Genomic DNA, 84,567 nt, shown 5'->3' on the forward strand with positions numbered 1-84,567 from the left:
TTTTGCAAGAATATCTAGGATAAATAAGCGTTAATACTTCAAAATATAACACCACAAAATTCATATTAATTGAAGAAATTAATAGATTACATTAAAAAGCATGTTTTAATTAAATTAATGTCGTTGAAAACGGTGTTGGTGCTTGTTAAAATTCTTGCAGGTATTTTAACCTCTAAAGCTATTGCTTTAATAATTGGTCCTGTAGGTTTTGCTTTAATAGGTAATTTAGAAAATTTTGTAAGTGCGTTTCATAATATTTCCGTTTTAGGTTCTTACAATACGGTTGTAAAATATGTAGCACTATATAAAGAAGATACAAAGTCGTTAAGTAAAACACTTTCTACCGTGTTTTATGTAGGGTTTGTTAGCACGGTTATAGTTTCTATGTTGTGTTATTTAAATGCCGAAACTATCAATGATTTTATATTTCCGAAGTACAATAACTACGCATATATTATTCAAATATTTGCAATAGCATTACCTTTTTATGCTATAAACATGTATTCCTTTTCTATCATGAGTGGTTTTGATAAGTACAAGGGTATGTGCCAAATAAACATAATAGGTCAGATTTTAAGTGTATCTATTGCCTTAGTTTTAATTTACCAAAGTAAAATTGATGGTGCGTTAATATCTGTAGTAATATCAGAATCTTTAATATTTTTAATCACACTAGTCGGTATTTTCAATAGGCGTAGTTTGGCCCACCTTGTTCAAGTAAAAAATATAAGTTTTGATGTTTTTAGAAAAATGTGGCCTATATCGATTATGGCGTTGTTTTCAGCTGTTCTTATGCCACTTGTAGCTATTTGCATTAGATCTTATATCATTGAAGGTTTAGGTTATAAAGAAGCCGGTTTATGGGAAGCCATGAACAGAGTGTCTAGGTATTATTTAATGTTTGTCACTTCTATAGTCGGGATGTCTATTTTACCTCGATTATCTAAAATTAATAATGTAAAAAAATTCCGAAAAGAGATTTCTAGTTACTACAAAATATTAGTTCCTATTTTGATTGTCGGCTTTTTAGTAATTTATGCATTAAAATCGCCTATCATAAGTCTTGTTTTTACCAATGAGTTTAGGCTAGTGGAAGATTTGTTTTTATGGCAGTTATTGGGAGATTTTGTTAGAATTCTTGCTGTTATAATAGCCTATCAATTTTTAGCGAAAAAAATGTTTTGGCATTATATTTTAACCGAACTTTTTCTAGTTGTAATATTATATATTACAAGTGTATATTTTATAGGTATATTCGATGGTGTAAAAGGTGCTGTATTCGCACATTTTGTTAGTTATCTTATGTATTTTGGCATTGTTATTCTTTTGTTATGGAGTTCTTTATTTGGTTTAGACTCTAATGATATTTCTTTAAGAAAAAAATAAATAACTAATAACCTATGTAAATCTTAAGGATATAATTTTCTAATGAACGATATTCATATTGTTAGGTATAACGTCTCAAATTATAGAGCATGGAATCAATTTGTAGCTAAAGCAAAAAATGCTACTTTTTTATTCCAAAGAGATTTTATGGATTATCATAACAATCGGTTTCAAGATTTTTCTTTACTTGTTTACAAAAAAAATAAACTGATAGCTGTATTGCCTGCTAATGCGTTGGGTGATGAAATTTATTCCCATCAAGGCTTAACCTATGGTGGTTTAATTTTGCAAAAGGAAATTAAATTTGAAAAGGTACTGGCGATATTTACAGAACTTCTAAAGTATTTGAGTTTAGCGGGATTTAAAAGTCTTGTTTTAAAACAAATACCAGTTATATATACCTCTGTTTTTACTGAAGAAATAGGCTATTTAATGTTTATTTTGAAAGCCGAATTATTTAGAAAAGACACATTGTCGGTTATTGATTTAAAGGATAGTCCATTACAAATTTCGAGTAATCGATTAGAAGGTTATAGACGAGGAATTAAACATGATTTAGTGGTTAAAGAAGATGACGATTTCGAGTTGTTTTGGAATTCGATTCTTATTAAAAACTTAAAAGATAAACACAATGCTAAACCTGTACATAGTTTATCTGAAATAGGACTATTGAAAAAGCGTTTCCCGAATAATATTAGGCAATTTAATGTGTATGATGACGACCAAATTGTTGCAGGAACCACCGTTTTTGAAACTGAATTTGTAGCGCACTCTCAGTATATATCAGGAAATGAAAATAAAAGTAAACAGGGAAGTTTAGATTTTTTGCATCATCATTTAATCAAAGATGTGTTTAAAGAGAAAAAGTATTTTGATTTTGGTACATCAAATGAAAATAATGGTTTGCATGTCAACAAAGGCCTCCTGTTCTGGAAAGAAGGCTTTGGAGCTAGAACGGTTACCCAAAATTTTTATAAAGTAAGTGTTAATAATTATCCGTTACTTAATAATGTGTTTATATGATTAAGTTTTTAGATTTAAAATTAATTAATAAGAATTTTGAAAAAGAATTCAAAGCACGATTTGACGCATTTTTAAATTCAGGACAATACATTTTAGGTGAAGAAGTTTTAAAGTTTGAAGAGCAATTTGCTGCCTATTGTGGAGTAAAGCATTGTATAGGTGTTAGCTCCGGTCTTGATGCACTTCAACTTATTTTTGAAGCGTATAAAGTGCTAGGTAAATTAAAAGAAGGAGATGAAGTTATAGTGCCAGCAAACACATATATAGCAACCATTTTGGCTATTTCAAATACCAGGTTAGTGCCAGTTTTGGTAGAGCCTGATATCCATACTTATAATATAGATGTAAGCAAAATAGAGTCTGCTATTACAGAGAAAACAAAAGCTGTTTTGGGTGTGCATCTATACGGGCAACTGTGTAATGTAGAACGTTTGGAAGAAGTTTGTAAAATAAATAATTTATTATTAATTGAAGATGCAGCGCAAGCACATGGAGCGCGATATGCAGATGGTAGAAGAGCTGGAAATGTTTCTGATGCCAGTGCTTTTAGTTTTTATCCCACAAAAAATCTAGGTGCTTTAGGAGATGCCGGAGCGGTAACTACCAATAATTTGGAATTAGCTGAAGCTATATTCAAACTTAGAAACTATGGTAGAACATCAACATATAAAAATGATATTAAAGGTTTTAATTGTAGGTTAGATGAGTTGCAAGCCACATTTTTAAGTGTTAAGCTGAAACATTTAGATAGTGATAATTTAAAGCGAAATGAACTGGCTAACTTGTACTTAAACAACATCAATAATTCTAAAATTACTTTACCTTATTTTTCAGGTGAAAAAGATCATGTTTTTCATCAATTTGTTATTCGGTGTGAGGAAAGGGATCATTTGAAAGACCATCTTTTTCAAAATGGAATTGAATCGTTTATTCATTATCCTATACCAACACATAAGCAAATGGCTTATAAAGAACTTGGCGGTGATAAATATGCTGTAACTGAAAAAATTCATGATGAAGTTTTAAGTTTACCTATAAACCTAGCATTAACCCAAGATGATATTTTTAATATAATAGATACTATTAATAAGTTTTAATGGACGGTGAAAAGAAAGAATATAAGCTGATTATTAAGTCGTTCTCGTTATTGGGAAGTGCGCAAGTACTTGGCTTAATTATAACTTTAATTCGATCTAAGGCTATAGCGTTATTTTTAGGGCCAAAGGGAATAGCAATTGCAGGGTTGTTTAACACAACGTTAGAATTGTTTTCTACGGTCACTAGTTTAGGGATAGATAAAAGTGGGGTAAAAGAGATTTCATTTATCAATGCAGCTAAAAATGAAGATGCAAAAATTGAAATTATTACGCTTATAGAAAGGCTTGGTTGGTACACCGGTGTTTTTGGAAGTGTGCTGATGATTGTTTTTTCAAAATTATTAAGTGAACTTGTTTTTAATTCTGTAGACTATACTTATGCTTTTGTTTGGCTTTCGTTTGCTTTGTTATTCAAGCAGTTAGGTTATATTAATTTTGCCGTATTGCAAGGTATAAGGGTTATTTCTAGTTTAGCAAGGGCAAATGTGTATGGTAGTGCAATTGGTTTAATTATTTCTGTGCCTCTTTATTATTTTTTAGAATTAAAAGCGATTGTACCGGTAATTATTGTTTCGAATATTATTGTTTTTTTTGTTTCCAGAGTTTATCTCAATAAAGTCAGTCAGAGAGGGAGACTTCTCCCTTTTAAGTTTATGTGGGATTTGCATGCAGGAAAAGAGATTATTCGGTTAGGTGTTTTATTAAATTTTACCAGTATTGTTTCGATTATAACGACTTATGCTTTTCAAGTTTATCTTACTAACATAACTACGCTAGAAATAGTTGGTTTTTATTTAGTGGGGGTTGCTATTCTAAATTATTGCGTTAATATCGTTTTTAATGCTATGAGTATGGATTATTATCCTCGTTTGGCAGCGATTCATAAAGATAATACGGCACTAAGAAAAGTGGTTGAGCAACAGGCCTTAATCTCTATGTTAGTTATTACTCCTATTATTGTTTTTTTTATAGCTTTGGCTCCTTTTGTTATTAAGGTTTTATATTCATCTAAATTTCTAGATGTTATAGTGTTTGTTAAATGGAGTATTTTAGGTATGTTGTTTAAAGCTGTATCGTGGTGTATTAGCTACGTGTTCATAGCTAAGGGAGATTCTAAGGTTTTTTTAAGAACAAATGTGATTTTTAATATGATATTATTAACTTCAAATATTTTAGGTTTTAAAATTCTTGGTTTAAACGGGGTAGGTATTGCTTTTTTTGTATATCATATTATTTACTTCATTTCTGTATTTATAATAGCGAGTTTTAGGTATGAGTTTTATTTTGAAAAAGAATTTTATACGTTTTTGTTTATATCATTTGGTCTATGTATTTCGGTATTCATGTTTTCAAATTTATTAAATCCTATTTTAAAATATGTATTGATGGGAGTTACGGTACTAATTTCAATTGTATTTACAGTATATCAGATCAATAAGAAAATAGATATCAAGGAGGCTTTTCAGAAGTTTAGAAAATGATCGGGTTTTAGTGATACCTTGTGCTTATACGTTTTTTAGCATCGTGCTGTAATGTTTTGCTATTTTAATATAGTCGTGTTCTTTTTCTATAAATTTTCTTGCATTTTTAGAGATTTCAATAATTTTTTCAGGATTTAAAATAAGCCATTCCAGTTTTTTTGCAATTTCAAGAGCATTTGGTTTTGCATTTATTAATACGGTATCTTCTTCTTGTTTATAATATTTAAGCCAATTAGTTTCGGCTCCAGAGAAAACAACTTTACCCTTAGCCATTGCTTCAAGAGCATTATAACCTTGATCATAAGAATATACTTGGTCTAGTAAAATATGAGCAGTATTATATTTTTGGATATAGGTTTCGTATGGTAAACTTATTGACGTTATTACTTCTATTTTATGGGTGTATTTTTCTTGAATTATCCTAATGGCATTTTCAAAAATATCATTTCCTTTTTTGTAATAGTTAGCTTTATTTATACCATGAAAAATTATTATTTTATCGGTAATTATTGGTTTAATATAGTCTAGCAAATGTATTCTTACAGGAAACGGAATGAGTTGTGTTGCTTTTGAGTGATTTTGATAGGCTTGAAAGTAATCAAAATCTGCTGGAATTACAGCGCAAATGTGTTTAAAAACATAATCATGATGTTTTTTAGCTGCTTTGGTAGTATAGACCCACGAATATTTATAGCTTTTTTTTAGTTCCTTATTCTTAAAGAAAGGTGTAAGTACATGGTATTTTAAACGATTTTTTAGTAATGAATTAATAAAAATATAATCATCACCACATGCAGATAAAAACACCTTTTGATTGTTTTTAAATATAAAATTCAGAACTATTTTTTCTAATATAGGTACTTTGGTGATAGGTTGCTCATTAATTAAAAATACGGTATCAAAGCCTTTAAGTTTTGATCTATGGATTAGAAACTTTAAAAAAACCTCAAAAACAGCAATGTCTTTTTTGAAAACTTTATGAAAAGCTACTCTGATGAATTTAGGGAGTTTTTTAATAAAGAAAGATGGTTCAAAAGATATGTCTACGGGGTAGTCTTTAAAGCTATCCTTTCTTCCTGCAAGAGTAACATCATGGTTTAATTTAAGTAGACCTGCTTTTAAAGAATTGAAGAACCCGCTATATTCACCTAGTAATAAAATTTTCATAAATAGCTGTATATTTGGGTGAAGGTAAATTATAAACTTGATGAGTCAAAATTTGGATAAAAAAATATGTATTTTGGTTGATGCATTGTCTATTGGAGGTGCAGAAAAAGCGGCTTCGGTTTTATCGAGACTACTTTCAGAAGAGGGCTATCAAGTTGCATTAGTCTCATTAAGAGATGAAATTACATATAATTTTAGTGGAAAATTATTTAATCTAGGGAAGGAACATTCAAAATTTAAAATTGTAAAACAAATTCAAAAATTATCACGGTTATATTTTGCCATAGATAATATTGAACCAGATTATATTATAGATTTTCGAATGCGGGATAGATGGTTTATGGAGCTAATGATTTATTTTTTTATTTTTAGACGGTATAAAGGTAAATTAATATATAGAATAAATAGTTTTAATATAGATTGGCATTTACCAAAAGGAAGTTTTTTTAGGAAAATTTACGGTAAGGAAACATTAGTAGCTGTTTCTTCAGATATAAAAAACAAATTAGAAGAAGACTATGGCTTTAATAATGTTAACTATATACCCAATACGGTTAGATTTGATAAGGAGATAAAAGAAGATGAAGTTGAGTTAGATAATAATTATGTTTTGGCTGTAGGAAGCCTTAGGAATGAGACAAAACAGTTTGATAAATTAATAGATGTATTCTCAAAATCATCTTTAATAAAAAAAGGTTATTTATTGTATATACTTGGCGATGGAGAAGATAGAGGTTTACTGCAAACCCAAATTTCTACGTTAGATTTAGATGAAAACATTAAGCTTTTGGGTTATAAAAAAGACATTCAGGCCTACATGAAAAAATCTAAGTATTTAGTTGTTTGTAGTAAAGTAGAGGGGTTTCCAAATGTTATTTTAGAAGCTTTAAACTTAAATACGCCTGTAATTTCTTTTGATTGTAAATCTGGGCCTAACGAAATGATTATTCATAATGAAAATGGTTTACTTGTAAAAAACCAAAATTTTGATGCATTACAATTAGGAATGGAAAAATTAATTGAAGACGTTGTATTATATTCGAAATGTAAATCTCAAACCGATATAACGTTAAATAAGTTTAAACCTAATACAGTATTGAGTATGTGGAAACAACTTTTTGTATCAAAATAAAGAAGAAGTTAATAATGGATATAAAGATTATAGAAATACCGAAAATTGAGGATTATAGAGGTAATATTTCTGTTGTTGAGAAAGATGTGATTCCATATGATGTAAAGCGGGTATATTATTTATATGATATTCCGTCAGGTTCAGTACGAGGTGGACATGCACATAAAGAGCAGTTAGAGTTTTTAATAGCTTTAAGTGGTAGTTTTGATGTTGTATTAAATGACGGGATTAATAAAACTGTAGTAAGTTTGAATAGGCCTAATAAAGGTCTTTTGATTCCAACAGGAATCTGGAGAGAGCTAGAAAACTTTTCTTCAGGGGCGGTTTGTTTAGTCTTGGCTTCAGATGTTTTTGAAGAAAGTGATTATATCAGAGGTTTTGCTGATTTTATAGAATATAAAAAGGGATAGTCAATGTTAACTAAAAGATGTTAATCTAATTTTAAATTTTAAAAGTATTTTTTTTAAATACTTAATAAACATTAAAAACGGCCTTGGGCTTTTTAAAAGGATTTTTTGTCTTAGAGAAAGGTTTTTAAAGTCAATTTGTTTCGTTAAAGTTTTAAATTTTATTCTGTTTTTTTCAAGTTTATACTGGCTAGCATAAAAATATCGGTAAAAATCTAGATATTTTTTTAAAGACAAATTTTTCGGATTGCTTTTTTCATACTTATCTAAATCTGGAAGTGTTTTTTTGTTTACACCTCCTTTTGTTATTTGGTTAGGGATGTTGCAATTTATAATAGCTAGCGGGGTATAAGAATATACTAAGTCATAATTGATAAAACATTTTAAGTAAAAGTCAATGTCTTCTCCCAAAGTTATAGTTTCGTCGAATAAAATATGATTCGATATTTCTTTTTTAAAAGCAATACTACTTTGGCAAACAATATGTTGAAATGTATTGGTTATAAAGAAATCATTAATTAGAATATTAGTGTTTTTCAGTTTGTAATCTATATTTTTTTTAGTTTCCTGAATATTTGTGTCGGAATATTTTTCGAGATAATCTGTTCCGTAAAATGAAGCTTTGGGATAAGCGGAGTATAATTCATGAATGCATTCTAAAAATGATGTATTCCATAAATCATCAGCATCGATTAACGTTACAATTTCTCCTTTAGCCGATGAGATTCCGCGATTCCTTGATGCAGATAAGCCTTGGTTTTCTTGATTTAAGAGTGTTGCGTTTTTAAAGTTTTTGAGAGTTATTTGTGCCTGTGCTTTACTATCGTCTGTACTACCATCATTAACAACAATAATCTCAAAATCTGTAAAAGTTTGATTGAGAACACTTTTTATAGTGTCTGCAATAAAATCTTCTTTGTTGTATAATGGTATTATTACAGAAAAAAACGGCATTTAATTGGTGTCTAGATAACAAAGATAGCTTAATCTGTATATATCAAATAAGTAAAGCGAAGGTTTTTTAGAAAGTAAATGGCGTTCAAAACTAGATCTAAAAGTCGTAAAGATAGACGCTAATGCATAATGTAGTTTTGCTTTTTTTAATAGAAAAAACACTTTGGTTATTAATGTATAATTATTAGGGATTAAACCTTGATTTAAAAACAAGTAAATGGCATCTACAGATTCTAAAGATTTTTTTAAAAACATACGGCTTTCCTCTAGTCCTAAGTGATAAGTAGGGTTTTGTATATGCTTAACGTTAATGTTGTTTGTTTTTAAATGAAATGAAAACAAGGTGTCTTCATGCCTTAAATTAGGGATATCCTCATCAAAAGAAACCGTTTTGAAAACATTTTTTTTTATTAAAAAGTTTAAGGTTAAAAAGCTTAAATAAGGTTTTTTGTTTCTTTTATCGGTAGAAAGGGCCTCTCGTTTTTTCCCATAGAACCAACGCAGTAACTCTGAGTCCATTGGTTTTTCTTCGGTATATAAAATGCCGCCATTTATAACTTGAGAGGTTTTAGTTATGTGTTTTAAATAAGAAGCAATAAAATCATCGCTTTTTGGTAAAACATCGGCGTCTAAAAATAATACCCATTCAAATTTTGCTTCTTTTGCTAATAGATTACGTATAGCACTTCTTCCTATGTTTTTTTCTAGAATTTTATAGGTTGTGTTTTCGAGGTTCTCTATTTTTTTGTTTTCGGTAATAATTTCATTATTTACAGAACCATCATCGTAACACAAAATTTCAAAAGGCACGTTCAGTGCTTTTATTTGCTGGTGTACTGTTTCTACAAGTAAAGTAATGTTATAGTTAAATGTTGGTATCAGTATAGATAGCATAATTAACCCTTACGTTGTACCACCTCGTAAACCGCATTCTCATCACATTTAAGTGTTTTGCTGGGGTATTTTAAAAGTAAAGCGTAATCGTGCGTTGCCATTAAAATAGTGTTACCATTTTTATTAATGTCTTGTAAAACTTCCATAACCTCAATACTGGTTTGCGGATCTAAATTACCGGTAGGCTCATCGGCCAAAATAAGCTCAGGGTTATTAAGTAAAGCGCGAGCAATAGCAACACGTTGTTGCTCGCCACCAGAAAGCTCATGCGGATATTTAAATCCTTTAGTTTTCATGTCTACTTTATTCAAAACCTCTTCAACACGAGTATTCATTTCAGCTTTCACTTTCCATCCCGTAGCTTTTAAAACAAATATCAAGTTGTCGTTTATAGTTCTATCCGGAAGCAATTTAAAATCCTGAAAAACCACACCTAATTTTCGGCGTAAAAACGGAATTTCCTTTTCTTTTAAAGTTTTTAAGTTGAAGTCAACAATGTGTCCTTCACCTTTGGTAAGTGGTAAATCGCCATAAAGTGTTTTCATGAAACTACTTTTTCCGGTACCGGTTTTACCAATTAAATACACAAATTCCCCTTTGTTAATTTCGACATTAACATCAGAAAGCACTAAACTTTCTCCCTGAAAAATAGACGCGTTTTTTAATTCTAAAATGGCATTCGACATAAAAGCAGATTTTTAAAGTGCTGTAAATGTATTATTAAAAACTGAAAAGTTGAAAGTTAAGCACGAAAAATTTGAGACACGTTTTTACCAACGAACTTTAATTTTAATTTCAAGATAGATTGTTCTCATGTTTTTTGAATTTTTAACACCTCTAATTATAATTATGGCACGATTATTTCGTTATGGATTCAATATTCAATTATCTTTGATTTTAAATTAAAAAACGAATTGTTAATGATTAAAAATAATATTTTTTCACTACTGGTTATCATTGGTTTTAGTTGTCAGGTTATGGCACAAAAATCAGCTGTTTACACTAGTAATTTGGTAGAGTATCAAAAAGCATTATCACTTTATAATAATCAACAATATCTTGCAGCAAAATCGCTGTTTACTAATGTTGAAAAAACGGCAGAAGAAGATGTTTTACAGTCCAACTGTGCCTATTATATAGCCAATTGTGCAGTAAGATTAAATCAGCAAAACGCCGATCAACTTATTGAGAATTTTGTAGAAGATTACCCAACAAGTACTAAAAGAAATACAGCTTTTGTAGATGTGGCCGATTATTATTTCGTTAACGGAAAATACTCCTACGCTCAAAAGTGGTATCAAAAAGTAGATGTCAATGCTTTAGGTAAATCTGAAAAAGAAAAGTTTTACTTCAATAATGGTTATACCGCTTTTACAACAAAGCAATTTAAAGATGCCAAAAAGTATTTAACTAAAGTAGAAAACTCTAAAGAGTATGGGTCGCAGGCCAAATATTACATTGGTTTTATGGCTTATGAAGGTGATGATTACGATAAGGCAAATGAATATTTTGAACAAGTAAACGACCAAGAGCGTTACAAAGAAAAATTATCATACTATCAAGCCGACTTACATTTTAAACTAGGTAAGTTTGAAGAGGCTATTAAATTAGCCAAAGCTCAATTAAGTAAAAGTGATGCAGATGAAGTGTCTGAGCTTTCTAAAATTATTGGTGAAAGTTATTTCAACCTAGAAAATTATGCAGAGGCTATTCCTTATTTAACGGCATATCAAGGAAAAAAAGGACAAAGAGATCGTGTAGGGAAGTGGAGTAATACGGATTATTACCAATTAGGTTATGCGTATTATAAGCAAGGTAATTTTGAAAATGCAGTCTCTGAATTCAATAAAATTATTGGAGGTAAAAACTCAATTGCTCAAAATGCATATTATCATTTAGGTGAAAGTTACATTAATTTAGGAAAAAAGCAAGAAGCTTTAAATGCTTTTAAAAATGCTTCGGAAATGGATTTTGATCTAAAAATTCAGGAAGATGCTTGGCTTAATTATGCTAAAATTAGTTACGAAATTGGAAACTCATACCAATCGGCACCACAAGTTTTGGCAAGTTATTTAGAGAAATATCCAAACACAAGCTATAAGGAAGAGGTGGAAACGCTTTTAATAGATTCTTATATCACATCAAAAAATTATACAGAAGCACTTAAATTATTAGAAGGTAAGCGTAGTTTCGAAAACAAGGTAGCTTATCAAAAAGTAGCGTTCTATCGTGGTTTAGAATTGTATAATGAAAATAAATTTAAAGAAGCGTCGGCGCTTTTTAATGGTTCATTAAAAGAACAACAAGACCAAAGATTTACAGCTAGAGCAACATTTTGGAAAGCTGAAACGGATTATAATTTAACTAATTACGATGATGCTTTAATTGGTTTTAAACAATTTCAGCAACAAAACGAAGCGACATCTACTCCTGAGTTTGAAAACTTAGATTATAATTTAGCTTACACTTACTTCAAGCTTAAAAATTACGAACAAGCTACAAATTACTTCAACCAATTTATTTCAAGTAAAAAAGATGATAAAGTAAGGTTGAATGATGCGTATTTACGTTTAGGTGATGGTCATTTTGTTTCAAGTCAATATAGCAGTGCTATAGATGCTTATAAAAATGCCATTAGATTAAATGAAATAGAATCTGATTATGCCTTTTTTCAAAAAGCAATAAGTACTGGTTATGCCGGAAATACTTCAGGAAAAATAAGTGAATTAGGAAGTTTTATTTCAAAATATCCAAAATCAAAACTTCGTGATGATGCTATGTTCGAGCTAGGTAATTCATATGTAAAAGCAAATGAAACCGATAAAGCTATGCCAATTTACGATAGATTGACAAACGAGTACCCAATGAGTTCGTTTGTGCCAAAAGGTTTGTTGCGTCAAGGTTTGGTGTATTATAATTCTAGTCAAAACGAGCAAGCTTTAGTGAAGTTTAAAAAAGTAGCAAACGATTATGCTGGTACTCCAGAAGCTGTGCAAGCGGTTGCAACGGCAAGATTAATTTATATCGATTTAGGTCGTGTAAACGAATATGCGGTTTGGGTTAAGCAATTAGACTATGTAGAAGTTACCGATGCCGATTTAGATAATGCCACTTACGAGGCTGCAGAAAAGCAATATTTAGATAATAACACAGATAAGGCCATTACGCAGTTTAATAAATATTTAAACGAATTTCCACGTGGGTTACACGCTTTACAATCACATTTTTATGTGGCACAACTTTATACAAAAAATAATTTGTTAGAGAATGCTGCTCCACATTATAAGTATGTTGTAGATGCTTCTCGAAGTGAATACACAGAGGAGGCTTTAATGAAATTGTCTCAGTTTTATTTAAGTTCTAAAAACTGGAACAAAGCGATGCCTATTTTAACAAGATTAGAGAGTGAAGCAAATTTTCCTCAAAACGTTGTGTTTGCACAATCTAATTTAATGAAGGCGAATTACGAATTGAATAATTATAACGAAGCCGTGTCTTATGCTGAAAAAGTGCTTAAGAATCCTAAAATCGATAATAAAATTCAAGCAGATGCTCAAGTTATAATTGCACGTTCGGCTATTAAAACAAATAATGAAGATTTAGCAAAAACGGCATACACTCAAGTAGAAAAAGTAGCTACAGGCGAAACTGCTGCCGAGGCTTTATATTACAACGCTTATTTTAAAAACAAGGAAGGTAAGCACGAAGCATCTAATGTTACGGTGCAGCAATTAGCTAAAAACTACTCGGGTTACAAATATTATAGTGCGAAAGGTTTAGTGCTAATGGCTAAGAATTTTTATGCTCTAAAAGATGCTTTTCAGGCTACATATATTTTAGAAAGTGTTATTACAAATTTTAAAGAATTTGATGATGTTGTAGCAGAAGCTAAAGCTGAATTAAGCAAAATTAAAAAAGAGGAATCTAAAACCAATTCATCTATTTTACCAGAAGATTAGTTTTATTCAAAAGCCATTTTAAGTAGGTTAGAATTTGAATCTTAGAATTTAATTAAGAAATAAAAATTATAAAATATGCGTAAGCACATCAATAGAATATTAACCGTTGCAACAACATGTATAGCAACACTTGGGTATGCACAAAGCAAACAAAATGACACTTTAAATACAGGTGTTATAGACGTTGTTAAACCATACGCGCCATCAATTTCCGATGCGTTTAAAGTAAAAGAAGCACCAACTTTAGACGATGCGACTACCGAAACTAAAAAAGAAATTAAATACAATATTTTCTCTTTTCCGGTAGCGTCAACCTTTACACCTTCAAAAGGTAAGGCGGCAGTTGTAGAAAAAGCAAAACCAGTAAAATTGTTTGATAATTACGCAACACTTGGTGTGGGTAGTTATACTACTATTTTAGGTGAAGTATATTTAAATCATGCCATAAGTCGAAATGAAAGTGTTGGTGGCTATGTAAGTCATCATTCTTCTGGAGGAAATATCGAAGGTGTAGAATTTGATGATGGATTTTCAGATTCTAAAATAAACGTGAATTATGCGAGTCGTATGCGCGATATGGCCTGGAATGTAGAAGGAGGTTTTCAATATTCAAACTACAATTGGTATGGTGTTCCAGACTCTCAAGTGATTTTTGCACAAGACGATAATATAAATGTTGGTCATGCATTTTATAATGCACATGTGGGAGGAGATATTAGTTTTGAAGATACTTACATTAACTCTGGAAGTGTATTGTTTAGACGTTTTGCTGATAATCAAAGTTCAGGAGAAAATCGTTTTATAGCAAAAGGGAAAGTAGATGTTCCTGTTAATGGAGAAGAGATTTCTACGGAAGTAAAAATTGATTACTTAGGTGGTGGTTTTAGTAACCTATATTCTGGTTTAGAAAGTATCGATTATGGTAATTTTCAGGTTGGTATTATGCCAAGCTACCAACTTATTAGAGACGATTTAACATTAAACCTTGGAGTTTCGGCCTATTATTTGAATGATACAGAAAGCGGATCAAACAACTTCTATATCTATCCAAACATTACAGCAACCTATAGAGTGGTTAGCGATGTGGTAATTGCTTATGGTGGTATTCAAGGTGATTTAGAGCAAAATTCTTATTACGATTTTGCTACCGAAAACCCATTTGTTTCTCCAACATTATTCATTACACCAACAGATAAACAATACAATGCGTATGTTGGTTTAAAAGGAAAACTTTCTAGTACTATGAGTTATAACGTTAACGGAAGTTATGCATCGAGCCAAAACAGAGCCTTATTTATATCTAACGAAATTACACGTTCTGGGGACGATTATACCTATGGAAACTCGTTTGGAGTTGTTTACGATGACATTAATACTTTTGGAGTTTCAGGTGAAATAAATGTTGATATTAACCGAAACTTTAACTTAGGTTTAAAAGCCGAATATTTTAGTTATTCTAGCGATACCGAAGCCGAAGCATGGAATTTACCAGATGTAAAAGGATCTATGTTTTTAGATTATCAAATTAATCAAAATTGGTTTGCAGGAGCTAATTTATTTTACACAGGCGAGCGTAAAGATCAATTTTTCTTAACGACATCAACACCTCAAATCATTACTTTAGATAGTTATTTTGATGCTAACGCGCATGTTGGTTATCACGTAACAGAGCAAATTTCAGTATTTGCAAAAGCAAACAATATAGCCAATAATAATTACGAACGTTGGCAGAACACGCCTGTTCAAGCTATTCAGTTTTTAGCAGGTGCAACATTTAAATTCGATTTTTAAAACATATTTTTGATGTTTCCGCGAAAGCGATAAATGTTTTAAAACTATAATATTTAGAAAAGCTAAGGTTTCATTTTTGGAACTTTAGCTTTTTTTATTGAATAAAAAGCAGATGTTAAAGTTCACGGGGTCGATTGTGATACGTTCTAATGTCGCTATGACAAAAACATTCAAAGAAGCATAACCGTTAGTCATTTCGACGTAAGGAGAAATCACATAAAGCTCAATGTTAGAATAGCCTTATATGCTTTAAAATATTGAGTTAAACAACACCATAACTATTCAAAATGCATCAATTGCGCCAAATAATCAAAATGTTCACCTTCTTTTATAATCTCGCATTTAAGACCAACCGTTTCACAAGCCAATTTTAAAGTTTCAAAATCTAGATATAACCATTTCATTGGGATTTCTTCTTCGTTTTTATAAGATAGAAAATAATCTAATTCACCATAGTAGTTCGAGTTAGTATCCATCCAATAACCACCATCTTCATCTTGATACATGTATTTGATATCCGATGAATCCATTAAAATTTGTCCGCCAGAATTAAGCAACCCTTTCAGTTGAGTTAAGTATTTTGAAACTTGAGATAATTCTTGAAAAATTCCGGTACCATTCATTAATAATAAAATGGTATCAAACGTTTCTGTTTCATCTAAAATATTTTTTATTTCAGCATTTACAACACCACGAAGTTTAGCAACTTCAATGGCGCCTTTAGAAACGTCGATAGCTTTAACTTTTTTATTGTTTTTTTGTAAATACAAACTATGGCTTCCTGAGCCACAACCAACATCTAAAATGTCGCCTTTTGCTAGTTTTAAAGCTTTTTGCTCTAGCTTCGGCATCTCTTCGAATTGGCGAAATAGATAAGGAATTGGCAAGGCATCATCATCAGAAATACTTGTTGATGTTATAATGTCTTCAGTATAGTTTCCGTTTTGGTAATCTAATAAGGCTTGTCCGAAAAGGTCTTTCATAAATAATACTTTGTTTATTCCTTTGAAAAAAGGAAATCTCATTTTATTTCTACGCAAGTATAAATCTCGTAAATTATACTATTTTTGCGCCATGCAAGACATTATTAACAATCTTCCAAAGCAGGCCAAAGATAAGCATAACGAGAATAAAAAATTCTTCACAAAGCTAAAAAAGAAGCCGCCTAAAAATTTAGATTACGTTATGCAAGATTTGCATGAACAAGAGTTTAAACGTACCGATTGTTTGGAGTGCGCCAACTGTTGTAAAACTACTGGACCGCTATTTACTGATAAAGATGTAGATAGAATTGCTAAACATTTTAGAATGAAAACACAGCAATTTATATCGCAGTTTTTACGTGTAGATGATGAGAATGATTATGTTTTACAAAGTGTGCCGTGTACCTTTTTAGGAGCCGATAATTATTGCTCTATTTACGATGTGCGTCCAAAAGCGTGCCGTGAGTTTCCACATACAGATAGAAGTAAGTTTCAACAAATTTCGCATCTTACTTTAAAAAACGTGGCTATTTGTCCAGCTGCATTTAATATTGTAGAAGAAATGAAAAAGCGCATTAAGGTTTAGTTTTGAAGTCTGGTTGTTATTTTACTAGGCTTGGTATAATAACTTTTTTACTATATTGTAAAACAAAAACAACCACTCTTGCAAACATTTCTAAACTATTTCGAGACCATACCATCATCACACCGTAGTATAATTTTAGTTGGAGGCTTGGCCTTTTTCTGGCTTTTAGAAGGTGCGGTACCATTATTTAAATTCAATTATAAAAAATGGGAGCATGCAGCTCCAAATATCTTTTTTACTTTAACTACAGTCGTTATTAATTTTGCCTTAGCTTTTTTACTGCTTAACTCAGCCGATTGGGTGATGGCTAACGATTTTGGAATTTTAAACTGGTTACCAGAAATGCCGCTATGGTTGTACATTATTCTAGGTGTATTTCTAATGGACTTTTTTGGAGCCTATTTAGCGCATTTTGTAGAGCATAAAGTGCCTATGTTATGGATGGTGCATTTGGTTCATCATTCCGATCATAAAGTCGATACAACTACCGCTAATAGACACCATCCTTTGGAAAGTGTTATTCGTTTTATGTTCACGCTATTGGGTGTTTTTGTTATTGGAGCTCCAATAGGTATTGTTATGTTGTATCAATCGATGTCTTTGGTGGCTACGCAGTTTACACATGCTAATATTAAGTTACCAAAAAGTGTCGATAAAATAATGAGTTATGTATTGGTGTCGCCCGATATGCATAAGGTGCACCACCACTATATGTTGCCTTATACGGACTCTAATTACGGAAATATATTTTCGGTGTGGGATAGATTATTAGGTACTTATATGGATTTTGATCGTGAGAAGTTAATTTATGGCGTTGATGTTTTTCCAGATGAAAAAGCTAACGGAAACATAAAAGAACTTTTAAAACAGCCTTTTAAAAAATACGAAAGACCAACTATAATTTCTGATAAAGATTAATACTTTTTTATTTTGAAACATTGCAAGATTGATATTCAGGGGCATCGTGGTTGTCGCGGTTTGTTACCCGAAAACAGTATGCCGGCATTTTTAAAAGCATTAGATTTAGGTGTGGACACTTTAGAGTTGGATGTGGCAGTTTCTAAAGATAAAATAGTTGTTGTTAGCCATGAACCTTATATGAATCCTGTGATTTGTTTAGACACTAAAGGTGACGCTATTTTAGATGAATATGCTAAGAAGTATAATTTGTATCAAATGACTTTAAATGATATTCAACAATTTGATTGTGGTTCTAAATATCATCCTAAATTCCCAAATCAGGAAAAAGTAAAAACATACAAACCATCTTTATCTGAAGTTTTAAAAGAAACTAAAAAAATAAATCCATCAATAAAATTCAATATTGAAATAAAATCAGACCCGGAGTATTATGATGTTTTTACTCCAAAGCCTAAAGAATTTGTAGCATTAGTTTTAGATGTTCTAAATGAAAACAACGCTTGCAACGAAACCAATTTGCAAAGTTTCGATTTACGGATTTTAGAAGAAATAAAAATTCAATCTCCTAAAATGGAGGTTGCCCTTTTAGTAGAGGATGATGAGATTATTTTAGAGAAACTCAATAAAATGAGTTATTCACCAGCTATTATAAGCCCGTATTACAAGTTGCTAAATAAAGAAATAGTTAGTGATTTAAAAATTAGAGGTTTTAAAGTGATACCATGGACGGTTAACACCGAACAGGATATAAAGCTCATGATAGACTATAATGTAAACGGAATTATAACAGATTACCCAGACAGACTCATTACTGTTTTAAAACAATACGTTTAAATTTTACTCATACATTAAATACTTCGAACGTGTTTTAGCAAAGGCATCTAAGCCTGTTTTCCAAGTTGCTTTAATTTGATTAGCGCTTAATCCAGATTCAATTTGTTGTTGTAATTTTTTTGTTCCGGCTAGTTTCGTGAAAAACGAATTGAAGAATTCTGTTTTATTTCCGGTGTTGTTGTAAGCTTTTATCAGCCAATTTAAATTAAGAGTATTTAGGTTTTCGGCTTCGGTTAAGTTTTCACCATAACATAATTTATTTTCATATTTTGGATGCTTAGCACCATGATTGGGTTGCGGTGTAAACTGAAAAGGAAACTGAGTTTTATTTAAAAACGGACTCCCAAAAATCTGAAATTGCGTTTCCGTTCCACGACCAGCACTTACGTTTGTGCCTTCAAAAAAGCAAAGGCTAGGGTAAAGGTTTATCGATTTGTCGTTTGGTAAATTCGGGCTAGGTTTTATAGGTAAGCTATATTCTAGGTTATGGTTATAGTTTTCCACAGGAATAACCTGTAAATCACAAGTGATACCTTGGTTTAGCCATTTTTCACCGTTAATCATTTTTGCATATTCTCCAATCGTCATGCCATGCACAGTTGGTATAGGGTGCATGCCCACGAAACTTTTATGAGCTGTTTCTAAAACAGGGCCATCAAAATAATGCCCGTTAGGGTTTGGTCTATCTAGAATTAAAACAGTAATATTCTGCTCGGCACAAGCTTCCATTACATAATGTAAACTCGAAATATAAGTGTAAAAACGAGCACCAACATCTTGAATGTCAAAAACAACTAAGTCTAAATTTTTCAATTGCTCTACCGAAGGTTTTTTGTTTTTTCCGTAAAGGGAAACTATAGGCAAGTTGGTTTTTATATCTACACCATCTTTAATAACTTCTCCGGCATCTGCCGTACCTCTAAAGCCATGTTCTGGTGCAAAAACCGTTTTAATATCAACGTTTAAGGCAAGTAGGGAATCTACTAAATGTGTATTGGTTTCTCCTTTAAAAATAACACTAGTTTGGTTGGCAACAATACCAACACGTTTGCCTTTTAGTATAGGTAAATAAAGAGCCGTTTGGTTGGCACCAACAGTGATGTTTTTTTCTGTTTCAATTTGTTTTGGGCTCTCCTTATCTAAAAGCGATAAGTTTTCCGACTTCGATTTCGTGACATTCCCACAAGAAATCATTACTAAAACAAATAATAAAACAGTATTTTTGAAAACATTTAATAGCATAATAAATTTTGAATTACGAGTTTTTTTTAGCCAAACGCATTATTGGTAGTAAAGCGTATAAAAGTAGTGTATCGGCACCAATAATAAAAATTGGTATTGCCGCTATTGCTATTGGTATTGTGGTCATGATGATTGCGATTGCCACAGGTATTGGTTTACAACAAAAAATTCGTGACAAAGTGGTTGCTTTCAATGGCCATGTTACCATTAGTAATTTCGATAGTAACAACTCTCAAGAAAGTATCGTGCCAATCTCTAAAAATCAGGAGTTTTATCCAGAGTTTAAAGAGGTTGATGGTATAAAACACGTACAAGCCGTAGCAACAAAATTCGGAATCATTAGAACAGAAACAGATTTTGAAGGTGCCGTGTTTAAAGGTGTCGGTCAAGATTTCGATTGGAGCTACTTTCAAGAATTTCTTATAGAAGGCAAACTACCAAGTTTTACCAAAAAATGGAGCGAAGAGGTTTTAATCTCACAATACTTAGCCGATAGATTAGGATTTAAAGTAGGCGAAAAGTTTCAAATGGTTTTCGCAAAAAACGATACCGAAAAAGCACCAAATATTATAACATTCAATATTGTGGGTATTTATAATTCCGGTTTTCAAGAATTAGATCAGCAATACTTAATAGGGAACATTCGCCACATACAACGTATTAATAATTGGGAAGAAGATCAAATAGGGAACTTCGAAGTTTTTATTTCCGATTATTCGCAACTCGATCGAAAAGGAATCGAAATTTATCAAAATACACCATCTACATTCAATACCATCACGGTAAGTAATAAGTATAGTTCCATTTTTGAGTGGATAAAAATATTCGATAAAAATATTTACGGCATTATCGGGATCATGATTCTCGTGGCAGGTATAAACATGATTACTGCGCTACTTGTTTTAATACTCGAGCGCTCACAAATGATAGGGATTTTAAAAGCCCTAGGAAGTAACAATTGGAGCATCCGTAAACTTTTTTTATACAATGCATCTTACCTTATTTTACTTGGTTTATTCTGGGGTAATTTACTCGGTTTAGGGCTGCTGTTTGCACAAAAATATTTTAAACTGTTTCCGCTAGATCCAAGTGTGTATTACGTTTCCGAAGCTCCAGTATATATAAGTTTAAGTTATATAGTTGCTCTTAATATTGGTACGCTTATTTTATGTTTACTCATGCTTTTAATACCATCGTATATTATCACGAAAATATCGCCAGTAAAAGCCATTCGATTCCAATAAAATTTAACTTTTCGGGCGCTACCGCAAGGGTCGGGCTTTCACTACTCGCTCCCTCCTAAGGACGGGGAGCTCAAACAGGCCGTTCAATCCCTAGCGCATCATCAGCTAAGGTTTTGTCTATTATTAGGTTTTGTAACCCTGCTAGTGTTACTTATTATTTTCAATATCACTAATATGGTGCTCTAAAGCCTTAACTGAAATTTGAATTTCAATAATTAAAAGCGATAACGAAGCGATTAACAAAAGAAGCGCCAAGCCAAACACCCAAACAGCAATTGCATTTTGCTGAATGTAGATTAAAAACATAGTCACCACACATAATAGTAAACTCGAAATGCCGAAAATTTGCATACTTCGCGTTAAATACAAACGCTTTTTTATATTCTGTATTTGTGCCATCAACACACTATCTTTTTTCTCAGTATACTTATCGTGCAAGTTTCTAATAGTTGCAGCGTAAGCTAAAAACCTATTGGTATATGCTAACATAATTAAGGAAATAGCCGAAAATAAAAGAGCAGGAGTAGTAAGCGTAAGTTGTTCCATAATGTAGTTTTATACTAGGTTGCAAAGTTAGTAATTTAATTAATCCTCAAGATTATTACCTCGCTGTGTTTTACTTTAATAGAATTCAATTTTTAATTTCATTTGGAAATTTTAAACTGGTATTCTATCTTTAAAAAATGCAAGAAGATTTTCTACACTACATCTGGAAATTCAAGAAATTTCAAACTCAAAGTTTAAAAACAGAAGCAAATCAAGCTATAACTATTACTTCTGTAGGGCAACATAACTTTAATTCTGGCCCCGACTTTTTTAATGCAAAACTTACTATTGGCGAACAACTTTGGGCGGGTAATGTGGAAATTCATATAAAATCATCCGATTGGTATTTGCACAATCACGAACAAGACCCAGCTTACGATGGTGTTATTCTACATGTAGTTTGGGAACATGATACCGAGATTTTTAGAAAAGATAATACGCCTATTCCAACATTAGTTTTGCGTGATTATATCGATTTTACGCTTTTAAACAATTATAAAAAGCTTTTTGCAAAACAAAACACATGGATTAATTGTGAAAACGATTTTGCAAATACCGACGATTTTGTTTTAACCAATTGGCTAGAGCGCTTGTATTTTGAAAGACTAGAACGAAAAGCAGGAGCTATTGAGTTGCTTTTGCAAGAATCTAAAAACGATTGGGAAGCCGTACTTTTTAAAATGCTTGCCAAAAACTTTGGGCTAAAAGTAAACGGAGATGCTTTTTTAAGTTTAGCGCAATCGGTCGATTTTTCGGTGGTTAGAAAATCGCAATCTAATTTGCAAAGTTTAGAAGCCTTACTGTTTGGACAAGCTAATTTATTGTCAGAATCTGTGGAAGATGCTTACTTTATAAGTTTATCAAAAGAATACAGTTTTTTAAAACAGAAGTTTCAGCTTAAAGAAAATCAAGTATTACCGTTACAATTTTTTAGATTACGACCGCCAAATTTTCCAACCATACGGTTATCTCAATTAGCAAATTTATATCACGAGCATCAAAATTTATTCTCTAAAGTGATAGAAATAGATAAGCTCGAAGATTTTTACAAGCTGTTTAATGTTTCAACTTCCGAGTTTTGGAAAACACATTATACTTTTCAAAAATCATCTAAACCTTCAACCAAAGTTATTACAAAGGCTTTCACAGATTTACTATTGATAAACACTATTCTTCCTTTAAAATTCTGTTACGCTAAACAAAAAGGACAAGATATAGATGGCTCTATTTTAAAGATAGCTTCAGAAATCAATTCAGAAAAAAATAGTATTATCGATGCTTTTAATAAACTGAAAAAAATGTCTAAATCGGCCTTTCAGTCACAATCGCTTATTCAATTAAAAACAGAGTATTGCGATAAAAATAAATGTTTACAATGTGCCGTTGGAAATTCACTTTTAATTAAATAGTTATTGTTTTTCTAAGGATTTCAATATTTGACAGGGTATTGTTATTAATATTAAGAAAGCGTTAAATATTTCAACCTAATAGCTTTTAAACAAAAAAAGGAATCCTTAAATTGCAAGCATGAACAATATCTATAAACCCTTATTGTTTTTTCAGAAGCATGGTTATTACGTGTGTCAACGTATTGCCGATCGTTTTGGTATTCGCGCTAAAGTGGTGCGTACTTCTTTTATGTATGTAACGTTTGTAACGGTTGGTTTTGGCTTTGCTTTGTATTTATTTCTTGCTTTTTGGATGCGTATAAAAGATTTAATTTACACAAAACGCTCTTCGGTTTTCGACCTATAACTTATGAATCCATTAATAAGAATTTTTAGAACTAAAATATATACAGCCATATTTTTGCTGGTTCTTATTCTACTCGTTGGCGTGTTTGGCTACATGATGATATCGAATTATACCGCTATCGATGCACTTTACATGACGGTTATTACCGTAACCACTGTTGGTTTTGGAGAGGTTGTACCATTGGATAATAATTCCAAAATATTTACTATTTTTTTAATATTAACTAGCATTGTAATTGTTGGTTATGCTTTATCTACTATTACCGAGTACATTTTAAGCAAAGACCACATTGAAGAATTAAAACAGAAAAAGATGCAAAAGAAAATTGATACGTTCGCCAATCATGTTATTATTTGCGGTTATGGAAGGAATGGAAAGCAGGCGGCTGTAAAATTGGCTGCGCACAACCGATCTTATGTTATTGTTGAGAAGAACAAAGAGATGATTGAGAAGTTGGAGTTAGACGGTGCACCTTATGTAATAGGTAACGCTAATGAAGATGAAACGCTTGTGCAGGCTGGTGTAGATCGAGCCAGTTGTTTTATATCTGCTTTACCAAGTGATGCTGATAATCTATTTGTAGTGCTTTCAGCTAGACAAATTAACCCGAAAATTAATATAATAAGTCGTGCATCTCAAGAGTCGTCTTATAGTAAGCTGAAGTTTGCAGGAGCTAATAATGTTATTTTACCAGATAAAATTGGTGGAGATCATATGGCATCTTTAGTTGTGGTTCCAGGACTTATGGAGTTTATTGATAACTTATCTATTGTCGGTAAATCGAATATAAATATAGAAGAAGTAGCTGTAGAAAAATTACATAGTAATAATATAGTTAAAACCATTCGCGATTTAGATTTACGCCGAAAAACGGGTTGTACCGTAATTGGTTATAAAGATGAAAACGGAGAATATATTGTTAACCCAGAAGCAGAATTAGAACTGGCTAAAAATTCTAAAATTATTGTTTTGGGACGTCCAGAACAAATTGAAGCATTAAATACAGAGTATAATATAGAGCAGTAATCATACGATTTTAGCGGTATTTTTTTTAAAATACCGTTTTTTTTTAGCATCTTGCTACTTTTTTGTGTCATTCTATAAGAGAATGAGCTAGTTTTTTGAAATTTAATTAACCAACATAATATCTTATGAAGAAATATCTTCTTTCAATTTTTACATTAATAGCACCTTTTTTAACATTTGCGCAAGAGACAGCCGAGTTAGGTATAGATCAGCAAATAGACCAGGCGTTTAAACCGATTTCAGATTTTTTCTCGAACGTTATCTTCTTTCAAGTATTCGGCACTCCATTTGTTTTAATTCTTTTAGTAGTAAGTGCATTGTTTTTTACTATTTATTTCGGTTTTCCAAACATTAGATATTTTGGTAAGGCCATTAAAACGGTAAGAGGTAAATATGAAGATATTGAAAAGCATGGCGCTAAAGAACTTTATGGTGAAGGTGGTGTTGCTCAAGGAATAGACATCAATACAATAGATGATATAGAAGAGCATCTTGTTAGTGTTGAGAATGATTTAGCCGTAGATGGTGATATTGTTGATACCATTAGAGATGAAAGTAGCGAAGGTGAAGTAAGTCACTTTCAAGCATTGGCAACTGCAGTATCAGGTACTGTTGGTAATGGTAATATTGCAGGTGTAGCTTTAGCGATTGCACTTGGTGGTCCGGGAGCAACCTTTTGGATGATTATTTGTGGATTACTAGGGATGTCAACAAAATTTGTTGAATGTACTTTAGGTGTACATTATAGAGATGTTGGTGAAGATGGTACGGTTTACGGAGGCCCAATGTATTATTTAAAGAAAGGTTTAAAGGAACGCGGTTTTGCTAAACTTGGAAAAGTAGCAGCTGTTGTATTTGCAATCTTTTGTATTGGAGGTTCTTTTGGTGGTGGTAATGCTGCGCAATCCAACCAAGCTACAATTGTAATAAAAGATTTATTAGGATTAGAAAGTACTGGAGCTGGATTCTGGATTGGAGTTATATTAGCTTTTACTGTAGGTATCATTATTATTGGAGGTATTAAACGTATTGCATCTGTTACAGAAAAAGTAGTGCCATTTATGGCGTTATTATATATTATATGTTGTTTATACATCATTTTAAGTAATTTCACACTTATTGATGATGCTGTAGGTTTAATTTTAGAAGAAGCATTTAACCCAACAGCAATTGGTGTTGGTGGATTTATAGGTGTTTTATTAGTAGGTTTCAAGCGTGCTGCCTTTTCAAACGAAGCAGGAGCAGGATCTGCATCTATTGCGCATTCAGCAGTAAGAACAAAATATTCTGCTAGTGAAGGTTTAGTAGCCTTATTAGAGCCATTTATTGATACGGTTGTAATTTGTACTATGACGGCTTTAGTTATTATCATTTTTAACTTTGGTGGATTCTTTGAGTATGGAGATGTTACAGGACAAGGTGTTGCGATTATCAATGGCGAATCTTATGAAGGAGCAGGTATTACTGCAAAAGCCTTTGCAGAGTATATTCCTTATTCTAATGTGTTTTTAACTATTGCAGTGGTGCTGTTTGCGGTTTCAACTATGATCTCTTGGTCGTATTACGGTTTGCAATCTTGGAAGTTTTTATTCGGAAGAGGTAAAGCTGCAGATTTAACTTATAAAATATTATTTTTAACTTTCGTAATTATTGGAGCTGCTGCTAGTATGAAATCTATTTGGGATTTCTCAGATGCTATGATATTTGCAATGGTATTCCCTAATATGATTGGTCTTTACTTCTTATTCCCAGTTGTTAAAAAACAATTAAATAGATATTTAGGAGCTATAAAACTTAAAAAGGACGCGTTAGAAAACTAAAATTTAAAACTTTTATATATGAAATCCCATGTCACGTTTTCTAAAAACCAACGGCATGGGATTTTTTTATTGTCTATACTCATAATTGCATTACAATGTGTTTACTTTTTTGTTGATTTTTCGGGAGAAGACATTCAAACCAAGGATGACGAGTTAGCAAAATTCACTAAAGAAATAGATTCACTTAAAGCTATAGAGTTAGAAGCCCGTAAACCAAAAATATTCCCTTTCAATCCTAATTTTATTACAGATTACAAAGGCGCTACTTTAGGTATGAGTAATCGGGAAATAGACAGGCTTCTTAATTTTAGAAAACAAGACCAGTGGATAAACTCATCTAAACAATTTCAAGAAGTTACCCAAGTATCAGATTCTTTATTAAACAAAATATCTCCGTATTTTAAATTCCCAGAATGGGTAACTAATCCTAAAACCTTTAAATCATCCTATAGCAATTCATATAAAACCAAACCCAAAACCTTTGCTCAAAAACAAGATTTGAATACGGCCACGGCCAAACAGCTTCAAAAAGTGAATGGTATTGGAGAAGCGTTTTCAAAACGAATTATTAAATTCAGAAATAAATTTAAAGGCGGTTTTATAGCCGATGTGCAATTGCAAGATGTTTATGGCCTAACGCCAGAAGTTATTCAGAAAATACAATTAGATTTCACGGTTAAAACACCGCGACATATTAATAAAATAAATTTAAACACGGCATCCGTAGATCAATTGGTTACCATACAACATATTGATTACGATTTGGCGCACCATATCATCGAGCAGCGTAGTTTACGAGAGGGATTTAAATCCTTTTCAGAATTACTAAAAGTAAAAGACTTTCCAGTAAATAAAATCGAGATAATTGAATTATATTTGCGAATTGACAACACAAACTAATGAATAGCATGTACTTCACAGAAGAGCACCAACTTTTTAGGAAAAGTCTTCAAGATTTTTTACAAAAAGAAGTTGTTCCACATATTGAAAAGTGGGAGCAAACGGGTCTAATAGATCGTTTTATTTGGAAAAAATTTGGTGATATGGGATTCTTCGGAATTAAATATCCTGAAACTTATGGTGGTTTAGATTTAGATTTATTCTATACTGTAATTCTGCTCGAAGAACTTCAAAAAATAAATTCAGGTGGTTTTGCCGCTGCTATTTGGGCGCATACTTATTTAGCCATGACGCATTTAAATGCAGAAGGCGACGAGGCAATAAAACAGAAATATTTAGTACCAAGTATTACTGGAGATAAAATAGGATGTTTGTGTATTAGTGAGCCTTTCGGCGGAAGTGATGTTGCAGGTATGCGCACCACTGCTGTTAAAAAAGGTGATAAATATATTATCAATGGGTCAAAAACATTTATTACAAATGGCGTTTTAAGCGATTACTTAGTAGTTGCGGCAAAAACAAGTCCAGAATTAGGTAATAAAGGCATTAGTATATTTGTTGTAGATCGTGAAACCAAAGGTTTATCGGCAACTAAACTTAACAAACTAGGATGGAGAGCATCCGATACGGGAGAAATAGCTTTTGATAATGTTGAAATCCCAGCAAATCAAATATTAGGCGAAGAAGATAAAGGTTTTGCATATATTATGCAGCATTTTGCACTAGAGCGTTTAATTATGGGGATTAATGGCCATGCACGAGCAGAATTTGCGCTAGAATATGCTTTAAAGTATATGAGCGAGCGTCAAGCCTTCGGCCGTACTATCGATAAATTCCAAGCCTTACGCCATACCATTGCCGATTTATATACCGATATGGAAATGTGTAAAACATTTAACTACGCCGTAGCATATCGATTAAATAAAGGGGAGTATGTGGTGAAAGAAGCTACCATGTCTAAGCTAAGGTCTACTAAAATGGCCGACGAGGTTATTTATCAATGTCTGCAATTTCTGGGTGGCTACGGCTACATGGAAGATTACCCAATGGCAAGACTCTTACGCGATAGTCGTTTAGGGCCAATTGGTGGTGGAACATCAGAAATTTTGCGAGAAATTCTAGCTAAAATTATCATCGACAAAAAAGAATATAAAGAAGCAACATAATTTGTTTGGGCAAATTGCACCTATTATAATTTGTGCTTTTCATTTAGATAAAGTTTAATTTAAGGTGTAGTTTTTTATTAAAATAGAATAGTGCTTAGGCGCAAACACGCTTTCCGCTATATCTGTTTTGAGCTTAATAGGGTTCGGTGTTATTATAAAAGCAGGTGTAAATCTTAATTTTTTACATCTATTTGTGTTTAGGTAAAGCACAAAAAAGGATGCCGCATCAATCGTTTTTGCAGGTAAACCTGCTTTTTTCAGTATTAAAAATCGAGTATCCTTAATCCGTATAGTACAATTCAAAAAAAAATATTTTAAATTTTAATTATTATTTAGAAATTATTATATATTTGCACCCTGAAAATTCTAAAAGAGAGGAGGTTAAGACACTATGTTAATAATACCAGTTAAAGAAGGAGAAAATATAGATAGAGCGTTAAAGCGTTACAAACGAAAGTTTGTAAAAACAACGGTAAAAAACCAGTTAAACACGCGCAAGCAATTTAACAAACCTTCTATTGTACGTAGAGCTCAGGTTCAAAAAGCTCAATACATTCAAGGATTAAGAGACGCAGAAGAAGTATAATTTCTGCCCTTTATAATATTAAATCCCGCAACTTGCGGGATTTTTTTGTTTACAAAAGTTTCATTACGTCAGTATGTTAAGTGTAATGTACGTCTTTTTGTTTTAAAATTCTTACTTTTTTATTGCTGCCTCACTTCATAATAATGAAAAAACATTGTATATTTAAAAACAAATCATACCCCAAATACATGTCTTTTCAATCTTTTACCGATTATCTCCTACTGGAAAAAAACTATTCGGTATTGACTGTAAATGCATATCAAGCAGATTTAAAAGCCTTTTTAAAATATATAGAAAAAGAATTTGATGATGATTCTATCACAAATGTAAACTATTCACAAATTCGTAGTTGGATTGTTTCGTTGGTAGAAAGCGGTATTTCCAATAGAAGTATAAACCGAAAAATTTCATCATTAAATACCTATTATAAATTTCTTTTAAAAGTAGGAGATCTTCAATTAAACCCATTAGCAAAACATCGCGCTCTAAAAACAAGTAAAAAAATACAAGTGCCATTTTCTGAAATCGAAGTAGCAAACGTGTTAAACGAATTGAATTTCGGCACCGACTTCGAGAGCTTGCGTAATAAACTCATTATAGAGCTGTTTTATTCAACAGGCATTCGTAGAATAGAATTAGTAGAGCTAGAACTCTCTCGATTTGATATCAGTAATAAAACACTTAAGGTTAAAGGGAAGCGAAATAAGGAGCGTATTATACCATTATTACCATCGGTTATTGAAACCTGTAAAAGCTATTTAAAGGCCCGAAATGAATTGGAAGTACTTGTAGATTCCGATAGATTGTTTTTAACCCAAAAAGGTGTTAAAATATATGAAACACTTGTTTACAGAGTAATTAATGAGTATTTTAGTTTAGCATCTTCAAAGGTTAAAAAGAGCCCACATATACTAAGGCATTCTTTTGCAACACATTTGTTAAACCAAGGTGCAGACTTAAATGCTGTTAAAGAGCTTCTTGGTCATTCAAGTTTAGCGGCAACACAAGTTTATACACATAATAGTATAGCCGAATTAAAAAAGGTGCATGTTAATGCGCACCCTAGAAGTAAAAAATAAAGTAAACTAAGCTGAAGTTTTTAATTTCAACTTTAATAATTGTTTAACCAAAAAAACACAAGTATGAAAGTAAACACCCAATCCGTAAATTTTAACGCAGATCAAAAATTAATAGATTTTATCCAAAAACGAATGGACAAATTAGATTTGTTTTATGATAAGGTAATTAAATCGGATGTTTTTTTAAAGTTAGAAAACACCAGTGATAAAGAAAATAAAGTATTTGAAGCACGTGTAAGTGTACCAGGCGATAGTTTTGTTGTAAAAAAACAGTGTAAAAGTTTTGAGGAAGGTGCAGATATGGCCATAGCATCATTAGAGCGCCAATTAAAAAAACGAAAAGAAAAATTAAGAGCACATTTATAATATTTAGAACGATTTTATAGAAACAGCTTTGTTTTGGTGAAAAAAGAATGGGATACCCCGTTATTACTAAAGTAATCGCGTTTCAAGAAGAGAAGAAATGAATCTAAAACACATAGTTTTTAATAGAATTTGAAAATAGTTTGAAATTCTATGTAAAATTTATTGAAAAAATGTTTTGAATATTTAAATAAATCTATACATTTGCAGTCCGTTAGAAATAGCGGACTTTTTTTATGCGTAAAAAAAGAAAAAAGCCGATGTAGCTCAGCTGGCTAGAGCAGCTGATTTGTAATCAGCAGGTCGTGGGTTCGAGTCCCTCCATCGGCTCTTTTAAAATTTGAATTCTAATTATTTAGAAATAAGAGTTTTAGATTGAAATATTGAATTTAGGGGAGATACTCAAGCGGCCAACGAGGGCAGACTGTAAATCTGCTGACTACGTCTTCGCAGGTTCGAATCCTGCTCTCCCCACAATTTTTAAGGATTAAGCGATTAATCTAAAAAGTTTATTGAAATATTGATAATACCCTTTAAAGATTTTTGTATCTATAAAAAAGAATTCTACTTTTGTGGAAATTCTAAATGTAGATTTAAAATTTTTAATTAATGCGAGAGTAGCTCAGTTGGTAGAGCGTCAGCCTTCCAAGCTGAATGTCGCCGGTTCGAACCCGGTCTCTCGCTCAAAGTTCCTGCGAAATCAGGAATCTCTTCTTTTAAAAAATCTTTTTTTAAGATAGATTGAAAGAATAGGGAATAAAAACTTTACGCCGGTGTAGCTCAGGGGTAGAGCGTTTCCTTGGTAAGGAAGAGGTCACGAGTTCAATTCTCGTCATTGGCTCTAAAGAAAAAATTAGAATACACTAATATTATTATATAACAAAGATTAAAATCATTTTAAAAACATGGCAAAGGCAACTTTTGATCGTTCAAAACCACACTTAAACATTGGTACAATTGGACACGTAGATCACGGTAAAACAACTTTAACTGCTGCTATTACTAAAGTATTAGCTGATGCAGGTTATTCTGAAGCAAGATCATTTGATCAAATTGATAATGCTCCTGAAGAAAAAGAAAGAGGTATAACAATTAATACATCTCACGTAGAGTATGCAACATTAAACCGTCATTACGCTCACGTTGACTGTCCAGGTCACGCGGATTACGTAAAGAACATGGTAACTGGTGCTGCACAAATGGATGGTGCTATCTTAGTAGTTGCGGCTACAGATGGTCCAATGCCACAAACTCGTGAGCACATCTTATTAGGACGTCAGGTAGGTATTCCTCGTATCGTTGTATTCATGAACAAAGTGGATATGGTTGATGATGAAGAATTAATCGAATTAGTAGACATGGAAGTTAGAGATTTATTATCTTTCTATGAGTACGATGGAGATAACGGACCTGTAATCGCTGGTTCTGCTTTAGGTGCACTTAACGGTGAACAAAAGTGGGTTGATACAGTATTAGAATTAATGCAAGCTTGTGACGATTGGATCGAAGAGCCATTACGTGAGGTTGATAAACCTTTCTTAATGCCTATCGAGGATGTATTCTCTATTACTGGTCGTGGTACTGTTGCAACTGGTCGTATTGAAACTGGTATTGCAAATACTGGAGATCCTGTAGAAATTATTGGTATGGGTGCTGAGAAATTAACATCTACTATCACAGGTATCGAAATGTTCCGTCAAATATTAGATAGAGGTGAAGCTGGTGATAATGCTGGTATCTTATTAAGAGGTATTGAGAAATCTCAAATCTCTAGAGGTATGGTTATTGTTAAGCCAGGTTCTGTAACACCACACGCTAAATTTAAAGCTGAGGTTTACATCCTTAAGAAAGAAGAAGGTGGGCGTCACACTCCATTCCACAACAACTACCGTCCACAGTTCTACGTACGTACAACTGATGTAACTGGAAACATTGCGCTTCCTGATGGTGTTGAAATGGTTATGCCAGGAGACAACTTAACTATTACTGTTGAATTAATTCAAACAATTGCAATGACTGTAGGTTTACGTTTCGCAATTCGTGAAGGTGGTAGAACAGTTGGTGCTGGTCAGGTAACTGAAATTTTAGACTAATATAGTCCAAAGCATATAAAAAAGTTAAGGTATTCCTTTTTGGAATACCTTGACTTTATTTACGGGCGTAGCTCAGTTGGTAGAGCACTGGTCTCCAAAACCAGGTGTCGGGAGTTCGAGTCTCTCCGCCCGTGCAAAATATCAGAGATTAATAAATCTCAATGAAGTGTTTACACTAAGCATCTTTTAGATGTTGTAAAAAAAAGTAAAAATGGCTGGATTTGTAAATTATATAAAAGAATCATTTGGAGAACTTAAAAACAATGTAAGTTGGCCAACATGGGCAGAAGCTCAAAGTTTAACTATTTTGGTTGCTGTGTTTTCAATTATATTCTCTCTTGCAATATGGGGAGTAGATACAGTATTTAGTAATGTTATATCATTTTACTTTGATCTAATTAAATAAAAAAAAATTATGTCTGAAGTAAGTGAAAAAAAATGGTACGTAGTTCGTGCTGTAAGTGGTCAGGAGAACAAAATTAAGACATATATCGAGAATGAAATTGCTCGTTTAGGTCTTACTGATTATGTAGACCAAGTATTAGTACCTACAGAACGCGTTATCCAAATCCGTAACGGAAAAAAAATCCATAAAGAAAAAGTATTCTTCCCAGGATATATTATGGTACAAGCAAATTTAACAGGTGAAGTTCCTCATATTATTCGTTCAGTAACAAATGTTATTGGATTTTTAGGTGAAACAAAAGGTGGAGATCCTGTGCCATTGAGACAGTCTGAAGTAAACAGAATGTTAGGTAAGGTTGATGAGTTGGCTGTTGAAGAAAGTTCTATTGTAGCAATACCATATACAAAAGGAGAAACTGTTAAAGTAATTGATGGTCCTTTTAATGGTTTTGATGGAACTATCGAAAACATAAATGAAGAAAAGCGTAAGCTTGAAGTAATGGTGAAAATCTTCGGAAGAAAAACACCATTAGAATTAAGCTATATGCAAGTTGAAAAAGTATAATAGTGTTACATTAAGATAGATTAAACGTCTCGCTTCCAAAAGAGAGGTTTTTTCGAATTAAATTATTAAAAATGGCAAAAGAATTAAGTAAAGTAGTTAAGTTACAAGTTCGGGGAGGTGCTGCGAATCCGTCGCCACCGGTTGGACCCGCTTTAGGAGCCGCTGGTGTTAACATCATGGAGTTCTGTAAGCAATTCAATGCTAGAACCCAAGATAAAGCTGGTAAAGTATTACCAGTTGTTATATCTGTTTATAAGGACAAATCGTTTGATTTTGTAATTAAAACTCCTCCAGCAGCAGTCCAGTTAATGGAAGCAGCTAAGTTGAAGAAGGGTTCTGGAGAGCCAAACCGTAAAAAAGTAGCTAAAGTATCTTGGGATCAGGTTAAAACTATCGCTGAAGATAAAATGGTAGATTTAAATGCATTTACTATCGAGTCTGCAATGAAAATGATAGCTGGAACTGCAAGATCAATGGGAATAACTGTAACAGGGCAATTCCCTAATTAATCTATTAAAGACATTAGAAAATGGCAAGATTAACAAAAAAGCAAAAAGACGCTTTAGCGAAAATTGAAAAAGGAAAAGTATATTCTCTTACTGAAGCATCAGCCTTAGTGAAAGATATTTCTAACATGAAATTTGATGCGTCAATTGACTTAGCAGTACGTTTAGGAGTAGATCCACGTAAAGCTAACCAGATGGTGAGAGGTGTTGTTTCACTTCCTCATGGTACTGGTAAAGATGTAAAAGTATTAGCATTAGTAACACCAGATAAAGAAGCCGAAGCAAAAGAAGCTGGAGCTGATTACGTAGGTTTAGATGAGTATCTTGATAAAATCAAGAGCGGTTGGACAGACGTTGATGTAATTATCACTATGCCAAGTGTTATGGGTAAGTTAGGTCCTTTAGGACGTGTATTAGGTCCACGTGGTTTAATGCCTAACCCAAAAACAGGTACAGTAACTATGGATGTAGCAAAAGCTGTAACAGAAGTGAAAGCTGGTAAAATTGACTTTAAAGTTGATAAAACTGGTATTGTACACGCTGCTATTGGTAAAGCATCTTTTAGTGCCGATAAAATTGCAGGTAATGCAAATGAATTATTAACAACTTTAATGAAACTAAAACCAACAGCTTCTAAAGGTGTTTATGTAAAGAGCATATTTATGTCTTCTACAATGAGCCCAAGTATCGCTGTTGATCCTAAAATTGGTTAATTAAGTTAAAACTTTTATTATGACAAGAGAAGAAAAATCACAAGTAATTGAGGAGTTAACTGCAGAATTAGCTAATAATGCAAATATCTATTTAGCTGATATTTCAGGATTAAATGCAGATACTACTTCAAATTTACGTCGTGCTTGTTTTAAAGCAAACGTAAAATTAGCAGTTGTTAAAAATACATTACTTGAGAAAGCAATGGAAGCATCAGAAAGAGATTTCGGAAACCTTCCATCTGTATTAAAAGGAAATACATCAGTTATGTATTCTGAAACAGGTAACGTACCAGCGAAACTTATTAAAACATTCCGTAAAAAATCTGATAAGCCTTTATTAAAAGGTGCATTTATCGAGGAGTCTGTTTATATCGGTGACGATCAATTAGACATGTTAGTTGATATCAAGTCTAAAGAAGAGTTATTAGGAGAGATTGTTGGATTATTACAATCGCCTGCTAAAAACGTTATTTCAGCACTTAAATCAGGTGGTGGAACAATAGCTGGACTTATAAAAACACTTTCTGAGAGATCAGAGTAGTATTAAATAGTACGCACTTTATTACATTATATTATTATTAAAATTTATTAAAACGATAGAAAAATGGCAGATTTAAAAGATTTCGCAGAACAATTAGTTAACCTTACTGTAAAAGAAGTAAATGAGTTAGCAACTATATTAAAAGATGAGTACGGTATCGAGCCTGCTGCTGCTGCTGCAGTTGCTGTTGCTGGTCCTGCTGCTGGTGGAGAAGCTGAAGAAGCTCAAACTGAATTTGATGTTATTTTAAAAGCTGCAGGTAGCTCTAAGTTAGCTGTTGTAAAATTAGTTAAAGAATTAACTGGTTTAGGTTTAAAAGAAGCTAAAGGTTTAGTTGATGATGCACCAAGTGCAATCAAAGAAGGTGTATCTAAAGACGAAGCTGAAGCTTTAAAAGTATCTTTAGAAGAAGCTGGAGCAGAGGTTGAGTTAAAGTAAGCTTAACATCTCAAGAACATAACGGTTTAGGTCTGGAGCACGCGCTACCAGACCTAGACCATTTTGTGTATAATAGTATTTATACCAAAAGCAATACCCAAAACAACTCAAATTACTTGACTTGTTTTTTGCAGTTTAATTAGTGTTTTAAAGCACTATCATTATTTTTTTAATCATAATTCCGTCCATTGATGTTGTCAACACAAGCTGAAAGATTAAATTTCTCGTCTATTGTAAATAAGACAGATTATCCTGACTTTTTGGATATTCAGATAAAATCTTTTCAAGATTTTTTCCAATTAGAGACAAAATCTGAAGAAAGAGGTGATGAAGGTCTATATAATACCTTCATGGAAAACTTTCCTATCACCGATTCTCGTAATCAATTCGTTTTAGAATTTTTAGATTACTTCGTAGATCCACCAAGATATGCTATTGAAGAGTGTATTGAGCGTGGTTTAACATATAGCGTTCCGCTTAAAGCTAGGTTAAAGTTATATTGTACCGATCCTGAACACGAAGATTTTGAAACTATTGTTCAAGATGTTTATTTAGGAACTATTCCTTACATGACACCTTCTGGTACGTTTTGTATCAACGGTGCCGAGCGTGTGGTTGTATCTCAGTTACACCGTTCACCTGGTGTATTCTTCGGTCAATCTTTTCATGCTAATGGAACAAAATTATATTCAGCAAGGGTTATACCATTCAAAGGATCATGGATTGAGTTTGCTACCGACATCAATCAAGTGATGTACGCATACATTGATAGAAAGAAGAAATTACCTGTTACAACGCTTTTCCGTGCTATCGGTTTTGAGCGTGATAAAGATATTTTAGAGATTTTCGACTTAGCTGAAGAAGTTAAAGTATCGAAATCTGGATTAAAAAAGTACTTAGGAAGAAAATTAGCAGCCCGTGTATTAAATACATGGCATGAGGATTTTGTTGATGAAGATACTGGTGAGGTAGTATCAATTGAGCGTAACGAGATTGTGCTTGATCGTGATACTATTTTAGATAAAGACAACATAGAAGAAATTCTTGAAGTTGATGTTAAAACTGTTCTTTTACATAAAGAAAGTAATGAACAAGGCGATTACGCTATTATTCATAACACACTTCAAAAAGATCCAACAAACTCTGAAAAAGAGGCTGTTGAACATATATATAGACAATTACGTAATGCTGAGCCGCCAGATGAGGAAACTGCTCGTGGAATAATTGATAAATTATTCTTCTCAGACCAACGTTACTCTTTAGGAGAAGTTGGGCGTTACAGAATGAACAAAAAATTACAGTTGGATATTGGTATGGATAAGCAAGTGCTTACCAAAGAAGATATCATAACGATTATAAAATACTTAATCGAGCTTATTAATTCTAAAGCAGAGATTGATGATATTGATCACTTATCTAACCGTCGTGTACGTACAGTTGGTGAGCAGTTATCTTCTCAATTTGGTGTTGGTTTAGCACGTATGGCTCGTACTATTCGCGAGCGTATGAACGTTCGTGATAACGAGGTATTTACTCCAATAGATTTAATTAATGCTAAGACATTATCGTCTGTTATTAATTCTTTCTTCGGTACAAACCAGTTATCTCAATTTATGGATCAAACCAATCCATTAGCTGAGATTACACATAAGCGTCGTTTATCGGCTCTTGGACCAGGTGGTCTTTCGAGAGAAAGAGCAGGGTTCGAGGTTCGTGATGTTCACTATACACACTACGGCCGTTTATGTCCAATTGAAACTCCTGAGGGACCAAATATTGGTCTTATATCTTCACTTTCAGTATTTGCTAAAGTGAACTCAATGGGATTCATTGAAACGCCATATAGAAAAGTAACTGATGGTGTTGTTGATATTGTTAACGAACCAACTTATTTAAGTGCAGAAGAAGAAGAAGAAAAATTAATCGCACAAGCAACTGTAAAGGTTGATGAAAACGGTAAAATTTTACATGACAAGGTAATTGCACGTATGGAAGGTGATTTTCCTGTTATCGAACCTACAAGGTTAGATTATACAGATGTTGCACCAAACCAAATTTCGTCTATCTCGGCTTCTTTAATTCCTTTCTTAGAGCATGATGATGCGAATAGAGCGCTGATGGGATCTAACATGATGCGTCAAGCAGTGCCTTTATTAAGAGTAGATGCACCAATTGTTGGTACAGGTTTAGAGCGTCAAGTAGCTTCAGATTCTCGTGTTTTAATTAACGCAGAAGGAAGAGGTGAAGTTCTTTATGTTGATGCTAATGAAATTAAAATTAGATACGACCGTACTGAAGATGAAGCTAAAGTAAGTTTCGATAGCGATATCAAGACTTATAAATTAGTGAAATTCCGTAAAACGAATCAAGGTACTTCTATCAACCTTAAGCCAATTGTGGTTAAAGGAGATATAGTTGCTAAAGGTCAAGTTTTATGTGAAGGTTATGCAACTCAAAAAGGTGAATTAGCTCTTGGTAGAAATATGAAAGTAGCCTTTATGCCTTGGAAAGGGTATAACTTTGAGGATGCAATTGTAATTTCAGAAAAAGTTGTTCGTGAAGATATATTTACATCTATTCATATTGATGAGTATTCTTTAGATGTTAGAGATACAAAATTAGGTAACGAAGAGTTAACTAATGATATTCCTAACGTTTCTGAAGAAGCTACTAAAGATTTAGATGAAAACGGAATGATCCGTATTGGAGCAGAGGTTAAACCTGGTGATATCTTAATTGGTAAAATTACGCCAAAAGGAGAATCTGATCCAACTCCGGAAGAAAAATTATTACGTGCTATCTTTGGTGATAAAGCAGGTGATGTTAAAGATGCGTCGTTAAAAGCGTCTCCTTCATTACATGGTGTTGTTATCGAGAAGAAATTATTCGCAAGAGCGGTAAAAGATAAGCGTAAAAGAGCTCAAGATAAAGATGATATCTTAGCTTTAGAAGCACAATACGATAGAAAGTTTGAAGATTTAAAAGATGTTTTAATCGAAAAGCTTTTCAATATTGTAAACGGAAAAACTGCTCAAGGTATTTTTAATGATTTAGGTGAAGAAGTATTACCAAAAGGTAAAAAATTCACACTTAAAATGTTAAATGCTGTTGATGATTATGCGCATTTAGTGTCTGGAAAATGGACAACTGATGAGCACACAAATACATTAGTTGCCGATTTAATTCACAACTATAAAATTAAAGAGAACGATTTACAAGGATCTTTACGTCGTGAGAAGTTTACCATTTCTGTAGGTGATGAGTTACCAGCAGGAATTATCAAACTAGCTAAAGTTTACATCGCTAAAAAGCGTAAACTTAAAGTAGGTGATAAAATGGCAGGACGTCACGGTAACAAAGGTATTGTTGCTCGTATCGTTCGTCAAGAAGATATGCCATTCTTAGAAGATGGAACGCCAGTTGATATTGTATTAAATCCATTAGGTGTACCGTCTCGTATGAATATTGGTCAAATTTATGAAACAGTTCTTGGATGGGCTGGTCAAAAATTAGGTCGTACTTATGCAACGCCAATCTTTGATGGTGCAACTATAGAACAAATTAATGGATTTACAGATGAAGCTGGAATTCCAAGATACGGACATACTTATTTATATGACGGTGGAACAGGTAAGCGTTTCGATCAACCAGCAACAGTTGGTGTGATTTACATGCTTAAACTTGGACACATGGTTGATGATAAGATGCACGCACGTTCTATTGGACCTTACTCATTAATTACACAACAACCATTAGGTGGTAAAGCACAATTTGGTGGTCAACGTTTTGGTGAGATGGAAGTTTGGGCACTTGAGGCTTATGGAGCATCAAGCACCTTACGAGAAATTTTAACTGTAAAATCTGATGATGTTATTGGTAGAGCCAAAACTTACGAAGCTATCGTAAAAGGAGAACCAATGCCAGATCCAGGATTACCAGAATCATTCAATGTATTAATGCATGAATTGAAAGGTTTAGGATTGGATATCAGATTAGAAGAGTAAAAAAATAGTTGGCAGTTAACAGTCAACATTAAATAGACTATTTTTTAGACTAAATAATGTTGACTGAGAACTCAGACTGAAGACTTAAAAAACATGGCAAGAAAACAAGATAAGAATACAGTAAAGAGGTTTAATAAAATCTCAATTGGTTTAGCATCACCAGAATCTATTTTAGCAGAATCTAGAGGTGAGGTTTTAAAACCAGAAACTATCAATTATCGTACGCACAAACCAGAAAGAGATGGTTTGTTCTGTGAGCGTATCTTCGGTCCTGTAAAGGATTATGAGTGTGCTTGTGGTAAATATAAAAGAATACGTTACAAAGGGATCGTTTGTGACCGTTGTGGTGTAGAAGTAACAGAAAAGAAAGTACGTAGAGATAGAGTAGGGCACATTAACTTAGTGGTTCCTGTAGCTCATATCTGGTACTTCCGTTCTTTACCAAACAAAATTGGATATTTATTAGGATTACCATCTAAGAAGTTAGATATGATTATTTACTACGAACGTTATGTAGTAATTCAACCAGGTAATGCTAAAAATGAAGAAGGTGAACCATTACAAAAAATGGATTTCCTTACGGAAGAAGAATACTTAAATGTTCTTGAGTCACTTCCACAAGATAATCAGTATTTAGATGATGAAGACCCTAACAAGTTTTTAGCTAAAATGGGTGCTGAGTGTTTAATCGATTTATTAGCTCGTATTGATTTACAAGCTTTATCATATGAATTACGTCATAAAGCAAATACTGAAACGTCTAAACAACGTAAAACAGAAGCTTTAAAGCGTTTACAAGTTGTTGGAGCCTTAAGAGATTCTAATAAAAATAGAGAAAATCGTCCAGAATGGATGATTATGAAGGTTGTGCCAATTATCCCGCCAGAATTACGTCCTTTAGTGCCGTTAGATGGTGGTCGTTTTGCAACTTCAGATTTAAATGATTTATACCGTCGTGTAATTATCCGTAACAACCGTCTTAAAAGATTGGTTGAGATAAAAGCACCAGAAGTTATTTTACGTAATGAAAAACGTATGCTACAGGAATCTGTAGATTCGTTATTTGATAATACACGTAAATCATCAGCTGTAAAAACGGATTCTAATAGACCATTAAAATCATTATCAGATTCATTAAAAGGTAAGCAAGGACGTTTCCGTCAAAACTTACTTGGTAAGCGTGTTGATTATTCTGCACGTTCGGTAATTGTTGTTGGACCAGAATTAAAATTACATGAATGTGGATTGCCAAAGAATATGGCAGCAGAGCTTTACAAACCTTTCGTAATTAGAAAACTAATTGAAAGAGGTATTGTAAAAACTGTAAAATCTGCAAAGAAAATTATAGACAAAAGAGAACCAGTGGTTTGGGATATCTTGGAAAATGTTCTTAAAGGACATCCAGTATTATTAAACCGTGCGCCTACGTTACACCGTTTGGGTATACAAGCGTTTCAACCTACGTTAATCGAAGGTAAAGCGATTCAATTACACCCATTAGTATGTACGGCATTTAACGCCGATTTTGATGGTGATCAAATGGCGGTGCATTTACCACTTGGACCAGAAGCTATTTTGGAATGTCAGTTATTAATGTTGGCATCTCACAATATCTTAAATCCAGCAAACGGTTCACCAGTAACAGTACCTTCTCAGGATATGGTGCTTGGTCTGTACTACATGACCAAGTTACGTACGTCTACACCAGAAGTGAAAATTAAAGGTGAAGGTTTAACTTTTTATTCTCCAGAAGAAGTAGAAATTGCTTTTAATGAAGAAAGAGTAGACTTGAATGCTGGTATTAAGGTTAGAACTATCGACATTAATGAAGATGGTAAACTTGATAAAATGATTATTGAGACTACTGTAGGTCGTGTATTGTTTAATCAACACGTACCACAGTCTGCTGGATATATAAACCAAGTATTAACCAAGAAATCTTTAAGAGATATTATTGGTGATATTTTGAAAGCAACTTCTGTTCCTGAAACGGCTGATTTTTTAGATGCAATTAGAACGTTAGGATTTAAGTTTGCATTCCAAGGTGGTCTATCATTTAGTTTAGGTGATATTATTATTCCACCAGAAAAACAATCAATGATTGATAAGGCTAACACGTTAGTTGACGGTATAACCGGAAACTATAACATGGGACTTATTACTAACAACGAACGTTATAACCAAGTTATTGATATTTGGACTTCAACGAATGCTGAATTGACAGAATTGTCAATGAAACGTATTAGAGAAGATCAACAAGGATTTAACTCGGTGTTTATGATGCTTGACTCTGGAGCAAGGGGATCTAAAGAACAGATTCGTCAGCTTACAGGTATGCGTGGATTAATGGCAAAACCTAAAAAATCTACAGCTGGTGGTGGATCTATTATTGAAAATCCAATTCTTTCTAACTTTAAAGAAGGACTTTCAATTTTAGAATACTTTATCTCTACTCACGGTGCTCGTAAAGGTCTTGCGGATACGGCTCTTAAAACAGCCGATGCAGGTTACTTAACACGTCGTTTAGTAGATGTTTCTCAAGATGTTATTATTAACACTGAAGATTGTGGAACATTAAGAGGTGTAGAAGTTGAACCATTGAAGAAGAATGATGAAGTTGTTGAAACTTTAGAAGAAAGAATCGTTGGTCGTGTATCTTTAAATGATGTTTATAATCCATTAACAGAAGAGTTGTTAGTATCAGCTGGTCAGTTAATCGAAGATGATATCGCTAAAACTATTCAAGCTTCTCCAATTGAGAGTGTAGAAGTACGTTCTGCATTAAGTTGTGAGGCTTTAAAAGGTATTTGTGCTAAATGTTATGGACGTAACTTAGCTACAGGTAAAATGGTACAACGTGGTGAAGCTGTAGGTGTAGTTGCTGCACAATCTATTGGAGAACCAGGTACACAGTTAACACTTCGTACATTCCACGTAGGTGGTATTGCAGGTAACATTTCAGAAGAAAACAAGTTAATTGTTAAGTTTGATGGTGTTGCAGAAATTGAAGATTTAAAAACAGTTAAAGGTAAAGATAACGAAGGAAACGATATTGATGTTGTAATCTCTCGTACATCTGAACTTAAACTTATTGATAAGAAAACAGGTATTGTATTAAGTACAAATAATATTCCTTATGGTTCTACGATTATTGTTAAAAATGGTCAGAAACTAGTAAAAGGTGATGTAGTTTGTACATGGGATCCATATAACGGTGTTATTGTTTCAGAATTTGCTGGTAAGGTGAAGTATGAAAACATTGAGCAAGGTGTTACATATCAAGTTGAAATTGATGAACAAACTGGTTTCCAAGAAAAAGTAATTTCTGAATCTAGAAACAAAAAGTTAATTCCAACACTTCATATTGAAGATAGTAAAGGAGAGACAATACGTTCTTACAATTTACCAGTTGGAGCTCACTTAATGATTGACGACGGAGAAAAAGTTATAGTTGGTAAAATTTTAGTGAAAATACCACGTAAATCTTCTAAAGCAGGTGATATTACGGGTGGTCTACCTCGTGTAACAGAATTATTCGAAGCACGTAATCCATCTAACCCAGCAGTTGTTAGTGCTATTGATGGTGTTGTTTCTTTCGGAAAAATTAAACGTGGTAACCGTGAGATTATAATAGAGTCTAAAACAGGAGATATTAAGAAATACTTAGTGAAATTATCAAGTCAGATTCTTGTTCAAGAAAATGATTTCGTAAAAGCTGGTATGCCTTTATCTGATGGTTCTATTACTCCAAATGATATTTTAAATATCAAAGGCCCATCTGCAGTTCAACAATACTTAGTTAACGAAGTACAAGAAGTATATCGTTTACAAGGTGTGAAGATTAATGATAAACACTTCGAGGTTGTAGTACGTCAAATGATGCGTAAAGTTAGAATTATTGATTCTGGTGATACTATATTCTTAGAAGATCAATTAGCTCATAAAGCAGATTTCATATTAGAAAATGATGATATTTTCGGAATGAAAGTTGTTGAAGACGCTGGAGATTCAATTAACTTAAAAGCTGGTCAAATTGTATCGCCTCGTGAGTTAAGAGATGAAAACTCTATTTTACGTAGAGAAGATAAAACACTAGTGTCTGCAAGAGATGCACAGCCGGCAACGGCTACACCAATACTGCAAGGTATTACTAGAGCATCACTTCAAACTAAATCGTTTATCTCTGCGGCTTCTTTCCAAGAGACAACTAAAGTACTTAACGAAGCAGCTGTAGCTGGTAAGGTAGACTCTTTAGAAGGCTTGAAAGAAAATGTAATTGTTGGACATAGAATTCCAGCAGGTACAGGTATGAGAAGTTATACTGATATTATAGTTGGTTCTAAAGAAGAATTCGACGAGATGATGCAAGTAAAACAAGAGTTGAATTATAACTAGTATTTGTTATTCCCGCGAAGGCGAGAATCTATAAAATAAAAGCCTTCATGCATTAAGTTGCTTGAAGGTTTTTTTATTCATAATATTAACAAGGCTTCCTTAAAAAAAGAAGTAAAAACAAAATTTCAATGGCAAACGAAAAAGAAGCTCCTAAGCAAGGACAAATAAACATAGAGTTAGATGAAAAAGTAGCAGAAGGCACTTACTCTAACTTAGCAATTATAAATCATTCTGTTTCGGAATTTGTAGTCGATTTTGTAAACATCATGCCAGGTGTTCCAAAGAGTAAAGTAAAATCTCGTATTATTTTAACACCACAACATGCTAAACGTTTATTGAAAGCGCTAAGTGAAAATGTAACACGTTTTGAGAGTGCACACGGAGAGATTAAAGACTATGAGCAGCCTCCAATACCTTTAAATTTTGGTCCAACAGGTCAGGCATAATTTAGATTCATTCATAAAAAAAAGCAACTTATTTTAAGTTGCTTTTTTTTTGTTCCATAATTTGAGGTCTATGGGAACCTTATTTTTAGCCTGTTAACTTGTGAAAATCTTTTTTATTAAGATTTTTTAAGAAAATGTGCTTTTTTATGTTATTTCCTGTAAGTTTTTATTTATTTTTAAGGTAGGTTAAAACGGTTTTTAATACAGTATTGTAGCTTTTAGACGATTGGTTTAATGATTGAATTAAAACCGTTCGTCTATACTTTTGAGTTACTGGTCGCCTCGTTGTTACTTTCAATAGAATTCCCTGAAAGTAACGTATTAAAGACATTTAAATTTGTAATACAATTGATTAAAACAACTACGCATCTTATGAAATTATTCATCCCTACTTCGCAGAAAGTCAAAGCATTTTATTGCTTTATATTTCTGCTTTTTGCTTTCACTCAATTTACCTCTGCCCAATGCATCGCTGTAGACGATTGTGATGGTGACGGTATATTAAACGTTGATGACTTAGATGATGATAATGATGGTATTTTAGATACCGATGAATTGAATTGTTCTCCTAGTTTTATCGATTTAGGTCAAACCTTTTCAAGCACTGATGACCCAGGAATTATTAACAATATATATACTTTCGATGGTGCTAGTGCCAATTTTTCTTTTGAATTACAAGGTTCAGCAACATGGGCATCAGGAGTTAATAATGCAAGTACCGCAGGAGTTAGTGGTGACTATATTAATGTTCAACCCAATAATACTAATTTTACAAATGGTGATGTTGCTATTTATAAATTAACCTTTACAAATGGTCCTGTTTATAATTTAAATTTAAAATGGGGCGGATTAGATAATGATGACCGTGTAGATTTTTTAGCAAATAATTCAGGAACCAACGTCCCTGTGATCTTAAATGACATAAATTTAGGGGGGAATTTAACTCTTACTGGTCAATCAGCTGTTAGTTCGGCTGGAGGGGCTAATGCTCCAAACAACAGTATTTCTGTTTCAACTTCTGGTCCTATTACAGAATTAATAATTACCTGTGCTAAAAACTCGTCTACAAATAGTGGCAATGTTACTATGCAATTATATGAGCTTTCATATTGCTTAGAAAAAGATACTGATAACGATAATACCCCTGATCATTTAGATACCGATAGTGATAACGATGGTTGTCCAGATGCTTTAGAGGGTGATGGTAGCTATACGTATACAGATATAAATTCTGATTCTAGATTAACGGCAGCTGTCGATGCTACTGGTATACCTGGAAGTACTTCACAAGACGTAGGTACATCAACTGATAATACACAACAAGCAGATGTATGCAGTGAATGTAATTCGGAAAACCCTTCATATGTAGATACCGACGGAGATACAATTGGTGATTTCTGTGATGATGATGATGATAACGACGGTATTTTGGATATTGATGAAAAACAAGTACAAATTTGTAGTTATTATCCAACATTAAGTTTTAGTGGAGCAACCTTAGAGTCTGGTACAGCCTTAAACTCTGGTGCTGTTTATAGGTTTGCAAATGTAACCACAGGTATAGATGCTTTAGTTACTATTATATCATCTGATCCAAACCCTGGTATAGATAGTATAGATGACGATGGATCAAATGCGTCTAGCTTTCAACCTATTTTAGGATTAGGTAGTTCTGAAATTGAATTTGACTTTCAGTTTGTCTCTAGCGGAACATCTACTCCAGCAATAATTTCACAGTTTTATATTACCGCTGTAGATGTAGATGGAGATAATGTTGAAGGTAGAGAGTTTGTTGAGCTCGATATCGACGGAGGTGATGCTCAAACCGTAGAGACACCAAGCGATTTAACTATTTACGATACAGGTTTTGGTAAAAAATTTCAAGGCCCTGTAACTGTTGCTCCTGGTATAGATATAGATGCTACCAATGTAATGTTTACGGCTCGATATGCTCAAATAGATAATTTTAAAATGCGAATAGGAGCGAATCCAACTTCTGGTGTAAATAGATTATTTTCTATGAATTTTGACCCTTGTACCTATGAGCGTTATTCAAGTCCATCAAACTCAGATATTTTATTAGAAATCTTAGATACAGATAACGACGGTATTCCAAATCATTTAGACACCGATAGTGATAATGATGGTTGTCCAGATGCTTTAGAGGGTGATGGTAGCTATATCTATTCAGACATAGATTCAGAATCAAGATTGACGGATCCTATAGATGCAGCAGGTATTCCAAATAATGGGACATCTCAAGGAGCTGGCACATCAACCGATAATACAATACAAGCTGCAGAATGCGACCCTTGTGATAGTTCAAGCTCACTATTTACTGATAATGACAATGATGGTATTGGTGATGATTGTGATTTAGATGATGACAATGATGGAATACTAGATACTGATGAATACAATAAAAATTGTGGAGCAACTTCTTCTTCCAATATACATTTTACAGATTCATCATATAACCAAATAGCTGCAAATACTAATGATGGAGATTTAATAGCATATATAAAAGACTTTGATAGCGATGTAACAGCTGTCGCTACAACAAGACTAGGCTCGGGTAGTTTTGGAGCTACATCTCCTAATTATACGGATGGCACTATACAGGTTGATATGCAGAGTCGTAATTCAAATAATGATGTTACTGGGACTTCAACCGAAATTGTGTTTTCAGAACTTATATTATCATCAGAATTTAATGTAAGAAGCTTAGCAAGAAATGGATCTGGTACTTATAATGAGAGTCAAAATATTAAATTTTATAACAATGGAGTTCAAGTTCAATTTCCTGCTGTTATTTATGCAACGTCAGGGACAATAGGTACAGGAGCTTCCTATGATCCAGTTACTGGAGATGCTATAGCAGCAATAATAGGAGGTGCGGCGCAAGAAGCAAATTTTAGATTTAATATTGATAGACCTATAGATAGAATTGTAATAGCTCAGGCATCTGATGCTAATGCTGATAATATTGGTTGGAGACTTAGTATTTTATGTCCTTTTTATGGGGATACTGATAACGATGGTATCTATGATCATTTAGATCTTGATAGTGATAACGATGGGTGTTTTGATGCCCTAGAAGGCGATGCAGGTTTAGTATATGCTAATTTAAATAGTGATGGAAGTATAAACGCTGCTGTAAATGATAACGGAATACCTATTGCAACAAATGTTGGTACTGCGGGAACAGGAACAGAAGGTCAAGACGATGTATCTTCAACTAATGATGCGGTTCAAGCTGCGGAGTGCGATCCTTGTAATAGTTCTAGCTCACTTTTCTCTGATAACGATTTAGATGCTATTGGTGATTATTGTGATTTAGATGATGATAACGATGGTATTTTAGATAGTGAAGAGCAATCTTGCGGAAATGGTACAGAAGCCATATCTGCTGCCGCTGTAAATGCATCAATTGATAATGTTGCATTGCATGATGGTACAAATACACCACAGACGTTAACTCAAAACTTTACTGTACCTGGTTGCCCTGCCGATGGTGATGTAGTGTCTTACACTGTAACAGCTTTCCCTTCGAGAGCGGCATCTAATAATGTGAATATTTGTGCAGATGTAGATTCTTTTAAAGGATTTACAAATGCTACTTATGGTGATAATATTGGTATCGATAAACTTGCTGGTTGCGATGGAGGAATTAGATACCGAATTGAGTTTACTAGTGGTGCCGAAATTTTAGATCTTTCAAGTCTTTCACACGGAAATTTAGCTGCAGATGAAGCTATTATTATAACTTCTAATGTGCCTTTATTTGGACAAACTTATAAAAGACCTGATTTTGATGCCAGTTCGGATAATACAGGAACTAATGGTGGACCAACAATTAACGGAAGTGGAACAAATAGTGTTGCATTTGATAACGTTTCAGGTGGCTTCGGTGGAAATTTAAACGTTTGGGAAGTAAACTCAAACGGCGAAAAAGTAGAATGGGTAGAAATTGACTATTACAGAAGTTCAGGTTCTACAGCACTTTCATATGAATCTTTTACATTAAACCATGTAATTCCTTGCGATGCAGATTGTGATGGTATACCTAATTATTTAGATTTAGATTCTGATAACGATGGCTGTTTTGATGCCTTAGAAGGCGATGCCGGTTTAACATACTCAAATTTAAATAGTGATGGAAGTATAAACGCTGCTGTAAATGATAACGGGATACCTATTGCAACAAATGTTGGTACTGTAGGAGCAGGAACAACAGGTCAAGATGATGTGTCTTCAACTAATAGTGCAGTACAAGCTGCAGAGTGTGATTCATGTAATAGTTCGAGTTCACTTTTTTCTGATAATGATAATGATGGTATTGGTGATGATTGTGATTTAGATGATGATAATGATGGGATATTAGATACTGTAGAATGTGATATAACAAGTTATAGTGTTAATTTTGATTTAGATAATGAAGGGTGGATTATTGATAATAATAATTTAGATGGAAATGATGGAAATACCGTGCATTCAACAGCCACATTAACTAATTCAAATTGTGATTATTCTAGTATACCGGCCAGTCCATCAAATACTGATTATATTTTATGGACCGATGTAGCTGCAGGGAATGTTTATTTCGAAAACGCTACAGATTTAAACCTCGATCTTTCAGCCTTAACCAATAATGGAACTTTAAGTTTTAATTGGATAAATGGTGTTTATGGGGGAACAACTCCAACTTCAAGCGATATGATTATTGTGTTAAATGGAGGAGGTAAATCTGTTACATATCCGCTTACAGGTGTAGTAGGAAGTCTTATAAATACAGGGACATGGCATGCGATATCTGTAGATTTAACTACAACCAATTTTGGAGTAGATCTAACAGATGTTTTGGCAGATTTAGATGTGATTTCTATTAAAGTTGAAAATATAAACAATAGACAAATTGGAGATTCAGGTACAGTATGTTCGGATGCAGAATATATGGCTTTAGACGATTTAGTTTTGACTAGTTTATGTATCGATACCGACGGAGATGGAACACCAAACTACTTAGATTTAGATTCTGATGCCGATGGATGTAGTGATGCCGATGAAGCTTATAATAATATAGATGCCGATGACAATGATACAGGAATTTATGGCCCAGATATACCAACATTAGCAAATGGAGGTGTTGATGCAAATGGATTAGTTGTTTTAGCTGGAGTTACCGGAAATGCATACAACACAATACCTACAGCTACTGCAGGAGGATTAAATACTTTCGAAGAAGGGATGACCTTAGCTATAGATACAGCGCCTTCAAATGAAATAAAATGCGAAACAGAAACAGCGCAGTTTGATGCTGTTGCAAGTGCTGCACCAATAGGGACGAATACACCAGTAGCTACAGCAAGTACAGATGTTACGTATCAGTGGTCTGTAAGTACTGATGGTATTAATTATTCTAATTTAGCTTCCGAAACAGGTACCGTGGCAAGTGGAACAACAGTTTCACTTGAGTTAACAAATGTTACTAATGCCATGGATGGAAACATCTATAGAGTCGTTTTTACAAATGAGGCTAATATTTGTTTCGCTGAGGCGGAAGCCACTTTAACCGTAAATCCATCAGACGATGCAAGCTTTAATTATACTGCTGCCGCATTTTGTGTGAGTGATTCAGATCCAACACCAACAATTACAGGATTATCAAGCGGAACATTCTCAAGTGGAGCAGGTTTATCAATTAATACTTCAACAGGAGTAATTGATGTGAGCGCATCAACTCCTGCGACGTATACAGTAACATATACGACGGCGGGAACTTGTCCAAATAGTTCAACAGCTTCAGTAACAATCAATGCTTTAGACGATGCTAGTTTCAGTTATGATGCTGCTGCGTATTGTGCAGACGCTACGGATCCAACACCAACAATTACAGGATTATCAGGCGGAACATTCTCGAGTGCGGCTGGTTTATCAATCAATGCTTCAACCGGAGTCATTGATGTGAGTGCATCAACTCCTGCAACGTATACAATAACGTATACTACAGCGGGAACTTGTTCAAATAGTTCAGATGTTTCAGTAACAATAAATGATGTTCCTAATGCTCCTGCTATTTCAGGAGATGGACTTCTTTGTAATACTGAAACGACTACTTTATCAACAACAGCTACAGGAACTATAGTATGGAGTTCAGATACTCCAGGAGTGGCTTCAATTGATTCTAATACTGGAGTAGTTACTGCTGTATCTGCAGGTGCGGCAAATATTACTTATACGGTATCAGATGGAAATGCTTGTTCAACTGAATCTTCAGCATTCATTATTACAGTGAGTTGTATCGATGCTGTTATCAACGATTTCACGGCAGCACCAGTAGATGGTGTTTCGGGAGGAACAGCAGGCGATGTTACAGCCAATGATACCTTAAATGGAGCAGCAGTAGATGATACCTTAATCAACATCACTTTAGATAATGACGGTGGATTAACCGGAGTAACCATCGATGCTACCGGAAACGTAATTGTACCAGCAGGTGCCGATTCAGGAAACTACACCTTAACCTATACTATTTGTGAAATAGCAGTACCGAGTAACTGTGATACCACAACTGTAGATATTGTAGTTGATGGCACCATCGATGCTGTTATCAATGACTTCACGTCAGCACCAGTAGATGGTGTTGCGGGAGGAAGCGCAGGCGATGTTACAGCCAATGATACCTTAAATGGAGCAGCAGTGGATGATACCTTAATCAACATCACTTTAGATAATGACGGTGGATTAACCGGAGTCACCATCGATGCTACCGGAAACGTGATTGTACCAGCAGGATCAGATTCAGGAAATTATACATTAACTTATACTATTTGTGAAATTGTAGTATCAAGTAACTGTGATACCACAACCGTAGATATTGTAGTAGACGGCACCATTGATGCTGTTGTCAATGACTTCACAGCTGCACCAGTAGATGGCGTTGTTGGAGGAACAGCAGGCGATGTTACAACAAACGATACATTAAACGGCACTTTAGTAGATGATACATTAATCACAATCGCCTTAGATAATGATGGCGGATTAACCGGAGTAACTATCGATGCTAACGGAAACGTTATTGTACCAGTAGGATCAGATTCAGGAAATTACACCTTAACCTATACCATTTGTGAAATAGCAGTACCAAGTAACTGTGATACCACAACCGTAGATATCGTAGTAGACGGCACCATCGATGCTGTAATAAATGACTTCACAGCCGCACCAGTAGATGGCGTTGTGGGAGGAGGAGCAGGCGATGTTACAGCCAATGATACTTTAAACGGAGCGGCAGTAGATGATACCTTAATCAACATCACTTTAGATAATGATGGCGGATTAACCGGAGTAACCATCGATACTAATGGCGACGTAATTGTACCAGCAGGATCAGATTCAGGAAATTATACATTAACGTATACAATCTGTGAAATAGCAGTACCAAGTAACTGTGATACCACAACCGTAGATATTGTAGTAGACGGCACCATTGATGCTGTTATCAACGACTTCACAGCAACACCAGTAGATGGTGTTGTTGGAGGAACCGCAGGCGATGTTACAGCTAATGATACTTTAAACGGCGCTTTAGTCGATGATACCTTAATCAACATCACTTTAGATAATGATGGCGGATTAACCGGAGTCACTATCGATGCTACCGGAAACGTAATTGTACCAGCAGGCGCAGACTCAGGAAACTACACCTTAACCTATACTATTTGTGAGATTGCAGTACCAAGTAACTGTGATACCACAACTGTAGATATCGTAGTTGATGGAACTATCGATGCTGTAATAAATGATTTCACATCAGCACCAGTAGATGGCGTTGTGGGAGGAACCGCAGGCGATGTTACAGCCAATGATACCTTAAACGGAGCCGCTGTAGATGATACCTTAATCAACATCACTTTAGATAATGACGGTGGATTAACAGGAGTAACCATCGATGCTAACGGAAACGTTATTGTACCAGCAGGCGCAGATTCAGGAAATTATACATTAACGTATACAATCTGTGAAATTGCAGTACCAAGTAACTGTGATACCACGACTGTAGATATCGTGGTTGATGGAACCATCGATGCTGTTATCAACGACTTCACGGCAGCACCAGTAGATGGTGTTACAGGCGGAACCGCAGGCGATGTTACAGTTAATGATACCTTAAACGGAGCGGCAGTAGATGATACCTTAATCAACATCACTTTAGATAATGATGGCGGATTAACCGGAGTCACTATCGATGCTAACGGAAACGTAATTGTACCAGCAGGCGCAGACTCAGGAAACTACACATTAACTTATACTATTTGTGAGATTGCAGTACCAAGTAACTGTGATACCACAACTGTAGATATCGTAGTTGATGGAACTATCGATGCTGTAATAAATGATTTCACATCAGCACCAGTAGATGGCGTTGTGGGAGGAACCGCAGGCGATGTTACAGCCAATGATACCTTAAACGGAGCCGCTGTAGATGATACCTTAATCAACATCACTTTAGATAATGACGGTGGATTAACAGGAGTAACCATCGATGCTAACGGAAACGTTATTGTACCAGCAGGCGCAGATTCAGGAAATTATACATTAACGTATACAATCTGTGAAATTGCAGTACCAAGTAACTGTGATACCACGACTGTAGATATCGTGGTTGATGGAACCATCGATGCTGTTATCAACGACTTCACGGCAGCACCAGTAGATGGTGTTACAGGCGGAACCGCAGGCGATGTTACAGTTAATGATACCTTAAACGGAGCGGCAGTAGATCATACCTTAATCAACATCACTTTAGATAATGATGGCGGATTAACCGGAGTCACTATCGATGCTAACGGAAACGTAATTGTACCAGCAGGCGCAGATTCAGGGAATTATACATTAACCTATACAATTTGTGAAATTGCAGTACCAAGTAACTGTGATACCACAACTGTAGATATTGAAGTTGGTGGCACTATCAATGCTGTTGTAGATGACTTCACAGTAACTCCTATAAATGGAAAAACTGGAGGGACTGCTGGTGATGTTACTGCTAACGATACCTTAAATGGATTTGCGGTAAATGATTTAGAAATTAATATCACCTTAGATAATAATGGAGGTCTTGTAGGTGTAAGTATTGATGCTAATGGAAATGTAATCGTACCAGCAGGAACGACTTCAGGAACATACACAATAACTTATACTATTTGTGAAATAGCAGTTGCGACGAACTGTGATACTACAACAGCTATAATTGTTGTTGAAGAAGCAGTTATTGATGCTATAATTGATGATTTTAGTGTAACGCCGATAAATGGATATGATGGAGGAATAGTAGGCGATGTTACTCTCAATGATACTTTAGACGGTGTTGTGGTTACAGATTCTCAAATAACAATCACATTAGATGATAATGGAGGTCTAGTAGGAGCAAGTATTAGTGCTACAGGCGAGGTGAATGTGCCGGCTGGTACACCTGCTGGTTCTTATGTGTTGGCTTATACTATTTGCGAGAATTTAAATCCAAGTAATTGTGATAGTACAACGGTTACAGTTGAGGTTGATGCTGCAACAATTGGAGCTACTACTGATGATTTTACTTCAAACCCTATAAATGGATTAGAAGGTGGTATTGCCGGCGATGTTACGCTTAACGATACCTTAAACGGAGATCCTATTGATGATGGAAAAATATTTATTACTGATAATGGAGGTATACCAAGTGCGAGTATCGATGCCGATGGTAATTTGATTATTCCGCCAAATACACCTGAAGGCACTTATACAATAGAATATACTATTTGTGAGAATCTTAATCCAACAAACTGTGATTCTGCAAATGTTACCGTATTAGTTAGTGCAGCTATTATTGATGCTGTTAATAATGATTTTACAGCAACATCTTTTGATGGCTTAGATGGAGGAACAACAACTTCAGTGTATACAAATGATACTTTAAATAATGATCCTTTTGTTAATACAGCAGTAACTTCAAGTATAGTTAATGATGGAGGTTTAATGGGAGTAACAATTAATAACGACGGAACAATTAATGTTCCTGAGAATTCTATAGGCGGAACTTATAATGTTGAATATCAAATTTGCGAAGTTTTAAATACTTCAAACTGTGATACTGCAATTGCTATAATTGTAATTGATTTGCCAATAATTGATGCCGTTATAGATGATTTTACAACAAGTCCGGTAAATGGAACAAACGGTGGAGCTGTTGGAAATGTACTTGGTAATGATACAATCAATGGAGATCCTTTAACTTCAAGTGAAGTTATGATTTCATTAACATTAGATGGTGGTTTAACAGGTGTTACTATTGGAACAAATGGAGTTGTCGAAATTCCGGCAGGAACTTCTGCAGGAACTTATACTATTACTTATCAAATTTGCGATGTTATAAATCCAACAAACTGTGATACGGCAACTGCAATATTAGAAGTAGGTGCGGGAACAATAGATGCTATAAACGATGATTTCACCGCGTTACCAATTAATGGTTCTGATGGTGGAACGCCAGGAAATATTCTTTTAAATGATACGCTAGCAAGTAATGCCGTAATAGCTTCAGAAGTAACAATAGCTATAATTAATGACGGCGGATTAACAGGTATTGCAATTGATACTAACGGAGATACTACTGTGCCTGTTGGAACTGCAGCAGGAACTTACAGTGTGATTTATCAAATCTGTGAAAACATAAATTCAGGAAACTGTGATAATGCCGTAATTACTATTGTTGTTGAAGCTCCTGTTATTGAAGCTGTAAACGATGATTTTACAGCGGCACCAGTTAACGGATTAACAGGAGGCATTACAGCTTCTGTGTTTGGAGATGATACTATCAACACAAATTCTTTTGCAAATCCTGACGTTGTAGTCGCTTTAACAGATACCGCAGGATTAAATGGAGTAACAATAAATACAGACGGAAATATAAATGTTCCCGCTAACACTTCGGCAGGAACTTACGTTTTAGAATATCAAATATGCGAAGTGTTAAACCCTTCAAACTGTGATACAGCAACAGTAATAATTGTTGTTGGAGCAGCAGTAATTGATGCTATCAGCGATGATTTTAGTACAACTACAATTGATGGTCAAGCAGGAGGAACAGCTGGAGATGTAACATTAAATGACACATTAAATGGAGTTCTTGTAGATGATAATTCAATTGATATTACTTTAGATGATAATGGCGGATTAATTGGAGTTGCTATCAATAATGATGGAAGTATAATTGTGCCTCCAAGTTCAACTTCAGGAACGTATACCATAACATATACTATTTGTGAAAATTTAAACCCGACTAATTGTGACACGACTACGGCTATTGTAGTTGTAGGAGTTGGAATTATAGATGCGGTAGTTGATGATTTTACAGCAACACCAATTAGTGGTATTGATGGAGGTGTAGTAGGAGATGTTACTTTGAATGATACACTTAATGGAAACCCAGTAATAGATGCTAATATTTCAATTACACTTAATGATAACGATGGTTTAATAGGAGCTAGTATCGATATTAATGGGCTTATAAACGTTCCTGCGGGAACTCCAGCAGGTAGTTATGATATTACATATACTATTTGTGAAAATTTAAATCCAACCAATTGTAATTCTACAACAGTAACCGTAATAGTTGAACCGGCAGTAATCGATGCGATGGTTGATGATTTTAGTACAACTCCAATAAACGGAACTACAGGAGGAAATGTTGGTGATGTTACTAGCAATGATACTCTAAACGGGGATCCTATTTTGGACACAGATATCACAATTACTTTAGATAGTAATGATGGGTTAAATGGTGTTTCAATAGATGCTAATGGTAATGTAATTGTGCCTTCAGGTTCTATGGCAGGTACTTATGTTGTCTCATATACAATTTGTGAGAATTTAAATTCTTCAAATTGTGACACTTCAACAGTAACTATTATAGTTGAAGCAACACCTATTGATGCCATAGAAGATAATTACACAGCTACGGAAGCAGAGGGTATTGCAGGAATTACATATACAGATCTTTTAAATAATGATACTTTAAACGGGATTGCTGTAGATGTTAATGATATTTCGGTAACACCAAACACCAACGGCCCATTAACAGTAAATGCGGACGGAAGTGTAGATGTTGCTCCTAATACAACACCCGGAACATACACGGTAACTTATACAATTTGTGAAGTTGCTGTTCTTGGTAATTGTGATACGGCAACTGTAACCATTACGGTAAATACATCAACGGCTACACCTGTAGATGTAGAACCAGATACAATAGAAACAGAAGAAGATGCAGCTTTAGAGGTAGATGTTTATGGAAATGATACTTACGTTCCAACAACAGGGACTTTAGTAGCTACAGATCCCGCAAATGGAACAGTAGTAATCACCGATCCAAACGGAACACCAAACGATCCGAGTGATGATGTTGTAACATACACGCCAGATTCAGGATTTAATGGTGCAGATTCATTTGATTATACCGTTTGTGATAGCGAAACACCACAAAGTTGTGATACAGCAACTGTATCGGTAACGGTAAATGTGGCAACATGTACAAGTTCTGTTGATACAGATGGAGATGGTTATACCGATTGTGAAGAAACAACAGGAGTCGATGACCCAAGTACGGAAGCAATTCCAACGGGGATTTCAGATGAAACAAATCCATGTAGTCCAATATCAACTGGGTGCATTGCAGAAGTAACAGTAACTAAAATTGCAGATGTAACAGGTACAAATTTAGGAGAACAAATTAGTTATTCTATTTATGTTGAAAATACTGGAGATTACGATTTAACAGAGATCGCTTTAATAGACACCTTCTTAGATACAAATGGTGAAACATTAACATTAACTAGCGAACCAACTTTTGATAGTGCCGATTTAGGTAGTGCAGAAGGCACCTTATTAATTGGAGAAATAGCAACTTACACTGCTACATTTACAATTAACGAACAAGCTTTAAACGCAGGAGGCGTTAGCAATAGTGTTTCTGTATCAGGGAAAACCGCTAACAATCAACTTGTTGCCGATATAAGTGATGATGGTGATGATTTTGATGGCGATTTAGAAGAAGATGCTACAGTTACAGAGCTTGGTTGTTTATCTGTTATAAACGAGTTTTCGCCTAATGGAGATGGCTATGGAGACACTTTAGTTATTAATTGTATAGACAATTATCCTAACAACAGTTTAGAAGTTTATAACCGTTGGGGGAATATAGTTTACAAGAAAAAAGGCTATAGTAGCAGTAACGAATGGGATGGGATTTCCAATGGTAGAAGTACAGTACTTCAATCAGAAAAACTTCCGGTAGGAACATATTATTATGTTTTAGACTTAGGAAATGGTTCGAAACCTAAAGTAGGATGGTTATATATTAACAGATAATATTATCTTTAAGAAATAGAATTTATAAAAATGAAAGAATTCAAATTAAATACACAGTCTTTTCTATTGTTAATATGTTTAGTCATATTTAGTAGTTTAGATGCCGTTGCACAGCAAGATCCGCAGTATACTCAGTATATGTATAATACTATGAGTATCAATCCGGCATACGCAGGGCAAAGAGAGGTTTTAAGTATAACCGGTTTATATAGAACGCAATGGGTTGGTATCGATGGTGCTCCAAAAACGCAAACTTTAGGTATTCATGCACCATTAAGAAACGAGCGTATTGGTTTAGGGCTTTCTGTCGTAAATGATGCTTTAGGTCCAGCCGAAGAAACATATATAGATGCCAATTTAAGTTATAGCATTCCTTTAGATTACGATTATACTACCTTATCATTTGGAGTAAAAGCAGGGCTTCATCAATTAAGTACAGATTGGAGTAAAGGTAAGTATCAAACCACCGATCCTCTTTTTAATGAGCCTATTAGTAGATTATCACCTACTGTTGGTGTTGGTGTATATGTTAGTAATAGAGAATGGTATTTAGGAGTTTCTGCACCTAATTTATTAACCACAGATCATTATGATGATTTTATAGAATCGATAGCTACAGAGCGTATAAATTTTTATGCCATTGCAGGTTATGTATTCGATATTAATAATGATTTAAAACTGAAACCTTCAGCATTTATAAAAGCCGTTTCGGGAGCACCGGTAATTGGCGATATATCATTAAATGGATTATATAGAGAAAAATTAACGCTTGGTTTAGCATGGCGTTGGGACGATTCTGTAAGTTTACTTACTGGTTTTCAAATATCAGATGGCTTATACGTAGGTTATGCATACGATTTAACAACCACAGGTTTAAATAACTACAATAGTGGTTCTCATGAAATTATGTTACGTTTTGAATTACGTAAAGCAGGACGTTTATTATCTCCAAGATTCTTTTAAAGCCTAACCTTATGAAAATGAAAATACACATACTAACTATATTTTTAAGTCTAAGTGCAGTACTTAGTTATTCGCAAAAGGCCGATTATCAAAAAGCAAATAAAGCTTACGATAATTTTTCGTACGCAAAAACAAGTGATATTTTACTTGAAGTAGCTAATAATGGTTATACTTCGGTTAGCTTATTACAAAAATTATCCAATTCATTATATTTTAATAATGAAATGAAAGAAGCTGCTAAATGGTACGGCAAACTTTTTGAAGAAGTTGGAGAGACCGCTTTAGATAGTGAATACTACTTTAGGTATGCTCAAGCATTAAAAGCAACAGAATCTTATGAAGAGTCTGATGCTTGGATGCAAAAATTTTATGAGGCTAATAAAGATGATTTAAGAGGAAAAGCTTTTGCGGGTAAAAAAGATTATTTAGAGTCTATTTTATCGTTAAGTAGAGATTTAGAAGTTTTAAATTTGGATTTGAATACCGAAAAATCAGATTTTGGAACCAATCAATATAAAGATGAATTAATATTTGCTTCTTCAAGATTAGGAGACAAAATATACCAATGGAACAAGCAACCTTACCTAGATTTATATAAAGCAACAAAACAAGCCGATGGTTCTTATAAAAACGTGGTAGCCTTTAACGAGGATATTAATACAAAGTACCACGAGTCTACAGCTGCTTTTACTCCAGATGATGAGGTCATGTATTTTACAAGAAACAATTATTATAAAAAACGCTATAAAAAAGATGATGAAGGTGTAAATAGATTAAAAATTTTTAAAGCCACAAAAAACATAAATGGAGATTGGGGTAATGTAGAATCTGTTCATTTTAATAGTAGTGATTATAGTGTGGCACACCCAGCCATTAATGTAAGAGGAACTAAAATGTACTTTGCTTCCGATATGCCAGGAACTATTGGTCAATCCGATTTATATGAAGTAGATATTCTAGAAGATGGTACTTTAGGTAAACCTGAAAATTTAGGTGCTTCTATAAATACAGAGGCTCAAGAAACGTTTCCTTTTATAAATGAAACAGGTGATTTGTATTTTTCATCAAACGGACTTTCTGGTTTAGGAGGTTTAGATGTTTATGTAGTTAGAGATTTTGAAAATAAGCGTGAAAGTAATCAACCTTTAATTGTTGAAAATGTAGGAAAGCCAATAAATAGTTCTAAAGACGATTTTGGTTACTATGAAAATTTAGGAACTAAAGAAGGTTTCTTTACATCAAACAGAGAAGGCGGAAAAGGTGATGATGATATTTACAGCTTTAAAGCGATAGAGTGTGAGCAAATTGTAACAGGAACTGTATTAGATAAAAATACGCAAGAGTTACTAGCAGAGGCAACGGTAACATTGTATTCTAAAGATGGAGATAAAATAGAAACTGTTATTACAGACCAGGCAGGAGCATATAGTTTTTCTAAGTTAACTTGTAATGAACCCTTTTTAATTCGTGCAGAAAAAACAGATTATATAGGAGATGAAAAGAACTTTGTAACCTTAATGGGTACAGAGGATATGGTAATTAATTTGAATTTGGAAATTAATATCCAAGCCATTACACCATGTGCAGATTTAGCTAAAATTTTAGATATTCCTGTGGTTTATTTCGATTTTGATAAGTATAATATTAGATATGATGCTGAGGTCGATTTACAAAAGGTATTGGTGTTAATGAAGCAATATCCAACTTTAAAAATTGATATACGTAGTCATACAGATTGTAGAGGTACCGATGCTTACAACGAGACCTTATCTAGCAATAGAGCTAAATCTACTAAAAACTACTTAATAGGTAAAGGTGTGGACGCTAGCAGATTAACGGCTAAAGGTTATGGTGAATCTCAGTTAATAAACCATTGTGATTGCGATTCTAATAACCGATCTACTTGTACAGAAGAAGAACATAATAAAAATAGACGAAGTGAGTTTATAGTAACTAGTATAAACGGAAAGTCTTGCTTAGATAAATAAGAGCAAAATATAAAACATAAAAAAAGCCACTTTTAAAAGTGGCTTTTTTTATGTTTTATATTTTAAGAGTATTCAGAAACAAAGTGAAACTTAATACTTGGGTATTTCTGTTGTGTCATCTGTAAAGAGAAAGACGAATCGGCTAAGAACACCAATTGGTTTTGTTTATCCTTTGCAAGAAAACGTTGTTTTACTCTCACAAATTCTTTGTATTCATCGTTTTTAGGGTCTTCTGGTTCAACCCAGCACGCTTTAAACACATTAAGATTCTCGTAGGTACATTTAGCGCCGTACTCGTGTTCTAGTCTATATTGAATAACTTCATATTGAAGTGCTCCAACCGTTCCAATTACTTTTCTTCCGTTAAGTTCTAAAGTAAATAACTGAGCTACACCTTCGTCCATTAATTGGTCGATACCTTTAAAAAGTTGTTTCGATTTTAATGGGTCGGCATTATTAATATATCTAAAATGTTCCGGAGAAAAACTCGGTACACCTTTATAGTTTAAAATTTCACCTTCTGTTAAAGTATCACCAATTTTAAAAGTTCCGGTATCTTGTAAACCTACAATATCACCAGGGTAGGAGATGTCGACAATCTCTTTCTTTTCTGCAAAAAAGGCATTCGGACTAGAAAATTTTACTTTTTTATTATGGCGAACGTGTAAATAAGGCGCATTACGTTTAAACTCTCCCGAAACAATTTTAACAAAGGCCAAACGGTTTCTGTGGTTTGGATCCATATTGGCATGTATTTTAAATACAAAACCAGTAAATTTATCTTCGTCAGGTTTTACTAAACGCTCTTCACTTTGCTTTGGTCTTGGTTTTGGTGCAATTTCAACAAAACAATCTAGCAATTCGCGAACTCCAAAATTATTTAAGGCAGAACCAAAAAACACAGGTTGTTGCTCACCATTAAGGTACGTTTCTTTGTTAAACTCTGGGTAAATACCTTCAACAAGTTCAATTTCTTCACGAAGTGTATTAGCTGCTTTTTCTCCAATTAATTTATCTAATTCTGGTGATGCTAAATCCGAAATTTCAATAGTTTCTTCTATATCTCTTCTACTATCACCACTAAATAAATTAACGTTTTTCTCCCAAATATTATAGATGCCTTTAAAATCGTAACCCATACCAATTGGGAAACTTAAAGGTGCTACTTTTAAACCTAGTTTTTGTTCAACTTCATCTAATAAATCAAAAGCATCTTTACCTTCACGATCCATTTTATTGATAAAAACAATCATAGGGATGTTTCGCATACGGCAAACTTCAACTAGTTTTTCCGTTTGTTCCTCAACACCTTTTGCAACATCAATAACAACAATAACACTATCTACAGCGGTAAGTGTTCTAAATGTATCTTCAGCAAAATCCTTGTGACCAGGTGTATCTAAAATATTAATTTTAATACCATTGTACTCAAAAGCAAGTACAGATGTTGCTACCGAAATTCCACGCTGACGTTCAATTTCCATAAAATCACTCGTGGCACCTTTCTTTATTTTATTACTTTTTACGGCTCCAGCTTCTTGTATAGCTCCACCAAATAATAGTAATTTTTCTGTTAAGGTTGTTTTACCGGCATCGGGATGCGAGATAATACCAAAAGTTCGTCTGCGTTGTATTTCTTTTAAAAAACTCATAAATTTATGTTGAAAAGCGATTGCAAATATAGCCGTAAAAATACATTTATTGTAAGGTTTTAAATTTTAAAAAGGATAAACCCCTTGTAATTATCATTATCCATTCATTTTAGGGATACATTGGCACCTTGGCTTCTTCCGTTTAAATAAGTATTATTCTTTTTTTTAAAAATTAGTTGGTATTTTTGTGTTCTATGATTGAAGAAAAAGTTGTTTTAGTAAACGAAAAAGATGAGCAAATTGGTTTAATGCCAAAAATGGAAGCTCATGAAAAAGCAGTTTTGCATCGTGCATTTTCTGTATTTATTTTTAACGATAAAAATGAGTTAATGTTACAACAACGTGCATTAACTAAATATCATTCTCCGGGGCTTTGGACTAACACGTGTTGTAGTCATCAACGCGATGGTGAAAGTAATTTACAAGCAGGTAAAAGACGTTTGCAAGAAGAAATGGGCTTTGTTGCTGAGTTAAAGGAAACAACATCTTTTATATACAAAGCACCTTTTGATAATGGTTTAACAGAGCATGAATTCGACCATATTATGGTTGGACATTATAATGAAGCACCTGTAATAAACCCTGATGAGGTTGAAAGTTGGAAATGGATGCTTATTGAAGATGTTAAAGACGATATGGCTAAACACCCAGAAGAATATACAGAATGGTTTAAAATTATTTTCGAAAAATTCTACGAGCATATAAATATATCTTAATATGGAAGTTACAGTTAACAGAAAAGCACATTTTAATGCGGCACATAGATTGTATCGCAAAGATTGGAGTTTTGAAAAAAACGATGCCGTTTTTGGTAAATGCAACAATCCTAATTTTCATGGGCATAACTACGAACTTATAGTTAGTGTTACCGGTGAAATAGATAAGGAAACTGGTTTTGTAATGGATATGAAAGTTTTAAAAGACCTTATAGAAGCAGAAGTTGAAGATCAACTCGATCATAAAAACCTGAACCTAGAAGTTCCCGAGTTTAAAGATTTAAACCCAACAGCCGAAAATATAGCTGTGGTAATCTACAATAAACTAAAGCCTAAGCTGGATACTAAATTAGCTTTAGAGATTACACTTTATGAAACACCACGAAATTTTGTAACCTATTCGGGTAAATAAAATGGAGTTTCTGCTTTTAAAGCAGAATGAAAATCAACTTATAGTGTAGTAATAGCAGTACGTTATTAAAATAGTACTAAAAATGTAAACGGTTTAGAAGTTTATGTTTAATTTTGTAAAAAATTTAAAAGCAATTAAAATGGCAAATGTTAGAAACCTAAAAAAGGACATTAATTATGTTTTAGGTGATATTATAGAAGCAGTATATGTTTGGGAATACGCAAACACAGATAAAGATACTAAGCAAAGTGAAGCAATTATTGATGAAGCAATAGCTACTTTCGACGAATTGATAGTTAAATTAAATGCTAAACATGATAATGCAAAAGCGCATTTTAAGGCTATTAACGTGGAGTTAGAGACTAAAGGATTGGCTTTAATCGAAAAAATTAACAATTTAGGATAAATTTTTTGACATAAATGTTGCATATCTAATTATAGATACTATATTTGCACTCGTTAAAAAAGCCGATGTAGCTCAGCTGGCTAGAGCAGCTGATTTGTAATCAGCAGGTCGTGGGTTCGAGTCCCTCCATCGGCTCTTAAAAATAAAAAAGACCTTTCAAATTTGAAAGGTCTTTTTTTATGCTTAAAAAGTAAGGTTTGTTATTCTTTTTCAGTAGCCTTAATCTCATCAAGAAATCGTTGTAATTCCTTTCCGTATTTAGATGCTTTTACTTTATCGGTTAACGATACATTAATAGTGTCTAGTAAACTTGTTCTAGCATTGTATATTTCGGTTAAAGCTAAATAAGGCGCAACCTCGCTGTCTTTATTGTTTAGTGCAAAATTAACCGTAAATAAATATCTGCGTTTTAAAATGGTGCTATACTGCTTTTCTACGCTCTTTAACTTAGTCGTGTCGCCAGCTATTTGCGCATCAAACTTTTCTTTTATTAAATCTAAGTTTCTATTGTTAAATCGGCTAATCATGGTTTTGTAATCTTCCAGTACTTTTTGTTGTTCCGATCCTGTAATTTTAGCATCGTACATAAAGTTTTTAAGAGATGTGTTTATTTCTGTAACACCTTTATCTGCAAAAAATGAAATACCATCTTCTCTCTTGCTGTTTTTATCTAAAAATAAAAAGAAAACCTCTGGAGACTCTAATGTACTATGTAATTCAAAATTAGGATTTCCACTTATAACTAAAGAGTCTACATTAATAAGCGTAGAATCTTTTACTTTTTTAAGATAAACAGTTCCTTTTTTTAAACCATCAATACGGCCTTTAACAGTTAAATCGTGTTGTTCTTCTCCGCAAGAAACCAATAAACAAACTAGTAATAATACAAGTACTCTATTCATATATAATTATGCTTTTTTTAGTTAAGCAAATATCTCACTTTTATATTTTAAATACTAATGCCCATAATTGAATTATTTTAGTTAAAACTATCTAAAAAAAAGATACATGTATAAAGTTTGGCACGCAGTTTGCTTTTAGATTAAACGTTACACTTTATGTAAAAGTTTATTGAGTGGTTACTTTAAACTGTAGAGTTGTAACTCATATTTTGATTGGTTAGTTAGAAAAAAAGCATCCGTTTTCGGGTGCTTTTTTTGTGTAATAACGTTCTGTTTTTCGATTTCTCGGAATTAAAAAAAGATGTATTTCACCGGTGATTTTAAATATTTTATCTATAAATGTTAAAATTTAATGCATTTCATCGATTTGATATGTATTTAGTCGTTCGGTTACATTTCTAAATTATATATTTGAATAGTTCTAAATAACACATTTTTTAGATCAATGGATTAATTAATTAGTATTTGCATTATGTTGTTGAAATGGAATCCCAAATCTAACCTCATAATACTAACGCAAATGATAGAAAACCGAGTTTGAGGGAACTCGGTTTTTTTTATGCCTAATTTTTAGTAAAACATTATTTTAGCTAACTTCGCTATTATGAATTTTAAATATCTCTACCTCGTTTTACTCTCTTCTGTGGTTTCATTTGCTCAATTGCCAGAAGGTTTTGTTTATGTAAAAGAAGTTATACCAGATTTGCATGTAGAATTACGCTACAACACCGATAACAATTTTGTTGGGCAACCCGTAGATGGTTATAATTCTAATCGGTTAATACTAACAAAACAAGCTGCGGAAGCCTTACGTTTGGTGCAAGAAGAGTTGGAAGACGAAAACTTATGCTTAAAAGTCTACGATGGTTATAGACCACAACAAGGCGTAAACCATTTTATGCGTTGGGCTCGCGATTTAAATGATACGGTGAATAAAACAATTTTTTATCCTAAAATTAAAAAACGAACATTATTTAAAGCCGGATATATAGCAACCAAATCGGGGCATAGTAGAGGTAGTACCATAGATTTAACTTTGGTAGACGGGAGTACAGGTGAAGTTTTAGATATGGGTAGTCCTTACGATTTTTTTGGTGAAGCCTCTTGGGTAAATTATCCACACATATCAGAAAAACAAAAAGAAAATCGACAAAAACTTCAAACAGTTATGCTTAAGCATAGTTTTAGAAATTACTCAAAAGAGTGGTGGCATTTTACATTGCGTTGGGAACCATTCCCTAAAACCTATTTCGATTTTCCTGTAGAATAGATTTGTTTGCCTTGATAAAAGTTATTCTCTTGGCTCTTTAAAGGATATATTTTGAATGAAAGATTGATTACAATTTAATGGAAAGAAAGAACCATAAGGAATTTAAAAAATTCACCACAACAAAAATTATTAGAGTGGTTAATATTTTAGCAGCAATTCTATTTATGGCATTTAAAGTGATTGATAAATCAGGGTTGTTGGCACTCTATTATGCGTTTTACTATTATTTGTGGCTTTATATTCTGTTTTTATGTTTAGAAATAAGGTATTATAAATTAACCCAAAGCAGCCTAGTAAATTATACTATTAAGCATCCTTTATCAATTATAGGTATTGTACTTCCTGTATTATTTGTGTTTTGTTTTTGAACTAACATTATTCGCGAAATAGTAAGTTGCTATTCAATAATTTCACAATCACGAATATATATATTCTGTAAAGGCCAATCGCCTTTACCGGTTTCTACAGCTGCAATTTTATCAATAACATCCATCCCACGAGTTACATGTCCAAAAACAGTATAATCGCCATCTAGAAAATGCGATCCGCCATGTTGTTGAATAATAAAAAACTCGTACGGCGACGCTAGTTTATGTGGGTTTTCAATGGCACTACTTGGCATCGAAATAACGCCTCTATCATGTTCAAAACCACGTTTAGTATCTGGCGGAAGCAAGTATTTACCTATTTTTCCTCGCTTTTTAGAAATTTTCACATCATCGCTATTTCCGGCTTGCACCATATAATCATCAATAACGCGATAAAACTGTGTATCTACAAAATATTTTTGCTTCGTTAAAAATATAAAATTCGATCTATGAAATTTAGTTTCATTGTAAAGTAAAATATCAAAACTTCCAAAATCGGTTGTTATACGTACTTTATTCTCTTTATGGTGTTTATCATATTCTAGAAAAAACTCCATAGCACTTTTGGAATCTAACTTTTCAAAAGCATCCTCTTTTTTCGGTTTAGTATCTTTTTTAGTTGTTTTTGTAACTACAGATTCTGTTGTCGTTTTCTTCTTAGATTGTTTATCTTCACAATTCAGAAATAAAAAAAAGAAACACAAAAGCAAACCTATACGCATATCAATGAATTTTGATGAATTTTTAGAATCGATTTCAAAAATAAAAAATATACCGCTACCAGCCGAGGCTTCTCAGTTTAAAATGGTGCCTTCTTTTAGGCAAGAGCTTTTAAGGCAGCAGCAGGATGCTATTAAAAAGGCTAAAAAAGCAGGTGTTTTAGCGTTATTTTATCCTAATGATAAAAACGAAACAACCTTTGTTTTAATACTTCGGAAAGTCTACAAAGGCGCACATTCTGGGCAAGTTGCCTTTCCTGGCGGGAAGTTAGAGTCTAGCGATAAATCGTTGCAAGATGCTGCGGTTCGCGAAACATTTGAAGAGGTTGGTGTGCCCATCAAAAACATTAAGGTTATTAGAGAATTAACTGAGGTTTATATTCCGCCAAGTAACTTTTATGTGCACCCGTTTATTGGTGTTTTGCAAAATCAGCCTAGTTTTATTAAACAAGATGATGAAGTAGAGGCCATTATAGAAATAAAATTACAACATTTTTTAGATGAAAAAATAGTCATTCAAAAAACAGTAAAAACCTCGTATAGCCTTGAAGTCGAGGTGCCTGCATTCAATTTAAACGGGCATGTAGTTTGGGGAGCAACAGCAATGATGCTTAGCGAAATTAAAGACTTATTAAAACAGCTTTTGTAATCTGTTAGAATTGTTACATTTGTATTTTAGTATATTAACTAATCAATTTGACGTGTGATTTATGGGATTGTTTAAAAGAAATCCGTTCGGACATATATTATTTTTAAAGAAATGGCTAATTAGAATCTTTGGTGTGATAACACATAGAAGGTTTCGTGGCTTTAATGAACTACAAATTGAAGGATCGGAAATTATTAAAAATTTACCCGATACCAATGTGCTTTTTGTATCAAACCATCAAACGTATTTCGCAGATGTTGTAGCTATGTTTCATGTTTTTAATGCGAGTTTAAGCGGAAGAACAGATTCTATAAAAAACATAGGTTATATCTGGGATCCAAAACTTAATATCTATTACATAGCCGCAAAAGAAACTATGAAAGCTGGTTTGTTACCAAAAATATTAGCTTACATGGGTTCTATTAGTATAGAACGTACTTGGAGATCGGAAGGTAAAGATGTTAATCGTCAGGTTAAAATGAGTGATATTTCTAGTATTGGTAAAGCTTTAGATGATGGTTGGGTTATTACATTTCCACAAGGTACAACCACTCCTTTTAAACCTATCAGGAAAGGAACAGCACATATTATTAAACGTTACAAACCTATTGTTGTACCAATCGTTATCGATGGTTTCCGTAGATCTTTTGATAAAAAAGGATTATTTATTAAGAAGAAAAATATTTTTCAATCTTTTGAAATTAAAGAACCTTTAGAAATAGACTATGAAAACGATACACACGCAGATATTGTTGAAAAGATAGAATATGCTATAGAGCAACATTCATCTTTCTTAAAAGTAGTTTCACAAAAAGATCTAGCAGCTCTAGAGGAATTAAATAAAAAGCGCGAATGGTAAAACATTATGCTTTTAATGTTTACCGTTTACACTTAAATTAATGCCAAGAACAGCCGCCAACGATCAGGTGTTTTCAAACTTAAAAAACTATTTTGGTTACGATTCTTTTAGAGTAAATCAACAAGACATTGTAGAGTCTGTACTCAATAAAAAAGACTGCTTGGTTATTATGCCAACAGGAGGTGGTAAATCTATTTGTTTTCAGCTTCCGGCGTTGTCTTTTAAAGGTGTTACCATTGTTATTTCTCCGCTTATAGCGCTAATGAAGGATCAGGTCGATGGTTTAAACGCCAACGGTATTCCTGCATCTTATTTTAATAGTAGCCAAAGTAGCGAAGAGCAATTTGCTATTATAGAAAGTGTTATTACAGCAGAAATAAAACTACTTTATGTTGCCCCAGAAAGTTTGGCGGCGTTACAAAATATTTTAACTGAAAAATATATTAGCTGTGTTGCTATAGATGAGGCACATTGTATTTCTTCTTGGGGACACGATTTTAGACCATCGTATCAGCAACTTGGTTTTTTGAAATCTACATTACCCAATATTCCGTTTATTGCCTTAACAGCTACTGCGGATAAAGCAACTAGAGAAGATATTGTAAAACAATTACGCATAGAACATGCCGAGCGTTTTATTTCATCTTTCGATAGAAAAAATATAGGATTGGAAGTTCGAACGGCCAATAACCGAATTTCTCAAATTGTTAAATTTATAAATGCCAGACCAAACCAGTCGGGAATTATATATTGCTTAAGCCGAAAAACTACAGAACAGCTATCTAAAAAATTAAAAACCAATGGCATTCATGCGGAAGCGTATCATGCTGGTTTAAATTTTGATAAACGAAGTAAAGTTCAAGAATCTTTTATTCGTGATAAAACCCAAATTGTCTGCGCAACCGTTGCTTTCGGTATGGGAATAGATAAATCTAACGTGCGTTGGGTGGTGCATTATAATATGCCTAAAAATATTGAAGGTTATTATCAAGAAATTGGGCGTGCAGGCCGAGATGGTTTAACCTCGCATGCGTTATTATTTCATAGTTATGCCGATGTTATTCAGTTACAAAATTTTGCAAGCGGTGCTATCAATGAGGCTGTACAGATAGCGAAATTAGATAGAATGAAACAGTTTGCAGAGTCAACCACATGCCGACGTAAAATTCTATTAAGTTACTTCGGAGAGTTACTTGGTGGCAACTGCGGGAATTGTGATGTTTGTAAAAATCCTCCACAGTTTTTCGATGGTACTGTAATTGCTCAAAAAATTCTTTCGGCAGTCTATCGTTTACAAGAAAAAGAAGCGATGGGAATGATTATCGATGTGCTTCGTGGTTCGCAAAATGCGGCTGTTTTAGCAAAAGGTTATCAAAATGTACGCACGTTTGGTATTGGTAATGATATTGCTTGGAAGCATTGGCAACATTTTGTAATTCAACTTATAAATCAAGGGTTTTGCGAAATTGCGTTTCATAAAAATAATGCTTTGCAACTTACCGAGTTTTCAAATAATGTATTGTTTAAAGGTGCTAAAGTTGCTCTAACAAAACCATTAGTGATTACAGAAATAAAACCTGTTATTAAAGAGAAGCGTACACGAACAAAAAGAACCAAAACCACAAAAACGAGAACAAAATCTAAGGTTGTAACCGATAATTTATTTGAACGTCTTAGAAGATTACGTTATAAAATAGCACAAGAGGAAGATATTCCGGCTTACTTAGTTTTTAGTGATGCTACGTTAAAAGAAATTGAAAAAGAGCGTCCATTAAGTGATGACGATTTTTTAAGAATTAGTGGAGTAGGGCAGCGTAAACTTGAAGTTTATGGTGATGAGTTTATGGTCGAGATTATGAATTTTATGGGCTCTAAGCCTAAAAAAGTAAAAAAAGGCGATACTTATATAAAGACTTACGATCTTTATAAATCGGGCTTATCAATAGATGAAATTGCTATGCAACGTAAATTAGGGACAACCACTGTTTACTCACACATTGCTAAGTTATACAGCATGGGCAAAGAAATTAATCTATACGATTTTGTTTCTAAAAGTGATGTTGAAGCCGTACGAAAAGCCAAAAAAGCTCTTGGTTCTCCAAAAGCACTCCGTGCGTATTTTGATTATTTTAATGAGAGTATCGACTATTTTAAAATTCGTTTAGCATTAAGTATTATTGAGAAAGACTAATTGTTTTCAGTTAGAGTTTCGTTTAAAATAGGTTAACTTCGATTTTTAAGTCCATAAAGTTTTATAAATGATGTCTGCACCTTTATTTGAAGATGAAATTTTTGATAAACAAGATTACTCCGTAAATCGAATTCCAAAAGGCGATTACGAATATTGTACGTTTAAGAATTGTAATTTTTCTGAAGGATTTTTATCGGAAGTTAGATTTTTAGAGTGCGAGTTTATAGATTGTAATTTAAGTTCTGCAAACCTAACAAGCTCATCTTTTCAGGATGTAAAGCTTATGGGATGCAAAGTTTTAGGTGTTCGTTTTGAAAGTTGTAATTCTTTTGGATTTGCATTGTATATTGAAAACTGCCAGCTTAATCACTCTTCTTTTTATCAAGTAGATCTAAGTTATACTAAAATGATTAATTCTAAACTTCAGAGTGTGGAATTTACTGAGGCTAATTTAAGTCGTTGCACTTTTGATGATTGTGATTTGCAAGGCGCTACTTTTGAAAATACTAATTTAGAAAAAGCAGATTTCCGAAAAGCTATTAATTATAATATTCACCCTGAACGTAATAAAATTAAAGGCGCTAAGTTTTCTTTGGAAGGCATTGAAGGCCTTTTAATGAGTTATGGTATTGTAGTTGAGAAGTGAATTATTTAAGGTTTACATGTTTGGTTGTATCTGTCATGTCGACAATAGGAGACATCGCATTATATACTTAGAAAATTTGAGTTTTTTTACTGCGCTGAATAATTTATAGTTCCGTATTTATTATGATTTGTCGTAGACGTAATATATCAAGTTTAGTGAATTATAAACTTAATGAGTATATGGTAGAGTTCGTTCAAATACAATTTTATCTTTGTGCGAGTTAATATTTTGAGAATTATAAAGAATGAGTGGTTTGACTAAATCAAGACGAATACCAAATATAACAGCAATACGTTTTGTTTTAGCTTTATTAGTAGTTGTCTTTCATATATCAGAATTTAGTAGAAATAGGGGGTTCCCTTTTTATAATGAATTGGCTGTTTTTCATAAAGGGACAGAGGCGGTATATGCGTTTTTTTCCTTGAGCGGTTTTTTAATTATTAGACAACTTTTTGATGAAAAAAGGCTTACTAATTTAGTTGATTTAAAAAGTTTTTATATTCGGCGGATATTAAGAATTTTTCCTCTTTACTATTTGGTTTTAATTTTCGGATTTTTATATTATCGTTTAATATTACCCTTTTTTGGCTTTGAATTTGATAGTAACTACGATCTTTTTTCTGGTATCCTTTTATCGATAACTTTTTTTTCAAATATATTTAGCACATATTCTCCTGGAGGAATTTTGGAAGTTTTATGGTCTATTGGTATTGAAGAACAGTTTTATTTATTGATTGCTCCGATGTTTTTAATAATACCTGTAAAAAGGGTAGTTTTATTTTTAAGTCTATTTACCGGAGTTTATTTCTTAATGTATTTTTCTGAGTCCTTGTCTTTTCTTAATAGATTTAACATGTTGTTTTTCTATTTTTCTTTTGGTGGTATTTGTTCTATTTTATTAGAGAATAGTTGGGCTAAAATATTTATTGAAAAATTAAGATATTTTCTTTTTTCCTTATTCGTTATTTATTTTACAACAGCAATTTTTGTAAATAGTTTTAATGCTATATTTTATCAATTATTTAGTTTTTTGTTGTTTGGGTTAACCATTTCAGCATTAGCTATTCAGCCGATAAGGATATTTCAAAATAAAACGATGAATTATTTAGGTAAAATCTCTTATGGGGTTTATATGTACCATGCTATAGTCATGCAATTGGTAGGGTTAGTATATTTAAAATTAATTTCTAAAATGCGTTTTCATTATGCATTTGACGTACTGATTATTAATTTAGTTATTATAATTATTACTGTAATTATATCGCATTTTTCGTATAAATATTATGAAAGTTTCTTTTTAAATTTAAAAGAAAAATGGGGTGCGAAAAGAATGATTAATAATAAGGATTAATACTTTTGTAATGCGCAGATAAAAGGCCGTTAATTAAAGCTTTTTATGATGGACTAGTTAAATTCTTTGGGTATGAGAGACATCTCCTTACATCGATATAGCAAACTTATGTGAATTTAGTTTGTTGCTTTGTTAGTATTAATTTGAAGTTTTTATAAGGAAAAGTAGTTATTGGGTTTTAAATAGAAGTTCGTCATATCGACAATAGTAGACATCGCATTATATACTAAGAAAATGTGAGAAATCTATTGATGGACAAGCTTAAACAAAAACAAATTTTTAGATAAAGTTAAACCTCAGCAGTCTTTTCCGCGTTAGGGATTGCAGAGAAAAGCCCACAGCCCGACAAAGGAGGTGCGAGGACTTGCAACGTAAAGCCTGCCCCTTTTCGGGTAACGCCCAATTATTTTATAGCTAATTCTTCTAAAAAACTTTCTATTAAACCTTTGGAATGGCTGGTTGGAGGAATTGGGAAATCGAACCAGTTTTGTAGGTTGTCTTGGAGTCCGGCATTGTTTAAATAGTTGTGTAATGCGAGGTTTAGGCCTTTTGTGTATTTAGGATGATCGGCACCTTGTTCGTCTTTATGATATAAATCGTTTTGTGCAAAACCTTCGAAAATTGGGCCTGTTATTTGAATACCAAAGGCTTCTGGGTTTTGACCAATTGGGCTATGTATTGTGGTTGTAAATTGGTGCCAAAATGCCGATTGTATACAGTTTCTTTCGAATAGTTGCCTTACTACTTCGAGAGAATCGATGGTTTCTTGCTCGGTTTGGGTTGGGAATCCATACATGAGATAGGCGTGAACCATGATATTGTTTTGTGAAAAATGATGGGTTACTCGGGTAACTTGTGCAATGTCTACACCTTTTTTCATTTTAGATAATAAACGGTCTGAGGCTACTTCTAGTCCCCCGGTTACGGCTATACAGCCCGATTGTGCCATGATTTGACATAAATCGAAATCGAATGTTTTTTCGAATCTAATGTTTGTCCACCAAGTGATTTCTAGGTTACGTTCTATAAGCTCTTTTGATAGCGCGCGTAACATTTTTGGTGGAGCAGCTTCGTCTACAAAATGGAAACCAGTAATGCCGGTGTCTTTTATTATTTTCTCGATTTTGTTGACTAAATCTACGGCGGTTGTATTTTGGTAGTTGCCAATATAATCTAGACTAACATCGCAAAAGGAGCATTGTTTCCAGTAGCATCCATGAGAAATGGTTAGTTTATTCCATCGGGCATCGGTCCACATACGGTGCATGGGATTTACGACATCTAAAAAAGAGACGTATTTATTGTATGGTAATCCTGAATAGTTGGGTGCAGGAAGATTTTTATGATGATAAATGGTATTTGGAATCTTGTTTCTATAAACCACCTTATTGTTTTCTAGAATAAATGTGCGCTCTAGTTGGTCGATACCGATGTTGCCATCTAGATAGTTTACCATTTTTAATAACGGGCCTTCGCCATCATCGAGAGATATAAAATCGACAAATTCAAAAATTCTAGGATCTTCTAGTGAGCGTAATTCGGTGTTGCAATACCCACCTCCAAAAGCCACATGAATATCTGGGAAAAGTTGCTTAATAAATTGTGCACAGCGTAAGGCTGCGAATAAATTCCCTGGAAAGGGAATAGTAAAACAAACTAAATTTGGATTGTGGTTTTCAATTTGAGCCACTAAAATATCGAGCATTTGTTCTTCGATAAGTGTAGGTTGATAACTTAAAAACTCGTCTAATTGATTGAAACTACTTGCCGATGTTGCAATTTGCTCGGCGTATTTAGTAAACGCAAAAAACTCGTCGACGTTGGCTTGTATAAAATCGCCTATTTCTTCAATAAAAAGTGTGGCGTAATGTTTGGCTTTGTCTATAATACCTAGATTACCTGCTGCCCATTCAATTTTGGTGTTAACATGTTTTAAGCGATGACCTTGTGGTAAAAAATCGGCTTTTAAAACTTTATGAGCTGTTTCAATATCATGCTTTTGTAGAAATGCAATAACGGTATCTACTCTAGAGATGTAGAGTGATTTCATTTTGCTAACTTCAGGATAATTAAAATTTTCCAAAGCTTCAGCTTCTGTAAACATGGCGCGCAAAAAATCACTTTTAAAAACAGCCGTAAAGAGCTCAATGCTTAAATCGCAATGTGGTACAGATATATCGTGTATTTCCAGAAAGCCTTTTAAGTAGGCTGTTGCTGGATATGCTGTGTTTAATTGCGTAAACGGTGGTGTTATAAAAAGGACTTTGGTTTGCATGCTGCAAAGATAGCCTTCTTAAAAAATAAATAACTAAGTGTAAATGTAATATTTAGATTTAACGAATAAATAATTGAACATGATTTACTGCTGTGCTGTTTGATGGAATACCTCCGCCCCATGTGTTAACACTGCCTATAGAGTAAAACCAGCTACCGCTATTTACTGAGCCGTCTAAATAAGTACTACCTCCTGATAACTCTAAACCACCCCAACTATTATTAGTCATATCAATATTAATTGCGGTGTAACCAGTTACAGGTCTAATTGTTGAGGCACTTGTTCTTGGATCGAAGGTCTGGCTCCAATGGTTTCTTAAACCTAAGGTTGGGTAATATATTCTAAACTCGTAGGCTGCGGCGCTTTTAATTTCGTCTAGTTTACTTAAAATAGAATATTTATTGGTTGTTAAACCTGGGGATGCGACGTTAAATTCGCTGGCTTCTGCGTCGTTTGTCCAATAACCACCTGCAGTATTATGGTTAAACACTAAGGTCCATCCGCCACCGTCGCTCGTCATGTCGCAATAGCAATCGTAAGCAGGGTTTGGGCCACTTCCATCTGGATCTACAGAATATATGCCATCGGTTGTTGAACCTGCATTTAGGTATGCCAGGCAACTCGATAAAACAGATGTAACGCCTATATTTATATTACAGGTATCTCCTTTTTCTATATAAGTGATAGTAAAGCTATCGGTTTGTTCGGCTATTGGGGTTCCAGATCCCGAAAGCGTAATGGTATTTAGACCAATTGCACTAAAGACTCCAGAGGCAGAAAAGCTATAACCATTAACTGTATTTGTACTTATGTTATAAGCTTCTATTGAATTAACAAGAACGTCTACTGTAATGGTATTGGTACTTGTTAAAGAAGTGCCAATAGCATATCCGCCATTAGATGCTGGAGAACTGCATTCTAAAGCATTGGTTGGAGATTCTCCTAAACAACCCGACCAAGTTGTACCTTTATAATACTGAAAGCATTTGCTGTCTAAATTGTAAATAAACAAACCTTCGGCAGGAGATGCGATGGCGTTTCTTTCTAATAAAGTCATTCTAGGGAGTAAAAGCCCTTGTGTTTGAGAATTAATTTCTAAAATCGATGATGGATCTGGAGTTGTGGTGCCGATACCAACTTGAGAAAAAATTTGGCAACAGTTTACTAGGCATATTAGAAATGCCAGAGGGATTTTTTTCATTATTTAGTGTTCTTAGGGATTACTAAAATAGATAAAAAAAGCTTAGTGATACTAGGTAATGTGTAAGTGTCTGGTTTATTGTGGTGTTATGGAAACGCCATGATTAATTGTGTTTATAATAGCTTACAAAGCGTGTTTTAAATTCATTTTTTAAGTGTAAATTTTTACTTTCTTTTTGAGAAGTAATGACATAAAAAAAGCACCTCTTTTAAAAGAGATGCTTAATTAAGTTAAAAAAAAGGATGTCTGTAATTTTGTATTATAGTCCTTTTTTTAATTCTGCAATGGTTTTAGCCATAACAACACCTGGTAATTTTACTGGAGCTGCAACTTCTGCTAAAAATGTTCCTTTAACTTCACCTGTCTTGTAAGTTGTAAAACCAATTCTGTATAAACCAGCAGTTAAAGCTTTTGTTGGGCTTCCAACTTCACTTTTGTATCTTAGTAAAGAGTTGTAGCTGCTTCCACTTGGTTGTTTAGGCATTTCGCTACTGTCATCGTTACTTGCTAGTTTTGTCCAAGTTGCGCTTTTAGCAGCCTCTTCAGTAATATTTTCTTTTGTGAAAATAGTAGAACGCTCTAAAGTGATGTAAGTATCAAAATAATCGCTAGAAGAAGCATTTTCTGTGTAAGCCGCAGACTCTATTGCATCTTTAATTTTTGTTTTAGCTACAGGAGAAAGCATTCTAACTCCTAATTCTGGAGCAACAGCAGGAACCCATAAATAAATGTAGTAGAACTTTTTACCATCTACAACTTCATCTTCATTTCCTGCAGAAGCATATCCTAAATAAGATATTACATCTGTGTAAGGTACTTTAATAGTTTTTGGTCCGATTTTCTTTTCAATAGAACTTCCAAACTTTTTTAATTTTTGTGCTTCTGCGTTAAATATTGCACAGAAAGCAAATATTGATAATGCGGCTAATTTAATTTTCATGTTTTTTTAAAATTGAAATTTGTTAATAATAGACATCCTTTTTATTTTAGTTCGAAAGCTATAGTGACACTATGAGGTTGTAAACTTGTAGTGCCGTAACTTTGAATATACTGCGTGTTTGTGTTTTGATCTGAAATACTTACAATTTTACCTATAGTTTTATTTAATTTTTTAGCTATAAGTTCTGCTTTTTCTCTGGCATTTTCAATGGCTTTTGTTGAAAGTGCAGCCAATTCTTTATCGGTTAATTTTTTAGGTTCCACTTCACTACTAGCAACCGATACGCCAGACGCTTTTAAGTTTATTATTTTTCTAGCTTCATCCTTATTGGTTGTTTTTAAATAATAATATGCCGTTTCTCTGTTTTGTCCGTAAGACATGGCTAGCTCATAATAGGTGTTTCTTCTAAACCTACTAAAATCTATACCTGCTTCGTTCAGTTTTTTTATGTAATTGCGTGTTACATCTTCTAAAGATGTGGCTTCCACTTCCACTTGTCCATCATAAACCATTATTTGTTGCAAGGCAATTATAACGGTGTAATTTTGGTCGATTATGGTCTTTTCTGTTTCACCAATAACAGAAATAGTGTTGCTTTGCTCTTGCGAAATTAGGGGAATTGTACAGAATAAAGCTACTAAATAGATGAGTTTTTTCATGATAATCTAAATTAATTTTTAACTTTTTAGAAGAATAATATAGAAGCTACTATCATCCAGGCACCTACGAATAAACCTACAATACCAAGTTTACCTTGTTTTGGTGCTAATTTCTCTCTAAGTGCTACTGCTTTTTCTTTTGCAGCTTCATTTTTAGATAAAACAAATTTGTTAATTAGGCTAAATCCTAACATAAAACCTAAAACAGCTTGTACAAGACTACCTGCTAGTAATGTTACCCACCAGATTGGGAAAGTTGTAATCCAACCTAAGTTTAAAATTGAAAAGATAATACCCCAAACACCGTAGAAACAAAAAATAATTCCAATCCAACCTTGGTAAGGTTCTATTTTGTCTAAAAGTTCTTTTGCGTTAGGTTTTTTTGAAAGTAATAAAGAAGGTACTGCAATGATACTTAATAAGATTAATGTAATTCCGAAAGTCATAATTTTGATTTTTAAAAGTTAATTTTTATTTGTTTTTCTTATAATAAGCATGTTAAGGTTTTGTTTGTTTTTAACTTACCATGTGTCTTATTTTCTTGTACAAAAGTATAGCAATAGAAGCCCTAGAATAACCCCGTATTAGGTGAAAATCAATACCCTGAAAATAGGGTGTTTTGTTTTAGTTGGTTGATTTTTAGTTGTTTGTTGTGACTGTTTTTTTTTTTTTTTGTTTATGAAGTTTTTTAGATGAAAAGTCAAAATTGAGCTTATTAAATAGAGTTAGAGTGTGTTTAATAGTGCTAAGGAGATTTTACGCATAAAAAAAGACGCTTTAAAAAAGCGCCTTAGTATTATATTATAATTAGTGTTTTATTATTAAGATGAAACGTAACCTTTTTTTATAGCGTATTTGGTAAGGCCAGCAAGGTTTCTAACATTAAGTTTAGTAATTAAGTTTTTTCTGTAACTCTCAATAGTGTGTTTGCTTAAAAAGAGTTTATCTGCTATTTCTTGAGTGGTGAATTCTTCTGCAATTAAAGAGATTACTTCAACTTCGCGCTTTGTTAGTTTAATCTCTTTTTCTTTATTTTTTTCAAACTTATTTTGAAGATAAATATCTTTTATTTCTTTTGAAAAATACTTTTCCCCTCCCAAAATAGTTTCAATGGCTTTTAGAAATTCTTCCTTTTGTGCGTTTTTTTGAAGGTAGCCATCTACATTGCTTTCTATTAAATCATCAATAATTTCTGGTGTGTTATGCATGCTTACTACCAGTGTTTTTATGGTTCTATGGTTTTCTTTAATCCATTTATTTAAAGTAATGCCATCTACTTCGGGCATGGTAACATCGGTAATAACTAAATCGATTTGTTCTTCGGTATTTATCGATATATATTTTTGAACATGGCCACCATGCTTAGCTGTAAATATAATATTGTAATTGCTTTCTGTTTTAAGAATACTTAATAAGCCATCTAAAAACATTTTATGGTCGTCGGCAATAATAAGGTTATGCTTCATTTATTTTTGTTCTAAGGGGATTTCTATATTAATATTTGTGCCTCTGTTTATTTTAGAGTCAATATGTAATGTGCCATCGTAATCGTTTACTCGGTTCTTAATATTGGTTAAGCCAATACCTAGAGTAGTTACAGATACATCAAAGCCTTTGCCGTTATCTTCATACATAAAAAAGATACAAGAGTTTAGTAAATCTAATTGAATATCTATAGTGTCGGCGTCGGCATATTTGAGCGTGTTGGTTGTTAATTCCTGAAAAATAGAAAACAACTCGTTTTGCAATATTTTGTTTAGTGTGTTTATTTTTTCTTCATCATAAAAATGAATATTAATTTTTATGTTGCTCGCCTCTTGTACGGTTTTTATATATTCTGTAATTAAAGATACAAAGTCATTTTCTCTAATTTTTTTTGGTAATAAATTATGCGATAAGTTTCTAACTTGCTCGTAAGTATCATCGAGTTGGCTGTAGATTAATTGCGCTTTATCTGGGTGGTTAGAAAGCTGACTGAACTGTAATTTTATCGCTGCTAAATTTCCACCAATGCTATCGTGCATTTCTTGAGCAATCTTTTTTCGTTCTAAATCTTGCCCTCTAATAGATGCTTTTATAATTTTTATTTCCTGATCTTTTTTCAACGAATTAACGCGCTGTGCGTTAACCTCTTTTTCTTTTAGGTTAAGTAAACTCTGAGCTTGTAATTTTTGATAGTAAATAACCAATAAACCAATAGTGGGTACTAGTAAAATGAAAAAGGCACCAAGCACAATATATTTTATGGTTTTTTCTCTATCTAATTCTAAGGCCTTTAATTGCTCTTTTTCTTTAAGTATGGCTATTTCGCTCTTTCGTTTTTCTGCGCGATTTTGTAATTGTAAAACTTCATTTTCATTTTGTTTAGCAATAATAGCTTTTTGAAGTTCGTACTTTTCTATGGCAGCATCTTTGTTTTTGATGTTTAAACTTTTATTTAAGTTTTCTATTTTTAATAGTTTAATTGTTTTTTCTTTTTCAAGCGTTTCAAACTTAACTTCTAAGCGGTTAATCTCTTCTTTTGTTTGCAGATTATCTATTGAGTCTTTTATTCTGGAGTAGCGCTTACTGTATGTGTAGGCCGTGCTATAATCTTCTTTTCGGGCTGCTAGTTTTTCTAACATCAAATAACTATTCATTTGAATGTTTAAAGCGTCAGAGTTAATAGCTTTTGTTAAGGTATTTGCATAGATTAAAATGGCTTCATTATTTCTTTTTTGATTGTAAAATACTGTGCCTAATTTATCAGATATGATAAGCTCTAAATTATAAAAATTATTTTTAATACTTATTTTTTTAGCTTCACCATAGGTGTAAATAGCTTGATCAATCTCGCCATTGTTTACGTAATTATCGCCTATATTAATAATAACATTTACTAAAGCCTGTTGTTTGCTATTGTCTTTTTCACAAATAGCTTTGGCTTTCTGTAAGTAAATATTAGATAATTGATATTGAGAAAATGATGAGTAAATAGAGCCTAGATTTATATAGCTTCCTAAAATAATTTCGGCGTCCTTAGAGTGTTTAATGCATTTCTCAAAAAGCTCTTTAGCTTCTTGTGTTTTGTTTAGAGCAATGTAAGTACTTGCTAACCCGTGTATATGTGAATAGTAAAGATTTGTTTCGTTATGTTTTTCGCTGAGTTCGGCGCCTTTAATGTGCCATTTTTTACTTTCGTGATATAAACCTTTGTTTTTGTTGTTTAGAGCCAATAACTGGTATGCTAATATGGTTAGCCGGTTGGCTAAAGAGTCGTTAACAATAGATTTATGAGCAAGAGCTTGGTTAGTGTAATAAATAGAAGAGTCTATTTCTGCGTAGTTATTATGGTAATAGGCCAGTAGTAAATTGGTATTTGCAATGGCTTTATTGGTTTTAAATTTTTTTAAAAATTGATGAGCTTCTTTGTACGCTTTTTTTGCCGAACCAGAATTAAAATGTTGGTATAGTTCATCCACTTTTTTGTCTTCTAATTCTATAGAAGTCTGTGTTTGCGTCAAACCAATAGTGCAGTAGCATAAAAATAAATATGCAATTATGTTTTGTAACTTAAAAGGCATTCGCAAATTTAGGCTTTGTAGCAAGTATTAATATCCCTGAATTCAGTGATTTGTTGGTTTAAAATAATGAGGGTGTTTTAATATAAATATTTAGCCTTAAAACAATTAAGGTCAAAATCATGGTTTGATACAACAAATTTAAAGATAATATCTTTTACGAGCATTTAAATTCGTTAATAACTCGTTATAAAAGGCGCTTTGAATACCATGCAAAATCCTTATTTTGCACCTTCTATTTTAAAGCCAAATAAGTGAAAGTCTGTATAGCCGAAAAACCAAGTGTTGCCCGCGAAATTGCTACCGTTCTAGGAGCAAATACTAAACGCGATGGGTATTATGAAGGCAATGGTTATGCGGTAACTTATACTTTTGGACACCTTTGCACGCTTAAAGAACCTAACGACTATAAGCCTTATTGGAAAAGTTGGGATTTGAATAATTTACCCATGTTGCCAGAAAAATTTGAAACCAAAGTGGTTGCGAATGATGGTATTCAAAAGCAATTTAGAATTGTAAAAAGTTTATTTGATAAAGCCGATGTTGTAATAAACTGCGGTGATGCCGGGCAAGAAGGAGAGCTTATACAGCGCTGGGTGATGAACGAAGCTGAGTATAAAGGTAAAGTAGAACGTTTGTGGATATCATCATTAACAACGGAAGCCATAAAAGAAGGATTTCAGAATTTAAAACCTTCTGAAGATTACGATAATCTATACTATGCAGGGTTTTCTAGAGCCATAGGCGATTGGCTTTTAGGGATGAATGCTACACGCTTATATACCGTAAAACATGGCGGTTATAAACAAGTGCTATCCGTTGGGCGTGTGCAAACACCAACTTTAGCGATGGTAGTAGGGCGTTTTAAAGATATTGAAAATTTTAAACCACAACCGTATTGGGAATTACAAACACTGTATCGTGAAACATTATTTAGTTACGAGGAAGGTCGTTTTCTTAAAAAAGAAGATGGTGAATCTATGGCTAATAAGGTAAAGGAGAGTGAATTCGAAATACAATCTACCACTAAAAAGAAAGGTAAGGAATACGCGCCAAAACTGTTCGATTTAACAGGCTTACAAGTATATTGTAATACGAAATTTGGGTTTTCTGCAGACGAAACTTTAAAAATTGTTCAGAAATTATATGAGCAAAAAGTAGTAACTTATCCAAGAGTAGATACCACTTTTTTACCAAACGATGTGTATCCAAAAGTACCTGGTATACTTCAGAAGTTAACAAATTATTCCACTTTAACGCAACCGCTTTTAGGGAAGAAAATAAAGAAGTCTACTAAGGTTTTTAACGATAAAAAAGTAACCGATCACCACGCTATTATTCCAACAGGAATTCAAATTAATCTGCAGTACAATCAGCAACAGGTTTACGATATTATTGTAAAACGTTTTATTGCTGTTTTTTATGATGAGTGTATCGTGTCTAACACTACTGTTTTAGGAAGTGCGGCCGACGTTGTTTTTAAAACCACAGGAAAAGAAATTTTAGAGAAAGGTTGGCGCGTTGTTTTTGAAAACCCGAACGCTAAAGAAAAAGAATCTGGAATTTTACCAACCTTTGTCAAAGGTGAAAAAGGACCGCATGAGCCATCGTTTTTAGAAAAGGAAACCAAACCACCAAATCAGTTTACGGAGGCAACTTTATTACGTGCCATGGAAACAGCGGGTAAACAAGTGGACGATGAAGAGTTAAGAGATTTAATGAAAGAAAATGGTATTGGTAGACCATCTACACGAGCCAATATTATTGAAACACTTTTTAAAAGAAAATACATAAAACGTAATAAAAAGCAAGTATTACCAACGGTTACGGGTATTTTGTTGATAGACACTATTCAGAATGAATTGTTGAAATCTGCCGAGCTCACAGGATCTTGGGAGAAACAATTAAAAGATATTGAAAAAGGAACATATAGTGCTGGAGCGTTTATAAAAAACATGAAACGCATGGTAGATGCCTTGGTTTACGAAGTAAGAAGCGAAACTAAACGTGCTAATATTTCACAAGCCAATGTGGTTAAAAATCGTGCAGCAAAGGCAACCGTTAAAAAACAAGCCGGTATTATGGCAGAGGCTTGTCCGAAGTGTAAAAAAGGTCAGCTTTTAAAAGGAAAAACAGCTTACGGTTGCAGTGCTTATAAAGACGGCTGTAAATTTGTTTTGCCTTTTAGTTTTGGGGATAAAAAAATATCTGAAAAGCAATTTATCCGATTGCTTCAAAAAGGATCTACAGTAAATTTAAAAGGTTTTAAAACTGAAGCAGGAGCTGTTGAAGGTTTGCTTCGTTTTGATGATGATTTTAAGTTGAAATTAGAGCCGAAAGTAAAAGTTGAAAAAACGCAAAAAGTAGCAGCACCAGCAGATGGAGATTCCGATGCCTTAACTTGCCCAAAATGTAATGTAGGTAAGGTTTTAAAAGGAAAAACTGCTTATGGCTGTACTGCTTATAAATCGGGTTGTGATTTTAAAATGACTTTCGATACTGTTAAATCTAAAATTAACGGCCAAAAACCAACAAAGGAATTGGTTTATAAAATTCTGAAAGGGGAGGTGTAATCTTTTTTTATTGTGATGAGTATTGTTTTCATTTCGACGCATGGAGACATCACACACGTTTTTCAGATCACTGTTATGTGATACCTTCTCACGTCGATATGACTTGAGGCTTTTGTTTTTAGGTTGGTTTTATTTTGAAAATTTTACATGTTGGTCATGTCGGCACATGGAGACATCACACACGTTTTTCAGATCACTGTTATGTGATATCTCCTGATGTCGATATGACTTGAGATTTTTGGTTTTAGGTTGGTTTTATTTTGAAAATTTTACGTGTTGGTCATGTCGACGCATGGAGACATCACACACGTTTTTCAGATCACTGTTATGTGATACCTTCTCACGTCGATATGACTTGAGGCTTTTGTTTTTAGGTTGGTTTTATTTTGAAAATTTTACATGTTGGTCATGT

General features: G+C 33.4%; 61 protein-coding genes and 6 tRNA genes. 50 read left to right on the forward strand and 17 right to left on the reverse strand.

The annotated features are described in order from the left end of the window. Positions 1 to 69 precede the first annotated feature (69 nt). The 4 genes from V6246_RS14350 to V6246_RS14365 are packed head-to-tail and all read left to right on the forward strand — an operon-like array spanning position 70 to position 4,987. Positions 70 to 1,386 (forward strand): O-antigen translocase, encoded by a 1,317-nt coding sequence (locus V6246_RS14350; protein ID WP_341561114.1) that lies wholly within the window; start codon positions 70 to 72, stop codon positions 1,384 to 1,386. 42 nt (positions 1,387 to 1,428) lie between these two features. Then, positions 1,429 to 2,409 (forward strand): GNAT family N-acetyltransferase, encoded by a 981-nt coding sequence (locus V6246_RS14355; RefSeq protein WP_341561115.1) that lies wholly within the window; start codon positions 1,429 to 1,431, stop codon positions 2,407 to 2,409. Next, positions 2,406 to 3,506 (forward strand): DegT/DnrJ/EryC1/StrS family aminotransferase, encoded by a 1,101-nt coding sequence (locus V6246_RS14360; RefSeq protein WP_341561117.1) that lies wholly within the window; start codon positions 2,406 to 2,408, stop codon positions 3,504 to 3,506. The genes V6246_RS14355 and V6246_RS14360 overlap by 4 nt, the downstream gene beginning before the upstream one ends. Further along, positions 3,506 to 4,987 carry an oligosaccharide flippase family protein gene (locus V6246_RS14365; RefSeq protein WP_341561118.1) on the forward strand — a complete coding sequence of 494 codons (1,482 nt, stop codon included), beginning with the start codon at positions 3,506 to 3,508 and terminating at the stop codon, positions 4,985 to 4,987. The genes V6246_RS14360 and V6246_RS14365 overlap by 1 nt, the downstream gene beginning before the upstream one ends. Positions 4,988 to 5,011: 24 nt before the next feature. Here V6246_RS14365 and V6246_RS14370 read toward each other — a convergent pair whose 3' ends face one another. After that, a complete protein-coding gene (locus V6246_RS14370) occupies positions 5,012 to 6,154 on the reverse strand; it encodes a glycosyltransferase (protein ID WP_341561119.1) in 1,143 nt (380 codons plus the stop codon). A 40-nt stretch (positions 6,155 to 6,194) separates the two neighbouring features. On the opposite strand from V6246_RS14370, the gene V6246_RS14375 reads away from it, so the two are divergent. Continuing rightward, positions 6,195 to 7,286: a glycosyltransferase gene (locus V6246_RS14375; protein WP_341561120.1), complete on the forward strand. Its 1,092-nt coding sequence runs from the start codon at positions 6,195 to 6,197 to the stop codon at positions 7,284 to 7,286. Positions 7,287 to 7,300: 14 nt separating this feature from the next. Continuing rightward, positions 7,301 to 7,696: a sugar 3,4-ketoisomerase gene (locus tag V6246_RS14380; protein WP_341561122.1), complete on the forward strand. Its 396-nt coding sequence runs from the start codon at positions 7,301 to 7,303 to the stop codon at positions 7,694 to 7,696. A 6-nt stretch (positions 7,697 to 7,702) separates the two neighbouring features. Here the strand turns inward: V6246_RS14380 and V6246_RS14385 are convergent, their stop codons facing one another. The 3 genes from V6246_RS14385 to V6246_RS14395 are packed head-to-tail and all read right to left on the reverse strand — an operon-like array spanning position 7,703 to position 10,227. Further along, positions 7,703 to 8,647, reverse strand: coding sequence for a glycosyltransferase family 2 protein (locus V6246_RS14385; RefSeq protein WP_341561123.1), 945 nt, complete (start codon positions 8,645 to 8,647; stop codon positions 7,703 to 7,705). Beyond that, on the reverse strand, positions 8,648 to 9,541 hold the full coding sequence (locus V6246_RS14390) for a glycosyltransferase family 2 protein (protein WP_341561124.1): 894 nt from the start codon (positions 9,539 to 9,541) through the stop codon (positions 8,648 to 8,650). A gap of 2 nt (positions 9,542 to 9,543) precedes the next feature. Continuing rightward, positions 9,544 to 10,227, reverse strand: a complete 684-nt coding sequence (locus V6246_RS14395) for a cell division ATP-binding protein FtsE (RefSeq protein WP_159018211.1) — start codon at positions 10,225 to 10,227, stop codon at positions 9,544 to 9,546. Between the two features lie 234 nt (positions 10,228 to 10,461). On the opposite strand from V6246_RS14395, the gene V6246_RS14400 reads away from it, so the two are divergent. Together V6246_RS14400 and V6246_RS14405 are read left to right on the forward strand one after the other, a co-directional pair. Further along, positions 10,462 to 13,500 (forward strand): tetratricopeptide repeat protein, encoded by a 3,039-nt coding sequence (locus V6246_RS14400; protein ID WP_341561126.1) that lies wholly within the window; start codon positions 10,462 to 10,464, stop codon positions 13,498 to 13,500. A 75-nt stretch (positions 13,501 to 13,575) separates the two neighbouring features. Further along, entirely contained in the window at positions 13,576 to 15,291 is a 1,716-nt protein-coding gene (locus V6246_RS14405) for a TonB-dependent receptor (RefSeq protein WP_341561128.1), read from the forward strand. A gap of 278 nt (positions 15,292 to 15,569) precedes the next feature. Here the strand turns inward: V6246_RS14405 and V6246_RS14410 are convergent, their stop codons facing one another. After that, positions 15,570 to 16,274 carry a class I SAM-dependent methyltransferase gene (locus V6246_RS14410; protein ID WP_341561130.1) on the reverse strand — a complete coding sequence of 235 codons (705 nt, stop codon included), beginning with the start codon at positions 16,272 to 16,274 and terminating at the stop codon, positions 15,570 to 15,572. Positions 16,275 to 16,365: 91 nt separating this feature from the next. On the opposite strand from V6246_RS14410, the gene V6246_RS14415 reads away from it, so the two are divergent. The 3 genes from V6246_RS14415 (at position 16,366) to V6246_RS14425 (ending at position 18,615) form a co-directional block, all read left to right on the forward strand. Beyond that, positions 16,366 to 16,860, forward strand: a complete 495-nt coding sequence (locus V6246_RS14415; protein WP_074939939.1) for a YkgJ family cysteine cluster protein — start codon at positions 16,366 to 16,368, stop codon at positions 16,858 to 16,860. A gap of 78 nt (positions 16,861 to 16,938) precedes the next feature. Then, a complete protein-coding gene (locus V6246_RS14420; protein WP_341561131.1) occupies positions 16,939 to 17,778 on the forward strand; it encodes a sterol desaturase family protein in 840 nt (279 codons plus the stop codon). Between the two features lie 12 nt (positions 17,779 to 17,790). Continuing rightward, positions 17,791 to 18,615, forward strand: a complete 825-nt coding sequence (locus V6246_RS14425; RefSeq protein WP_341561133.1) for a glycerophosphodiester phosphodiesterase family protein — start codon at positions 17,791 to 17,793, stop codon at positions 18,613 to 18,615. Between the two features lie 3 nt (positions 18,616 to 18,618). Here V6246_RS14425 and V6246_RS14430 read toward each other — a convergent pair whose 3' ends face one another. Continuing rightward, positions 18,619 to 19,857: an exo-beta-N-acetylmuramidase NamZ family protein gene (locus V6246_RS14430; RefSeq protein WP_341561135.1), complete on the reverse strand. Its 1,239-nt coding sequence runs from the start codon at positions 19,855 to 19,857 to the stop codon at positions 18,619 to 18,621. Between the two features lie 8 nt (positions 19,858 to 19,865). Between V6246_RS14430 and V6246_RS14435 the strand changes: the two genes are divergently transcribed. Further along, positions 19,866 to 21,101, forward strand: a complete 1,236-nt coding sequence (locus tag V6246_RS14435; RefSeq protein WP_341561137.1) for an ABC transporter permease — start codon at positions 19,866 to 19,868, stop codon at positions 21,099 to 21,101. A gap of 147 nt (positions 21,102 to 21,248) precedes the next feature. On the opposite strand, the gene V6246_RS14440 is transcribed toward V6246_RS14435, so the two are convergent. Continuing rightward, complete coding sequence (locus V6246_RS14440; protein WP_341561138.1) at positions 21,249 to 21,647, reverse strand: DUF2721 domain-containing protein; 399 nt, start codon at positions 21,645 to 21,647, stop codon at positions 21,249 to 21,251. Between the two features lie 137 nt (positions 21,648 to 21,784). Here V6246_RS14440 and V6246_RS14445 point away from each other — a divergent pair, with 137 nt between their 5' ends. The 27 genes from V6246_RS14445 (at position 21,785) to V6246_RS14575 (ending at position 60,806) form a co-directional block, all read left to right on the forward strand. Further along, positions 21,785 to 23,056, forward strand: coding sequence for a DUF2851 family protein (locus V6246_RS14445; RefSeq protein ID WP_341561140.1), 1,272 nt, complete (start codon positions 21,785 to 21,787; stop codon positions 23,054 to 23,056). Positions 23,057 to 23,174: 118 nt separating this feature from the next. Continuing rightward, the gene (locus V6246_RS14450; RefSeq protein WP_042499311.1) at positions 23,175 to 23,402 is read left to right on the forward strand and encodes a PspC domain-containing protein; all 228 of its coding nucleotides are present in this window, start codon (positions 23,175 to 23,177) and stop codon (positions 23,400 to 23,402) included. Positions 23,403 to 23,405: 3 nt separating this feature from the next. Then, on the forward strand, positions 23,406 to 24,428 hold the full coding sequence (locus V6246_RS14455) for a potassium channel family protein (RefSeq protein ID WP_341561142.1): 1,023 nt from the start codon (positions 23,406 to 23,408) through the stop codon (positions 24,426 to 24,428). Between the two features lie 125 nt (positions 24,429 to 24,553). Then, positions 24,554 to 26,248 carry an alanine/glycine:cation symporter family protein gene (locus V6246_RS14460; RefSeq protein ID WP_341561144.1) on the forward strand — a complete coding sequence of 565 codons (1,695 nt, stop codon included), beginning with the start codon at positions 24,554 to 24,556 and terminating at the stop codon, positions 26,246 to 26,248. Between the two features lie 18 nt (positions 26,249 to 26,266). After that, positions 26,267 to 27,148 carry a ComEA family DNA-binding protein gene (locus V6246_RS14465; RefSeq protein WP_341561146.1) on the forward strand — a complete coding sequence of 294 codons (882 nt, stop codon included), beginning with the start codon at positions 26,267 to 26,269 and terminating at the stop codon, positions 27,146 to 27,148. Next, positions 27,148 to 28,314: an acyl-CoA dehydrogenase family protein gene (locus V6246_RS14470; protein ID WP_341561147.1), complete on the forward strand. Its 1,167-nt coding sequence runs from the start codon at positions 27,148 to 27,150 to the stop codon at positions 28,312 to 28,314. Before V6246_RS14465 ends, V6246_RS14470 begins: the two co-directional genes overlap by 1 nt. 391 nt (positions 28,315 to 28,705) lie before the next feature. Continuing rightward, complete coding sequence (gene rpsU / locus V6246_RS14475) at positions 28,706 to 28,900, forward strand: 30S ribosomal protein S21 (protein ID WP_042499307.1); 195 nt, start codon at positions 28,706 to 28,708, stop codon at positions 28,898 to 28,900. A 188-nt stretch (positions 28,901 to 29,088) separates the two neighbouring features. Next, positions 29,089 to 29,979, forward strand: a complete 891-nt coding sequence (locus V6246_RS14480; protein ID WP_341561149.1) for a tyrosine-type recombinase/integrase — start codon at positions 29,089 to 29,091, stop codon at positions 29,977 to 29,979. Between the two features lie 63 nt (positions 29,980 to 30,042). Further along, positions 30,043 to 30,345 carry a ribosome hibernation-promoting factor, HPF/YfiA family gene (hpf, locus tag V6246_RS14485; RefSeq protein WP_042499303.1) on the forward strand — a complete coding sequence of 101 codons (303 nt, stop codon included), beginning with the start codon at positions 30,043 to 30,045 and terminating at the stop codon, positions 30,343 to 30,345. A gap of 253 nt (positions 30,346 to 30,598) precedes the next feature. After that, positions 30,599 to 30,672 (forward strand) — tRNA-Thr (locus V6246_RS14490). A gap of 62 nt (positions 30,673 to 30,734) precedes the next feature. Further along, positions 30,735 to 30,816, forward strand: a tRNA-Tyr gene (locus tag V6246_RS14495). 137 nt (positions 30,817 to 30,953) lie between these two features. Continuing rightward, positions 30,954 to 31,026 (forward strand) — tRNA-Gly (locus V6246_RS14500). 85 nt (positions 31,027 to 31,111) lie between these two features. Then, positions 31,112 to 31,183 (forward strand) — tRNA-Thr (locus tag V6246_RS14505). Positions 31,184 to 31,247: 64 nt separating this feature from the next. After that, positions 31,248 to 32,435 carry an elongation factor Tu gene (gene tuf / locus V6246_RS14510; protein ID WP_159018196.1) on the forward strand — a complete coding sequence of 396 codons (1,188 nt, stop codon included), beginning with the start codon at positions 31,248 to 31,250 and terminating at the stop codon, positions 32,433 to 32,435. A 61-nt stretch (positions 32,436 to 32,496) separates the two neighbouring features. Beyond that, a tRNA-Trp gene (locus V6246_RS14515) sits at positions 32,497 to 32,569 on the forward strand. Positions 32,570 to 32,646: 77 nt separating this feature from the next. After that, positions 32,647 to 32,841, forward strand: a complete 195-nt coding sequence (secE, locus tag V6246_RS14520) for a preprotein translocase subunit SecE (protein ID WP_042499298.1) — start codon at positions 32,647 to 32,649, stop codon at positions 32,839 to 32,841. Between the two features lie 9 nt (positions 32,842 to 32,850). Next, positions 32,851 to 33,405, forward strand: a complete 555-nt coding sequence (gene nusG / locus V6246_RS14525) for a transcription termination/antitermination protein NusG (protein WP_341561151.1) — start codon at positions 32,851 to 32,853, stop codon at positions 33,403 to 33,405. Between the two features lie 71 nt (positions 33,406 to 33,476). Beyond that, positions 33,477 to 33,914: a 50S ribosomal protein L11 gene (gene rplK, locus V6246_RS14530; protein WP_042505915.1), complete on the forward strand. Its 438-nt coding sequence runs from the start codon at positions 33,477 to 33,479 to the stop codon at positions 33,912 to 33,914. Positions 33,915 to 33,934: 20 nt separating this feature from the next. After that, entirely contained in the window at positions 33,935 to 34,624 is a 690-nt protein-coding gene (gene rplA, locus V6246_RS14535) for a 50S ribosomal protein L1 (protein ID WP_341561152.1), read from the forward strand. Positions 34,625 to 34,643: 19 nt separating this feature from the next. After that, complete coding sequence (gene rplJ / locus V6246_RS14540; protein ID WP_159018195.1) at positions 34,644 to 35,165, forward strand: 50S ribosomal protein L10; 522 nt, start codon at positions 34,644 to 34,646, stop codon at positions 35,163 to 35,165. A 63-nt stretch (positions 35,166 to 35,228) separates the two neighbouring features. Next, positions 35,229 to 35,603, forward strand: coding sequence for a 50S ribosomal protein L7/L12 (rplL, locus tag V6246_RS14545; protein WP_341561153.1), 375 nt, complete (start codon positions 35,229 to 35,231; stop codon positions 35,601 to 35,603). Between the two features lie 191 nt (positions 35,604 to 35,794). After that, entirely contained in the window at positions 35,795 to 39,607 is a 3,813-nt protein-coding gene (gene rpoB / locus V6246_RS14550; RefSeq protein WP_159018193.1) for a DNA-directed RNA polymerase subunit beta, read from the forward strand. A 93-nt stretch (positions 39,608 to 39,700) separates the two neighbouring features. Beyond that, positions 39,701 to 44,002: a DNA-directed RNA polymerase subunit beta' gene (gene rpoC, locus V6246_RS14555; protein WP_341561154.1), complete on the forward strand. Its 4,302-nt coding sequence runs from the start codon at positions 39,701 to 39,703 to the stop codon at positions 44,000 to 44,002. 128 nt (positions 44,003 to 44,130) lie between these two features. Further along, positions 44,131 to 44,448, forward strand: coding sequence for a DUF3467 domain-containing protein (locus V6246_RS14560; RefSeq protein ID WP_042499282.1), 318 nt, complete (start codon positions 44,131 to 44,133; stop codon positions 44,446 to 44,448). Between the two features lie 372 nt (positions 44,449 to 44,820). Next, positions 44,821 to 57,855 carry a T9SS type B sorting domain-containing protein gene (locus V6246_RS14565; RefSeq protein WP_341561155.1) on the forward strand — a complete coding sequence of 4,345 codons (13,035 nt, stop codon included), beginning with the start codon at positions 44,821 to 44,823 and terminating at the stop codon, positions 57,853 to 57,855. A 30-nt stretch (positions 57,856 to 57,885) separates the two neighbouring features. Further along, positions 57,886 to 58,818: a PorP/SprF family type IX secretion system membrane protein gene (locus V6246_RS14570; protein WP_341561156.1), complete on the forward strand. Its 933-nt coding sequence runs from the start codon at positions 57,886 to 57,888 to the stop codon at positions 58,816 to 58,818. Positions 58,819 to 58,835: 17 nt separating this feature from the next. Further along, positions 58,836 to 60,806 (forward strand): OmpA family protein, encoded by a 1,971-nt coding sequence (locus V6246_RS14575; protein WP_341561157.1) that lies wholly within the window; start codon positions 58,836 to 58,838, stop codon positions 60,804 to 60,806. 62 nt (positions 60,807 to 60,868) lie between these two features. Here V6246_RS14575 and V6246_RS14580 read toward each other — a convergent pair whose 3' ends face one another. After that, complete coding sequence (locus tag V6246_RS14580) at positions 60,869 to 62,458, reverse strand: peptide chain release factor 3 (protein ID WP_341561158.1); 1,590 nt, start codon at positions 62,456 to 62,458, stop codon at positions 60,869 to 60,871. 194 nt (positions 62,459 to 62,652) lie between these two features. Between V6246_RS14580 and idi the strand changes: the two genes are divergently transcribed. From idi to V6246_RS14600, 4 genes are all read left to right on the forward strand, one after another. Beyond that, positions 62,653 to 63,174, forward strand: coding sequence for an isopentenyl-diphosphate Delta-isomerase (gene idi, locus V6246_RS14585; RefSeq protein ID WP_341561160.1), 522 nt, complete (start codon positions 62,653 to 62,655; stop codon positions 63,172 to 63,174). 1 nt (position 63,175) lies between these two features. Beyond that, the gene (locus V6246_RS14590; RefSeq protein ID WP_159018186.1) at positions 63,176 to 63,586 is read left to right on the forward strand and encodes a 6-pyruvoyl trahydropterin synthase family protein; all 411 of its coding nucleotides are present in this window, start codon (positions 63,176 to 63,178) and stop codon (positions 63,584 to 63,586) included. Between the two features lie 139 nt (positions 63,587 to 63,725). Next, positions 63,726 to 63,992, forward strand: a complete 267-nt coding sequence (locus V6246_RS14595; RefSeq protein ID WP_159018185.1) for a hypothetical protein — start codon at positions 63,726 to 63,728, stop codon at positions 63,990 to 63,992. A gap of 61 nt (positions 63,993 to 64,053) precedes the next feature. After that, positions 64,054 to 64,127, forward strand: a tRNA-Thr gene (locus tag V6246_RS14600). A 65-nt stretch (positions 64,128 to 64,192) separates the two neighbouring features. Here V6246_RS14600 and V6246_RS14605 read toward each other — a convergent pair. Continuing rightward, a complete protein-coding gene (locus V6246_RS14605; protein WP_341561162.1) occupies positions 64,193 to 64,894 on the reverse strand; it encodes a DUF4369 domain-containing protein in 702 nt (233 codons plus the stop codon). 604 nt (positions 64,895 to 65,498) lie between these two features. On the opposite strand from V6246_RS14605, the gene V6246_RS14610 reads away from it, so the two are divergent. Next, a complete protein-coding gene (locus V6246_RS14610) occupies positions 65,499 to 66,164 on the forward strand; it encodes a M15 family metallopeptidase (RefSeq protein WP_341561163.1) in 666 nt (221 codons plus the stop codon). Positions 66,165 to 66,561: 397 nt separating this feature from the next. On the opposite strand, the gene V6246_RS14615 is transcribed toward V6246_RS14610, so the two are convergent. Further along, positions 66,562 to 67,254 carry a peptidylprolyl isomerase gene (locus V6246_RS14615; RefSeq protein WP_341561164.1) on the reverse strand — a complete coding sequence of 231 codons (693 nt, stop codon included), beginning with the start codon at positions 67,252 to 67,254 and terminating at the stop codon, positions 66,562 to 66,564. Positions 67,255 to 67,258: 4 nt separating this feature from the next. Here V6246_RS14615 and V6246_RS14620 point away from each other — a divergent pair, with 4 nt between their 5' ends. The 5 genes from V6246_RS14620 to V6246_RS14640 all read left to right on the forward strand — a co-directional run bounded on the left by V6246_RS14620 (position 67,259) and on the right by V6246_RS14640 (position 72,947). Next, on the forward strand, positions 67,259 to 67,900 hold the full coding sequence (locus tag V6246_RS14620; protein WP_341561165.1) for an NUDIX hydrolase: 642 nt from the start codon (positions 67,259 to 67,261) through the stop codon (positions 67,898 to 67,900). A 61-nt stretch (positions 67,901 to 67,961) separates the two neighbouring features. Beyond that, the gene (locus V6246_RS14625) at positions 67,962 to 68,759 is read left to right on the forward strand and encodes a lysophospholipid acyltransferase family protein (RefSeq protein ID WP_159018179.1); all 798 of its coding nucleotides are present in this window, start codon (positions 67,962 to 67,964) and stop codon (positions 68,757 to 68,759) included. A gap of 40 nt (positions 68,760 to 68,799) precedes the next feature. Further along, positions 68,800 to 70,950 carry a DNA helicase RecQ gene (gene recQ, locus V6246_RS14630; protein ID WP_341561166.1) on the forward strand — a complete coding sequence of 717 codons (2,151 nt, stop codon included), beginning with the start codon at positions 68,800 to 68,802 and terminating at the stop codon, positions 70,948 to 70,950. A gap of 67 nt (positions 70,951 to 71,017) precedes the next feature. Continuing rightward, complete coding sequence (locus tag V6246_RS14635) at positions 71,018 to 71,596, forward strand: pentapeptide repeat-containing protein (protein WP_341561168.1); 579 nt, start codon at positions 71,018 to 71,020, stop codon at positions 71,594 to 71,596. A gap of 253 nt (positions 71,597 to 71,849) precedes the next feature. After that, positions 71,850 to 72,947 carry an acyltransferase family protein gene (locus V6246_RS14640; RefSeq protein WP_341561170.1) on the forward strand — a complete coding sequence of 366 codons (1,098 nt, stop codon included), beginning with the start codon at positions 71,850 to 71,852 and terminating at the stop codon, positions 72,945 to 72,947. Between the two features lie 403 nt (positions 72,948 to 73,350). Here the strand turns inward: V6246_RS14640 and V6246_RS14645 are convergent, their stop codons facing one another. The 7 genes from V6246_RS14645 to V6246_RS14675 form a co-directional block, all read right to left on the reverse strand. Beyond that, positions 73,351 to 75,222 (reverse strand): B12-binding domain-containing radical SAM protein, encoded by a 1,872-nt coding sequence (locus V6246_RS14645; RefSeq protein WP_341561171.1) that lies wholly within the window; start codon positions 75,220 to 75,222, stop codon positions 73,351 to 73,353. A 58-nt stretch (positions 75,223 to 75,280) separates the two neighbouring features. Beyond that, on the reverse strand, positions 75,281 to 76,423 hold the full coding sequence (locus V6246_RS14650) for a fibrinogen-like YCDxxxxGGGW domain-containing protein (RefSeq protein WP_341561172.1): 1,143 nt from the start codon (positions 76,421 to 76,423) through the stop codon (positions 75,281 to 75,283). A gap of 259 nt (positions 76,424 to 76,682) precedes the next feature. After that, on the reverse strand, positions 76,683 to 77,363 hold the full coding sequence (locus V6246_RS14655; protein ID WP_341561174.1) for a Lipl32 family lipoprotein: 681 nt from the start codon (positions 77,361 to 77,363) through the stop codon (positions 76,683 to 76,685). Positions 77,364 to 77,404: 41 nt separating this feature from the next. Then, entirely contained in the window at positions 77,405 to 78,022 is a 618-nt protein-coding gene (locus V6246_RS14660) for an SIMPL domain-containing protein (protein WP_341561176.1), read from the reverse strand. A gap of 26 nt (positions 78,023 to 78,048) precedes the next feature. Next, positions 78,049 to 78,468, reverse strand: a complete 420-nt coding sequence (locus V6246_RS14665) for a hypothetical protein (protein ID WP_042506226.1) — start codon at positions 78,466 to 78,468, stop codon at positions 78,049 to 78,051. A 375-nt stretch (positions 78,469 to 78,843) separates the two neighbouring features. Further along, complete coding sequence (locus V6246_RS14670) at positions 78,844 to 79,488, reverse strand: response regulator transcription factor (protein ID WP_074938466.1); 645 nt, start codon at positions 79,486 to 79,488, stop codon at positions 78,844 to 78,846. Beyond that, positions 79,489 to 81,585, reverse strand: coding sequence for a tetratricopeptide repeat-containing sensor histidine kinase (locus V6246_RS14675; RefSeq protein ID WP_341561178.1), 2,097 nt, complete (start codon positions 81,583 to 81,585; stop codon positions 79,489 to 79,491). Between the two features lie 251 nt (positions 81,586 to 81,836). On the opposite strand from V6246_RS14675, the gene V6246_RS14680 reads away from it, so the two are divergent. Further along, a complete protein-coding gene (locus V6246_RS14680) occupies positions 81,837 to 84,155 on the forward strand; it encodes a type IA DNA topoisomerase (protein WP_341561180.1) in 2,319 nt (772 codons plus the stop codon). Positions 84,156 to 84,567: the final 412 nt, after the last annotated feature.

The sequence above is a fragment of the Algibacter sp. TI.3.09 genome, assembly GCF_038154905.1.
In the GTDB taxonomy this organism is placed as follows: domain Bacteria; phylum Bacteroidota; class Bacteroidia; order Flavobacteriales; family Flavobacteriaceae; genus Algibacter.

Coding starts and splice junctions, on each gene's coding strand:
- hpf (WP_042499303.1), top strand. CDS start 30,043: ATGAAAGTAAACACCCAATCCGTAAATTTTAACGCAGATCAAAAATTA.
- V6246_RS14405 (WP_341561128.1), top strand. CDS start 13,576: ATGCGTAAGCACATCAATAGAATATTAACCGTTGCAACAACATGTATA.
- V6246_RS14450 (WP_042499311.1), top strand. CDS start 23,175: ATGAACAATATCTATAAACCCTTATTGTTTTTTCAGAAGCATGGTTAT.
- V6246_RS14655 (WP_341561174.1), bottom strand. CDS start 77,363: ATGAAAATTAAATTAGCCGCATTATCAATATTTGCTTTCTGTGCAATA.
- rplK (WP_042505915.1), top strand. CDS start 33,477: ATGGCAAAAGAATTAAGTAAAGTAGTTAAGTTACAAGTTCGGGGAGGT.
- rplJ (WP_159018195.1), top strand. CDS start 34,644: ATGACAAGAGAAGAAAAATCACAAGTAATTGAGGAGTTAACTGCAGAA.
- V6246_RS14385 (WP_341561123.1), bottom strand. CDS start 8,647: ATGCCGTTTTTTTCTGTAATAATACCATTATACAACAAAGAAGATTTT.
- V6246_RS14575 (WP_341561157.1), top strand. CDS start 58,836: ATGAAAATACACATACTAACTATATTTTTAAGTCTAAGTGCAGTACTT.
- V6246_RS14380 (WP_341561122.1), top strand. CDS start 7,301: ATGGATATAAAGATTATAGAAATACCGAAAATTGAGGATTATAGAGGT.
- V6246_RS14660 (WP_341561176.1), bottom strand. CDS start 78,022: ATGAAAAAACTCATCTATTTAGTAGCTTTATTCTGTACAATTCCCCTA.
- V6246_RS14400 (WP_341561126.1), top strand. CDS start 10,462: ATGATTAAAAATAATATTTTTTCACTACTGGTTATCATTGGTTTTAGT.
- V6246_RS14455 (WP_341561142.1), top strand. CDS start 23,406: ATGAATCCATTAATAAGAATTTTTAGAACTAAAATATATACAGCCATA.
- V6246_RS14595 (WP_159018185.1), top strand. CDS start 63,726: ATGGCAAATGTTAGAAACCTAAAAAAGGACATTAATTATGTTTTAGGT.
- V6246_RS14390 (WP_341561124.1), bottom strand. CDS start 9,541: ATGCTATCTATACTGATACCAACATTTAACTATAACATTACTTTACTT.
- V6246_RS14670 (WP_074938466.1), bottom strand. CDS start 79,488: ATGAAGCATAACCTTATTATTGCCGACGACCATAAAATGTTTTTAGAT.
- V6246_RS14480 (WP_341561149.1), top strand. CDS start 29,089: ATGTCTTTTCAATCTTTTACCGATTATCTCCTACTGGAAAAAAACTAT.
- nusG (WP_341561151.1), top strand. CDS start 32,851: ATGTCTGAAGTAAGTGAAAAAAAATGGTACGTAGTTCGTGCTGTAAGT.
- V6246_RS14375 (WP_341561120.1), top strand. CDS start 6,195: ATGAGTCAAAATTTGGATAAAAAAATATGTATTTTGGTTGATGCATTG.
- rpoB (WP_159018193.1), top strand. CDS start 35,795: ATGTTGTCAACACAAGCTGAAAGATTAAATTTCTCGTCTATTGTAAAT.
- V6246_RS14430 (WP_341561135.1), bottom strand. CDS start 19,857: ATGCTATTAAATGTTTTCAAAAATACTGTTTTATTATTTGTTTTAGTA.
- V6246_RS14565 (WP_341561155.1), top strand. CDS start 44,821: ATGAAATTATTCATCCCTACTTCGCAGAAAGTCAAAGCATTTTATTGC.
- V6246_RS14440 (WP_341561138.1), bottom strand. CDS start 21,647: ATGGAACAACTTACGCTTACTACTCCTGCTCTTTTATTTTCGGCTATT.
- V6246_RS14460 (WP_341561144.1), top strand. CDS start 24,554: ATGAAGAAATATCTTCTTTCAATTTTTACATTAATAGCACCTTTTTTA.
- tuf (WP_159018196.1), top strand. CDS start 31,248: ATGGCAAAGGCAACTTTTGATCGTTCAAAACCACACTTAAACATTGGT.
- idi (WP_341561160.1), top strand. CDS start 62,653: ATGATTGAAGAAAAAGTTGTTTTAGTAAACGAAAAAGATGAGCAAATT.
- V6246_RS14470 (WP_341561147.1), top strand. CDS start 27,148: ATGAATAGCATGTACTTCACAGAAGAGCACCAACTTTTTAGGAAAAGT.
- V6246_RS14395 (WP_159018211.1), bottom strand. CDS start 10,227: ATGTCGAATGCCATTTTAGAATTAAAAAACGCGTCTATTTTTCAGGGA.
- V6246_RS14445 (WP_341561140.1), top strand. CDS start 21,785: ATGCAAGAAGATTTTCTACACTACATCTGGAAATTCAAGAAATTTCAA.
- V6246_RS14605 (WP_341561162.1), bottom strand. CDS start 64,894: ATGAATAGAGTACTTGTATTATTACTAGTTTGTTTATTGGTTTCTTGC.
- V6246_RS14580 (WP_341561158.1), bottom strand. CDS start 62,458: ATGAGTTTTTTAAAAGAAATACAACGCAGACGAACTTTTGGTATTATC.
- rplL (WP_341561153.1), top strand. CDS start 35,229: ATGGCAGATTTAAAAGATTTCGCAGAACAATTAGTTAACCTTACTGTA.
- V6246_RS14675 (WP_341561178.1), bottom strand. CDS start 81,585: ATGCCTTTTAAGTTACAAAACATAATTGCATATTTATTTTTATGCTAC.
- V6246_RS14360 (WP_341561117.1), top strand. CDS start 2,406: ATGATTAAGTTTTTAGATTTAAAATTAATTAATAAGAATTTTGAAAAA.
- V6246_RS14615 (WP_341561164.1), bottom strand. CDS start 67,254: ATGCGTATAGGTTTGCTTTTGTGTTTCTTTTTTTTATTTCTGAATTGT.
- V6246_RS14465 (WP_341561146.1), top strand. CDS start 26,267: ATGAAATCCCATGTCACGTTTTCTAAAAACCAACGGCATGGGATTTTT.
- V6246_RS14645 (WP_341561171.1), bottom strand. CDS start 75,222: ATGCAAACCAAAGTCCTTTTTATAACACCACCGTTTACGCAATTAAAC.
- V6246_RS14620 (WP_341561165.1), top strand. CDS start 67,259: ATGAATTTTGATGAATTTTTAGAATCGATTTCAAAAATAAAAAATATA.
- V6246_RS14625 (WP_159018179.1), top strand. CDS start 67,962: ATGGGATTGTTTAAAAGAAATCCGTTCGGACATATATTATTTTTAAAG.
- rpsU (WP_042499307.1), top strand. CDS start 28,706: ATGTTAATAATACCAGTTAAAGAAGGAGAAAATATAGATAGAGCGTTA.
- V6246_RS14665 (WP_042506226.1), bottom strand. CDS start 78,468: ATGACTTTCGGAATTACATTAATCTTATTAAGTATCATTGCAGTACCT.
- V6246_RS14590 (WP_159018186.1), top strand. CDS start 63,176: ATGGAAGTTACAGTTAACAGAAAAGCACATTTTAATGCGGCACATAGA.
- V6246_RS14560 (WP_042499282.1), top strand. CDS start 44,131: ATGGCAAACGAAAAAGAAGCTCCTAAGCAAGGACAAATAAACATAGAG.
- V6246_RS14610 (WP_341561163.1), top strand. CDS start 65,499: ATGAATTTTAAATATCTCTACCTCGTTTTACTCTCTTCTGTGGTTTCA.
- secE (WP_042499298.1), top strand. CDS start 32,647: ATGGCTGGATTTGTAAATTATATAAAAGAATCATTTGGAGAACTTAAA.
- V6246_RS14370 (WP_341561119.1), bottom strand. CDS start 6,154: ATGAAAATTTTATTACTAGGTGAATATAGCGGGTTCTTCAATTCTTTA.
- recQ (WP_341561166.1), top strand. CDS start 68,800: ATGCCAAGAACAGCCGCCAACGATCAGGTGTTTTCAAACTTAAAAAAC.
- rplA (WP_341561152.1), top strand. CDS start 33,935: ATGGCAAGATTAACAAAAAAGCAAAAAGACGCTTTAGCGAAAATTGAA.
- V6246_RS14635 (WP_341561168.1), top strand. CDS start 71,018: ATGATGTCTGCACCTTTATTTGAAGATGAAATTTTTGATAAACAAGAT.
- V6246_RS14355 (WP_341561115.1), top strand. CDS start 1,429: ATGAACGATATTCATATTGTTAGGTATAACGTCTCAAATTATAGAGCA.
- V6246_RS14410 (WP_341561130.1), bottom strand. CDS start 16,274: ATGAAAGACCTTTTCGGACAAGCCTTATTAGATTACCAAAACGGAAAC.
- V6246_RS14365 (WP_341561118.1), top strand. CDS start 3,506: ATGGACGGTGAAAAGAAAGAATATAAGCTGATTATTAAGTCGTTCTCG.
- V6246_RS14415 (WP_074939939.1), top strand. CDS start 16,366: ATGCAAGACATTATTAACAATCTTCCAAAGCAGGCCAAAGATAAGCAT.
- V6246_RS14650 (WP_341561172.1), bottom strand. CDS start 76,423: ATGAAAAAAATCCCTCTGGCATTTCTAATATGCCTAGTAAACTGTTGC.
- rpoC (WP_341561154.1), top strand. CDS start 39,701: ATGGCAAGAAAACAAGATAAGAATACAGTAAAGAGGTTTAATAAAATC.
- V6246_RS14570 (WP_341561156.1), top strand. CDS start 57,886: ATGAAAGAATTCAAATTAAATACACAGTCTTTTCTATTGTTAATATGT.